94 protein-coding genes and 3 pseudogenes (2 of these 97 running past the window's edge) are annotated in these 113,854 nt (G+C 65.2%); 63 read left to right on the plus strand and 34 right to left on the minus strand.

The features are described 5' to 3' along the window. The 9 genes from ACREYQ_RS23280 to tssL form a co-directional block, all read left to right on the plus strand. Positions 1-1,474, plus strand: the 3' portion of a protein-coding gene (locus tag ACREYQ_RS23280; RefSeq protein WP_432262511.1) for a type VI secretion system Vgr family protein. 977 nt of this gene lie to the left of the window's left edge; 1,474 of the gene's 2,451 nt are visible here — the last part of the coding sequence; its start codon lies off the left edge, out of view; its stop codon occupies positions 1,472-1,474. A 13-nt stretch (positions 1,475-1,487) separates the two neighbouring features. Further along, positions 1,488-2,357 carry a DUF4123 domain-containing protein gene (locus tag ACREYQ_RS23285; RefSeq protein WP_432262512.1) on the plus strand — a complete coding sequence of 290 codons (870 nt, stop codon included), beginning with the start codon at positions 1,488-1,490 and terminating at the stop codon, positions 2,355-2,357. After that, positions 2,350-2,970 (plus strand): DUF3304 domain-containing protein, encoded by a 621-nt coding sequence (locus ACREYQ_RS23290; protein ID WP_432262513.1) that lies wholly within the window; start codon positions 2,350-2,352, stop codon positions 2,968-2,970. The genes ACREYQ_RS23285 and ACREYQ_RS23290 overlap by 8 nt, the downstream gene beginning before the upstream one ends. Beyond that, complete coding sequence (locus tag ACREYQ_RS23295) at positions 2,970-3,104, plus strand: hypothetical protein (protein WP_432262514.1); 135 nt, start codon at positions 2,970-2,972, stop codon at positions 3,102-3,104. The genes ACREYQ_RS23290 and ACREYQ_RS23295 overlap by 1 nt, the downstream gene beginning before the upstream one ends. Continuing rightward, positions 3,091-3,708, plus strand: coding sequence for a DUF3304 domain-containing protein (locus tag ACREYQ_RS23300; protein ID WP_432262515.1), 618 nt, complete (start codon positions 3,091-3,093; stop codon positions 3,706-3,708). The genes ACREYQ_RS23295 and ACREYQ_RS23300 overlap by 14 nt, the downstream gene beginning before the upstream one ends. Next, positions 3,708-3,842 (plus strand): hypothetical protein, encoded by a 135-nt coding sequence (locus tag ACREYQ_RS23305; RefSeq protein WP_432262514.1) that lies wholly within the window; start codon positions 3,708-3,710, stop codon positions 3,840-3,842. The genes ACREYQ_RS23300 and ACREYQ_RS23305 overlap by 1 nt, the downstream gene beginning before the upstream one ends. Continuing rightward, on the plus strand, positions 3,829-4,446 hold the full coding sequence (locus ACREYQ_RS23310; RefSeq protein WP_432262516.1) for a DUF3304 domain-containing protein: 618 nt from the start codon (positions 3,829-3,831) through the stop codon (positions 4,444-4,446). The genes ACREYQ_RS23305 and ACREYQ_RS23310 overlap by 14 nt, the downstream gene beginning before the upstream one ends. Continuing rightward, positions 4,443-6,830 carry a T6SS phospholipase effector Tle1-like catalytic domain-containing protein gene (locus tag ACREYQ_RS23315; RefSeq protein WP_432262517.1) on the plus strand — a complete coding sequence of 796 codons (2,388 nt, stop codon included), beginning with the start codon at positions 4,443-4,445 and terminating at the stop codon, positions 6,828-6,830. Before ACREYQ_RS23310 ends, ACREYQ_RS23315 begins: the two co-directional genes overlap by 4 nt. Positions 6,831-6,893: 63 nt before the next feature. After that, complete coding sequence (gene tssL, locus ACREYQ_RS23320; protein ID WP_432262518.1) at positions 6,894-8,201, plus strand: type VI secretion system protein TssL, long form; 1,308 nt, start codon at positions 6,894-6,896, stop codon at positions 8,199-8,201. Positions 8,202-8,326: 125 nt separating this feature from the next. Here the strand turns inward: tssL and ACREYQ_RS23325 are convergent, their stop codons facing one another. Both ACREYQ_RS23325 and ACREYQ_RS23330 read right to left on the minus strand, forming a co-directional pair. Further along, a complete protein-coding gene (locus tag ACREYQ_RS23325) occupies positions 8,327-9,631 on the minus strand; it encodes an MFS transporter (RefSeq protein WP_432262519.1) in 1,305 nt (434 codons plus the stop codon). A 109-nt stretch (positions 9,632-9,740) separates the two neighbouring features. Next, entirely contained in the window at positions 9,741-10,334 is a 594-nt protein-coding gene (locus ACREYQ_RS23330) for a TetR/AcrR family transcriptional regulator (RefSeq protein ID WP_432262520.1), read from the minus strand. Positions 10,335-10,496: 162 nt separating this feature from the next. On the opposite strand from ACREYQ_RS23330, the gene ACREYQ_RS23335 reads away from it, so the two are divergent. Together ACREYQ_RS23335 and ACREYQ_RS23340 are read left to right on the plus strand one after the other, a co-directional pair. After that, positions 10,497-11,264, plus strand: coding sequence for an SDR family NAD(P)-dependent oxidoreductase (locus tag ACREYQ_RS23335; RefSeq protein WP_432262521.1), 768 nt, complete (start codon positions 10,497-10,499; stop codon positions 11,262-11,264). A gap of 236 nt (positions 11,265-11,500) precedes the next feature. Beyond that, a complete protein-coding gene (locus tag ACREYQ_RS23340) occupies positions 11,501-12,835 on the plus strand; it encodes an MFS transporter (protein WP_432262522.1) in 1,335 nt (444 codons plus the stop codon). A 59-nt stretch (positions 12,836-12,894) separates the two neighbouring features. Here the strand turns inward: ACREYQ_RS23340 and ACREYQ_RS23345 are convergent, their stop codons facing one another. Next, entirely contained in the window at positions 12,895-14,718 is a 1,824-nt protein-coding gene (locus tag ACREYQ_RS23345) for a bifunctional metallophosphatase/5'-nucleotidase (protein WP_432262523.1), read from the minus strand. Between the two features lie 130 nt (positions 14,719-14,848). On the opposite strand from ACREYQ_RS23345, the gene ACREYQ_RS23350 reads away from it, so the two are divergent. Continuing rightward, entirely contained in the window at positions 14,849-15,292 is a 444-nt protein-coding gene (locus ACREYQ_RS23350; RefSeq protein WP_432262524.1) for a hypothetical protein, read from the plus strand. Positions 15,293-15,400: 108 nt separating this feature from the next. Here the strand turns inward: ACREYQ_RS23350 and ACREYQ_RS23355 are convergent, their stop codons facing one another. Beyond that, positions 15,401-16,369, minus strand: coding sequence for a Bug family tripartite tricarboxylate transporter substrate binding protein (locus ACREYQ_RS23355; RefSeq protein WP_432262525.1), 969 nt, complete (start codon positions 16,367-16,369; stop codon positions 15,401-15,403). Positions 16,370-16,431: 62 nt separating this feature from the next. Beyond that, positions 16,432-18,045 carry a sulfatase family protein gene (locus ACREYQ_RS23360; RefSeq protein ID WP_432262526.1) on the minus strand — a complete coding sequence of 538 codons (1,614 nt, stop codon included), beginning with the start codon at positions 18,043-18,045 and terminating at the stop codon, positions 16,432-16,434. A 131-nt stretch (positions 18,046-18,176) separates the two neighbouring features. Between ACREYQ_RS23360 and ACREYQ_RS23365 the strand changes: the two genes are divergently transcribed. Next, positions 18,177-19,085, plus strand: a complete 909-nt coding sequence (locus ACREYQ_RS23365) for a LysR family transcriptional regulator (protein WP_432262527.1) — start codon at positions 18,177-18,179, stop codon at positions 19,083-19,085. 136 nt (positions 19,086-19,221) lie between these two features. Here the strand turns inward: ACREYQ_RS23365 and ACREYQ_RS23370 are convergent, their stop codons facing one another. Beyond that, positions 19,222-25,866: an ESPR-type extended signal peptide-containing protein gene (locus ACREYQ_RS23370; RefSeq protein WP_432262528.1), complete on the minus strand. Its 6,645-nt coding sequence runs from the start codon at positions 25,864-25,866 to the stop codon at positions 19,222-19,224. Positions 25,867-25,960: 94 nt separating this feature from the next. Between ACREYQ_RS23370 and ACREYQ_RS23375 the strand changes: the two genes are divergently transcribed. Continuing rightward, positions 25,961-26,230 (plus strand): hypothetical protein, encoded by a 270-nt coding sequence (locus tag ACREYQ_RS23375; RefSeq protein WP_432262529.1) that lies wholly within the window; start codon positions 25,961-25,963, stop codon positions 26,228-26,230. Between the two features lie 34 nt (positions 26,231-26,264). On the opposite strand, the gene ACREYQ_RS23380 is transcribed toward ACREYQ_RS23375, so the two are convergent. Continuing rightward, a complete protein-coding gene (locus ACREYQ_RS23380; RefSeq protein WP_432262530.1) occupies positions 26,265-26,528 on the minus strand; it encodes a hypothetical protein in 264 nt (87 codons plus the stop codon). Between the two features lie 605 nt (positions 26,529-27,133). Here ACREYQ_RS23380 and ACREYQ_RS23385 point away from each other — a divergent pair. Continuing rightward, the gene (locus tag ACREYQ_RS23385) at positions 27,134-29,170 is read left to right on the plus strand and encodes a sensor histidine kinase (RefSeq protein WP_432262531.1); all 2,037 of its coding nucleotides are present in this window, start codon (positions 27,134-27,136) and stop codon (positions 29,168-29,170) included. Between the two features lie 12 nt (positions 29,171-29,182). On the opposite strand, the gene ACREYQ_RS23390 is transcribed toward ACREYQ_RS23385, so the two are convergent. Together ACREYQ_RS23390 and ACREYQ_RS23395 are read right to left on the minus strand one after the other, a co-directional pair. Further along, complete coding sequence (locus ACREYQ_RS23390) at positions 29,183-29,806, minus strand: response regulator transcription factor (protein ID WP_432262532.1); 624 nt, start codon at positions 29,804-29,806, stop codon at positions 29,183-29,185. Between the two features lie 528 nt (positions 29,807-30,334). Next, a complete protein-coding gene (locus ACREYQ_RS23395; protein WP_432262533.1) occupies positions 30,335-31,036 on the minus strand; it encodes a Crp/Fnr family transcriptional regulator in 702 nt (233 codons plus the stop codon). A 139-nt stretch (positions 31,037-31,175) separates the two neighbouring features. Here ACREYQ_RS23395 and ACREYQ_RS23400 point away from each other — a divergent pair, with 139 nt between their 5' ends. The 10 genes from ACREYQ_RS23400 (at position 31,176) to ACREYQ_RS23445 (ending at position 43,368) form a co-directional block, all read left to right on the plus strand. After that, positions 31,176-31,952, plus strand: a complete 777-nt coding sequence (locus ACREYQ_RS23400) for a class II aldolase/adducin family protein (protein ID WP_432262534.1) — start codon at positions 31,176-31,178, stop codon at positions 31,950-31,952. A gap of 73 nt (positions 31,953-32,025) precedes the next feature. Continuing rightward, the gene (locus ACREYQ_RS23405; RefSeq protein ID WP_432262535.1) at positions 32,026-33,390 is read left to right on the plus strand and encodes an MFS transporter; all 1,365 of its coding nucleotides are present in this window, start codon (positions 32,026-32,028) and stop codon (positions 33,388-33,390) included. Positions 33,391-33,393: 3 nt separating this feature from the next. Further along, the gene (locus tag ACREYQ_RS23410) at positions 33,394-34,422 is read left to right on the plus strand and encodes a 2-dehydropantoate 2-reductase (RefSeq protein WP_432262536.1); all 1,029 of its coding nucleotides are present in this window, start codon (positions 33,394-33,396) and stop codon (positions 34,420-34,422) included. Between the two features lie 163 nt (positions 34,423-34,585). Further along, positions 34,586-35,692: a porin gene (locus ACREYQ_RS23415; RefSeq protein WP_432262638.1), complete on the plus strand. Its 1,107-nt coding sequence runs from the start codon at positions 34,586-34,588 to the stop codon at positions 35,690-35,692. A gap of 512 nt (positions 35,693-36,204) precedes the next feature. Continuing rightward, positions 36,205-37,476 (plus strand): carbohydrate porin, encoded by a 1,272-nt coding sequence (locus ACREYQ_RS23420; protein ID WP_432262537.1) that lies wholly within the window; start codon positions 36,205-36,207, stop codon positions 37,474-37,476. A 52-nt stretch (positions 37,477-37,528) separates the two neighbouring features. After that, on the plus strand, positions 37,529-38,548 hold the full coding sequence (gene xylF, locus ACREYQ_RS23425) for a D-xylose ABC transporter substrate-binding protein (RefSeq protein WP_432262538.1): 1,020 nt from the start codon (positions 37,529-37,531) through the stop codon (positions 38,546-38,548). Positions 38,549-38,581: 33 nt separating this feature from the next. After that, positions 38,582-40,126: a xylose ABC transporter ATP-binding protein gene (locus ACREYQ_RS23430; RefSeq protein ID WP_432262539.1), complete on the plus strand. Its 1,545-nt coding sequence runs from the start codon at positions 38,582-38,584 to the stop codon at positions 40,124-40,126. Positions 40,127-40,131: 5 nt separating this feature from the next. Beyond that, a complete protein-coding gene (locus ACREYQ_RS23435) occupies positions 40,132-41,334 on the plus strand; it encodes a sugar ABC transporter permease (protein ID WP_432262540.1) in 1,203 nt (400 codons plus the stop codon). A 5-nt stretch (positions 41,335-41,339) separates the two neighbouring features. Continuing rightward, a complete protein-coding gene (locus tag ACREYQ_RS23440) occupies positions 41,340-42,428 on the plus strand; it encodes a lactonase family protein (RefSeq protein ID WP_432262541.1) in 1,089 nt (362 codons plus the stop codon). 28 nt (positions 42,429-42,456) lie between these two features. Next, positions 42,457-43,368 carry an NAD-dependent epimerase/dehydratase family protein gene (locus tag ACREYQ_RS23445; protein ID WP_432262542.1) on the plus strand — a complete coding sequence of 304 codons (912 nt, stop codon included), beginning with the start codon at positions 42,457-42,459 and terminating at the stop codon, positions 43,366-43,368. Between the two features lie 25 nt (positions 43,369-43,393). Here the strand turns inward: ACREYQ_RS23445 and ACREYQ_RS23450 are convergent, their stop codons facing one another. Further along, entirely contained in the window at positions 43,394-44,440 is a 1,047-nt protein-coding gene (locus ACREYQ_RS23450; protein ID WP_432262543.1) for a LacI family DNA-binding transcriptional regulator, read from the minus strand. Between the two features lie 364 nt (positions 44,441-44,804). Here ACREYQ_RS23450 and zwf point away from each other — a divergent pair, with 364 nt between their 5' ends. From zwf to ACREYQ_RS23475, 5 genes are all read left to right on the plus strand, one after another. Beyond that, a complete protein-coding gene (gene zwf, locus ACREYQ_RS23455) occupies positions 44,805-46,232 on the plus strand; it encodes a glucose-6-phosphate dehydrogenase (protein WP_432262639.1) in 1,428 nt (475 codons plus the stop codon). Between the two features lie 51 nt (positions 46,233-46,283). Next, entirely contained in the window at positions 46,284-47,267 is a 984-nt protein-coding gene (glk, locus tag ACREYQ_RS23460; RefSeq protein ID WP_432262544.1) for a glucokinase, read from the plus strand. A 168-nt stretch (positions 47,268-47,435) separates the two neighbouring features. Next, positions 47,436-48,551, plus strand: coding sequence for an NADH:flavin oxidoreductase/NADH oxidase (locus ACREYQ_RS23465; protein WP_432262545.1), 1,116 nt, complete (start codon positions 47,436-47,438; stop codon positions 48,549-48,551). A 28-nt stretch (positions 48,552-48,579) separates the two neighbouring features. After that, on the plus strand, positions 48,580-49,002 hold the full coding sequence (locus ACREYQ_RS23470; RefSeq protein WP_432262546.1) for a VOC family protein: 423 nt from the start codon (positions 48,580-48,582) through the stop codon (positions 49,000-49,002). Positions 49,003-49,267: 265 nt separating this feature from the next. Next, positions 49,268-49,435 (plus strand): hypothetical protein, encoded by a 168-nt coding sequence (locus ACREYQ_RS23475; protein ID WP_432262547.1) that lies wholly within the window; start codon positions 49,268-49,270, stop codon positions 49,433-49,435. Positions 49,436-49,564: 129 nt separating this feature from the next. Here ACREYQ_RS23475 and ACREYQ_RS23480 read toward each other — a convergent pair whose 3' ends face one another. The 3 genes from ACREYQ_RS23480 to ACREYQ_RS23490 form a co-directional block, all read right to left on the minus strand. After that, positions 49,565-51,856, minus strand: a complete 2,292-nt coding sequence (locus tag ACREYQ_RS23480) for a TonB-dependent receptor (protein ID WP_432262548.1) — start codon at positions 51,854-51,856, stop codon at positions 49,565-49,567. A gap of 239 nt (positions 51,857-52,095) precedes the next feature. Beyond that, a complete protein-coding gene (locus ACREYQ_RS23485) occupies positions 52,096-52,740 on the minus strand; it encodes an AraC family transcriptional regulator (RefSeq protein ID WP_432262549.1) in 645 nt (214 codons plus the stop codon). 121 nt (positions 52,741-52,861) lie between these two features. Continuing rightward, complete coding sequence (locus tag ACREYQ_RS23490) at positions 52,862-53,566, minus strand: Crp/Fnr family transcriptional regulator (RefSeq protein ID WP_432262550.1); 705 nt, start codon at positions 53,564-53,566, stop codon at positions 52,862-52,864. 268 nt (positions 53,567-53,834) lie between these two features. Here ACREYQ_RS23490 and ACREYQ_RS23495 point away from each other — a divergent pair, with 268 nt between their 5' ends. Then, positions 53,835-55,469, plus strand: coding sequence for an acyl-CoA synthetase (locus ACREYQ_RS23495; RefSeq protein ID WP_432262551.1), 1,635 nt, complete (start codon positions 53,835-53,837; stop codon positions 55,467-55,469). A gap of 15 nt (positions 55,470-55,484) precedes the next feature. Here the strand turns inward: ACREYQ_RS23495 and ACREYQ_RS23500 are convergent, their stop codons facing one another. The 3 genes from ACREYQ_RS23500 to ACREYQ_RS23510 all read right to left on the minus strand — a co-directional run bounded on the left by ACREYQ_RS23500 (position 55,485) and on the right by ACREYQ_RS23510 (position 56,550). Then, positions 55,485-55,757: a hypothetical protein gene (locus tag ACREYQ_RS23500; protein ID WP_432262552.1), complete on the minus strand. Its 273-nt coding sequence runs from the start codon at positions 55,755-55,757 to the stop codon at positions 55,485-55,487. 24 nt (positions 55,758-55,781) lie between these two features. After that, positions 55,782-56,060 (minus strand): hypothetical protein, encoded by a 279-nt coding sequence (locus ACREYQ_RS23505; RefSeq protein ID WP_432262553.1) that lies wholly within the window; start codon positions 56,058-56,060, stop codon positions 55,782-55,784. A gap of 241 nt (positions 56,061-56,301) precedes the next feature. Then, positions 56,302-56,550 (minus strand): hypothetical protein, encoded by a 249-nt coding sequence (locus ACREYQ_RS23510; RefSeq protein WP_432262554.1) that lies wholly within the window; start codon positions 56,548-56,550, stop codon positions 56,302-56,304. Positions 56,551-56,696: 146 nt separating this feature from the next. Between ACREYQ_RS23510 and ACREYQ_RS23515 the strand changes: the two genes are divergently transcribed. Further along, positions 56,697-57,824, plus strand: coding sequence for an AGE family epimerase/isomerase (locus ACREYQ_RS23515; RefSeq protein ID WP_432262555.1), 1,128 nt, complete (start codon positions 56,697-56,699; stop codon positions 57,822-57,824). 21 nt (positions 57,825-57,845) lie between these two features. Here ACREYQ_RS23515 and ACREYQ_RS23520 read toward each other — a convergent pair whose 3' ends face one another. From ACREYQ_RS23520 to ACREYQ_RS23535, 4 genes are all read right to left on the minus strand, one after another. Next, positions 57,846-58,214 (minus strand): hypothetical protein, encoded by a 369-nt coding sequence (locus ACREYQ_RS23520; protein ID WP_432262556.1) that lies wholly within the window; start codon positions 58,212-58,214, stop codon positions 57,846-57,848. A 61-nt stretch (positions 58,215-58,275) separates the two neighbouring features. Continuing rightward, the gene (locus ACREYQ_RS23525; RefSeq protein ID WP_432262557.1) at positions 58,276-58,968 is read right to left on the minus strand and encodes an alpha/beta hydrolase; all 693 of its coding nucleotides are present in this window, start codon (positions 58,966-58,968) and stop codon (positions 58,276-58,278) included. A gap of 100 nt (positions 58,969-59,068) precedes the next feature. Then, complete coding sequence (locus ACREYQ_RS23530) at positions 59,069-59,353, minus strand: hypothetical protein (protein ID WP_432262558.1); 285 nt, start codon at positions 59,351-59,353, stop codon at positions 59,069-59,071. Positions 59,354-59,557: 204 nt separating this feature from the next. Further along, positions 59,558-60,553 (minus strand): alpha/beta hydrolase, encoded by a 996-nt coding sequence (locus tag ACREYQ_RS23535; RefSeq protein WP_432262559.1) that lies wholly within the window; start codon positions 60,551-60,553, stop codon positions 59,558-59,560. A gap of 371 nt (positions 60,554-60,924) precedes the next feature. Here ACREYQ_RS23535 and ACREYQ_RS23540 point away from each other — a divergent pair, with 371 nt between their 5' ends. The 4 genes and pseudogenes from ACREYQ_RS23540 to ACREYQ_RS23555 all read left to right on the plus strand — a co-directional run bounded on the left by ACREYQ_RS23540 (position 60,925) and on the right by ACREYQ_RS23555 (position 63,836). Next, positions 60,925-61,320: a hypothetical protein gene (locus tag ACREYQ_RS23540; protein WP_432262560.1), complete on the plus strand. Its 396-nt coding sequence runs from the start codon at positions 60,925-60,927 to the stop codon at positions 61,318-61,320. Between the two features lie 271 nt (positions 61,321-61,591). Next, positions 61,592-62,158 (plus strand): TetR/AcrR family transcriptional regulator, encoded by a 567-nt coding sequence (locus ACREYQ_RS23545; protein WP_432262561.1) that lies wholly within the window; start codon positions 61,592-61,594, stop codon positions 62,156-62,158. A gap of 411 nt (positions 62,159-62,569) precedes the next feature. Then, positions 62,570-63,031, plus strand: a pseudogene (locus tag ACREYQ_RS23550) (copper resistance protein CopQ); the annotation flags it as partial. A 217-nt stretch (positions 63,032-63,248) separates the two neighbouring features. Then, on the plus strand, positions 63,249-63,836 hold the full coding sequence (locus ACREYQ_RS23555; protein WP_432262562.1) for a TetR/AcrR family transcriptional regulator: 588 nt from the start codon (positions 63,249-63,251) through the stop codon (positions 63,834-63,836). Here ACREYQ_RS23555 and ACREYQ_RS23560 read toward each other — a convergent pair. From ACREYQ_RS23560 to ACREYQ_RS23590, 7 genes are all read right to left on the minus strand, one after another. Then, positions 63,822-64,574: an alpha/beta fold hydrolase gene (locus tag ACREYQ_RS23560; protein ID WP_432262563.1), complete on the minus strand. Its 753-nt coding sequence runs from the start codon at positions 64,572-64,574 to the stop codon at positions 63,822-63,824. The two genes, ACREYQ_RS23555 and ACREYQ_RS23560, sit on opposite strands and share 15 nt — an antisense overlap. Then, positions 64,574-65,590 (minus strand): M14 family zinc carboxypeptidase, encoded by a 1,017-nt coding sequence (locus ACREYQ_RS23565; RefSeq protein ID WP_432262564.1) that lies wholly within the window; start codon positions 65,588-65,590, stop codon positions 64,574-64,576. The genes ACREYQ_RS23560 and ACREYQ_RS23565 overlap by 1 nt, the downstream gene beginning before the upstream one ends. Before the next feature lie 4 nt (positions 65,591-65,594). Then, positions 65,595-66,296, minus strand: coding sequence for an HAD family hydrolase (locus ACREYQ_RS23570; protein ID WP_432262565.1), 702 nt, complete (start codon positions 66,294-66,296; stop codon positions 65,595-65,597). A 124-nt stretch (positions 66,297-66,420) separates the two neighbouring features. Continuing rightward, positions 66,421-67,308 carry a LysR substrate-binding domain-containing protein gene (locus tag ACREYQ_RS23575; RefSeq protein WP_432262566.1) on the minus strand — a complete coding sequence of 296 codons (888 nt, stop codon included), beginning with the start codon at positions 67,306-67,308 and terminating at the stop codon, positions 66,421-66,423. Positions 67,309-67,453: 145 nt separating this feature from the next. After that, the gene (locus ACREYQ_RS23580) at positions 67,454-69,610 is read right to left on the minus strand and encodes a phosphocholine-specific phospholipase C (RefSeq protein WP_432262567.1); all 2,157 of its coding nucleotides are present in this window, start codon (positions 69,608-69,610) and stop codon (positions 67,454-67,456) included. A 49-nt stretch (positions 69,611-69,659) separates the two neighbouring features. Beyond that, positions 69,660-69,893: a hypothetical protein gene (locus ACREYQ_RS23585; RefSeq protein WP_432262568.1), complete on the minus strand. Its 234-nt coding sequence runs from the start codon at positions 69,891-69,893 to the stop codon at positions 69,660-69,662. A gap of 368 nt (positions 69,894-70,261) precedes the next feature. Continuing rightward, positions 70,262-70,981, minus strand: coding sequence for a GntR family transcriptional regulator (locus ACREYQ_RS23590; RefSeq protein ID WP_432262569.1), 720 nt, complete (start codon positions 70,979-70,981; stop codon positions 70,262-70,264). 191 nt (positions 70,982-71,172) lie between these two features. Between ACREYQ_RS23590 and ACREYQ_RS23595 the strand changes: the two genes are divergently transcribed. From ACREYQ_RS23595 to ACREYQ_RS23615, 5 genes are all read left to right on the plus strand, one after another. Next, entirely contained in the window at positions 71,173-72,393 is a 1,221-nt protein-coding gene (locus ACREYQ_RS23595; protein ID WP_432262570.1) for a pyridoxal-phosphate-dependent aminotransferase family protein, read from the plus strand. Between the two features lie 114 nt (positions 72,394-72,507). Continuing rightward, on the plus strand, positions 72,508-73,812 hold the full coding sequence (locus ACREYQ_RS23600) for an MFS transporter (RefSeq protein WP_432262571.1): 1,305 nt from the start codon (positions 72,508-72,510) through the stop codon (positions 73,810-73,812). 94 nt (positions 73,813-73,906) lie between these two features. Continuing rightward, positions 73,907-75,433 (plus strand): amidase family protein, encoded by a 1,527-nt coding sequence (locus ACREYQ_RS23605; RefSeq protein WP_432262572.1) that lies wholly within the window; start codon positions 73,907-73,909, stop codon positions 75,431-75,433. 109 nt (positions 75,434-75,542) lie between these two features. Next, positions 75,543-76,991 carry an MFS transporter gene (locus ACREYQ_RS23610; protein WP_432262573.1) on the plus strand — a complete coding sequence of 483 codons (1,449 nt, stop codon included), beginning with the start codon at positions 75,543-75,545 and terminating at the stop codon, positions 76,989-76,991. A 92-nt stretch (positions 76,992-77,083) separates the two neighbouring features. Then, on the plus strand, positions 77,084-77,848 hold the full coding sequence (locus ACREYQ_RS23615; RefSeq protein ID WP_432262574.1) for a fumarylacetoacetate hydrolase family protein: 765 nt from the start codon (positions 77,084-77,086) through the stop codon (positions 77,846-77,848). Between the two features lie 25 nt (positions 77,849-77,873). Here the strand turns inward: ACREYQ_RS23615 and ACREYQ_RS23620 are convergent, their stop codons facing one another. The 4 genes from ACREYQ_RS23620 to ACREYQ_RS23635 form a co-directional block, all read right to left on the minus strand. Continuing rightward, positions 77,874-78,029 (minus strand): DUF2474 domain-containing protein, encoded by a 156-nt coding sequence (locus tag ACREYQ_RS23620; RefSeq protein WP_432262575.1) that lies wholly within the window; start codon positions 78,027-78,029, stop codon positions 77,874-77,876. Beyond that, complete coding sequence (cydB, locus tag ACREYQ_RS23625; protein WP_432262576.1) at positions 78,029-79,036, minus strand: cytochrome d ubiquinol oxidase subunit II; 1,008 nt, start codon at positions 79,034-79,036, stop codon at positions 78,029-78,031. Before cydB ends, ACREYQ_RS23620 begins: the two co-directional genes overlap by 1 nt. Positions 79,037-79,040: 4 nt before the next feature. Next, complete coding sequence (locus tag ACREYQ_RS23630) at positions 79,041-80,474, minus strand: cytochrome ubiquinol oxidase subunit I (protein WP_432262577.1); 1,434 nt, start codon at positions 80,472-80,474, stop codon at positions 79,041-79,043. Between the two features lie 392 nt (positions 80,475-80,866). Further along, positions 80,867-81,808 (minus strand): LysR substrate-binding domain-containing protein, encoded by a 942-nt coding sequence (locus tag ACREYQ_RS23635; RefSeq protein ID WP_432262578.1) that lies wholly within the window; start codon positions 81,806-81,808, stop codon positions 80,867-80,869. A 144-nt stretch (positions 81,809-81,952) separates the two neighbouring features. On the opposite strand from ACREYQ_RS23635, the gene ACREYQ_RS23640 reads away from it, so the two are divergent. The 6 genes from ACREYQ_RS23640 (at position 81,953) to ACREYQ_RS23665 (ending at position 89,721) form a co-directional block, all read left to right on the plus strand. Beyond that, a complete protein-coding gene (locus ACREYQ_RS23640; RefSeq protein ID WP_432262579.1) occupies positions 81,953-82,969 on the plus strand; it encodes a tripartite tricarboxylate transporter substrate binding protein in 1,017 nt (338 codons plus the stop codon). Between the two features lie 23 nt (positions 82,970-82,992). Then, positions 82,993-84,516, plus strand: coding sequence for a UxaA family hydrolase (locus tag ACREYQ_RS23645; protein ID WP_432262580.1), 1,524 nt, complete (start codon positions 82,993-82,995; stop codon positions 84,514-84,516). A 166-nt stretch (positions 84,517-84,682) separates the two neighbouring features. Continuing rightward, positions 84,683-86,158 carry an NAD-dependent succinate-semialdehyde dehydrogenase gene (locus ACREYQ_RS23650; protein ID WP_432262581.1) on the plus strand — a complete coding sequence of 492 codons (1,476 nt, stop codon included), beginning with the start codon at positions 84,683-84,685 and terminating at the stop codon, positions 86,156-86,158. Between the two features lie 37 nt (positions 86,159-86,195). Next, the gene (hpaI, locus tag ACREYQ_RS23655; protein ID WP_432262582.1) at positions 86,196-87,002 is read left to right on the plus strand and encodes a 4-hydroxy-2-oxoheptanedioate aldolase; all 807 of its coding nucleotides are present in this window, start codon (positions 86,196-86,198) and stop codon (positions 87,000-87,002) included. 25 nt (positions 87,003-87,027) lie between these two features. After that, positions 87,028-88,473: an FAD-binding oxidoreductase gene (locus ACREYQ_RS23660; protein ID WP_432262583.1), complete on the plus strand. Its 1,446-nt coding sequence runs from the start codon at positions 87,028-87,030 to the stop codon at positions 88,471-88,473. Between the two features lie 156 nt (positions 88,474-88,629). Then, positions 88,630-89,721 carry an MBL fold metallo-hydrolase gene (locus tag ACREYQ_RS23665; protein ID WP_432262584.1) on the plus strand — a complete coding sequence of 364 codons (1,092 nt, stop codon included), beginning with the start codon at positions 88,630-88,632 and terminating at the stop codon, positions 89,719-89,721. A gap of 164 nt (positions 89,722-89,885) precedes the next feature. Here ACREYQ_RS23665 and ACREYQ_RS23670 read toward each other — a convergent pair whose 3' ends face one another. Continuing rightward, a complete protein-coding gene (locus ACREYQ_RS23670) occupies positions 89,886-90,728 on the minus strand; it encodes a FadR/GntR family transcriptional regulator (protein ID WP_432262585.1) in 843 nt (280 codons plus the stop codon). A gap of 480 nt (positions 90,729-91,208) precedes the next feature. Here ACREYQ_RS23670 and ACREYQ_RS23675 point away from each other — a divergent pair, with 480 nt between their 5' ends. The 7 genes and pseudogenes from ACREYQ_RS23675 to ACREYQ_RS23705 all read left to right on the plus strand — a co-directional run bounded on the left by ACREYQ_RS23675 (position 91,209) and on the right by ACREYQ_RS23705 (position 98,762). After that, positions 91,209-92,411, plus strand: coding sequence for an ABC transporter substrate-binding protein (locus ACREYQ_RS23675; RefSeq protein WP_432260452.1), 1,203 nt, complete (start codon positions 91,209-91,211; stop codon positions 92,409-92,411). Between the two features lie 176 nt (positions 92,412-92,587). Next, complete coding sequence (locus ACREYQ_RS23680; protein WP_432260453.1) at positions 92,588-93,445, plus strand: branched-chain amino acid ABC transporter permease; 858 nt, start codon at positions 92,588-92,590, stop codon at positions 93,443-93,445. Continuing rightward, positions 93,445-94,438: pseudogene (locus ACREYQ_RS23685) on the plus strand (branched-chain amino acid ABC transporter permease). Before ACREYQ_RS23680 ends, ACREYQ_RS23685 begins: the two are co-directional and overlap by 1 nt. Next, entirely contained in the window at positions 94,435-95,214 is a 780-nt protein-coding gene (locus tag ACREYQ_RS23690; RefSeq protein ID WP_432260454.1) for an ABC transporter ATP-binding protein, read from the plus strand. Before ACREYQ_RS23685 ends, ACREYQ_RS23690 begins: the two are co-directional and overlap by 4 nt. After that, positions 95,211-95,927, plus strand: coding sequence for an ABC transporter ATP-binding protein (locus ACREYQ_RS23695; protein ID WP_432260455.1), 717 nt, complete (start codon positions 95,211-95,213; stop codon positions 95,925-95,927). The genes ACREYQ_RS23690 and ACREYQ_RS23695 overlap by 4 nt, the downstream gene beginning before the upstream one ends. A gap of 58 nt (positions 95,928-95,985) precedes the next feature. Then, positions 95,986-97,260 carry a Zn-dependent hydrolase gene (locus tag ACREYQ_RS23700; RefSeq protein ID WP_432262640.1) on the plus strand — a complete coding sequence of 425 codons (1,275 nt, stop codon included), beginning with the start codon at positions 95,986-95,988 and terminating at the stop codon, positions 97,258-97,260. Between the two features lie 20 nt (positions 97,261-97,280). After that, positions 97,281-98,762 (plus strand): M81 family metallopeptidase, encoded by a 1,482-nt coding sequence (locus tag ACREYQ_RS23705; RefSeq protein WP_432260456.1) that lies wholly within the window; start codon positions 97,281-97,283, stop codon positions 98,760-98,762. Positions 98,763-98,832: 70 nt separating this feature from the next. Here the strand turns inward: ACREYQ_RS23705 and ACREYQ_RS23710 are convergent, their stop codons facing one another. Beyond that, positions 98,833-99,786: a LysR family transcriptional regulator gene (locus ACREYQ_RS23710; protein ID WP_432260457.1), complete on the minus strand. Its 954-nt coding sequence runs from the start codon at positions 99,784-99,786 to the stop codon at positions 98,833-98,835. A 116-nt stretch (positions 99,787-99,902) separates the two neighbouring features. On the opposite strand from ACREYQ_RS23710, the gene ACREYQ_RS23715 reads away from it, so the two are divergent. Together ACREYQ_RS23715 and ACREYQ_RS23720 are read left to right on the plus strand one after the other, a co-directional pair. Continuing rightward, positions 99,903-101,258: an aspartate aminotransferase family protein gene (locus tag ACREYQ_RS23715; RefSeq protein WP_432260458.1), complete on the plus strand. Its 1,356-nt coding sequence runs from the start codon at positions 99,903-99,905 to the stop codon at positions 101,256-101,258. 22 nt (positions 101,259-101,280) lie between these two features. Then, positions 101,281-102,798 carry a CoA-acylating methylmalonate-semialdehyde dehydrogenase gene (locus ACREYQ_RS23720; protein WP_432260459.1) on the plus strand — a complete coding sequence of 506 codons (1,518 nt, stop codon included), beginning with the start codon at positions 101,281-101,283 and terminating at the stop codon, positions 102,796-102,798. Between the two features lie 82 nt (positions 102,799-102,880). Here the strand turns inward: ACREYQ_RS23720 and ACREYQ_RS23725 are convergent, their stop codons facing one another. Next, positions 102,881-104,170: an MFS transporter gene (locus ACREYQ_RS23725; protein ID WP_432260460.1), complete on the minus strand. Its 1,290-nt coding sequence runs from the start codon at positions 104,168-104,170 to the stop codon at positions 102,881-102,883. 767 nt (positions 104,171-104,937) lie between these two features. Here ACREYQ_RS23725 and ACREYQ_RS23730 point away from each other — a divergent pair. The 7 genes and pseudogenes from ACREYQ_RS23730 to ACREYQ_RS23760 all read left to right on the plus strand — a co-directional run. Further along, entirely contained in the window at positions 104,938-106,077 is a 1,140-nt protein-coding gene (locus ACREYQ_RS23730; protein ID WP_432260461.1) for a polysaccharide biosynthesis/export family protein, read from the plus strand. Then, complete coding sequence (locus tag ACREYQ_RS23735) at positions 106,074-106,511, plus strand: low molecular weight protein-tyrosine-phosphatase (RefSeq protein ID WP_432260462.1); 438 nt, start codon at positions 106,074-106,076, stop codon at positions 106,509-106,511. The genes ACREYQ_RS23730 and ACREYQ_RS23735 overlap by 4 nt, the downstream gene beginning before the upstream one ends. Before the next feature lie 20 nt (positions 106,512-106,531). Next, positions 106,532-108,802, plus strand: a complete 2,271-nt coding sequence (locus ACREYQ_RS23740) for a polysaccharide biosynthesis tyrosine autokinase (RefSeq protein ID WP_432260463.1) — start codon at positions 106,532-106,534, stop codon at positions 108,800-108,802. A gap of 318 nt (positions 108,803-109,120) precedes the next feature. Beyond that, complete coding sequence (gene wecB, locus ACREYQ_RS23745; RefSeq protein WP_432260464.1) at positions 109,121-110,248, plus strand: non-hydrolyzing UDP-N-acetylglucosamine 2-epimerase; 1,128 nt, start codon at positions 109,121-109,123, stop codon at positions 110,246-110,248. A 16-nt stretch (positions 110,249-110,264) separates the two neighbouring features. After that, the gene (wecC, locus tag ACREYQ_RS23750; protein WP_432260465.1) at positions 110,265-111,518 is read left to right on the plus strand and encodes a UDP-N-acetyl-D-mannosamine dehydrogenase; all 1,254 of its coding nucleotides are present in this window, start codon (positions 110,265-110,267) and stop codon (positions 111,516-111,518) included. A gap of 299 nt (positions 111,519-111,817) precedes the next feature. After that, positions 111,818-112,690: pseudogene (locus tag ACREYQ_RS23755) on the plus strand (IS5 family transposase); the annotation flags it as partial. A 65-nt stretch (positions 112,691-112,755) separates the two neighbouring features. Then, positions 112,756-113,854 carry the 5' portion of a lipopolysaccharide biosynthesis protein gene (locus ACREYQ_RS23760; protein WP_432260466.1) on the plus strand. 104 nt of this gene lie beyond the right edge of the window, so only the first 1,099 of its 1,203 coding nucleotides appear in the window; it begins with the start codon at positions 112,756-112,758; its stop codon lies beyond the right edge, outside the window.

A 113,854-nucleotide genomic window follows, 5' to 3' on the forward strand; every position in this document is an offset into this window, starting at 1 on the left:
GGGCAATGTGCGCGCAATGGCGCCGGGCCACACCTTTACGCTGAAGCGCTTCCTGCGTGCAAAGGCCAACTGCGAATACCTGATCTTCGCCACGCGCCTGCTAATCGAGGACGTGGGCGAGTTCGCGGGCAGCGACCAGCAATGGCGCTGCGAGGTGGAATTCGAGGCCCAGCCCACCAGCGAAGTGTTCCGGCCCGAGCGGGTCGAAAAGCCTTTCATCGGCGGGCATCACATCGCCCGGGTCGTGGGGCCGGCCAAACAGGAGATCTGGAGTGATGACCTGGGCCGGGTGCGCTGTCAGTTTGTCTGGGACCGCTATGGCACCTGCGACGAGAACAGCTCCTGCTGGATTCGCGTAACCGGCTTCTCATCGGGCGGCCGTTTCGGCAACACGCATCTGCCGCGCATCGGCCAGGAAGTCATTGTCATATACGAGGGCGGAGACCCGGACCGGCCAATCATCATCGGGCCTGTCAACAACCGGCTGAACCTGCCACCGTGGCAGTTGCCCAGCCAGCATGCCTTGTCCGGCTACCAGAGCAAGGAACTGTTCGGCGAAGGCCGCAACCAGACCCTCTACGACGACACGCAGGGCCAGCAGCAGGTGCAGGTCGGGTCGGACTACCAGAACAGCCTGCTGGCCCTGGGCCACAATGTCCGGGTGCAGGGTTGGGAGGGGCGCAAGGATAAGCGGGGAGAGGGCTTCGAACTGCGCACCGACGCGCATGGGGCGCTACGCGCCGCACTTGGCCTGCTCATCACCACCTTCTCGCGCCTGAATGCCGAAGGCAATGCGATGAATGTGCGGGATGTCGTCCAGTTGCTCGAGAAGGCACAGGGCATTGCCGCCACCCTGGGACAGAAGGCGACTGAAGCCCAGACCCAGGACGGCGAACAGACCGGCATTGCGAAACTGCTGGAAAAGCAGCTGGAGCAAATCCGGGGCGGCGGCGAACTGGAGGAATTTACCGCCCCCCACCTGGTATCGGCCAGCCCCGCCGGCATCGTCTCCACGGCAGCCGGCTCGACCCACATTGCCAGCGGCGGCGATACCGCACTGACCACCGGAGAACACCTGTCGGTCACCACTGGCGGCGGGTTCTTTGCCAGCGTACGCAAGGCGCTGCGCCTGTTTGTGTACGAGGCGGGCATGAAGCTGGTCGCCAACATGGGGGACATCGACCTGCAAGCCCTGAAGAACAATATCAACCTGCTGGCGAAGCTCAAGATCACGCTGACGGCCGACGAGATCACCATCCAGGCCAGGCAGAAGCTGTTGCTGGCAGGCGGCGGCAGCTACCTGCGACTGGACGGCAATATCGAGCACGGCACCAACGGCAGGTTCACCGTCCACGCCGCCAGCACGCTGCTGACCGGGCCGAACAGCATCCCGACAGAACTGAGTACCAGACAGGTATGCCTCGAATGCCTCTTGAAGGCGGCCAGGCGCAACACCGGTCTGCTGCTGCGCTGACCCGAGGCCAGCGATGACAACCGAACCAAACCTTGTCTACATCTACGCGCTTGCCGACGGCGCCCAGCACCCGCTGCTGATCGGTGACCTGATGCGGGAAGCCACCGAGCACCGCAACGTGTATGCCGGCCTTCCCGAGGAAGAAGCCGGCGACGCCTCGCTGTTCCTGGCGCTGATCACCGACGCCGACGAGCCATGGCTTGCCAGGCTGGACGAACTGGACTTGCTCGCCCCCTGCATGACCCTGCTCTGGAGCCGCGTCGGCATCGACGCGCTCGCCACGCACCTGCGGCAGTTCCTGATCGCCGACCTCGGCGACGGGCTGAACGCCCTGGTGCGCTATTTCGATCCGCGCAACCTGCGCGCGGTCATGGCGCTGTGGGGCGAAGAGACGACAAGCAAGCTGATGGCGCCCATTCTCCAGTGGAAATACCGCGGGCATGAGACGGAGTGGACGCGACTGGACGGGCCGCTGCACGGCAATCAGTTCGAGACGGCACCAGTTGCCATCACATTCGACCAGCAGCAGGTTGATGACTTCATGGCGCACTGCGAGCCGGACCAGATGCTGGCGGGCCTCGTTGAAGACGGCACCGTGCCGGGCGATGGTCCCTACCTGCCGCGCTTCCTGGATTTCATTGCGCGCTACAAGCGCGTGGCAGGCTGGCGGCTCATCGAGCCCGCCGACCGGTTGGGGTATTGCCAATACTCGTACCGGTATGGGGCCGACTTTGATCAGGATCCGGAGGTGCGCTGGGCGTTGGAGCAACGGATGCACGAGGGCGGCACCTTCAACGCCTGCCTGGCGCAGGTTCATGACTATGTGTGGAAGCGTGTGATTGCCAGGCAGGCCGATCAAAAAACAAAGAAGAACGATGACTAACGATAGCTTGATTCGAAAGCGTGCACATCGATGGCAAGCCGCACTGGTGTTGCTGGGCGCGCTCGGTGCCCTTTCGGCATGCTCGGGGGAGTCGTGGTCTGACATCTCACCCAATCCCGCTGGTGGGGCCGGCAAGGAAGAAATCTTCGGGGGTGGCGTGCGCGGGCTGAACTACTCGTCCGTTGCCATCTATAGCTTCAGCGTCACCGGGCCACGTGGCATGAACGGCGGCGGCCCGAATATCAGTCCAGCGGGCAAGAACGGGCCATCCGGCGGAGGTGCGGAGATGTGCTGTATCGGGATTCCTCAACCATGGAAGCCCGACACGCAGTTACGCATCGAATGGGAGCGCGACCGCAAGCCCTTTGACTACAAGGACAGAAGCGGGCTGGCGGTGCTGACCGCAATGGTCACCGTGCCGGAATATGCGGCAAGAACATCAGGATTTTGGGCGATTTTCCTGCCGGGAGACCGCGTGAAAGTCATGGTGGCGGACGGCAATGCAAATGGTCATAACGATCTCAACGTCAGACCTGCCGACGACGATCCTTTCATTGTCGAGGGAGTACGTGACGAGGCCCTGACCCAGCAAGCTCTGAAGAGATTCCAATAATGACCGCTTTCCGCCTGCCCATTGCCATGCCGGAAACGCGAACCCGCAGCCTTCCCGAGGGAAAACGGGCTTACGAGACCGGCAAGGCCATGGTGAACGATCAACAAACGGAGAAGGGCGATGACAAAAAGTAGGTTGAAGCGAAAGGGCGTAAATCGATGGCAAGCCGCACTGGTGTTGCTGGGCGCGCTGGGAGCCCTGTCCGCATGCTCGGGAGAATCGCGGACTGACTTGGCGGCCAAAACCACCGTTGGAGCTGAGAAGGAGCACATAAGTCCCGGCAGCGCTCGCGGTCTGAATTACTCGTCCGATGCAATCTATAGCTATTACGTCACGGGTCCACGTGGAATGAATGGAGGGGGCGGCAAGATGAGCCCGGCTTTTGAGGAAGGGCCTGCCGAGCCTGGCGAGATGTGTTGCGTCGGCATCCCTCAGCCATGGAAGCCGGGCACACAGTTACGCATCGAATGGGAGCGCGACCGCAAGCCCTTTGACTACAAGGACAGAAGCGGGCTGGCGGTGCTGACCGCAACGGTCACCGTGCCGGAATATGCGGCACGAACATCAGGCTTTTGGCCGATTTTCCTGCCGGGAGACCGCGTGAAAGTCATGGTGGCGGACGGCAATGCAAATGGTCATAACGATCTCAACGTCAGACCTGCCGACGACGATCCTTTCATTGTCGAGGGAGTACGTGACGAGGCCCTGACCCAGCAAGCTCTGAAGAGATTCCAATAATGACCGCTTTCCGCCTGCCCATTGCCATGCCGGAAACGCGAACCCGCAGCCTTCCCGAGGGAAAACGGGCTTACGAGACCGGCAAGGCCATGGTGAACGATCAACAAACGGAGAAGGGCGATGACAAAAAGTAGGTTGAAGCGAAAGGGCGTAAATCGATGGCAAGCCGCACTGGTGTTGCTGGGCGCGCTGGGAGCCCTGTCCGCATGCTCGGGAGAATCGCGGACTGACTTGGCGGCCAAAACCATCGTTGGAGCTGAGAAGGAGCACATAAGTCCCGGCAGCGCTCGCGGTCTGAATTACTCGTCCGATGCAATCTATAGCTATTACGTCACGGGTCCACGTGGAATGAATGGAGGGGGCGGCAAGATGAGCCCGGCTTTTGAGGAAGGGCCTGCCGAGCCTGGCGAGATGTGTTGCGTCGGCATCCCTCAGCCATGGAAGCCGGGCACACAGTTACGCATCGAATGGGAGCGCGACCGCAAGCCCTTTGACTACAAGGACAGAAGCGGGCTGGCGGTGCTGACCGCTACTGTCACAGTGCCGGAATACGCGGCAAGAACATCAGGCTTTTGGCCGATTTTCCTGCCAGGAGACCGCGTGAAAGTCATGGTGGCGGACGGCAATGCAAATGGTCATAACGATCTCAACGTCAGACCTGCCGACGACGATCCTTTCATTGTCAAGGGAATGCGTGACGAGGCCCTGACCCAGCAAGCACTGAAGAGGTTCCAATGATGACCGCTTTTCGCCTGCCCAATGCCATGCCGGAAACGGATAAGGGTCGCCTTCCCGAGGGAAAGCGGGCCTACGAGAATGGCAAAACCACCGTGGACGATCCCCATGGCGACTGCGAACAGACGATTCACATCAACCTGTTCTTCGATGGCACCAACAACAACGATGACATCAAGACTCCTGCCCGCTGGCGGGACTCGACCCACAAGACACACACCAATGTGGCGCGGTTGTTCAGGGCCTGCCCTACCCGACCGCAGCAGGGAATCTTCAGTTCTTACATTGCGGGAGTCGGCACGCTTTTCCCTGATCTGGGCGAACACACCTATAGCAGTAGTGGCAAGGCTTTTGCCAGCGGCTTTGCCAAACGCTGTGCCTGGGGCTACGCCCGCGTGCTGAACGCCGCGCACGAAGCAATGATCGGCATGCGCGGCGATGATCTGATCAACGGCGACGAAGCTAAGAAAATTTGCGAAAAGCTCGACTGGAACCTGGGTTCCTCCCTACTCACCACCAAGGAAAAGCACCTCGGCAGCCTGCACGAGTCGCTGGTTCAGCAATGCAAGCGCAACCGTCTCGTCAAGAAGGCTTACATCAACGTCTTCGGCTTCTCGCGCGGCGCGGCGGGCGCCCGGGTGTTCGTCAGCAAGCTGATCAATTACTGGGCCAAGGCCGGTAAGCTGGCGGGCAAGATCGACTATGAAGTCAACTTCATGGGGCTGTTCGATACGGTCGCGTCGGTCGGCCCGCCCGAGTCGTTTCAATCCGCCGTGGCTTTGGAATACTTCGACGGGCATTTCTGGGCGGCAGGGGGTGGCGCCCTGAACATTCCCGCCCAGGTGCGGCGGTGCGTGCATTTCTTCTCCATGCATGAACAACGCATGAGCTTCCCGCTGGATACCATCCGGAAGGGGACGAGCTACCCGGCAGGCGACAGCAAGCTGCTTGAGGTGCCCTATCCGGGCGTCCACTCAGATGTGGGTGGCAGCTATGTGCCGGGTGATCAGGGCAAGTCGGTCAAGGGCGAGGGGCACCGGCTGGGCAAGATTCCGCTGCACGACATGTATGTCGAGGCCCTGAAGTCTGGAGTTCCCTTGACGCTGGACGACAAAGGCACTGCGAACCAGATGGATGCAGATAGTTTGGCAGATTTCGCCATCGACCCTGCCGTCGCCAAGGCTTTCAACGACTGGCGGGCGGCGCTGCCCGCGATGGACGGCGTGGAGAAGGCCCTCGAGTTTGGCCTGCGGCAAAGCCTGCAATGGCGCACCTTGCGCGCACGCTGGCACACCGGCACCTACGTTACCAACCAGGAGTTCTACCGCTATTGCGCCGAGCCGGCGAACAAGCGTGAGGACAGCAAGACGCCCCAGCAACTGCGCACGGAAGTCGATAAGACAAAGAAAGCCGATCCTGTCATCCGGAAGCTGGAACAGGAAAACATCCAGTTGAAGCTTCAAGTCCAGCAACTCAGGGACCGCGCCATGTTTCCCCAGACGACTTCGCAGGTCATGGCGGATTTGACTAAGCGCCGGGCCCTGGAGGCCAAGGTTGCCGCGAACGATGCCGCCATCGCTGCGCGAGAGAATGCGCTGATGGCGGAGGCGGTTGGCAAGGACCCGGCCGACTGCCGCCCTGGGGAAGGTGCCGACGAGTTCGTCACCAATGACCGCACCGACTTGCTGGAGGCGGCTGAGGAATTCCAGTTGCTGTTGGGATACCTGCACCCCGAACTTCAGCCCGGCCTGAATGTGCGGAAGGAAATGATGGCCCGGCCGGTCTTTTCACCCATCGGGGCAGCGGAAGGGGTCGCCAAGGGTTTCAGGTACCTGGCGACTCCCCGCGCAGAGCGTCCACGCACGGATTCGAAGCTGCTCGTTATGGTCGACGACGATATCCTGACCAAAAGCGCTGCAGTGCGCGGCTATTGGCCCATCGATGACGTACTGGTGGAACCTGCGCCGGAGATGATCCCCTACCTGAAGGCCACGACCTCTGCCAAAGCCGTGGATGACTTTGCGTTGGGCGAGAAGGCGGCCATTGAGTTGTTCGATAACTACATCCACGACAGCCGCGCCTGGTTCCGTGTGCCGAACTTCCACGAGTACGCACCAGGCGGCTACGGGTGGGCCAGGACATTCTTTGTCGGCGACAACAAGGCAGTGCGGCACCTCGGCATGCGCGCAAAGGGCGTGCTGGACAAGCTGCAAGATACCGCTCTGGCCGTCGAGCACGAAATCGATGCCGCCAAGGACAGGGCGATACGGGCAGCGGGCGACGCCGCAGGGCGCGCAGCGGATGCCGCCCGGGATGCAGTCATCGATCAGGGCAAGCGGGCAATGGAAAGAGTCATTCCCTCGGGATTCCCGATGCCAAGGCTGTGACGTGCGCGTGACGGCAAACGCGCCTCTCATGCCGCATCCGTCAATCCTTGGAGGAACACCAACATGACAGCATGGCTAGACCAAGATGATCCCGCGCCGCAACCGCCACGGCCGCCAAAGCCCGGCTCCTCTGCCAGGCAGGCCGTAACCGGCCAGGAGGCCAGGGAACCCGCCACGAAGCTTCTCCCTGCGGCCAAGACCATCGAGGCCCGCATCGCCGCGATCAAGGGTGCGCCCAATCCCCTGCTGAAGGCCGCCAGACCGCTGCTGCGCGCACTGGCAGACATCCCGCCCAGGCTGGACAAGCGCGGTGCGGTGGAATGTCTGCGCGCCCTGCTGGAACAGGAATTGCGCACCTTCCAGGCGGTCTGCGACCGGCTGAACATCGACCGCAAGCACACCACGGCCGCGCACTACGCGCTCTGCACCGCGCTGGATGAGGCCGCGAGCCATACCGAGTGGGGCGGCGGCAGTGCGGCTTCGCTGGGCGCATGGCCTGGCAGCGCCCTGGCCTCGACCTTCCACCAGGACCGCGACGGCGGCACCAAGGTGTTCCTCATCCTGGGCCGGCTGGTGGAATCGGTGGCGGAGAACATCGGCCCCATCGAGGTCTACTATCACATCCTCTCGCTGGGGTTTCAGGGGCGGTATCGCGGCGTGGCGGACGGTGACCAGCAACTGCACACGATCCGGGGACGCCTGCTCGATGTGATCAGCAAACACAAAGGACCAGTGCCCAGGGAACTGTCTCCCCACTCGCAGCCCGCCCCGCCTGGCCGCTTCCATCACCTGCGTGGCATCCCGGTCTGGATGACCTGCGCAACGGGGCTTCTGGCCGTCGCTGGCCTGGCCGGATACTACAAGTACCAGCTGATGCACCAGGAGCGTGACGTAGTGCTACAGATCGAGGCCATTGGCAACCTGACGCCGCCCCCGGCACCAAAGGCGTTGCGCCTGGCCGAGCTGCTCAAGGACGAGATCGCGCGCGGCGTGGTCGCTGTCAAGGACGACAGCCACCGCAGCACCGTGGTGTTCCGCGGCGACGACATGTTCGGCGCGGGCCGGACCGAGGTCAACGCGAAGCTGATGGCGACGCTGAACAAGGTGGCCGGCGAAATCAATCAGGTGCAGGGGAATGTGCAGGTGATCGGCCACAGTGACAACCGGCCCATCAAGAGCGCCCGCTACCCGTCCAACCAGGTCCTGTCCGAGGAGCGTGCCGCCGTGGTCAGCGAATACCTCGCCAGCCAGGGCGTCGCCAAGGGGCGCCTCGAAGCCATCGGCAAGGGCGACACCGAGCCGTTGACGGACAATAAGACCCCCGCCGCCCGCGCGGCGAACCGGCGCGTGGAAGTGGTCGTCGTACAGTAGGAAGCCGGGGCGCCAAAGCTGGGCTATAACAGCAGGCTGGCGGGTCCTTGCCGCGCGGCTGCGGCGGTGCAGTTGGTGCAACTGGCGGACTACCTCGGCTGAGGCTGGCACCGAGGCAGCGCAGGCTATGCCCGCGCTGCCTCGGTTGCCGCCGCCGTGCGTGTCCGGCTGACCATCAACGCCAGCAACGCCGCCACCATGCACGCCGCACCCGCTGCGTACAGCGCCGGCGTATAGGTCAGCAGCAGCGTACGGCTCAGCCCCGCGCCGAACGCCGCCACGGCCGCGCCGATCTGGTGGGCAGCGAAGATCCAGCCGAACACCATCGGCGCGCGCTCGCGCCCGAAAGCGGTGGCCGCCAGCTTGACCGTGGGCGGCACCGTGGCGATCCAGTCCAGGCCATAGAACATCGCAAAGATCGACAGTCCGTACAGCGTGAAGGTCGAATGCGGCAGCCAGAACAGCGACAGGCCGCGCATCGCGTAGTACCAGAACAGCAGCTTGCGGCTGTCGTAGCGGTCCGACAGCCAGCCCGACATGATGGTGCCGACAAAGTCAAAGGCACCCATCATCGCCAGCGCCGATGCCGCCGGCACCGGACCCATGCCGAAGTCGCCGCACAGGGAGATGAAGTGCGTCTGGATCAGCCCGTTCGTGCTCAGGCCGCAGATGAAGAAGGTGCCCGCCAGGACCCAGAAGGCCTGGGTACGGGCAGCGTCGCGCAGCACTCTGAAAGGCCCGCTCAGCGTGAATGGCGCGACGGGTTGCGCGGCGGGCGGCGTGGCTGGATGAGCCGGAACTTCGCCGAACGCGGCCAGGCCGACGTCAGCGGGCCGGTTGCGCATCAGCCCGAACACCAGCAGCGCCAGTGCCGCGCAGGCAGCCAGCACCGGCAGCACGGCCACGCGCCAGCCCATATGTTCGATCAGCCACGCGGCCACCGGCAGAAAAGCCAGCTGCCCGGTGGCGGCGCTGGCCGTCAGGATGCCGATCACCAGGCCGCGCCGCGCGCTGAACCAGCGGTTGGCGACCACGGCTGCCAGCACCAGCGCGGTCAGCCCCGATCCGACGCCCAGCATCAGGCCCCAGGCGACAAAGAGCTGCCACAGTTCGGTCGACACGGTGGCCAGCGCCATGCCGCCGGCAATCAGCGCCAGCGCGGCGCAGACCACGTTGCGCACGCCGAAGCGGTCCATCAGCATCGCCGAGAACGGCGCCATCAATCCGAACAGCGCAAAACGGAAGGCCAGGATCGACGAGATCTGGTCGGTGTTCCAGCCCATCTCCTTTGTCAACGGCTTGAGGAAGGCCCCCGGCAGGCCGAGCGCGGCCGAGGTGGTGAGCATCACCAGGAAGGTCAGGGTGGCGACCAGCCACGCGTAGTGGATGCCGCGCCGGTCGAGCCGGCTGGAAAGAGCTTGCGCGAACATGGATGTCTCGTGATCAGGGTCTGGCGGGTTCAAAGGGCGAAGCGATGCCATCGCCGCTACGACTGGCGGTGGCAGGAGGTGTTGGTCACGCTTGGGGGAAAGCTCAAAACTAGCCCGTGCTGCCCAGCAGGCGGGTCCGCGCTGCGTTCAGCATGTCGTCGGAGAGCGGATCGCCATCGGTGGCGCGCGCCAGTGTGAGGGCGCCGACCAGCAAGGCCATGCGCACCAGCGCTTCATCGTGGCGTTCCTGTGGATCGTCGGCGTCCACGGTCTGCGCCATGCCATCGACCATGGTCCGCAGGCCTTCCACGTAGGCCTGGCGCACGGGCTTGCCGGCGGGTTCACGGGCCACGTCCACGGCCAGGGCCGAGGCAGCACAGCCCACGCCCGGGTTGGCGCAATGCGCGGCGGTCAGGTAGGGCTCCACCAGGTTGGCCAGCATTGCCTTGCGGTCGCCGTCGGCGCGGGCCAGGCGGCGCTCCCAGCGGGCATTCGATTCTTTGAACGCGCGCTTGCAGGCCTGCGCGGCCAGCGCGTCCTTGGAGGCGAAGTGGCCATAGAAGCCGCCATGGGTCAGACCCGCGTCGGCCATCAGCTCGGCCACGCTGACGCCGTTCAGGCCGCGTTCGCGGAACAGGCGCGACGACGCCTGTTCGATCGCCTCGCGGTTCTTGTCGGTTTGTTCGCGTGATGCGCGTGCCATCTGAGGCCCCTCCGAAAAATCTGGCTTGACCGGAGTTTAGATGATGGCCATACTTTATTCAATAGATGACAAGCATCATCTATGTGTTGTATCCCTTTCGCCGCATTTGTGCCGATGTGCTGTCCAAGTGCCGGCTCCCCATCCTCACAGGAGTGACCAGTCATGCAGAACCTATTCGACCTTGGCGGCCGCGTTGCCGTGATCACCGGCTCCACGCGCGGCATGGGCCTGGAAATGGCGCGCGCGCTTGGCGCGGCCGGCGCCGCAGTGGTGGTGTCCGGGCGCGATGCGGCCGTGGCGCGCGAAGCCGCCGGGCAGCTTGAGGCCGAGGGCATCCGCGCCACCGGCATCGCCTGCGATATCGCCGACGAGGACAGCGTGCGGGCCTTTGCCGGGCAGGCGCTGGCGGCGTATGGGCGCGTCGATGCGCTGGTGCTCAATGCCGCCGCGAGCGGCCAGCCTGGGTCGATGCTGAGCCAGGGGCCCGAGGTGTTCGATGCCGCCATGGCGGGCAACGTGCGTGGCAACCTGGTGCTGGTGAACGCGCTGGCCCCGCAGATGATCGAACGCCGTGACGGCTCCATCATTTTCATGTCGAGCATTGCCGCCAAGCGCGGCTCTGCCTTCCTGGGGATGTACAGCGTGACCAAGGCCGCCACCGACCAGGCAGTACGCAGCCTGGCGCTGGAGCTGGGGCCGTCCGGCATCAACGTCAACGCGATCAATCCCGGCCCGGTGCGCACCGAGTTCTCGCGCGAGGCGCTGTGGGGCGATCCGGAGCGCGAGGCGCGGCTGGCGGCGGGCATACCGATGCGCCGCATCGGCGAGGCCGGCGACGTCGCTGGGCTTGCCGTCCTGCTGGCGGCACCGGCCGGGCGCTTTATCAACGGGCAGAGCATCGGCGTGGATGGCGGGTTGTCGGTGCAGTAACCAGGTGCGTGGTAACCGGCCAGTGCCGCAGCGGCATTGGCCGGGCAGGGGGTAGACAATGTGCAGACATATGAACGCGCCTTCAGCACGTTGAAGCGTTTTCCCGTATCGTCTTGTCTGACGATCGCCATGCCAGCGTGCAGCCCTTGCATCACCGATCCCGGCCATGGCGGCAACCGGTAAAGACAGTGTCCAGCACAGCACCCCTCCAGTCCGCCTCCGCCGCGGACGCCGCCATGACTGCGCGCGAGCGCCGGGGCATGGCAGCCATCCTCATCGCCGTCGCCCTCGCCACCCTGGATACCGCGATCGCCAATACGGCGCTGCCGTCGATCGCGGCCGACCTGCGCGCCACCCCGGCGGCCTCGGTGTGGGTGATCAATGCCTATCAGCTGGCGATGGTGTCGACGCTGCTGCCGTTTGCGGCGCTGGGCGGCGTGGTGGGCCACCGGCGCATCTACCTTGGCGGCGTGCTGGTGTTCACCGCTGCCTCGGTGGTGTGCGCGCTGGCGTGGTCGCTGCCGACGCTGGCGGCGGCGCGGGTGCTGCAGGGCATCGGCGCGGCGGCCATCATGAGCGTCAACACGGCGCTGATCAGCGCGATCTTTCCCACGCACCGCCTCGGGCGCGGGCTGGGGCTGAACGCGCTGGTGGTCGGCGTTTCGTTCGCGGTGGGGCCCACGGTGGCGTCGGTGATCCTCTCGTTCGGCACATGGCCGTGGCTGTTCGCCGTGAACCTGCCGATCGGCCTGCTGGCGCTGGCGATCGGGCGCGGCGCATTGCCGCAGACGGCGCGCAGCACGCACGGTTTCGACCGCGTCGCCGCGGTGCTCAGCATGATTGCCTTCGCCGCGCTGATTCTTGCGCTGGGCGAAGGCGCGCAGCGCGCGCCGCTGCATCTGTCGCTGGCCGCGGCGGGCATCTTCGCCGTGACGTTCGGCATGCTGCTGTGGCGCGAACGCGGCCATCCGGCACCGATGCTGCCGGTTGACCTGTTCCGGCGGCCCATGTTCGCGCTGTCGACACTGACCGCGGTGTGCTCGTTCGCCGCGCAGGGCCTGGCCTTCGTGTCGCTGCCGTTCTACTTCCAGCACGTGCTGGGACGAGGGCAGGTCGAGACCGGCTTCCTGCTGACCCCATGGTCCGTCGTGGTGGCGCTGATCGGGCCGCTGGCCGGGCGCTTGTCTGACCGCTATCCGCCTGCCGTGCTCGGCGGCGTGGGGCTGGCGGTGCTCAGCGCCGGCATGCTGTCGCTGGCCATGCTGCCGGCCGACCCCAGCGCGCTCGATATCGGCATCCGCATGTGCATCTGCGGCGCGGGTTTCGGCTTCTTCCAGTCGCCCAACCTCAAGGCGTTGATGACGAGCGCCCCGCGCGAGCGCAGCGGCGGCGCCAGCGGCGTGGTGGCCACGGCGCGGCTGCTGGGGCAGGCCACCGGTGCGGCGCTGGTGGCGCTGTGCTTTGGCATCGCCGGGAATCACGGGCCGGGGTTGGCCCTGGCGCTGGGTGCGGGGTTTGCCGGGGTCGCGGCGGTGGCGAGCTGGATGCGGCTGGCGGCGCCGCGGGCGTAGGGAGGGGGCAGGTAGCGGGCTGACCGATGCGGCCACCCGCCCAAGCCTCCCGCTACGGATCAGTTCAGGCGCGTGATCCGGTTCGTCGTGCCCGGGCTGACCGGGGACTTTGCCTTGAAGTAGGCTTCGAAGACATCGATGTCGACCGGCCCGGCCTGCTGGTTCGTGCCCTGGTTCAGCACCGTGTAGTTGTCGCCCCCGGATGCCATGAAGTTGTTCACCGTGACGCGGTAGGACTTGGCCGGGTCGATCGCCACGCCGTTGAGCTTGATCGACGCAGGGTCCACGCGATTGCCCTGTCCCGCGGGGGCGCCCTCCGGCTTGCTGGCGTCCCAGGTATAGGTAAAGCCGCTGGAAACCTGCAGCACCCGGCCGCCTGCCGGTTGCGGCGCCTCCCATTGCTGTTCCAGCAGGCGCAGGATCTGCGCGCCCGTCAGGCTCATCGTCACCATGCTGTTGCCGAACGGCAGCACGGCATAGAGCTGGCCAAAGGTGGTCTGCCCATTGCTGGCGGCGTCGTACACCAGGTTCTGGCGCAGGCCGCCCGGATTGGTAAATGCCATGACCGCGGGCCCGAACGAGGCGTCCGAGGTGCCGGCCAGGTAGGCGTCGGCCACCAGGTCGCCCATTGCCGACTCGCCCGCGGCAGTCTGGGTGCGGTCGATGCTGGCGGTGATGGCGCCCACCACGGCATTCTTGATCGGGGCGGTCAGTTGCACGTAGCGCGCGACCAGCGCATCGACGGCGCTGTCCCTGGCCAGCGCCGTGTAGCCGGCAGGCAGCGGAATCGGATTGCCCTTGCTGTCCTTGATCACGAGGTCGTTCACCGCCACGCGGTTGTTCGCCACCTTGGACGAGACCTTGCGCGTCACCGGATCGATGGTGATATCGATTTCCGAGGCAAGGCGGCCGTAGAAGCCTGTCTGGGTCAGCAGTTTTCCGTCAGGCCGGGTGCACACATACTCCTGGTGGGTGTGGCCGCTGATCACGATATCCACCGCCGGATCGAGCTTGTCGGCAATCGACACGATCGGGCCGTTCAGTCCCGGGCAGGTCTTGTCATTGACCATGCCGGCCGTGGTCGATCCGCCCTCGTGGATCAACACCACGATGGCATTGACATTCTGCTGCTTGAGCTCGGGAATCAGTTTGTTGACCGTGTCCGCCTCGGCTTCGAACGTCAGGCCGGCCGTCCCCGCGGGCGTCACGACCGTGGGCGTATCCTTCAGCGTCATGCCGATAAAGGCCACCTTGGCCCAGCCAAAGGTTTTGATCTTGTAGGCCGGCAACAAGGGCTTGCCGGTAGCCTGGTCGATGACATTGGCCGCGAGGTACTGGAACTTCGCCCCGGCGTAGGCGCCGTTGGTCATGCAGGTATCCACGCCGACAATGCCCCGCCGCCCGTCCGCCGACTTGGGGAAGCAGCCGCCGTTCTGCAGCCGCAGCAATTCATCCCGGCCCTTGTCGAACTCATGATTGCCGACCGACGAGATCTCCAGGCCCATCTGGCCCAGCACATCGATGGTTGGCTCTTCATGAAAGGCCCCGGAAACAAGCGGAGAAGCGCCGACCATGTCGCCGGCCGCCACCACCACGTTGTTGGGATTCTTCGCGCGCAGCGCCTGGATCAGCGACGACAGATAGGCCGCGCCGCCAGCCGACACCCTGGTGCCGGCGGCATTGGCGGCATCCTGCACCACCACGCTGCCGCCAGGCGCTTCCAGGTTGCCGTGGAAATCGTTCAGCCCGATGATCTTGACCGAGATCGCGGCATCGGCAGCCGGAGCAGGGCTGCCGCCGTCACTGCCGGTACCGCAGGCGGTAATGATCCCGGCGAGGGCGAGCGCGCTCAGGCTCGCGATGAGATACCGTTTGCGTGTCATGTCGGCCTTTCCTTTCAGAGGGGGACAGCAGGCCGCCACTCTATTGGCTCATCGTGACTACATCATGACGCGTGGATGTCACGCAAGGACGTTACGCTGAAGCGTGACAGAACCCCTTGAGCGACCTCACATGCGTCAATATCTGATCGCCTGCACACTGGCCTGTTGCGCGGGCATCGGCCAGGCTGCCACCACCGAACCGCCGCCGGCTGTTGCCCAGGCGGCCCGGCATGCCATGGCGGCGTGCCAGGAATACATGCATGAAGATGCCGACGAATACCAGTCTTGCATCGACGCAGTGGCGCGCGCGATGCCGCGGGGGACGGCTGATTCTGCGGCCCGATTGCTAGGACATTACTACTATGCGTGGATAGGGGCTAACAACTCAGCCCGTCTGTCGTTGCCTGGGGCTGAGCGTGCGGCACACGCCTATCTGGTCAAGTTTCGCGTTCTGCAGCGCAAGCTCAGGCTTGATGATGGGACGCTGTGCAGAGCTGTGCCGGGGGATTGTGTGCAGCGGGTGGCGATTATTGAGCAGATGGAGGCAGAGAGGCAGGCGGAGCGGCGGCGCTGAAAGAGCCATCGGGGTCATTCATGCCGCTCGCGACTATGCCCTTGCGAACCGCTGATCAAATCGAGGCGGGTTCGCCGGGCGCTCACCGTGCCCCCTTTTCATGCGCGTTCAGTCGAGCGACACCCCGAGCTTGCGAATCAGCTCGCCCCAACGCGAGCGCCCGGCACCAAGCCATTGCGCCGCGGCCGGGCCGTTGCTTGTCTGCGGCCGCACGCCCTGCGCCAACAGCCTCTTCTGGAACTCATTGTCCGCGAAGGCCGTCTTGAGTTGCGTCTCCCAGCGAGCGCGGATCGCCGCCGGCGTGCCGGAGGGCAGGAACATCACGAAGGCGAATTCGGCGTCGAAGTTGGCGATGCCGGCTTCTGCCACGGTCGGCACATCAGGGAGCAAGGGATCGCGCCTGGCACCGGATACGGCGAGCGCGACCAGTTTGCCGCTCTTGATGTATTGAACGGCAGCAGGCGTGGCCAGGAAGCCGGCCGGCACCTGGCCAGCGAGCACGTCGCTGAGCGCGGGTGCATTGCCCTTGTAAGGGACGTGCGTGCCGCGGATCTGCGCGCGCGCCTTCAGCATTTCGAAGGTGATGTGGCCGGGCGAGGCAAGGCCTGCCGATGCATAGGAAAGGTCCCTGGTTCTGCCGGCGGTCAAGAACTGCCCCAGGTCATGCATCTTCAGGCTGGGATGCGTGACCAGTACCTGATTGAATGTACCGGCCAGTCCAACCGGCTGCAGGTCGCGGACCGGATCGAATGACATCTTGCGGTAGGCGAACGGATTGACGGTGACCAGCGTGTCCGTCGACAGCAACAGCGTATAGCCGTCCGGCGCCGCGCGCGCCACCGCTTCCGCTCCGATATTGCCGCCGGCTCCGGCCCGGTTTTCGACCACGACCGGCTGTTTCAGTTCGCGCGAAGCACGCTCGGCAACCAGTCGCGCCACCGTGTCGAGCGGGCCGCCGGCGGGAAAATTGACGATCAGGCGAACCGGCTTGGTCGGGTAGGCGTCTTGAGCGCCGGCGGGTACCGCAGCTGCCAGCATGGCTGCGGCGATCAGCCTGCGCAAGGAAAGGCGAATCATGATTGTCTCCGTGGATGTCGTTGTTGTGGGGCACAGCCGCCCGCCATGCGGGCGGACCGGACTCAGGCCAGCGCGGTCGGGTTGGGGCTGGCGTCGCTGTGCGAGATCATCGTCAGCAGCAGTTGGTGCAGCAGTTCCTGGCGCGTGGCCGACAGCGCGGGCGAATCCCACAGGTTGTGCGTTTCCGCGGGGTCCGTTTCAAGATCGTAGAGTTCGCCCCACGACGCGCCCTCGTAGACGCTCAGCCGGTAGCGGGCGGTCTGCAGCGTTCGCATGCGCGTGCGCATCGGGAAGCCAAACAGGGTGCGCTGGTTCTCTTCCTCGATCAGCAGGGCCTCGCGTGGCAGTGTTCCGCCGGCGATCGCGGGCAGCAGCGAAAGGCCCTGGATGCCGTTGTACGGCAGGCAGCCGGCGCGCGCGAGGATAGACGGCGCGATATCGATGGTCGAGCACAGCGACTGGCTGCGCGCGGCGCCAGGCTGGGCGGAGGCCCGCGCGGTGGGCTCCGACCAGATCAGCGGCGTGCGGATCAGCCCCTGGTAGTGCAGCGGACCCTTCCAGAGCAGCTGATGATCGCCAAAGAAGTCGCCGTGGTCACTCGTGAACAGCACGACGGTATTGCGATCCAGGCCAAGCGCTGCCAGCCGTGCCATCACGCGGCCAATGGTGTCGTCGATATGGGTGATCGAGCCGTAGTTCAGCGCCAGCGCCTCGCGGGCCTCGCGCTCCGTGCAGGCGAACATTGCCGGCGTATGCTTGACCGCGCGGCCGCCGTCGCGCTGCGCATGCATCCACTGCAGATGGGGCGGCGCCAGCATGGGATCGGCATTGAACGAGGCCGGCAAGTCCATGTCTTCGGGCCGGTACATAGCCCAGAACCTGCCCGGCGGTGTGAACGGGTGGTGCGGGTCCGGGAACGAGCACTGGATCATGAAGGGCGCTTCGCCCTGTGCATATTGCTCGAGCAGGTCGATCGTGCGATCGCCGATCCACGCCGTGGTCGAGAGGGCTTCCGGAACACGGGTACGCCACGCCTGCCGCGCTTCAGCCAGGGCCCAGTCCGGTGTCGGGATAGCGTGCTCCTGTCCGCATGCGCGCGCCACCTCGGGATGATGCTGCTCCAGCCAGCGCCGGTAGTGCCCGCCGGCCGTGTCGCCATGGTCGGTCACCAGTTGCACGTCGGCAAAGCCGTAGAACGGCAGTGACATGCCGAAGTCCGGATCGTCCCGCCAGGCCGGACCCCATTCCTGGTCGAAGCGTCCACTTTCGGGACGGCGCGCCTCACCCTCGGTGCGCGGATCACCGGGGCGTGGCCAGACCGGCGCAAGACCGGTCATGTTCTGCAGGTGCGATTTGCCGACCAGGCCGGTGCGATAGCCGGCATCGCGCAGCCGCTCGACGAAGGTCGTCTGCGACAGCGGCAGTGGAATGCCATTGTGGCGCGCGCCATGCACCGATGGCATGCGCCCGGTCATCAGCGATGCGCGGTTCGGCATGCAGATCGGCGACGCCACATAGCAGCGCTCGGCCAGCCAGCCATGCCTGCCGAGCCGATCGAGATTGGGAGTCTGCACGACGCGGTTGCCATAGGTGCCGAGATGGTCGGCGCGATGCTGGTCTGTGATGAACAGCAGGAAATTGGGTCGGGCGCTGGTCGGATCGCTGGATTGGGTCATGGTCACTACGGCTTGGCCTGTAGGCGCCGGAAATGGCGTCGGGACTGCGAGGGTTGAAGAAAATTATGGCATCGCCAGCGATTACAATGAAATGATTAATATGGCTTCCACTATCACATAAAACTCATACCATGGACTGGACCCAACGGCTGCGAATCCGGCAGCTGCACGTGCTGGTGGCACTACATGAAACGCGCAATGTCAGCCGCACTGCCGCGCGCCTGAACATGACCCAGCCCGCGCTGTCGCGCTGGCTCGTCGAGCTGGAAGGGGAGCTGGGCGTGGCGTTGTTCGAGCGGCATTCGCGCGGACTGGTGCCGACCCCTTTCTGCGACGCACTGGTCGTGCACGCCCGCGCCGTCCTCAGCGAGATCGAGCGCGCGCAGGCCACTATCCGCGTGATGGCCGACGGCGCCTCGGGGCAGCTCGCGATCGGCGCGACGCCAACCGTGGCGGTTGACCTGCTGCCGTCAGCGATCCGCCTGTTCCGCGAGCACTTTCCCGACGCGCATCTGACGCTGGCCGAAGGAACCGTCGAAGACATGCTGTCGGCGTTGCGGGAAGGGCGGCTGGATTTCGTCGTGGGACGCACCGAGGTACAGGGCGTTGACGGCGCGCTGCGCTGCGAGCTGCTGTATCCGGAGACTATCCGCGTGATCGCCGGCCCCAGGCACCCGCTCGCGCGCAAGCGCAAGGTCAGTTGGGCCGACACGCGCGCGTACACCTGGGTGGGTCCTCCCGTGACCAGCCAGATCCGGCGCGAGCTGGACTACGAGCTGGCGCTGGCCGGCGAACCGGCCCCACGCGTGCGGATCGAGAGCGCGATGGTGCTGGCCAACGTGTCGCTGCTGCAACAAGGGCAGTTGTTGGCCGTGATGTCAGGGCGGATGACGGAGTTCTTCAGCCAGTTGGGTCAGGTGGTGGCGCTGAAGCTGCCGTACCGCCGCGAGGGTATGGTTGGCGTGCTTCGGCGAAGAGATGCCGAACAGACGGCGCTGCGGCACGCCTTCATGGAAGCGCTGAGGGCCAGTTCGCGTTAGCCGGGCGGCTGGCCAATGCCGTCCCTGACCGAGAATGCGGGAATCCCAGCGCACCTCGACCATGCCCGGCCGGGCCGCATCTGCAGCGCCTGGTGCGCCGGCGGGGCGGCCGGCGCACGAGGGGCGCTGCAGGGCATCAGAAGCTGATGCGCAGGCCGCCGTTTACACCGACGTCGTTCTTGCCGCGGCGCACCTCGCCGTTCAGGCCCAGATAGGCATAGGCCTGCTTGCCGAGCCGCAGCGTGCCCGTGAAACTGGCCAGCCCGAACAGCCGGCCCACCTGCGGCGACACGATGTTCATGCCGATGCCGGCCAGGTTGGCCTGCACCGTGGTCTGCGCCAGGTTGCCGTTATCGCGCCCGATGCCGGCGCTGAATTGGTAGCTCAACGTGTCGGACAGCGGGTTGCGGTTGGCCGAGCGGGCCGACAGGCCAAGCGTGACGCGGTTGCCGGTGGCGGCGTACTGGTTAAGACTCAGCGCAGCCGGCGTACCCGTGCCCTCGTCCACCGCGCCGCGGGCACTCTTCTGCCACAGGAAGCGGGCGAACGGTTCCAGCGTCGTCATGCCCAGTTGCAGCGGCTTGCGCACGCCGACGCCCACCTGGGTGCTGTGTCCGCTCGCGGAGGTCTTCAACGCACTGGCGGAGAGGCCGGTCGGGTCGGCACGCTGGGTATTCCAGTCGTTGCTGCCGAAGCCCGCCATGCCGTCCACCGCCACCGGTCCCACGGTGGTCTGGCCATAGGCAAAGCCCATGTACTCCTCGATGGAGCCCGAACCGGCCGTCGCCCCGACATTGGTGTTGCTGTAGGAGAAGCCCATGCCCACGCGCGTCGACTCGCCACGCAGCAGGTCCGCGCCAAGCACGACCTGTGTGCGGTTGGTGGTGAATTGCGAGGCACTGCCGTCACCATCCCAGCGGCCATGGTCCGCGCCGATGTCGACCCACAGGGCCTGCCTGCGCGGCGGCTCGCCCCCGGCGTTCGGCATGGCGAGGGCATTGGCATCCCCCAACTGACGGATGACCGAGCTGTTCAGGCGCTGTCCGGCCTGCGGCGCCGCAGCGGCCATGGCGCCATGCACTTCGCCCGCCAGCGATTGGACGAAGCCGGGCAGCGTTGCCGCGCTCTGGCTGGCGGCCACGTAGAGCAACTTGTCTTGCGCGGCGCTTGCCACGCCAGCCTGGTCGCTCGCCAGGATGCGGTCGAGCACGCCTGCGGCGGCGCGCGTGTTCTGGTTGCCGCCGGCAAGCCACTGCGCGTACGACGTGGGCAGCACCTTCAGGTCGATGCTGTTGCTGCCAAAGACGTTGTAGAACACGGCGAAGCGCGTGCCGTCGGCCATGCCGTCGGGCTGGGCCAGCGCAGCAAAGCGCCCGGAGATGCCGCCGTCGGCAGTCACGATGCGGAAGGTGTTGCCCAGCGCCGGCGTGTACGCCAGGCTGCCATACCCTGCCTCGCTAGGGCTGAAGAGGTTGCGCAGTTGCGGCGACAGCGTGGTATTGGCAGCAATGGTGAACTGCCCGCCGTTGACCACGCGCAGGTAGGAGTAGTAGCCGGGCGCGCCGATCGGGGTGGAGGCGCCCGCCTGCAGGGTGCCCGCAATGTCCTCGCGATAGGTGCTGCCGGACAGCATGTTCACGTTGGACGTGACGGTGAGGTAGCCCGGCGAGTTGCCGGGAGACAGCGTGCCCTGCACGTTGACCGTGCCGTGGATGGTGCCGGCGCCACCGAGCACGGCGCCCGAGGTCACCGACACGTCGCCGTTGATCGTGCCGTTGGCCAGCAGCGTACCCTGCTGCACGCAGGTGCCGTTGGACAGGCTGGCGTTGCCCGTCATGTTCAGCGTGCCTTGGCCGCTCTTGATAAAGCACCCGCTGCCCGTCGAGGCGGTGCCGATGGTACCCGACATCGTCGTGGTCGTGCCGGCGGCCGTGTTCACCGCAGTGCCGCCGCCCAGCGCGATGGTCTGGCCGGTCAGGATGTCGACCGTGGTGTTGATGGCGCCGCCATTGACGACCACATTGCCCCAGCCCAGGCCCCAGGCATTGGTCACCTTGACCAGGCCGCCATTGATGGTCATGCCGCCGGTCCAGCCGGTGTTCGGCTTGTGTGCCGGCCCGCCGGCGTTGTCGCCGGCCAGGATCAGCGTACCGGTGCCGGCCTTGGTCAGCATGCCGCTGCCGGAGATGCCGCCGTTCAGCGTCAAAGTGGTGCTGCCATCGGTGTTGAAGGTGCCGCCACCGCTGCCGAGCACGACATTGCGGCTGCTGGCGAAACTGGCCATGTTCTGCAGCGTGCCGCCGTTCAGGCCCAGCGTGCCGGTGCCCAGGTTGGCATCGGCGGACACCTTGACCGTCGCGCCACCGCTGACGAGCGTGCCGCCCGAATAGGTGTTGGTGCCCGACAGCGTCTCGGTGCCGCCCGTCACGCTGAGGCCGCCGGTGCCGGTGATGGTGCCGGTGTAGTTGCCGCTGGCGTTGGCAAGCCTCAACGTGTTGCTGTTCAGGTCGACCACGCCCGCGCCCGACAACGTCGCCACCGTCTGGTTCGCACCAAGCGCCAGGGTGCCGTTATTGCTGAGCGCGCTGGTGCTGCCGAGGCTGCCGTTCACGTCGTTCAGGCGGGCCCCGTTGGCGATGTTGACAGCACTGCTTTGCAGCGACCCGGTCAGGTTCAGCGTGCCGCCGTTGACGTTGGTCGCGCCGGTATAGATGCTGGTGCCTGAGAGGGTTTCGGTGCCGCCGGCCAGGGTGAGGCCACCGGTGCCTGCGATGGCGCCGGCGTAAGTGCCGCTGGCGTTTGCCAGGGTCAGCGTGTTGTTGTTCAGGCCGACGAGGCCGGTGCCGGCGCCCGACAGGGTGGCCAGCGTCTGATTGGCGCCCAGCGTAAGCGTACCGTTGTTGTTGACGGAACTGGCCCTGTCCAGGCCGCCGTTCACGTCGTTCAGTCCTGCGCCGCTGGCGATGCTGACTGTGCTGCTTTGCAGCGAGCCGGTCAGGTTCAGCGCGCCGCCGTTGACGTTGGTCCCACCGGTATAGGTGCTGGCACCCGAAAGGGTTGCGGTGCCGCCGGTAAGCGTCACGCCGCCCGAGCCGGCGATGGTGCCGCTGAAGGTGTCGCCGGCATTGGTCAGCGTCAGGGTCTTGCTACCCAGGGCGACGCTGCCGTTGCCGGCCAGCGACTGGATCGCGGCGCCGCTGGTGGTGCCCGAGAGGTCGAAGGTGCCGTTGTCGGTGACCTTGCTGGAGGCGGCGATGCTGCCATTGCCGGACAGCGCCAGCGTTGCGCCATTGCCGACGGACGTCGCACCGGTGTAGGTGTTGGTGGCCGACAGGGTTTCGGTGCCGCCGTTGACCTTGACGCCGCCGGTGCCGGCGATGGTGCCGGCGAAGGTGTCGCCGGCATTGGTCAGCGTCAGGGTCTTGCTACCCAGGGCCACGCTGCCAGTACCGGCCAGCGACTGGATCGAGGCGCCGCTGGTGGTGCCGGTGATGTCGAAGGTACCGTTGTCGGTGACCTTGCCGGAGGTGGCGATGCTGCCATTGCCGGACAGGGCCAGCGTGGCGCCATTACCGACCGTGGTGGCACCGGTGTAGGTGTTGCTGCCCGAGAGGGTCTCGGTGCCGCCATTGACCTTGACGCCGCCGGTGCCGGCGATGGTGCCGGCAAAGGTGTCGACCGCATTAGTCAGCGTCAGGGTCTTGCCGCCGAGCGCCACGCTGCCGTTGCCGGCCAGCGACTGGATCGAGGCGCCACTGGTGGTGCCCGAGAGGTCGAAGGTGCCGTTGTCGGTGACCTTGCCGGAGCTGGCGATGCTGCCAGTGCCGGACAGCGCCAGGGTGGCGCCATTGCCGACAGTGGTGGCGCCGGTGTAGGTGTTGACGCCCGACAGGGTTTCGGTGCCGCCGTTGACGTTGACACCGCCGGTGCCGGCGATGCTGCCGGCGAAGGTGTCGCCCGCATTGGTCAGCGTCAGGGTCTTGCCGCCAAGCGCGACATTGCCAGTACCGGCCAGCGACTGGATCGAGGCACCGTTGTTGGTGCCGGAGATATCGAAGGTGCCGTTGTCGGTGACCTTGCTGGAGCTGGCGATGCTGCCATTGCCGGACAGCGCCAGCGTGGCGCCATCCCCGACAGTGGTGGCACCGGTGTAGGTGTTGACGCCCGACAGGGTTTCGGCGCCGCCGTTGACCTTGACGCCGCCGGTGCCGGCGATGGTGCCGGCGAAGGTGTCCCCGGCGTTGGTCAGCGTCAGGGTCTTGCTGCCCAGGGCCACATTGCCAGTACCGGCCAGCGACTGGATCGAAGCGCCACTGGTGGTGCCGGAGATGTCGAAGGTGCCGTTGTCGGTGACCTTGCTGGAGCTGGCGATGCTGCCATTGCCGGACAGGGCCAGCGTGGCTTCGTTGCCGACCGTGGTGGCACCGGTGTAGGTGTTGGTGCCCGACAGGGTCTCGGTGCCGCCGTTGACCTTGACGCCGCCGGTGCCGGCGATGGTGCCGGCAAAGGTGTCGCCCGCATTAGTCAGCGTCAGGGTCTTGCCGCCGAGCGCCACGCTGCCGTTGCCGGCCAGCGACTGGATCGAGGCGCCGCTGGTGGTGCCGGAGATGTCGAAGGTACCGTTGTCGGTGACCTTGCTGGAGGCGGCAATGCTGCCGTTGCCAGACAGCGCCAGGGTGGCGTCGTTGCCGATGGATGTCGCACCGGTGTAGGTGTTGGTGCCCGACAGGGTCTCGGTGCCGCCGTTGACGTTGACGCCGCCGGTGCCGGCGATGGTGCCGGCGAAGGTGTCGCCGGCGTTGGTCAGCGTCAGGTCCTTGCTGCCCAGCGCCACGCTGCCGTTGCCGGCCAGCGACTGGATCGACGCGCCATTGGTGGTGCCCGAGATGTCGAGGGTGCCGTTGTCGGTGACCTTGCTGGAGCTGGCGATGCTGCCGTTGCCGGACAGCGCCAGGGTGGCTTCGTTGCCGACCGTGGTGGCACCGGTGTAGGTGTTGGTGCCCGACAGGGTTTCGGTGCCGCCGTTGACCTTGACGCCGCCGGTGCCGGCGATGGTGCCGGCAAAGGTGTCGCCCGCGCTGGTCAACGTCAGGTCCTTGCCACCGAGCGCGACATTGCCAGTACCGGCCAGCGACTGGATCGAAGCGCCATTGCCGGTGCCCGAGAGATCGAAGGTGCCGTTATCGGTGACCTTGCTGGAGTTGGCGATGCTGCCGTTGCCGGTCAGGGCCAACGTGGCGCCATCCCCGACGGATGTCGCACCGGTGTAGGTGTTGGTGCCCGACAGGGTCTCGGTGCCGCCGTTGACGTTGACGCCGCCGGTGCCGGCGATGGTGCCGGCGAAGGTGTCGCCCGCGTTGGTGAGCGTCAGGTCCTTGCTGCCCAGCGCCACGCTGCCGTTGCCGGCCAGCGACTGGATCGAGGCACCGTTGTTGGTGCCCGAGATATCGAAGGTGCCGTTATCGGTGACCTTGCTGGAGGCGGCGATACTGCCGTTGCCGGACAGCGCCAGCGTGGCGCCATTGCCGATGGATGTCGCGCCGGTGTAGGTGTTGCTGCCCGACAGGGTTTCGGTGCCGCCATTGACATTGACGCCGCCGGTGCCGGCAATGGTCCCGGCGAAGGTGTCACCCGCGTTGGTCAGCGTCAGGTCCTTGCTGCCCAGCGCCACGCTGCCGTTGCCGGCCAGCGACTGGATCGACGCGCCATTGCTGGTGCCCGAGATGTCGAGGGTGCCGTTATCGGTGACCTTGCCGGAGTTGGCGATGCTGCCGTTGCCAGTCAGGGCCAGCGCGGCTCCGCTGGCGATCGTGGTGGAGCCAGTGTAGGTGTTGTTGCCACTCAAAGTCAGCATGCCGCCGCTACCCGAGTTGGCGATAGTCATGCCGCCCGGGGTCGGGTCCGCGGCATTCGTAATCGGCGTCGAGATCGACGCGCTCCGGCCGGCCAGGTCTATGGTGCCGTTGTTGCCGGTAATCGAGAGGTTGTAGTTGCCGCCAAGCGCTGTGCCGTCAAGCACTAGCGTGCCGCCGTCGAAGACGGGCTGCAGCGATGCGGGATTGGATGCCAGGCCGCTGGCATTCATGCCCGGCTGATTGATGTTCGTGGCGGGCGTGCTGCCTCCGCCTTCGCTGGGCTGGCCGATCGGCCCCGGCGCGGTCGTGCCGACATCGGCCACGAAGATATTGGTCAGTTGCTGGAAGCCGGGGTCGTCCCGATAGCCGAACTGGAGCGTATTGACCGCCGAGGCCTGGACGTAGAAGTAATAATCGGTGAACGCGATCGCGGGGCCGTTGTTCATGTTGAACAGGTAGCTCCCGTTGAACGATACCTGAAAGATGTTCGGCGTCGCGCCGTCGCTCCGAAAGGAGTAGCTGATCTTTAGGTAGTCGCCTGCGGTGGCGGAAAAACTCTGGGTCAGGTAGCCCAGCGATCCGACCGGCCCAATGTTCGCGTAACAGGTATAGGCGCCGGAGCCGCCGCAACTGACACTAGTAAAGCCTGTGTTACCTGAGATGGACCAGCCGCTGAAGTTACCGGTGGAGAAGTCTCCGTTGCTGATGAGGTTTGAGCTTGCGTGGGCGATGGCCGGCGCCAGTATCAGACTCAGAGCCGCCACGGCTGACTTCGTCAGCGCAAAGCTCGTCTTGCGAGTATGGCCCGTGCTGCCGATCACAGTTCCCTCACCACCCGCATCCTTGCCCTGCGAACGCGTGTTCTCCGATACCACAACCCGCATCCTGAGGGCCTTGTTCCAGACAAGGCGGTAGACCTTATTCATATTATTTCTCCCGTTCTGATTTATTTTTTTTCGGCAAAGAATTGCCCCGCGATTTTCCCGTCAGTGATTAATCGCGCAAAATCGAAAGACATGGATGGACGACCGCTTCCGCATCTTGCTTGCTGCCGGCTCGACCGGTTGGCATGGCAAGGCGGGGGATGGCTGCGTTTCCTGTCGTTCGGACCGTTTTCTTGATATTTATGCCGATGCCGACTTGCACCACCAATGCGCGGCAGCAATGCCAAGGCCTGGAAATTCTTCCAGCCTCGCGGCGTGGATGACCGGCCTGGACCGCCGTGTCAGCCGTAGCACTGACTCGATTCCCCCGTCACGATATGTGGTATTCATTGCCGTGCTGGAATGAAAAACGTGTGATTTTTATCATATCGTGGCTCGTATTAGGGGGGATTTATTCCCCACTCTGGGAGGGACGCGAGATCGAGAAAGGCCGAAGCATCGTTACCACTATTCGTGATGGTCAGCGGTGCGGCACCGGCAAACCTGGCCCGCGTGATGAAGCTGCCGGACCCTTGTTCGTCCGTCTGCGCCGGCCGCACTGGCGACTCGCCACCGCCATCGTTGCCGCGCGCACTGAGCAGTTCGGCGCCGGCGACAAAGGTGTGGTGCCGCTTGCCCCAGACGAGGCGATATGTCTTGCTCATTACGACTGCGATTTGAATGGATTGAGAATATTCTGGCCAATGGCTGCCCTGGACTCACCCCATGAAAGAGGGGTGCCGGGGAAATCGCCTTGTTGCTCGGAAACCCGTATTGTTCTTATTGGTAACCGCCGGCCGGCTGAATGGATGGGAGAGACGACAAGCATCCCTTGCGCTGGTCCGGACTTTCTTTAAATTCCCTTTCTTTAAGCGGTAGCTGCATTGTTTGTTCTTGCCGATTGACCAGCCCCCGCGAAGCGAAAGGTTATCCAACCAGTTTTCGCGCGCGTGCGGGCGCGCGGCCGTCAGAGCAGAAGGCAGGATTACGCATGGGAGATGAAACAGAGACTTTTCTATAGATGATGCGGACTCTATCCGGCGGTACGCGGGAAAAGCTGTCAAGTTCTGACATGGGTGCCGGCGGCACCAAGAGCGGCTTCGGGTGGGCTATAGTCCTGCGTGCCGCGGCGGCGGCAATCGTCGCGGCACGCAGCGTCGCGCTCTGGCGGCAAAATGCGCAGTGACTGGAGCAAGATTTGAAGAGAGGCGGGTGGCGAAAACGGCACAATGCAGCAGGCGGGCAAGCGGGCCTCGGCCCAGTAAAGGCCATGATCTGTTCGTTTTGCATCGTCCTGCTGTGCGTCTTCATCCCGAGCGAGGCGCAAGCCGGGTTGCGCCTGCCCGCTTCGGGGCAGATCGCACTTGACCGTCATTGGGAGCTGTTGCTCGATCCACAGGACAGCTTGAGCGTCGAGCAGATGGCGCAGCCCGAGATCGCCGCCGCCTTCCTCCCGCAGACCGCGCCGCCGGCGCTGGGCTACCGGCACGGCAGCGTCTGGCTACGGATCACGCTGTCACGACCGGCGCAGGCCTCACCGCAATGGCTGCTGCAGCTGCGGTCGGCCCTGCTCGACGACGTCACGCTCTACACGCCCCGGCCTGGCGGCGGCTATAGCGTGCATGTCGCCGGCGACCGGCAACCGATCGCGGGGCGCGACATCTTCCACCGTACGCCAGTCTTCCTGCTGAACCTTCCGCCCGAGCATCCCGTCACCGTGTACTTGCGCGTGCGCAGTACGAGCACGCTGAGCTTCCCGCTGACAATCTGGTCGCCAGATGCGTTCATCGGGGTCATTGGTACGGAGCAACTGCTGTTCGGACTGTTCTACGCCACGCACCTGATCCTGCTGATGGTCTGCGGGTGGTTCTACTGGGTGACGCGACATCGCTCGTTCGGGCTGTTCAGCCTGACCGTGCTGGCCAACCTGTTCACTTCGCTCTCGGCCGAGGGTTTTACGTACCAATACCTGCTGCCGGGTTGGCCGCTGCTCGCCGATGCGCTGTATGTCGTTAGCTGGTTCGTCGCCGTGCCGCTGGGCGCGCTGTTCACGCTGCACTATCTCGGCCTCTTTGACTCGCCTTGGCGGCGCTGGGTGCGCGGCTTCTCACAGCTGACCTGGGTGATCGCCGCCCTCGCGGCCCCCTTCCTCGTGGTCGTCAACATCTGGTGGCTGCGGCCGCTGATGGTGCTCTGGCAAACAATCGCCATCGGCGTGTTGCTTTACCTCTCAGGCTGGATGACCTGGCGCGGCGACCGGCCGGCACGTGTGATCCTGCTGGTGCTGACGCTGCTGATCGGCGGCACGGTGCTGCGGCTCGCGCGCAATGTCGGCTGGATCGATCCGGGCGTGTTCGTCGACAACGCCAACTATCTGGGCATGATGGCCTTCCTGCTGATCATGAACTCGGCCATCAGCCGGCAGTACAATGACATGCTTACGCAGAAGGAACTGGCCCAGACCGAAGCGCTGCGAGTCGCGCGCCAGGCCGAGCGCGACCTGGAGGCCAAGGTAGCCCTGCGCACCCAGGCACTGCGCGAGGCCATGGCGCACGTGGAGGTGGCGCTGTCGCTGGAGCGGCAGGCGCAGGAAGAACAACGGCAGTTTCTGGCCACGGTCTCGCACGAGTTGCGCACGCCGCTGGCCGTGATCGACATCACGGCACAGAACCTGGAACTGGAAGATGCCGAAGTCGACCCGCAAACGTCAGCGCGATACAAGAAGATCCTGCGCGCCACGCAACGCATGACGTTGCTGCTCAACGACTCGCTCCACGAGAGCTGCTTTGAACTACTGCACAAGGGCGCGCGGCCCACACCCGTTGACCTGGCCTCGCTGCTTGAGGACGCTGCGGCCGCGGCGCATCTGCTCTCCGAGGGGCACACGCCTGACGTGGACGCACAAGCACTGCCCAAGGACTTTCAGTGCGACGGGAGCCTGCTGCGACTGGTCCTGCGCTCACTGGCCGACAACGCCGTCAAGTACACGCCGGCCGGTAGCCGCGTGACACTGCGCGGACGCACCGTGGCGCACGGCGTCGAGCTTGAGGTACAAGACGACGGCCCGGGCATCCCGCCGGCCGACCTGCCCCATATCTTCGAGCGTTTCTATCGCGGCCGGAATGCTGGCCGCAAGCCAGGCACCGGGCTGGGGCTGCCGCTGGCACAGCGCATGGTCGAGATCCAGGGGGGGACGCTCACGCTGGAAAGTACGCCGGGTCATGGCTGCCTTGTGCGCATCTTCCTTCCGGCCGAGCCGCGCCCAAGCGCGCCCGCCCCCGACGGCGCAGCGCCGCAGCCGGCATGATCCGGACTGCGCTCACTCTACCGACAGCGGTGCGGCAAAGGCGTAGCCCTGGCGATGCGCGGTCTTCAGCGGCAGTTCCGATCCCGCCTCGCTGCGCCAGCGTTGGCGCAGACGGCTGACCAGGGTTTCCAGCCGGCGCTCGTCGTAGCGCATCCAGCTAATGCCGAAGCCCTCGGCGATGTGCCTGCGCTCGACCGGCTGGCCTGGCTGGCGAGCCAGCAGTTCGAGCAACTTGCTTTCATTGCTGGACACGACCAGCCGGTCTCCTGCCGGGGCCAGCAGGGTGCTGGCCTGGCGGTCGAGGCGCCAGCTGGTGACCACGCGCCGGCTCAGCGCATGCAGGACCGCTTCAAATTCCACCAGTTTGATCGGCTTGACCAGATAGTGGTCCGCCGCGTCTGTCAGGGCACGCACACGATCGCGCGTATCGCCTAGCGCCGTGAGCATGACGATGCCGCAAGCCGCGCGCTGCTCCCGAAGCCAGCTGGCGGCATCGAAGCCGGAGCCGTCCGGCAGCATGACATCGACAACCGCGATATCCGCTTGAAGTGCCAGCGGCCGGAATTCCTCCAGGGTACCGGCTTGGCTGACATGCCAGCCGCGCTTTTGCAGGAAGCTCGCGATCTCCTCGCGCAACTCAGTTTCGTCCTCAAGCAGTAATACTCTTGTCATTTCCAGGATCTCGCCAGGATGTGCATGATTGGATAATCAATATTAGCGCGCCCCGTTTGCAAGATGAAATCCCCCAATATTAGGGGATTATGCAAGTTCGAATGAGAACTACAATGTCGCATCGCAGGACACACCAATACCCTAAGCGGAACAGGAAGCAGGACGCACGGCGATGTCAATTTACCTTCTCGGATTTCTGCTCTTTGAGGCTCTGTGGTTCCTCCCCTTCAGAAAGGTATTCAGGGCTGCCCACTTCAGCTGGCCTTATGCATACTTGGCGCTCCTTCCCCTCGTTGGTCCGCTACTCTGCATTTGGCTGCTTGCCACTTGTCCGTGGCCACTCAAGACCAAGCTGGTCCGCTCCGGCTCAAGTGCGTGACCGGGCGCGGCAACGAAGGGTGGCCCCTTCGGCCACTGGTACCGGAGAAATCTTCATACGCTGCGTGGCCGCCCATGAAGTTGCAGCACTGATGAAGTATCGTGGCTTACTGGTCACTCGTCAGAATTCGACACGATCACCGCTTCCAGCGCGGTTGGATCACTGACGACAAGCTGCCGATAGCGTTGCTGGACCCATCCCTTCTGCTTCCAGTGCGACATGACCAGACCGATGCTCTGGCGCGTGACGCCCAACATCTTGGCGAGCTCCTGATGGGACAGCGGGAGGTTAATGACAATGCCGCCGGTACCAGGCGTACCGTGCTGGCTCATCAACGTCAGCAAGCGCTTGGCCAGACGCGCGGACAGCCTTAGCAGGACCGTATCCTCCGTGACCTCGCAAAAAGTGCGCACGGTCGCGCACAACTCCTGAATGATCCGCCATTGGAGCGCCGAATGCCGCTTCATGAGCGAGAGGAAATCCGCCTGACGCAATACCAGCAGGGAAGTATCGCCAACGCAGTGGGCCAACTGGCGGCGCGCCTTCCCGTCCAGCAGCGACAGCATGCCCACCTCCGCGCCCACATCGACGATATGCAGCAGCATATCGTCGCCGCGCGCGTTCTGCCCTCCCAGCCTCACCTTCCCGGAGACCACGAGATAGAGGCATTCCGGCGGGTCACCGAGCGCATATAGCGCAGCCCCATTGCGATGTCGGCACAAATGCAGGCATGAGGCCACGTCGGCAATGATGGCGGGGTCGAGGCCTTGCAGCCAGTGGTGCGCGAGAAATTGCTCTTTGTCCGACGGGCTCATGCACATTTCCTAGGGAAAATCCGGATCTGATTTCCAGGCGGAAACACGCCAATTGCAATCTTTCTGGCAATCCCGGAATTCGGGCCGGTCCAATATAGCACAGCGTTTTCTTGATAACGGACAAGAAGGAGACCTGAGCATGGACCCATTAACCTACTCCGAGTGTGCAGATGTGCGTGAACGTGTTTCAGACGAGGAGTGGCAGCTGCGCGTTGATCTGGCCGCATGCTATCGGCTGGTCGCCCATTATGGCTGGGACGATCTGGTGTTCACGCATATTTCTGCCCGCGTGCCGGGCCCGGAGCACCATTTCCTGATCAATCCCTATGGCGCGCTGTTCGAGGAGATCACCGCGTCGAGCCTGGTGAAGGTGGACCTTGACGGCCAGCCGGTCATCGATTCACCGTTTCCCGTCAATCCCGCCGGCTTCACCATCCACAGTGCCATCCATGAAGCACGCGATGATGCCAGATGCGTGCTGCATACCCATAGCCTGAACGGCGTCGCGATCTCGACGCGCAGGAGTGGCCTGACGTTGGTGTCCCAGCAGGCGCTCAATGTCTTTGGTTCCGTGAGCTACCACGATTATGAGGGACTTGCGGTGCGCGCCGACGAGAAGGCGAGGCTGGTGGCCGATCTGGGCAGCAATCCCTTGCTCATTCTGCGCAATCACGGCCTCCTGGCCGTTGGCCGGACCATCCCCGATGCGTTCCTGGCCATGTACACACTGGAAGCCGCCTGCCGGATTCAGGTGCTCGCTGAATCGGGTGGCATGCCGCTGACGCCGGTATCACCCGCGCTGCTGGACACGATTCAGGCCGACAGCAAGATCACTACCCTGGGGAAGTTCGGGGATCTGGCGTGGCCGGCCTTGCTGCGCCGGCTCGACCGCAAGGATCCGTCTTTCCGCCGGTAGTGCGCCCGCCAGGAGCGGGGTTCCATTCGTGCAGCCCCTCTCACGATGCCAATCAGGAATGAGGAGATCCTTAATGTCCCCAGCGCAAGCCCAGGTCGACACGATGACGTTGCTTCGAGGCGAATCGACCCGCCGATTCACTGAGTTCCAGCAGGATGCGCTCTACAAACGCGTCATCTGGCGCGTGATGCCATTGCTCCTGATGTGCTATGGCTTTTCCTTCATCGACCGCATCAACGTCAGCTTTGCAAAGCTCCAGATGGCATCGGAGCTCGGGTTGAGCGATGCGGTATATGGACTCGGCGCGGGCATCTTCTTTATCGGCTATTTCCTGATGGAGTTGCCGAGCAACCTGATCCTCGAGCGGGTCGGCGCCAGGATCTGGATCGCCCGCATCATGATTACGTGGGGCCTCATTTCGGCGGCCATGATGTTCGTGCAGAGCGCGGCGTCGTTCTATGCGTTGCGCTTCCTGCTCGGCGCTGCTGAAGCTGGCTTCTTCCCGGGCATCATCCTCTATCTCACCTACTGGTTTCCATCGGCGCGGCGAACTAAAGTTCTGGCCGCCTTTTTTGTCTGCCTGCCGATTGCCTTTACCGTGGCGGGGCCGGTGTCGGGCTACATCATGACGGGGTTGCACGGCGTCTGGGGGTATTCGGGCTGGCAGTGGATGTTCGTGGCCGAAGCCCTGCCCACGCTGGTCCTGGGTGTCCTGGTCTGGCGCTATCTGGACAGCCGGATCGAGGATGCCAAATGGCTGTCCCCCGAGGAAAAGGCAGTACTGCAACACAATATCGCCCAGGACTGCGCTGCGCGAACCCAAATGCCGCTGATGCGGGTACTGGCGGACCCACGCCTGTGGGTGTTCTGCCTCATGTACCTCGGCTTCCAGTTTGGCGGCGTCGTGGTGTCGTTCTTCTCGCCACAGCTGATCAAAGAGAGCGGGGTCTCCGACATCGCCAGAATCGGACTGCTCTCGGGTGGTCTTGGGTTAGCCACTATCGTGGCCACGATTCTGATCGCGCACAGCTCAGTTCGCCTTCGGGAGCAACGCATGCATGTCGTGGTGCTGGGCGCGGTCGGTGCCGCAGCCTTGCTCGGTTGCGCATGGCTGCGGCATAGCGCGATGCCAAATCAGACGATACCGATGTGGGTGCTCCTGGCGATCACCGCGGGCACGCTCACCGGTTATCTGCCAGTCATGTGGAGCCTCATCACCGAGCGGTTCCCGGGATCGGCGGCCGCGGCAAGCATCGCGATCATCAACGCGGTCAGCAATCTTGCAGGCTTTACCGGACCGACGATGATCGGGGCCATCAAATCCTCGACCGGAAGCATGGCGGGCGGCGTGGCCTTGTGTGCATTGTTTGTGGCCTTGGCCAGCCTTCTGATGGCATTCGCAGGCAGGCCAGAATTCCTTCGCAAGAACCAGGAGTAATGCATGAGCAATCCAGGACCTATCGTCATCCATGGTGCAGGCTCGATTGGCTGTTACATCGGCGGATGGCTGGCAGCGGCCGGTGCGCCGGTCATCTATCTGGGCCGTTCCGGCATCCGTGAGGAAATCGCCGCCCACGGCATGTTGCTGACCGGCCAGGAGGGGCGGCAATGCGGGTTTCAGCCCCGTGAAGTCGACTACCGAACCGACCCGCAGGTACTGTCAGAGGCCAGGCTGATCCTGGTGGCAGTCAAGAGTCTGGGAACGCAGGCCGCGGCTGAGGAGATCCGGCGCCATGCGCGGCAGGATGCCCTGGTCGTCAGCTTGCAGAATGGCCTGCGCAATGCAACAGCATTGCGTGCTGCCTTGCGGGACAAACGGGTGCTCGCCGGCATGGTTCCGTTCAACGTCGTCCATCGGGGGCCGGGCCATTGGCATTGCGGCACCAGCGGCAATCTGCAAATCGAGGCCAGCCCGCTGCTGGCAGATTATCTGCCATGGTTCGCGCAAGCCGGCCTGCCAGTGACAGAAAGCGCCGATATCGCCGCGACGCAATGGGGAAAATTGCTGCTGAACTTGAATAACCCGATCAACGCCTTGTCCGGATTGCCGCTTCGCGAACAGCTTGCGCAGGCAGCCTATCGGCGCTGCCTCGCGTTCTGCGTGGAGGAAGCTCTTCACTGCCTGAACGGCGCCGGGATCAGACCCCGGGCTGTCGGGCCAGTGCCGCCCGAGGAAATGGTCAGACTGCTGCGCTTGCCGGACGATGAATACCAACTGGTGGTCGGAGCGCGGCAGAAGATCGACGCTGCAGCGCGCTCGTCGATGTGGGAAGACCTGGAGCATGGGCGGCCAACCGAGGTTGACTATCTGAATGGCGAGGTCGTGGCGTTAGCGAAGGCACTTGGTCAAAGCGCACCGTGCAATGCCATGGCACTGGCTCTCGTACATGCGGCAGAGCATGGCGGGCGTCGGGACTGGGGTGGTGGGGAGCTCCTTCAGCAACTTGTCAGCGGTATGACGGATAGCTGAATACCGTCAAGCTGCCCCGGCACCTGAACTTACGGTTTGTGCGCCGTGCCAAGGCACGTGGGGTCGCACCGTTCACCAGCATTCAAAGCTGAACTCGCAAAAATCTTCCAATAAGACAAGGAGGCGAGAAATGAAAGTGATTCATCAACGCTGGAATCAATCGATGGGCATGGTGCTTGGGGGCGCAGCATTAATAGCCGGGACGGCACAGGCCCAGTCAAGTGTGACGCTATACGGCGTAGTTGACGCCAACATCGAGTATGTCAACAATTTCTCCAGTGTCACTCCGTCGGCAGCCAATGCCTTTGGCCGAGGTCCCGCACACAGCCTGGTGCGCATGAATTCCGGTGGTCTTTCCGGTTCGCGCTTCGGTCTGCGTGGCGTCGAGGACCTGGGCGGTGGTCTGAAAAGCCTGTTCGTACTGGAAAGCGGTTTTGGCCTGGACGATGGCAAGTCACAGCAGGGTGGCCGCCTGTTCGGTCGTCAGGCCTACATCGGCATCGAGCGCAGCCAGGTCGGGCGTTTCACTTTCGGCCGCCAGTACACCAGTCTGTTTGAAGGGCTTGCCAACTTCTCGCCCACCGCCTACTCGACTCAGTATGAACCCATCGCCGCTCAGACGGGCCTGAATTTCCGTTCGGACAACACTGTCAAGTACAACGGCCAGTTCGGCGGCATGACGATCATTGCTCATTGGTCGTTCGGCAATGGCGTGGCTGGCGGTGGCGAGGTACCCGGCCAGTTCCGGGCCGATAGCGGCTACGGTGCTGCAGTGGTGTACACGAATGGTTCGGTTGGCATGACCGCCGCCTATGACCAGTACAATCCCACGCTGGCTGCGGGAGGTGGGACCGGTGCTTTCAGGAAGGCCGCCATTGGGGGCAGCTATGCCTCAGGCCCAGCCCGGATCATGGGGGGATATCGCTGGGGGCAGAACAAGAATGCCACCGACATCACCATGCTGCGCGACAACTACTATTGGATCGGCGGCGCCTACCAGGCTACGCCGGCACTGAGCCTGACGCTTGCCTACTACTATGACGACGTCAAGAGCCTTGCCGGCATCAACGTCATGAATCCCTGGCAGCTCACATTCATCACTGATTACAGGTTGTCCAGGCGTACTGACATCTACCTGACGGCGGCTTACTCGAAGCATTCCGGCCTGAACTTTGATACCTCCGCGATCAGCTTTGCCAATGGGTATTTTCCGGGCACCGGGACGGACAATATGTTCGGTGCCGCTGTGGGAGTCCGCCATATTTTTTGATCGCTAGCCCGTTTGCTGGCGCGCACGATCCGGGCCGGCGCGCAGGCCCGCCCTTCGGCTGAGGCGACATTGCGGGATCTCAAGTCGAAGCGAATCCCTGGCGCGTCGAAGGACTTCCACACTATTCCATGGTTGTGAGCGCAATGCTCGAGCGCTCACAACCATGAAGCCGATCGTGGCGCTCGCGAGACCAGCGTCTCAACTTCTCCTGTCCGTTGGCGTTTGCCAGCCCGGCGTCGTATGCGGGTTGCGATCCCGGCGGCAACTCCACGCCTCCCCTGTTTGCTGTCTGCGATGGTCGGGAAATCCCTTGGTTGACAGCGCTGTCAATTCCGATGGATTCTCTAGCCTCGCGGGACGTTGATGGCGGCGCCCCCGGCGAAAAAAGACAAAATCACGGCCCGACGCGCCAGCCGCGGCGGGTCAATTACAGGAGACATTTCATGGATTCCGGGAGTCGCATTACATCTCGATCACAGGGGGCCCGTGCCGCACGCAAGATGGTGCAAGGCATGATCTGGGCACTCGCCATCGGCGCCGCCAGCGCCCATGCCTACGACATCACGACCAGCCCATACTTGCTGGGTGACTGGGGCGGCCTGCGCACCCGCCTGGCCGAACAGGGCGTCACGTTCAATCTTGGCTACGGCAGCGAACTGGCGCACAACTTCAGCGGCGGCACCGACCGGCTGACGCGCTATACCGACCAATGGGTGTTTGGCACCACCCTTGACCTGAACAAGCTGTGGGGCTGGCAGGGCGCCACGTTCCAGGCCACGGTCACGGACCGCAATGGCCGCAACCTGGGCGCCGACGCCAACATCGGCAACAACATGCTGATTCAGGAAGTCTACGGACGTGGCCAGACCTGGCACCTGACGCAGTTCTGGCTGAACCAGAAACTCCTGGACGACCGACTGCAGATCAAGCTCGGCCGCCTGACCGTGGGCGAGGACTTCGCGAGCTTCTCGTGCGACTTCCAGAACCTGACCTTCTGTGGTTCACAGCCGGGCAACCTGGTCGGCAACTACTGGGTCAACTGGCCGACCAGCCAATGGGCGGCGCGCGTCAAGTATCAGACGTCGCAGGAAACTTATGTGCAGACCGGCGTGTACCAGGTCAACCCGAAATACGTCGATGACAGCTATGCGCGCCATAGCGGCTGGAAGCTGAACAACCCCAGCGGCACCACCGGGGCGCTGATTCCTCTGGAAGCCGGCTGGCTCCCCAGTCTCGGCGGCCGGCCTGGCTCGTACAAGGCAGGCGTCTGGTACAACACGTCCAATGGCAACGACCTGTACTACGACGTCAACCACAACCCGCGCGGCATTACGGGCCTGGCGCCGCTCCAGCGCAGCGGCCAGTATGGCGCATACGTCAACTTTCAGCAGCAGGTCACGGGCACCGCCGGCGGCCGTGGCGCGACGGTGTTCCTGAACATCTCGCAGGCCGATCGCAACACGGCGCAGGTCGACGGCCAGATTGCGCTGGGCGTCCAGTACAAGGGCCCGTTCGACCGGCTCGCCGACACCATCGGCTTTGCCGTTGGTGCGACGCACAACAACGGCCGCCACGCAGACTTCGTGCGCCAGACCAACGCCCGTACCGGCCAGAGCACCGTTGTCGGCGATGGCTACGAGTACGTGAGCGAGTTGTATTACAGCTGGTCGCCCGTGCCGTCGGTGTACTTCCGTCCCAACCTGCAGTACATCCTGCATCCGGGCGGAACCACGCAGAACAAGAATGCGTTCGTGGTGGGCCTGAAATCTGGCGTAACCTTCTAGACGGCGCGCCCGGCACCACCCCACAACAAAACCCGCAGACAGGAGACACGCCATGATTTCCCGACTCTTGAAGACCATTGCCGTTGCCGCAGCGCTCACCGCCGGGAACGCCGTTTTTGTCGCCGAGGCCCACGCCAGCAAGGAGGCGCCCGTCATCGGCTTCTCGATCGACGACCTGCGCGTCGAGCGCTGGACGCATGATCGCGACTACTTCGTCGATGCGGCCAGGAAGCTGGGCGCCACCGTCAATGTGCAGTCGGCCAATGCCAATGAATCGCGGCAGATCGCGCAGATCGAGAACCTGATCGCCCAGGGCGTGGACGCGCTTGTCATCGTGCCGTTCAACTCCAAGGTGCTCGGCAATGTGATTGCCAGTGCCAAGCGGGCCGGCATCAAGGTGGTGTCGTACGACCGGCTGATCCTCGGCGCCGATATCGATGGCTACGTCTCCTTCGATAACGAGAAGGTCGGCGAAATGCAGGCGCAGGGGGTCATCAAGGTGGCGCCGAAGGGCAACTATTTCCTGCTGGGCGGTGCCGCGACCGACAACAATGCCCGCATCCTGCGCGAAGGGCAGATGAAGGTGCTCAAGCCGCTGGTCGACAAGGGCGACATCAAGATCGTCGGCCAGCAGTGGACACCCGAATGGGACCCGGCCAAGGCGCAGAGCATTGTCGAGAACGTGCTGACCGCGAACCAGAACAACATCCAGGGTATTGTCGCTTCCAACGACGGCACCGCCGGCGGCGCGATTCAGGCGCTGGCGGGCCAGAAGCTGGCCGGCAAGGTGCCGGTGTCCGGCCAGGACGCCGATCTCGCGGGCGTGCGGCGCGTGGTCGAGGGCACCCAGGCCATGACGGTCTACAAGCCGATCAAGACCATCGCCGCATCGGCGGCGCAGCTCGCCGTGGATCTGGTCAAGGGCAAGACGCCCAAGTTCAACGCCCAGTTCGACAACAGCAAGACGAAGGTCAGCACTGTGCTGCTGACGCCGACGCTGCTGACAAAAGAGAACATCGATGTCGTCATCCAGGATGGCTTCTACACGCGCCAGCAGATCTTCGGCAAGTAAACGCTACGGCAAACGGATGAAAAGGGGGCGAGGATGAGCAACGGCTACCTCCTGGAGATGCGCGACATCGTCAAGACGTTCTCCGGCGTGCGCGCGTTGGACGGCATCAGCCTGGCCGTGCGGCCGGGCGAGTGCGTCGGACTGTGCGGCGAGAACGGCGCGGGCAAATCGACCTTGATGAAGGTGCTGTCCGGGGTCTACCCATATGGGACGTTCGATGGGGAGATCCTGTGCGAAGGCAAGCCGCTGCAGGCGCATTCGGTGCGCGACAGTGAGCGCGAGGGCATCGTCATCATCCACCAGGAGCTGATGCTTGTGCAGCAGCTGTCGGTGGCGGAGAACGTCTTCCTCGGCAATGAGATCACCCTGCCTGGCGGCCGCATGGACTATGACGCCATGTACCGCGAGACCGAGGCACTGCTGGCGCGGCTCAAGCTGACGGACGTCAACGTCGCCGCCCCGGTCATGCACTATGGCAGCGGCCACCAGCAGTTGTTCGAGATCGCGAAGGCCCTGGCCAAGAACGCGAAACTGCTGATTCTGGATGAGCCGACGTCTTCGCTCAGCGCCAAGGAAATCGACGTGCTGCTGACGATCATCGAAGACCTCAAGCGCAGCGGCGTGGCGTGCGTCTATATATCCCACAAGCTCGACGAGGTGGCGCGCGTCTGCGACACCATCACGGTGATCCGCGATGGCACGCACGTCGGCACCCGCCCGGCCGCGGAAATGAGCGTCGACGACATCATCACCATGATGGTGGGTCGCCAGATCAACTCGCTGTTTCCACGGACCGAGCGCGCGATCGGCGAGGTCGTGCTGGAGGCGCGCAATGTCACCTGCTGGGACGTGACCAATCCGAGCCGAAAACGCGCGGACAATGTGTCGTTCAGTGTGCGGCGCGGCGAGATCCTCGGTATTGCCGGGCTGGTCGGCGCCGGCCGGACCGAACTCGTCTCAGCCATCTTCGGCGCCTATCCCGGGCGCTCGACGCTGGAGCTGGAGATAGACGGCAAGCCGGTAAAGATCAGGACACCGGCGCAGGCGATCGCCAACGGGGTCTGCCTGGTGCCGGAAGACCGCAAGCGCCACGGCATCGTGCCGCTGCTCGGCGTGGGTGACAACATCACCCTCGCCACGCTTGCGCAGTACGCCAGCGGCGGACACGTCGACCGGAACGCCGAGCTCGCGGTTGTCGACCGCTCGATCAGGCAACTGCGGATCAAGACGGCCAGCCCGGCACTGTCGATCGCAGGCCTGTCCGGTGGCAACCAGCAGAAGGCGGTGCTGACCAAGATGGTGCTGGCCAAGCCCAGGGTGCTGATTCTCGATGAGCCGACCCGTGGCGTCGATATCGGTGCCAAGTACGATATCTACAAGATGATCTTCGATCTCGCCGCGACGGGCGTGGCCATCATCATGGTTTCGTCCGAACTGCCGGAAATCCTGGGCATGAGCGATCGCGTGCTCGTGATCGGCGAAGGGCAGTTGCGCGGCGACTTCGCCAACCAGGGGCTGAGCCAGGAGCACATCCTGGCCGCCGCACTCAACACCCAACCTCTGCAGCGCGCTGCCTGAATGCCATGAACAAAATCCAATCCCAAGCCGGTAGCCGGCCGCTCGAGGCCTCAGGCGGGCTGCGCATCGATGCCCGCCAGATCCAGCAGATTTTCGTGCGCTACAAGATTCTTGCGCTGCTGCTGGCCGTGGCGCTGATCTGGCTGTTCTTCTGGGGCAAGACCGGCGGCACCTTCCTGACGCCGCGCAGCCTCTCGAATCTGTTCCTGCAGATGTCGGTGACGGGGATGCTGGCATGCGGCATGGTGTTTGTCATCATCGCGGGGGAGATCGACCTCTCAGTGGGATCGCTGCTGGGCCTCCTGGGCGGGCTGGTGGCGGTCCTGACCGTCAACCTGGGGTGGAACACATGGCTTGCAGTGGCCGCCGTGCTCGCCGCCGGCGTGCTGATCGGCGCGGCCAACGGCTTCGTGACGACGCGCATGCGGATTCCCTCTTTCATCGTCGGCCTCGGCGGCATGCTCGCGTTCCGCGGCCTGCTGCAATGGGGGACCGACGCCGTGACCATTGCGCCGGTGCCCGATGATCTCGTGATGATCGCCCAGGGCTTCGTGCCGCCGGCGATCTCCTGGTGGCTGGCGGCGGCAATCGTAGCAACCGCGGGCTTCCTCACCGTGCAGCGGCGGCGCACCCGCGCCCGGCTGGCACTCCAGTCCGCGCCGGCCTGGGCCGACGCGCTGCGGATCGTGGCCATCGCCGTCGCCGTGGTCGGTTTCGTCACGGTGCTGAACCGCGCCAACGGTGTGCCGATTCCGGTGCTGATCCTGCTGGTCCTGCTCGCGGCGTTCTCCTATGTCGCCATGCAGACCGTGTTCGGCCGCCACGTGTACGCCGTGGGCGGCAACGTGGAGGCGACCCGGCTGTCCGGCGTCAACGTCGACCGCGTCAAGCTGGCGGTGTTTGCGCTGATGGGGCTGATGTGCGCGTTCGCGGGCATCATCACCACCGCGCGCTCGGCGGCGGGCTCGCCTTCGGCCGGCATCGGCGGCGAACTGGATGCGATCTCCGCCTGCTTCATCGGCGGCACGTCGATGCGCGGCGGCTCGGGCACGGTCTACGGCGCGCTGATTGGCGCGCTGGTGATGGCCAGCCTGGACAACGGCATGCAGCAGATGAACGTCGACAGCTCGTGGCAGATGATCGTCAAGGGCTTCGTGCTTGTGCTGGCGGTCTGGATCGACGTGCTGTCGGGCTCCAACCGGGGCTGAGGCAGATGAACCATGCCCGGATCCTGCTTGCTGTGGGCACCTATACGCAGGCGATGCCGCACGTGGATGGCAAGGGGCTTGGCATCCACATGCTCGCGTTCGACCCGGCCGACGTTTCCCTGAAGGAGGTCGCGCTCCACGCGGCAACGCCGAATCCGTCCTACCTGGCCGCGTCCGCGCGCGGTGACCGCCTGTACGGCGTGCGCGAGCTCGGCGCCGCCGACGGCGCGGCGATCGATGTCTTTGCCATCGAGGAGGGTGGGGCGGGCCTGCGCCCGCTGGCCAGCATTCCTGTCGCTGGCGCCGACCCCTGTTTCCTCAGCGTGGACGATGGCGCGAACCGGCTCTATGTGGCGAACTACACCTCCGGCGAGGTACTGGCGTTCAGCCTCGACCCAGACCGTATGCCGCGCGCTGAGCCCGTGGTGCTGCGCCGCCATGGCAGCGGCCCGCGCAAGGACCGCCAGGAGGGGCCGCACGCGCACTGCGCGGTCGCCGGCCCGGACGGGACCAGTGTCTATCTGTGCGACCTCGGCACTGATACCGTCGCGCGCCATCCGATCCGCGGCGGCCATGTCGCAACGGCGCCAGACCTCGAACTGCGCGCCACGCCCGGCGCAGGCCCGCGGCATCTCGCCTTCGACGCATCCGGCGACTTCCTCTTCATCGTCAACGAGCTGTCGTCGACCGTCGCGCTGTACCGGATCGACGCGGGCGAGGCACGCAAGCTGTGCGAGGCGAGCACGCTGCCGCCTGCCTGGACCGGCGCCAGCACCGCGGCTGCCATCCGCGTTCATCCCGGCGGCGGCTGGGTCTACGCCAGCAACCGCGGACACGACAGCATTGCCGCGCTGCGGGTCGATCGCGCCACCGGCAGCCTGGTGCCAGCCGGCTGGTGGCCGGCTGGCGGGCGCACGCCGCGCGACTTCGTCCTGACGCCTGACGGCGCGTTCCTGCTGGCGGCAGCGCAGGACGACGCGCTGATCCGGATCTTCCGCGTCGATGCGCGCACCGGCGCCCTGACGCACGCCGGCCGCGACTATCGGCTGCAATCTCCCGCCTGCCTTTGCTTGCTCCCCCGACCGGGATTCTGACATCGACCCTGACATCGACCCTGACATCGTGACTGATTTCGTTAAACCTGCCCGCATTCTCGTCACCGGCGCGGCCGGCAACCTTGGCCGCAAGGTCGTCGAAGCGCTGGCTTCCACGCCATGGTGCACCACCATCATCGGTGTCGATCACGCCGGCAACGCGGCCGGCTTTCCTGCACAAGTCCGCGACCGCCTGCAATTCGTCACGGCGGATCTCACGCAATCCGACAGCGCGTGGACCCGCCTGATGGCCGGCACCGACGCCGTGGTGCATCTCGCCGCCGTTCAGCCAACACCGGAGGCGACCTGGCAACAGGCGATGGCCTCTTACGATATGACGCTCAGCGTGCTGCGCGCGGCGGCGGAGCAGGGCGTGCGCCGCTTCGTCTTTGCGTCGTCCAACCACGTGATGGGCGGCTACAAGGATCAGCCGCTGGCCGGCCGGCTCGGCCCGGGCAAGCTGACCACCTCGCTGCCCGTGGCGCCGGGCACGCACTGGCACAACGGCGTCGAGGCTGTCGATTCCACCGCCTACGCCACCTCGAAAGCCATGGGCGAGCGGCTCTGTGCGGCGGTGGCCGCGCTCTCGGGAGGGGGGCTGACCAGCGTGGCGCTGCGCATCGGCTGGACCCTGCCTGGCGAGAATGACCCCAACGACATCAACTACGCCGGCGCAGCGCACACCCCGCCCCCCGGCGCCACGATTGACGAGGAAAGCCGCATCGCACTGCGCTGGTTCCGCAATATGTGGCTGTCCAACGGCGACCTGCGCCGCCTGTTCATCGCCGCCGTGGGCGCCGATGGCGCGGGCTGGCCGGCCGGCTCGGTCATCGTCAACGGCGTGTCCGACAATGGCGAAATGGACTGGGATCTCGGCAGCGCCCGGCAGTACCTCGGCTATGCGCCGCAGGACAATCTTTATCGGCAGATCGCGGGCTAGCATCCTGTCAGTTCGCGCGTCCCGTCTATGCGGACGGGGCGCGCGTCGAGTCGCGCACGACGATCTCGTACCCGAGCGTCTTGTGCGGCGACTGCTGCCTGAGCCCGGGGTGCTGCGGGCGCTGGCCGGCCGCGATCTGTTCGACCGCCGCATACGCCATGCCCTGGATCGGCTGGCGCACGGTGGTCAGGCTTGGCCAGACCTGGCGCGACAGCGGCGTGTCGTCATAGCCGGCCACAGACAGCGCGCCGGGCACGTCGATGCCCTGCGCGTGCGCCGCGTAGAGAACGCCGGCTGCCATGTCGTCGTTGCCGGCGAAGATCGCGGTCGGGCGCGGCGAGCGCGCGAGCAGCCGCCGGCCACACTCGACGCCGGATTCGAATGAATGGGTGCCTTGCTCGACCAGGTCCACGTCGATCGGGATGCCGCTTTGCTTCATCGCGTCGCGATAGCCTTCCAGACGCTCGTGCGCCGCCCCGTGGTCGGGATGGCCGATGACAAAGCCGATGCGGCGGTGGCCCAGCCCGATCAGGTACAGCGTCATGTCCCGCGCCGCCGAGCGGTCGTCGCAGGTCACTGACAAGCCCTTGCGTTCGCGGTCGATCGGTGCCAGCCGGACATAGTCGATGCCGACCTCATCCAGTGCCCGCACCAGGTCCGCCACGTCGCAGACGGGCGGGGTCAGGATCAGTCCGGTCAGCGCGCGCTGCCGCACGTTCTGCACGATCTGCGCGCTCAGGTCCGGCGCACGGTAGTTGCATGGGCTCAGCAGCAGGCTGTAGTCATACACGCTGCACGCATCGAGGGCGCCACGCTGCAGGTTGACGACGTAGTTGTCGCTGGGGTTGTCGTAGACCAGCGCGATGATGTTGGTGCGGTTGCTGGCCAGGCCCCGGGCCGACGGGTTCGGACGGTAGCCGAGCCTTTCCATCGACTCGGCCACTTTGAGGCGCGTTTTCTCGCTGACGTTGGGTTCGTGATTGAGAACCCGCGAAACCGTCTTGATCGAAACTCCGGCGTCTGCCGCGACATCGTCTACCGTAATGGAACCGAGGGTTCTGCTGTTTCTCATGGGGACGGTGAAGATGAGATGGACCCCCGGATTTTAAGGCTTGGCGCGTCGCGACGTCACCCCTGCCCGAAGTTTGCGCGTGCTGGCCAGCGCTATCCGCGGCGTCTCAGGCAAAGCGCTGCGTCGGCAGGAGGCATGCCGCAGATCGCATTGCCGGGCAGCCCGCAAAAACCCGCATTGACAGCGCTGTCAATTGCATGGATTCTTTGGGCTGGCCTGGACCCTTGCATTGCCGTCAGTCCCATATCAAGGCAAAGCAAAACCGGGCAAGGCACGTGAACCTTGCCGGAACGCGTGTTGCGCAAGCCCGCGCGCGCAGGTTGAGACAGACAAGGAGCCTTGGGTGAACAAGCCCGATTTCGACATGGTGCTGTTTGGCGGCACTGGTGACCTGGCGCGCCGCAAGCTGCTGCCTTCCCTCTTTGATGCCCATCACGCGGGCTTGCTGCATCCGTCGGCTCGCATTCTCGCCACCGGCAGCCAGCCGCTTGGCACCGGGGACTACGTCGCCTCGCTCGAGCAGAGCGTGCGTCCGGCCCATGCGCTGCCCGAGTCATGGGAGAAATTCTGCGCCCGCATTTGCTACGTGCATGCCGATGCACGCGTGCCGGCCCATTTCGATGCGCTGGCGGAGAAGGTGTTGTCGCGCAAGCCCGGGGCGGTGGTCTGCTATCTCGCTACCGCTCCGCATCTCTTTGTGCCGATCTGCGAGCAGCTGGCGCGAACCGGGCTGAACAGGCCCACTGTCCGCATCGTGCTGGAAAAGCCGCTGGGCCATGACCTGGAATCGAACGAAGCGATCAACTCGGCCGTGGCGAAGTTCTTTGGCGAGGACCAGATCTACCGGATCGACCACTACCTCGGCAAGGAGTCGGTGCAGAACCTGATGGCGATCCGCTTCGGCAACGCGCTGTTCGAACCGCTGTGGCGGCGCGAATGGGTGCAGGACGTGCAGATCACCATTGCCGAGGAACTGGGCGTGGAAACGCGCGGCGACTTCTACGACGGCACCGGCGCCCTGCGTGACATGGTGCAGAACCACCTGCTGCAACTGCTGTGCATGGTGGCGATGGAGCCCCCGGCCAGCCTCAGCGAAGACGCCATCCGCGACGAGAAGATCAAGATCCTCAAGGCACTCAAGCCGATCGCCCCGCAGGACGTGGCTGGGAATACGGTGCGCGGCCAGTACCGCTCGGGCGCGATCGGCGGCAAGCCAGTGCCGGGCTACCTGGAGGAGCAGGGCATTGCGCCCGACAGCCACACCGAGACCTTTGTCGCGATCAAGGCCGAGATCGCCAACTGGCGCTGGGCGGGCGTGCCCTTTTACCTGCGCACCGGCAAGCGCATGCCGTCGCGCGTGGCCGAGATCGTGATCCAATTCCGCGAAGTGCCCCATCCGATCTTCCCCCGGCCGCTTGGCCTGTCGACGCAGAACCGGCTGGTGATCCGGCTGCAGCCGGAAGAAAGCATCCGCCTGTACTGCCTGGTCAAGCAGCCGGGCGACACGCTGGCGCTGACGCCCACCTCGCTGGACCTCGACCTGGCCACGTCCTCCAGGGCGCGCCGCGCCGGCGCCTACGAGCGCCTGCTGCTGGACGTGATCCGCGGGCGCCTGGGCTTGTTCGTGCGGCGCGACGAGCAGGTGCAGGCCTGGCGCTGGGTCGAACCCATCCTGGACACCTGGCGCAACAGCATGGTGCCGGCCAAGCCCTACACGGCCGGCACTTGGGGGCCGGCGGCCTCGTCGGCGCTGCTGTCGCGCGACGGCGCCTTGTGGCATGAGGAAGTCTGAGGCGCGCTGCGCCATCCACGCGCCGCGCGCATCCAACCACAGCTGCACATCATGTCTCTGCCTGGCACTTTTCCACGCTTGCTCGCCGACGTCGGCGGCACCAATGTGCGTTTCACGCTGGAGCGCGCGCCGATGCAACTTGGCCCGATCACCGCGCTCAAAGTGGCAGATTTTCCGTCGCTGGAAGCGGCCGTGCGCCACTACCTGGCCAGCGCGGGAGAGGCGCCGCGCCACGCCGCCGTGGGGCTGGCCAATCCGGTCACTGGTGATCAGGTCAAGCTGACCAACCATAGCTGGGCCTTTTCCGTGGACGGCATGCGCCGCTCGCTGGGGCTGGACACGCTGCTGGCCATCAACGACTTCACCGCGCTGGCGCTGGCGCTGCCGCACCTGCCGGCGCAGGGGCTGGCGCAACTCCGCGCGGGCGAGCCGCAGCCCTCGGCGCCGTGCGTGCTGATCGGCCCAGGCACGGGATTGGGCGTGTCCGGGCTGGTGCCCGGTCATGTCGGCGCATCCGCGGTCGCCCTGGCGGGCGAGGGCGGGCACATCGAAGTCATGCCCGAGACCGATGACGAATGGGTGGCCTGGCACGCCGCGCGCCGGGACTTCGGCCACGTCTCGGCCGAGCGCCTGCTGTCCGGCAACGGCCTGTCGCTGATCCATGCTGCACTGGCCGCAGCAGCGGGCGAGTTGCCGTTGGCGCCACTGTCGCCCGAGCAGGTCACTGCGGGCGCGCTGCAGCACGGCGACCCGCTGTGCGTGCGCAGCATGCGCGTGTTCTGCGGCCTGCTGGGCTCGGTGGCGGCCGACGTGGCACTGGTGCTCGGCGCGCGCGGCGGTGTCTATATTGGCGGCGGCATCGTCCCGCGCTTTGTCGGCGCACTGCGGGCTTCGCCGTTCTGCCAGCGCTTCCTTGCCAAGGGGCGCATGCGCGTGTACCTGGAGGCACTGCCGGTCTTCGTGGTCACCGCCGCGCATCCCGCGCTGCGGGGCCTGTCCGAGGCGCTGTCGCGAACGGTGCCTGCCGGGACCTGAGGCGCAGCCCCGCCACCGGCGAGAGCCAGCGCCGTTGCATCGATCGCGCAGTGCCTGATGGATAAGCATCCGGCATGCGCGGGAGAACCCCTGCACCAAATCCGGCGTCGGCCTAGAATCTCGCATTCGGGCCCGGACGGGCCAGCCTTCTTCGCCAGGAGCGCCCCCATGCCCCACCTCTTCGACCCCCTCGCCATCGGCAACCTCACGCTCGCCAACCGCATCACCATCGCTCCGATGTGCCAGTACTCCGCGCAGGACGGCAATGCGGGCGACTGGCACATGATCCACCTCGGTTCGCTCGCGCTGTCCGGGGCCGGCATGCTGATCGTGGAAGCCACGGCGGTCTCGCCTGAGGGGCGCATCACGCCGCAGGACCTGGGCCTGTATTCGGACGACAATGAGGCGGCGCTGGGCCGCGTGGTCAAGGCGATGCGCGCGCATGCGCCGATCGCCATTGCGATCCAGCTGGCGCACGCGGGCCGCAAGGCGTCGAGCCACGCGCCGTGGGATGGCGGGCAGCAGATCGCGCCCGATGCGCCCGGTGGCTGGCATGCGGTGGCGCCCTCCGCGGTCCCGCATGGGGCGGAAGAGGTCCCGCCTGTCGCGCTGGACCGTGCCGGCATGGACAAGGTGCGCGATGACTTTGTCGCGGCGGCCAGGCGCGCGGCGCGGCTGGGGCTGGATGGGATCGAGATCCATGCCGCGCATGGCTACCTGCTGCACCAGTTCCTGTCGCCGCTGGCCAACCATCGTGATGACGAATACGGCGGCAGCCTCGAAAACCGCATGCGTTACCCGATCGAGGTGTTCGATGCCGTGCGTGAGGCGTTCCCGGCGGAGCGTCCGGTGTGGATGCGTATTTCGGCGACCGACTGGGTGCCGGGCGGTTGGGATATCGAAGGAACGGTGGCCTTGTCAAAGGCGCTGAAGGCGCGCGGTTGCGCGGCGATCCATGTGACCACCGGCGGCGTGTCGCCGCAGCAGGCGATCAAGCTCGGGCCGGGCTACCAGGTGCCCTACGCGCAGCGCGTGAAAGCCGAGGTTGGCCTGCCAACCATTGCGGTGGGCCTGATCACCGAGCCGGAGCAGGCCGAGGCCATCATCGCCAACCAGGAGGCCGATGCGGTGTCGCTGGCCCGCGCCATGCTGTATGACCCGCGCTGGCCCTGGCATGCGGCCGCGCGGTTGGGGGCGAGCGTGCAGGCGCCGAAGCAATACTGGCGGTCGCAGCCGCGCGAACTGAAGGACCTGTTCGCCGGCGCAGCGTTCGGGCAGCGCTAGGCTGCCGGTCAAAACAGGAGGCATGCGCATGAAACCCCGGATTACGCTGATCACGCTGGGTGTCGATGACCTGCAGCGTGCGGTGCGCTTCTATCGCGACGGCATGGGCCTGCCCACCGCCGGCATTGTCGGCGAGCAGTTCGAGCACGGTGCAGTGGCCTTCTTCGACTTGCAGTCCGGGCTGAAGCTGGCGGTCTGGCCGCGCGCCAGTCTGTCGCATGACAGCGGACTGCCGGTGACGCCGCGCGCGCAGACCGATTTCTCGCTGGCGCATAACGTCGGCGACAAGGCAGAGGTGGATGCGGTGATGGCCCAGGCGCTGGCCGCGGGCGCCAGCGTGGTCAAGCCGGCGCAGGACACCTTCTGGGGCGGGTACGCCGGTTATTTCCAGGATCCCGACGGGCATCTGTGGGAAATCGCGTGGAATCCCGAGATGCTGCCCGCGAATTGACTACGGCTGGTGCGCGCCGTGATGTGCCCACAAACCTCTTGTATCAAGACATTGCTTTGCGGCGCTGCATCATGACTGGTGCAGTGCCGCAAAGGGATTTCCATGATTGCCACGCTCCGCCGAAGTGGTGACTATGATTTCAACAGACAGCCATAGCACGCTGGCGACGGAGCGCCCCCCACGCAGTGCCGCAAGACCCCCGCATCACGCCCCGTCGGCAGCCCACCGAAGTAAAGCAATAAGAACAATGGCAAGGGAGACGTCCATGGAAGTCTATGACAGCCTGCTGTATGTGACTGCGATGGTGCTGGTGTGTTTGTACGTGTATCTGGGCTCGCTGTCCCGCAGCGCGGCGATCCGGCTGGCTTCCCCGGCGATCGTGGCGGGACTGGTGCTGGCCTATTCGCTGTCGCCGCTGCATTCGGGCGGCTGATGCCCCCGGCCCCGCACTGAACCGGGGCCCCGCTTGCCTTGCCACGGCCGCCTGACGGCCGGGGTTGTCTTCGCCCTGCGCGGCCGATGCGCGGGCGTTCGACAAGGCCATCGCCGTCCGGCGGCGGCTTTACCAGCGGTGCTGGTACATCGCGGTCAGCGTGATGCCCGCAGCCGGCAGGCGGCTGGTGTTATTGCTGTTGCGCATCAACTGGCTGTACAACGGGTAGTAGTAGCGGTTGAACAGGTTCTCGATCCCCACCGTGATCGTGTCCTTCCTGCCGACCTGGTAGCGGCTGATCAGGTCGACGGTGGTGTAGCTGCTGACCTCGCGTCGCCCGAAGCCGTTCTGGTCGTTGAGCCGGTAGTCGCGGCCGCCGTAGTACGTCATCTGCAGGCGATTGCTCCATGTGCTGATGGGCCGGTACTGGACGTAGGCGGTCAGCTTCAGCGGCGGAATGCGGTAGCCCGTCATGTTCTGGAAGCCGCTGCTGCCTTGCGGCTGCTCGCGGCCGTTGATCCAGGTAAACGTGCCGCCGGCGCCCCAGGTCTCGTTGTCGCTCAGGTAGTCGGCGGAAGCTTCCACGCCCGCGATGTGCTCCCTGGTGCGGGTCAGGATCAGGCCGTTGTTGAAGCTCTGCACGTCGCCCAGCTGCGAGGTGGTGTAGAACAGCGCCAGGCTCCCCATCGTATTGCCGAACGCGCCGCGCCAGCCGATTTCATAGTTGTTGGTCTTGACCGGCTCAAGATTCGACGAATTGATATTGAAGCCCGGGCGCGCATTGCGGATCTGCAGGCCGATATCGGGCAACTGGAAGCCCTGGCCGAACGAGGCATAGAACTCCTGGTTTTTCACGGGCGCGTACGCACCGCCGATATTGAAGAGCCAGGCGCCGTAGTTGACCGTGCCGCCCTGGACCGCCACGGGGTTGCTGACGCGCGATTGCGACAGCGGCACGAAGTCGTCGAACGTGGCACTGGCGCGCTCATAGCGCACGCCGCCCTCCATCGACCACTGCTCGTTGAACTTGTGCTGGAGCTGCCCGAAGGCGCCGCCGCTGCGGGTGGTCAGCGGCGGCATGTAGGTCAGCGAACCGGTCTTGTTGAAGACCAGGCCGCCGCTCCGGTCATAGGCGCGCGGATCGAACACGTCGAGCGGCATGTCGCTGCGCTCCTGGTTGTAGTCCGTGCCCCACAGCAGCCTGGTCTTCTTGTCGGCACCCAGCGGGGTGCTGATGGTCAGGCGTGCGCCGAACACGTCGCTGTTCTGGCTGACCTGGTCGACGTTGCCGCCGCGCGTGGCCACCGCGCGCGCATCGAACGGCGGGAAGCGGGTGAAGTAGTCGCGGTAGTAGATCTGTGTGGACACCGTGCTGCCGAGCAGGTCCAGGTTCTGGTAGCCCAGGTTGACCACGGTATTGCGCAACTCGTTCTGGTTCTCCAGTTGCAGCCCCTTGATTGCCCGCGCGGCGGCGGTGCCCGGCGGCAGCCTTGCCACCGACGGATCGGAGGCGTAGCCGGTATTCTGCTTTGCCTGGTACTGGCTCACGCTCAGTTCGATGCGCTGCTGGCTGTCGATGCGCAAGCCCAGCTTGCCGCTGACGTTGTAGACGTTGGAATCGAACAGGTCGCCCTGGCTGGGCTCCGGCGCAATGCGCTGGCCGTGCGCGTCATAGGGGCTGCCGATATGCTGCGCGCCCAGGTGGAACGCGTAGTCGACCGGCCCCTGGCTGCCGGAGAAATGCTGCTGGATATTGGCGCTGAGCCCTTCCTTGCTCAGCCGCATCAGTGGCGTGCCGAGCGTCACGGCGGTATCCGCGCTGGTTGCGCCGCCCGCGGGCCGCGTCGTGATCGAGATGATGCCGCCGTTGGCGCCGGCGCCATAGATCGCGCTGCTGCCGCGCATGATTTCGATCTTCTCGATGTTGCTGGGATCGATGGTGGCGAGGTTGCGCGCCGAATCCCGGTTGGTGTTGAGCGGAATGCCATCGACCAGGATCAGCGTGCCGCGGCCGCGCAGCGTCTGGCCGAAGTCCGTGACCGTGCGGCTGGAGTCCGCCATGCCCGGGATCAGCTTGCTCAGCATGGTTGCGAGATTGTTGGAACCCACCTTCAGTTCCTCGATTTCCTCGCGCTCCAGCACCGTGACCTGCCGGGTCGGGCTGACGAGGTCGCTCTTGATCCGGTCGACCCTGACCTCCACCGCGTTCAGCTCGCCGCCGTCGGCCTGGGTGGACGTGCTGTGCGGCTTCGCGCCCGCACCGGAGGTGCCGGTGGAGGCAGCAGCGGACCCTGTGGGTACTCCCTGCGCCTCGGCCAGCGCAGGCGAGCCCGCGCCGATGGCGGCCACAAGAAGTGCGAGCGGACGTACCCGGCGGCGGCCGGCCACTGCCGGGGTCAGTGAGTGTGTTGCGGTATGCATGGTGATGGTCAGGTCAACGGAATGATGTGCGTCATATGCGGTAACAAAGCTGCGTGATTGTAATGGGAATGATTTGTATTTACTACAAAAGTTGATCAGCAGTCTCAGCGCCTCTCCAGTCAGCAGCAGCGGGAACGAAAAAAGCCGGCACCGCAAAGGCGGCGCCGGCTTGAGTCGTCGTCCGGACGCAGCTGTCCGGATTGATGCGCGGGAGCGGAATTACGGGCGGTTGACCGGTGTCAGGCAGCCGCCTGCACGAGACCCGGCCAGGCTGCCGGGGGCGAAGGCGTGCGGCTGCCAGCCCCGCAATCCTCTATCAGCCGCGCGGCATCGATGCCGAACCAGTTTTGCCAGCCGCGCGCCAGCGCGCCGGCCGAGCGCAGGCCGGCATGCGCGGCCAGCCGGTCCAGCGAGGGCGCCGGGCCGGCGGCGCCGGCCAGCGCGTGCAGCGCATGGGCGGCACGCTGCTCGCGCAGCAGGGGATGCAGCGCCTCGCCCTCGGCAAAGAGCCTGGCACGCACCATGCGGGCCGGCACCCGCCATTGCGCAGCCAGGCGCTCGGCGTTCCAGTCGGTGTCGGGGCGGGAAAAGACCAGGCCGGCAAGCTGGCGCGACCAGGGCCGGTCGGCGGGTTTGCCGGCCAGCCGGGGGCATTCGCTGTCCGGGACGGCGGTCAGGACGATGGCGCAGGGTTGCTGCCAGGTACCTGGCAGGTCGCAGTCGAAGTGGGCGAAGGCGTGCACCACGAACGGGTCGCCGGGCCGTACCTCGCGCCGCGCATTGGCGTCGCGCAGGCTCGCCGTGCCGTGCAGGGCTTGTACGTGCACGGCAAAGGGGAAGCGCAGGCGGGCAATGCGGACGTGGTGACGGCTGACAAGCGGCATGCGGAGGACAACCCGGAAGCTAGGCGGCGGTGCGGCGGGTAACTGTCGCAGGATTCGGCGGGGCGCGCAAGGCCGCGGTCATCGTCCGTCTGACGTGGACGGCGCTCCGGTGACGGCGGCGTTACAGCTCGGACAGCCCGACGTGGCGCAGCCGCTCCAGATCGGTCACGCGGATGCTCTGGTAGGACAGGTGGACCATGCCGGCATCGGCCAGCCGGCGCAGCGCCTGGTTGACCCGCTGGCGCGACAGGCCCGTGAGCAGGCCGATTTCTTCCTGCGACAGTTCCAGCACGGGGCTAGTGCGCGGGTACAGGTCCGGGTGGAACAGCTGCGCGATGGCCTGCGCCACGCGCGCATCCGCACCCAGCAGCCGGTCGTTCTGCACGGTGGCGATGAACTGGCCCATGCGCTCGTTGAGCTGGCGCACGACAAAGCTGGCGAACGGCAGGCTCTGCGCCAGCAGGGTGTTGAAGACCGGCTCGGGCACCAGCAGCACCTGTGAATCACGGATTGCGATCACGTCATAGCGGCGGTCTTCGCGCTTGATCACGCTGCCTTCGCCGCACCAGCCGCCGGCGGGCACGCCCGAGAAGGTGCAACCACGCCCGTCGGGGGTGTACACCGCCAGCTTGATCAGGCCGCTGTCCACGCCGATCCAGTGGCGCGAGGGCTCGCCGCGCCGGGCGATGAAGGTGCCGGCGGCAAAGGACTGCAGCAGGGTTTCGCGCGCGGCAAGGGCCTGGTGTTCGGGCGCGAGCGCGCTGAACCAGGCATGTCCGGCAAGGACTGGGGCAGGGACGGAAATCGGTTCTGCGAGGTCGCTCATGGCATGGGCGCGCGGATCGGGCCGGGTCCCTGTAAGAATCGTGTAAGCCTTGCCTGGCGCGGGTTTTCGGCAGGTTTGTCGTCTGGACGACAGTGCGCCAGCGTGTGCGATGATAGCCTTGCAACAGAAAAAGTGACAGCGCCGGATGGCGCGGACCATGGTCACCTCGCCCCGGCCGTCGCTGCATCCTTGCAGCGTAACGACAGCATCACGCGGCCTGTTGCGCGGCCCCGCCGCCAACGGCGCCAGATACGCGGAGACACAAGCAATGCCCACCGATTTCGACAGCGGCCTGGCCCGCAACGCGGCCAACTTCGTGCCGCTTACGCCCATTGACTTCCTGGTCCGCGCCGCCGAGGTGTACGGCGAGCGCCTGGCCATCGTGCACGGCCCGCTGCGCCAGAACTGGCGCGACACCTATGTGCGCGCACGGCGCCTGGCCAGCGCGCTGGCGCGTGCCGGCATCGGCAGGGGCGATACCGTGGCCGCGCTGCTGCCCAATACGCCGGCCATGGTGGAAGCGCATTTCGGCGTCCCGATGGCGGGTGCCGTGCTCAATGCGCTCAATATCCGGCTCGATGCCGCCAACCTGGTCTTCATGCTGCGCCATGGCGAGGCGCGCGTGCTGCTGGCCGATACCGAGTTTGCCGACCTGGCGCGCCAGATGGCACTGGAGATCCCCGGCCTGAAGGTCATCGCCGTGCATGACGTGCTGGGCCCGCAGGAGGCGCCGTTCGGCGACACCGACTATGAAGCGTTCCTGGCCGGCGGCGACCCGGAATACGCATGGCAGATGCCGGCCGACGAGTGGGAAGCGGTTGCACTGAACTACACCTCCGGCACCACCGGCGACCCCAAGGGCGTGGTCTACCACCACCGCGGTGCGGCCATCAATGCTGTGTCGAATATCCTCGAATGGGACCTGCCCAAGCATCCGGTCTACCTGTGGACGCTGCCGATGTTCCACTGCAACGGCTGGTGCTTTCCGTGGACCGTCGCGGCGCGCGCGGGCGTCAATGTGTGCCTGCGCAAGTTCGAGCCCAGGCTGGTGTTCGACCTGATGCGCGCAGAGGGCGTGACCCACTACTGCGCCGCGCCGATCGTGCATGCCGCGCTGGTCAATGCCCCCGCCGCGTGGCGCGAGGGCGTGCGCGGTCCGGTGCGCGGCATGGTGGCCGGCGCGCCGCCGCCGGCTGCGGTGCTGGCGCAGATGGAGGCGATGGGGTTCGAGCTGACCCATGTCTACGGCCTGACCGAGGTCTACGGCCCAGCCGCAGTGTGCGCCGAGCAGGACGACTGGAGCACGCTGTCGGAGCAGGACCGCGCGGTCAGGAAGGCGCGCCAGGGCGTGCGCTATCACCTGCAGTCGCAGGTGGCGGTGCTCGATCCCGATTCGATGCAGCCGGTGCCGGCCGATGGCGAGACCATCGGCGAGATCATGTTCCGCGGCAATATCTGCATGAAGGGTTACCTCAAGAACGAGAAGGCCACGCGCGAGGCCTTTGCCGGTGGCTGGTTCCATACCGGCGACCTGGGCGTATGCATGCCCGACGGCTATGTCAAGATCAAGGACCGCAGCAAGGACATCATCATTTCCGGCGGCGAGAACATTTCCAGCGTGGAGGTGGAAGACGCGCTCTACCGGCATCCTGCGGTGCTGGCTGCCGCGGTGGTGGCGCAGCCCGATGCCAAGTGGGGAGAGACTCCATGCGCGTTTGTCGAACTGAAGGACGGCGCCAGCGTCAGCGCGGAAGAACTGATCGCGCATTGCCGCACGCTGCTGGCGGGCTTCAAGGTGCCCAAGGCGGTGTACTTCGGTCCCTTGCCCAAGACCTCCACTGGCAAGATCCAGAAGTTCGAACTGCGCCGCAAGGTGAAGTCCGATACGGCAATCGACGTCTGACGGGCTGAAGCGGCGCTATTGCAGCGCCGCTTCCTCGGTATCGTGCTGGCCCGCGATGCGCGCGTCGATGGCCTCGCGCCCCCAGGCGATGCCGGCGCGCGCGGCATCGGCCGCGCAGCCGAAGTGCATCGGCGCGGCCGGGCAGGGCAGCGCCAGCCTGATGCCGTGGTGCCAGACTTCAGCGCGCAGCGTCCACCAGCCGTCATGCTGCCCGCCATAGCGCAGCGACGCGACATGGATGCGGTGGCCGCGGTACGTCACGTTCTGGTCATGCCATCCGCTGGGCATACGCGTGAGGCGCGCCGGGACAACTCAGCGCGCCCGCATCTCGGTGTGGGAACCGGCCTGGCGCTGACGGTGCCAGTCCTGTTCGATGTCGGGGAATACCTCGCATTCGCCCCGCACGATGTTTTCAATGGTGGCGCATACGCATTCGGTGCCGCGCGGCCCCACGCAGACCAGGCTGCGGGGGTGGTCGGTGTGCTGCGGAATGGCATAGACGCGCATGCCCTCGCGGAAGAGGGGATGCCTGGTGAGGCGCTCGTTCATCAGTTCAACGAAGCGCTGCGGCGTGACGACCGGCTTATCCATTGCATGCTCCTGTGGCCTTGCCCGCCGTGCCCGGTTCTGTGGGCTGCATGGCGACCAGGTCAGTTAAGGCCAGGAATATGACAGGCAGGTGGCAGGAAGCGCACCGGGCAGCATTGCTTGCCCGGGACGTGGCCGGAACGGAAAATCGCGGGCAATGCATACCCCGCGTTGCCACTGCCACGCTTCCAGACTAGGACACGCGTGGCGCCTCGCGCAAGGGTTGCGCGAGGCCGCGGCCAGTTCAGGTGGTGCGGAGTTCGCCTGCGGCGCGCGGGCCGTTCAGCATGCCGTTGCCGGCGGCCCAGCAGGCGGCCTCGGCCTCTGCATAGGAACCGTAGCTGTCAGGCGCCGCGACCGTGCAATCCTCGTCTGCGGCGCCACAGCGTTCTTCCATGATGATGCGCCAGGTGAACTGGCCCGGTGCATCTTCGAGGATGTGGAGCACCAGAGTGCGGTGATCGTCAGTCAGCGTGAGGGGCAAAGTCGACATGGGTATCTCCCGGGAGTCGCCCTTTCGCGGGTGGGGCGCATTGATGCTAGCAACTGGACGCCGCAAATGCCATGACTGTGTTGCGGCCGCGGCATGGCAAGATACGGCCTTTGCGGCTTTCGCCGCCCGGATTACGTCGCCCGAACATGCCCATCTCGCCTGAGCTCAACCAACGGATTGCCGCCCTGACGGCACATTACGATGCCGCCGTGCTGCCGCTATGGACCGCCAGCGGCTGGAATACCGGCCTGCTGCTGCCATACGAGGCGCTGGATGGCGCCAGCGCCGCGCCGCTGCCGCCGGCGCGCTATCGCGCCATGGCCTGTGCGCGCCAGCTCTATGTGTTCTCGCTGGCCGGCAGGCAGGCGCATGCCGATACGCTGTTCGGCTCGCTGCAGGCCTACTTCGGCAATGGCGAGGGCGCGTGGATCTACAGCGTCGACCCGGCCGGCTCGCCGCTCGATGCCACGCGCGACCTCTACACCCACGCCTTCGTGATTTTCGCCTGCGCCACGTACCACGCGCGCTGCGGTAACCCGGATGCGCTTGACGTGCTCGACGAAACCGTCGATATCGTCGAGGACCGCTTTGCTGACGACCAGGGCCTGTACCACGCCGCGCTGACCGAGCATTTCCGGCCCAAGGGCGCCGGCGTGCTGCAGAACCCCATCATGCACCTGACCGAGGCCTACCTGGCGGCGCTGGATGCGACCGCCGATGAGTGGTACGCGGAACGCCTGCGCGAGATCGCGATGGCCGTGCACGAACGCTTTGTCGACCCCGCCAGCGGCTGCGTTGCCGAGCTGCCGCAAGGCAGCGCGGATAATCGCATCGAGCCTGGCCATCAGTTCGAGTGGTTTTCTCTGGTGGCCGGCAAGCCCGATCTGTTCGGCGACCTGCCGCTGGCCGATGCCTTGCGCCGGGCCTTTGCGTTCGCGCAGCAGCACGGCGTGGCTGCCGGCACGCTGGGTGTCGGCGCTGCGCTGGATGCAAACGGCGCACTGCTGGACGGCACGGAGCGGATCTGGGCACAGACCGAGTTTGCCCGCGCACTGGCCGTGCATGGCGAGGCGCAGTCACTGGCTACGCTTGCCGACTGGGCCGGCCAGTTCCGCAACCGTTTCCTGCATGCGCAGGGCTGGCATGAATGCCTGGCGCCGTCCGGTGATGTAGTCCGCGCGGAGATGCCATCGACCTCGCCCTATCACCTGGCTACGTCCTACCAGGCGCTGGCTGCCCTGGCAGGCATGGAGTGGCCGCGGCAGGCCGGCTGAAGCATTACCGCCGGAGCGCCCTTATTCAGTCACGCCATGCTCGCGCAGCAGCCGCTCGCATTCTTCCAGCATGTCGTACGCAAACGCCGACTGGTAGTTGGGATCGAGCGCTTCCATCATCTCGTGCGCGGCGTACAGGCCGGCCTCGCGTGACAGGGTCTCGGCCAGTTGGCGCGCGAACTGGTCGCTCAGCCCGGACAGCAGGCGCCGCTCGGACAGCGGCAACTGCAGCTTCGATCGCGACAACCACTCGCCGGCCAGCGTGGCGCCCTGGGCGTCGGTCATCCATTGCCGATGCTCGTAGAAGGCTGACAGGCGTTCGGCTGCCAGCGCGAACAGCAGCGCCTTGCGGGTATTGAAATCGATCCTGTGCGATGGGGCGAGGGTCATGCTTACGGGTTGGTGCGATGCGCGGCGCAGCGGCCGGCGATCATCTGATCTGAAGGGCGGTTCAGGACTGCGTGCTGCCGGCCTGCGCAAGACGCGCTGCCAGCCATGCGCCGATGTCGGCGATCTCTTCCAGGCAGACCGAATGGCCCATCGGGTAGGTGTGCCACGTGAGCGGATTTTGCCGCGCCCGCACGAAATCGCGTGCGGCCACACCCAACGGCAGCGGCACCACCTCGTCCTGCATGCCATGGGCGGCAAGGACGGGCGTGGTGGCGTTGGCGGCGTTGGCTTGCGCTGCCAGCGCCGCGGGCGCGGGGATGTAGGTGGACAGCGCGACGATGCCGGCCAGCGGCTCGGCATGTGTCAGCCCGGCGGCATAGGCAATGGCGCCGCCTTGCGAGAACCCGGCCAGCACGATGCGATCGGTCGGGATGCCGCGTGCGTTCTCACGTGCAATCAGTGCGCGGATGGCTTCGCAAGAGGCGCGGATGCCGGCTTCATCGGCGCGGCGGCCTGCTTCGTCCAGGGAAGCAATGTCATACCAGGCCGGCATGACATAGCCGCCGTTGCAGGTCACGGGGATGGCAGGCGCGTGCGGGAAGATAAAGCGCACGCCGGGCGCGGGCGGCAGCCGCAGCTCAGGCACGACCGGGGCGAAATCGCCGCCGTCTGCGCCCAGCCCATGCATCCAGATGACGGCGCAGCCCGGATTGGGCGCGGTTTCAATTTCGATCGCGGGCAGCAGTTCGCTCATGGGGCCGGTTCCTGTGGACAGTGCGCCTGCGCCCTATGGGCGCCAGGCAGCGCGAGTATCGCACAGGTCAGGGCCATGCCCCGGCGGGGGGCAGTCCCCGTCAGGCTGCGGACGGAACGATCGGGACCGTGGTCAGGCCAGACGTGCGTGCCGGCGGCTCCTGCATCGGCGGCGTGGTGGCGCGGCGCTTGTCGACCACGTTTTCCACGCCCCGGGCCGAGACGTCTTCCAGGAACGCCACCATGTCACGGTAGTAGGCGACCTGCATCTGCGCCTCTAGCAAGCGCCGTTCGGCCTGGAATAGCGTCAGCCTCATGTCTTGCAGTTCCCTTTCGGCGATCTTTTCCGGGGTCGGCGGACTGAACAAGTTTGCAAGCCTACGCATGGCAGTACCTCCAGAGCTGTCAACAGCGAGATTGCGATGTTTTTGCCATGAGGACCAATATAGACAAGAAATCGGCAAAAAGTCTCTCGGGCATCTCGCCGTAGTGCCTCGCCCACAAGGATGATTGCTGCTCGTTGCAGTCTGCGGTAGATTAATCGGCGGGGCCCGGCCGTCTTGTCGCTGCGCTGTGACGATGCTGCGGGCTTATTCCCTGCGGTCGCCGCCTGCAGCGGCCAGCGTGCCAGCACTATCCCCGGCCTTGCGCCAGTTGCCTTCCTGCTTTGCATTCTGCCTGGTGTCGTTTCGCGCCAACACAGCTTGCGCGGCCTCGCCGTCCTGCGCGCGCATGAAGCGCATGATCGGCGGCCAGAACGCCTCGATATGCCCGGGAAGGATGGCCGCGTCATGCGGCATGGCATCCAGCATGACCAATGCATGCAGATGCCGGGCCGAGCTGGCGACGCGTTCCGCGTGGGGTGGGACGATGACCTCATCGTCACGGCTGTGCACCACCAGCAGCGGCCGTTCCAGCTTGCTCGCGCGCGCGGCGTTATTCCACGGATCCGGCAGCAGCCAGGCGAGCCATGCGGGCACGACCCCCGTCTGCACCGCGGCCAGGCGCGCCGAGCTGAAACCTGCGGCAATCACGTAGCCATCGGGCTGCGGATCGAAGCGCCGGGCTACGTCCAGCAGGATGCCAGAGCCCAGCGAAAACCCAAGCACTACGCGCCGCTTTGCCTGGGGCGTGGCGGCGATAAATTGCCGGTAAGCGGCCAGTGCGTCCTCGCGCAGACGGCGCACGCTGGGCCGGCCGGTGCTGTGCCCGTAGCCGCTGTAATCGAACACGTAGGAGGCAATGCCCGCGCTGGCCAGCATGGCCTGCACCGGTGCCCAGTCAGACAGGCATTCGTTGTCGCCATGGCACACCATCAGCGCCGGTGCTTCTGCGTCGGCAACCGGCCCGAACGCGGCGTGCAGGGTGCGGTCACCGCTGGCGAACGTGGCATGGCGCACGCCAGGGGTTGAATTGTCCGGTGGCGCGGCGTCGCTTGTTTCATCCGTCGGGGTGACAAAGGCATTGCGCTCTACCGCACGAAACAGCAGATGCCGCGCCACACCGGCAGCGAGCCCAAGCCCTACGGCGGCGGCGAGCCAGCGGTAACGGGCCGGCGGGTGATCGGAGCGGGGGCCGGAAGGCATGGGCGGTGTCGGTCGGGTTGTCCTCTTCAGGCTAGCAGGCCACGGCATTCAAGTGAAGAAATGTTCATTTGCCGCCATTTCTCATCGTGATGCCGGGTGCGCCAGTGGAGATGACAGGGAGTGCCTGCCGAGGCCATTGGAAATTTTTCCCTTGACTATCTACCTAGTAGTAGATAGTATCTACCTCATGGCACCACTGCACCGCCGCCGACAAGCAACAAGGGGCGGAAACGTGGCGATTCCATCGCATGACCTGAGCGGTCATTTTTTTAGGCCCGGCAATCTATCTACTAGTAGATGCGAGTCTGTGAAGCGACCGGCTGGAAGCCACTGATACCGACTGACGATATATCGCCCCCAAGGAGCCCATCATGAATGCCAAGTTCGCCAAGACCCTGATTACCGCCGCCGCCCTTGCCGCAGCACTGGCTGGTGGCGTGGCGCAAGCCGCCGGCGCGCAGGACCGCACCGCCGCGGGCGACAAGTACGGCTACACCTTCCGCACCGGGAAGTTCGACACCTTCACCGAAGGCGCCCGCACCGGCAAGTTCGATCCGTTCACGGAAGGTGCGCGCGCCGGCAAGTTCGATCCGTACACCGATGGCGCCCGCGTCGGCAAGGCCGATCCCTACACGGAGGGCTTCCGCACCGTGGCCGGCATGGATCGTCGCGGCGTCTCGGCCGAGCCGGCCCGCAGCTTCGACCCGAACACGGACGGCGCACGCGTCGGCAAGGCCAATCCCTATACCGACGGCGCCCTGGCCTGATTGCCGCCGGCCACAGGCCGGCGGCCAACAACCATACAGCGGCAGTCCGGGGACTGCCGTCCGATGGAGTCCATCATGAGTTTGCGTGACAGCATCCTGTTGCTTGGCGGATGGCTGGTGCTTTGCGTGACGAGTGGCTCGATGATCACCTTCGCCGCGCAAGTCCTCCCTGGCTGATTTGTATAAAGCACATGCCCCTTGGCTAGGGAATTACCCCAGCCAAGGGGCATTTGAACTTGAGCGTCTATCTTCGCGTAGATAAACTGCTTTCATGAAAACGCAATCCGTACGCGAGCAACTGCTCGAGCACACCCTGGTCCTGATCCGCCGCCGAGGCTTCAACGGCTTCAGCTATCGCGACCTGGCGGAACTGGTGGGGGTCAAGACCTCCAGCATCCACTATTACTTCCCGACCAAGGAGGACCTGGTTCAGGAGGCGGTAAAGGAATACAGCGCCCGCCTGGCCGAGCGCATCCGGTCCATCGACACCAGCCTGCCGGTCACCGAGCAGGCCGCCATCTACCTGGCGCCGTTCCGCGCCAGTTGCGGCTCGGACCAGATCTGCCTGTGCGGCATGCTGTCGACCGAAACCCTGTGCCTGCCTGAACCCGTGCACAAGCTGCTGCAGGGCTTCTATTTGCTCAATGAACAATGGCTGGCCGGCTTGCTGGAGCGCGCCCAGCCCCATCGCAGCACGCCGTTCCCGGTGCCGCCGGCGCGGCTGGCGCAGGTGGTGTTTGGTTCGCTGCAGAGCGGGCTGATTGCGGCGCGCCTGTTCGGGACGTCTGACCGGGTCGAGGCCGCGGCCGACACGCTGATGGCCGCCGTCGCCGGCTGAGTTTTCTCGCGCGATATCAGTGGCGCGTTTGAAGCCGTCATGTGGCGCAAGCTGCATGGCGGTTTTTCTGATGGCGGGCTGCAGAAGCATCACACATTGGCTGAGAACGGCGGAAAATCGTTCTAAAACAAGGGTATAGATCCAGAAGGGGAAAGGCTATCGGGCTCATAGGAAAGTTTTTCCTTGACTCTCTACCTAGTAGTAGATAGTATAAGACCCATGGAAGCGCTGCACCGCCAGCAACAGGCAAGACAAGGCGGAAACGTGGCGATCCCATTGCATGACCGGAAGCGGTCATTTTTTCGAGACTGGTTATCTATCTACCAGTAGATGCGGGATCGAAAGAGCGACTGCAACACCCACAGATACCGAATTGACGCGATCCCGAAACATCGCACCCTGGAGCCCATCATGACCAAGATCACCAAGACCCTGATTACCGCTGCCACCCTTGCCGCCGCGCTTGCTGGCGGCGTGGCGCAAGCCGCCGGCGTGCAGAACAGCACCTTCACTGGCGACAAGTATGGCTACACCTTCCGCACCGGCAAGTTCGACACCTTCACGGATGGCGCCCGCACCGGCAAGTTCGATCCGTTCACTGAAGGCGCGCGCGTTGGCAAGGCCGATCCGTACACCGACGGTGCCCGCACGGTAGCCGGCCTGGACCGCAGCGGCGTCTCGGCTGAACCTGCACGCAGCTTCAACCCGTACACCGACGGCGCGCGCGTTGGCAAGTCTGACCCATACACGGATGGTGCCCGCACGGTAGCCGGCCTGGACCGCAGCGGCGTGTCGGCGCAACCCGCGCGCAGCTTCGACCCGTACACCGACGGTGCGCGCGTAGGCAAGGCTGACCCCTATACCGACGGCGCCGTCGCCTGATAGCCGGCCGGCTCCACGCCGGCCCTTGAAAACCGCCGGGGCGCAAGCGAGCGCCCCGGCCACCGGAGTTGATCATGCGTTGGCGTGACACTGCGCTGATCCTTGGCGGATGGGTAGGGCTTTGCCTTGTGAGCGGGTCCCTCATCACCGTGATCGCACAAACGCTGCCGGCTTGAGCCGCGCGGCGGCAAGACGAGGAGCTGTTGCCATGAACACCCGATCCGTACGCGAGCAACTGGTCGAACATGCGCTGGTGCTGATCCGCCGCAGTGGGTTCAACGGCTTCAGCTATCGTGACCTGGCCGAACTGGTCGGGGTCAAGACCTCGAGCATCCATTATTACTTCCCGTCCAAGGACGACCTGGTGCTGGAAGCGGTGCGCGAATACAGCGCCCGCAGGCAGGCGCGCCTGCGGACGATCGACGCGAGCCTGCCGCCGGCCGAGCAGGCGCGGCAATACCTTGCGCCTTTGCGCACGGGCGCCGGCACCGGTCAGGCTTGCCTGGTGGGCATGCTGTCGGCCGACGTGCTGATGCTGCCGGACACCGTGCGCGCCGCGATGCAGGACTTTATCCGCCTCAATGAGCAATGGCTGGCCCGCTTGTTCGAACGCGCCGCCGCGCAGCGCAAGGCGCCATATCCGGTGCCCCCGCAGCAGCTGGCGCAGGTGGTGTACGGCGGGCTGCAGAACGGCTTGATCAGCGCGCGGCTGTTCGGCACGCCGGACCGGCTCGACGCCGCGGCGGCACTGCTGACCAGCGCCATGCCGGCAGAGGAAGCGCTAGCCGAGGCCTGACACAGCGCGCGCCACAGCGTCGCATAGCCACTGCGGATCGTCATGGGGCAGGTCATGCCCGGCCCAATGGTGCGTCAGCAGTGGCGCGCCCCAGGCTTGCGCAATATGCGCCGAACATGCCGGGTTGACCAGGCGGTCGGCTGCCGACGCAAGCAACAGCACCGGGCAGTGCGGCGCGCCGGCGGGTGCCCGGTAGCGGGCCGCGGCCAGCAGTTGTGCCAGCGCTGACTGCCGGGTCACCGGCGCGTCCGCCGCAATCGCCTGCCAGCGGGCGATATCGCTTGCCAGCGAATCGGTGCGCGCACACGTGATGGCGTGGATGGTGCGCTCGCAGTACGCGCGATCGTGCCAGCGCTGCGCCACGCGCAGCAGCTTGCCCCAGTTGCGCGGACGCAGGCGCTGCGCCGGCGAGCAGAAGGGCCGCATGCTGGTATTGACCAGCACCAGCCTGTCGATCTCTTCCGGATACGCGCTGGCCCACTCGGTCGCGGCCATCGCGCCAAGCGACATCGCCAGCACGCGGTACGGCCCCGGCACGCCGGCGGCCGACAACTGGCGCCGCACCGCCGTGACCATCTCGCGCACGCTCCACGGCGCCGGCTGCGCGGACAGCGCGCCGTTGCCCGGCAGGTCCGGCAGCAGCGGGTGTCCCAGGCCGGCCGCCTCCCATTGCGCCGGCAATGTTCCCCAGTGGCGCGATTCCCGCGTCAGTCCCCGCAAAAATACCCATCGGCTCATCACGTCGGCTCCGTCCAGTGCGCGCGCGCCTGCTGCAGCAATTCGTCGCGTTGCGCCCCGAGCGGCAGCCACCGGTCCGGCGCAAAGGCGACGCGGCCCAGGAAGTCGAACAGGCTGACGTGCCGGCGCAGCACACGCGCGGTGCGGTGCGCCTTGATCGGGTTGAAGATGCCCTCGCGCGAGAACAGCTGGCGCGGGTTTTTTTTGATCCACAGCCAGGAGCCCAGCTCCAGCGTCATCGGCAGGAACAGGTTGCCGTGTGGCGCCAGGTCATAGGCGTGGTCCCACAGGTCGCCGTGCAGCAGGTACTGGTGGCTTTGCGGCTCGAAGGTATAGCCGTGGTGCGGGTGGGCCTGCTCGAACAGGGTCTTGAGCAGGTACATCTCCGGCAGGTGCGCCATCGGCCGGTGCGTGCGCGCGTATGGGAACCAGATGCTGTCGCGCCAGCCGTAGCCGGAATGGCAGTCCACCGCGAAGCTGAGCGGGCGCGGCAGCAGCTCTTCCTGCACCACGCGCAGCAGCGCGCGGCTTTCCACTTCCATCGGCGCGCCCGCCGGGCCGCGGTACCAGGGCAGCCAGGCGCCGATGCGCTGGCCGCCGGCCAGGAAGGGCACGTGCGCATCGGCATCCTGCGGGCCGTTGCGCATCAGGTCCACGCCGTTGGGGTTGGCGCGCGTGCCGGCCCACATGCCGCCGGGGTTGACGATCGGCATGAACACCAGCCGCACCGCCTGCAGTTCGCGGTGCAGCAGCTCATCCCAGGCCAGGCGGCACAGCACCGAGCGCAGGTAGTCCAGCACCAGTTGCGTGCCGATGCGTTCCAGCCCATGGATGCCGCCGAAGATGCCGATGGCCGGGGCATCGGCATCGCGGCTGCCGAGCGTGGCCACATGCACGCCAAAGCGGCGGCCCTGCACGGTGGTCTCGCACACCACCCGGGTATCCAGCACGTGGCTGCCTGCATCCAGCAAGGTCAGCAGCTGGTCATACTCGGGGAGGCCGGCGCGCGGGTGCATGGGATCAGGCGGCCGGAACGCCTGCCGTGTCGAACAGCTGCAAGACCGGCCAGCCGCGTGCCTTGGCCGTGTTCAGCAGGGTGGGGTCCGGATTGACGGCCACCGGGTGGCCGACGCTGTCGAGCAGCGGCAGGTCGTTGCGTGAATCGCTGTAGAACGTGGCCTGCGCCAGCGCCGTGTGCGCAATGCCCAGCGTATCGAGCCACGCCATCACGCGCAGCACCTTGCCCGGCCCAAAGGCCGGCACGCCGGCCAGCGCGCCGGTGAATTCACCGTGGGCGTCGTGTTCAGCCTCCACCGCCAGCAGGTGGGGCACGCCCAGCTGCCGTGCGATCGGCTCGGTGACAAAGCGGCAGGTTGCGGTGACGATGCAGCACAGGTCGCCGGCGCTGACGTGGCGGGCCAGCAGGTCCAGCGCGGCCGGCCGGATGGCGGGCACGATGACCTCGCGCATGAAGTCCGCGCGCCATTGCGTCAGGCGCTGGCGCGGGTGGCGCGCCAGCAGGCCCAGGGCAAAGCGCGCATGGGCGGCAAAGTCCAGGCGCCCCGCCTGGTAGGCGGCCAGCCAGCGCGTGTTGTGCGCGTCGATCTCGGCTGCATCGGCGCCGCCCACGGCGACGAGGTAGCGTGCCCATTCATACTCGCTGTCCAGCGGCAGCAGGGTGTGGTCCAGGTCAAACAGGGCAAGTCGGGGTGCGGCGGGCATGCAGGATGGCTCCGTAGGCGAAACCGGCAAGCTTGGCGCGGCGTGGTGACCGCGCGGTGATGAAGGACTCAAGTTTTCCGATGCCGGCATCGGCGCTTTGACCGGCGCTTCAGGCATGCGGGCTTCAGGCGGCGCGGGCCGTGGCAGCCGGCGCTTCGGGCGCCACGCACTCCAGGAAGGCGCCGACCAGCCGCGTCTCGCGACGGCTCTGCAGGCAGTATAGGTATTCGTGCAGCACCGGCGCGCCCTGTGCGAACGGCACCACGCGCAGCAGCGGGTCGCGCGGCACCTCGCCCAGCGGCACCACGCTGGCGCCCAGGCCCTGGCGGATGGCCTCGTAGATAGCCTCGCGGCTGCCGATCACGGTATGCGGCGGCAACTCCAGCCCGCATGCGGCCAGCGCCGTCTCGGTGGCCTTGCGCGTCATCGAGCCGTGCTCGCGCACCAGCAGGTGGCAGCCGCTCAGTTGCGGCAGCGCAACCTGCGGCAGGCGTGCCAGCGCATGGTCCGGATGGACCACCAGCACCATCGCGTCCGACGCCAGCCTGATGCAGGCGAGCCGGTCGTCGTCCACGGGGTGCGACGACACCGCCGCGTCGATGCGGTATTCGAACAGCGCCTCCAGCATCTGCTGCGAGTTGCCGATGTCCAGGCTGACGTCGATGGCCGGGTAGCGCTGCCGGAACGCCGCCATCGCGCGCAGGATGTAGTAGGGGCCGGTGGCGCCGATGCGCAGGTTGCCCAAGCGCAGGTTGCCGGCGTTGCGCAGCAGGTAGTCGGCATTGCCTTCCTGCTGCATCAGCTGTTCGACCACCGGCATCAGCGCCACGCCCACGTCGCTCAGGTCGACGCGGCTGGCGCGGCGGTGGAACAGTTCGACGCCATAAGTCTCTTCCAGCTGGCGGATGCGGCCGGTGACGGTGGGCTGGCTGATGCGCAACTGCCGGGCCGCCATGGTGATGCTGCCCTGGCGCGCCACTTCGAAAAAGGTCATCAGCAGGTCGCCGAGCATGGTTATCCGCAGGGAAGTTGGGGGAACGGGCCGGACAGGCCCGGACGACCGCGCAGTCTAGCGGGCCAATATGACAAAACGGCTACGCCCGCCCGCGGCCATCGGCCGGGGCGGGCGCGGTGATGCCCGTCAGGCGGTTGCAGCGTCAGCCGCCGAGGCCCATCGCCGGATCGGACACGCTGTCCTTGCCGGTCTCGATGCGCCCGGCAAAGCGCCGCGTGAAGCCGCCTTGCGCGGTGGTGACGGTGAAGTCGTACCAGTTGCCCTGGCGGGCCGCGGGCCAGTGCTGCTGCAGCTGCATGCCGGCCGGCACCTCATAGGTCCACGGACCGTCCGTGCGGTAGGCATTGGCCGCCACGGTGAAGGTGCAGGGGGCGCTGCCGGTGTTGATCATGTCCACGTACACCGCGGCGTTGGCGATGTCATAGCAGACGCGGATCTCCGGCGCGCAGGCACCCGCCGCCGTCACGGCCGCCACGTTGCCGCGGAAGGCGCGGTGGAAGCCGTTGGGGCCAAGCACCCACAGGTCGTACTTGCCGCCGTCGGTGGCAAAGACATCCCAGCTGCCATTCAGCGCCTTGCCCGGCTCGACCATATACCGGCGCGGCACGCGGTCCAGGTGCAGGCGGTCGTAGACGTGGAAGACTGCCGCCGCCGTGCCGGTGTTGCTGAACAGCAGCCAAAGCGCGCGCTGGTCGCGGGCGTCTTCGCGGGCGCTTACGTGCAGCTCATAGGGCAGGGCGCGCGACGGGCGCGTGCCGGTGTCCTGCTGCGGCATCTGCTGGCTGCCGGCCGCGGGCAGCGGCACTTGCGGCAGCACCCCTTGCGCGGCGCGGATGGCGTCGGCGCTGGCCTTGTCGCGGTTGGGCAGCGTGGGCAGCGGGTTGGTGTTCGGGCTGACAAAATTGAAGGCCGAGGTCAGGTCGCCCGCCACCGCGCGGCGGAAGCCGCTGATATTGGGCTCGGCCACGCCGAAGCGGGCTTCCAGGAAGCGCAGCACCGAGGTGTGGTCGGACACCTGCGAGTTGACCCAGCCGCCGCGGCTCCAGGGCGACACCACGTACATCGGCACGCGCGGGCCGGGGCCGTAGGGGTGCCTGTCGACGTGGTATTCCGGCCTGACCTGGTCGAGATCGAGCGTGGTGGCCCCGGCCAGCGTGTCGCCGTCGAAGGCGGGCGCGCACGGCGGCGGCACGTGGTCGAAAAAGCCGTCGTTTTCGTCGAAGTTGATCAGCAGCACGGTCTTGCTCCAGACCGCGGGGTTTGCCGTCAGGGCATCGAGCACCTCCTGCGTGTACCAGGCACCCTGCACCGGGCTGGAAGGCCCGGGGTGCTCCGAGTACGTGGCCGGCGCCACGATCCACGACACCTGCGGCAGCTTGCCCGCGGCGATATCGTCGCGCAGCGACTGCAGGAAGCCGCCATCGGGCATGGTGTTGGCCACGCCCTTGAGCAGCGGGCTGATGGTGTCGTCGGCGCTGGTGTAGGCCGGGTAGGGGCTGCCGTTGGCCTGGTTGCCGCGCGCGGCGTTGGCGTCGCGATATTGCTTGAAACCCGCTAGCGGGTTGTCGGTGAAGTTGTCCGGCATGTTCTGGTAGACCTTCCAGCTCACGCCGGCGGCTTCCAGGCGCTCCGGGTAGGTCGTCCAGGTATAGGGCTTGTTCGAGCCCGTGAACGAATCGCCGCTGTTGTCGATCACCGGCCCGCCGTTGTCCCCGCTGGGGTCATTGGTGCCGGTCCAGTGGAACAGGCGGTTGGTGTTGGTGCCGCCGTGGAAGCCGCAATGGTAGGCGTCGCACAGCGTAAAGGCATTGGCCAGGGCCGTCTGGAAGTCCAGCTCGGCCTCGGTGTAGTAGCCCATCGACTGGGTCTTCTTGTAGGTAGGCCACTTGTTCATGCGGCCCAGGTCCCAGGCGTTCTGCGCGTCGGGATACGAGTGCGGCGTGCCGCTGACGCGCTGCGCGTTGCCGGCGCTGCTGTCCAGGTGGTAGGGCAGCACGGTGCGGGTGGTGCTGCCGTTGATATAGGTCTGCTGCCAGACGTTCAGGCCGCCCGCGAGCGGGATCGGGAAGCGGTCGCCAAAGCCGCGCACGCCGCGCAGCGTGCCGAAGTAGTTGTCGAACGAGCGGTTTTCCTGCATCAGGATGACCACGTGCTCGACGTCGCGGATGGTGCCGGTGGCGTTGTTGGCCGGGATCGCCAGTGCGCGGCGGATGGACGGCGGGAAGGCCGCCAGCGCGGCGGTGGCGGCGGCGCTGCCGCCGGCGAGCTTGAGGAAGTTGCGTCTGCTTTGCGGGTTCATGGATTCTGTGCCGGGTGGTTTCGGGAAGGAAGACAGGCCGGGCCCGGCTTCAGGGCGCGCAGCGCAGCTGCGGCTTGGCGGCAGGCGTTTCGCCAGGCCGGTCGCTGCCATTCCCCTGGCCGGGGTTGCCGCCGGTGCCAGGGGCGCCCGGGGTGGTCGGCGCCGCGGCGGGCGAGGCGCTCGGGCTCTCGCCGGAGTCGCCGCCGCAGGCGGTGAGCGCCGCGCTCAGCAGCAGGGCGGCCAGCCAGTGCGGCCGTGCCAGGGTGGAAGGTCGGAAAGTCATGTTGTCAATCTCCTGCGGGAGGATCGGGCGGGGGGAAGCTGGTAAAGGCCGGCGAGGATCCTGTTCCGTGGTGAAACAGGTTCCCGGGCGGATTGATGGATTCAGGGAGGGGAGCGGCTGGCGCTACAGCCGGCCAGCGCACGGCAGCGAGCAATCGCCGCCAGCGTGGTCGATGCAAGGTCCCTTGCCATCTCTGATTCCCCTGTTCATCTGCGTTGTTGTGCGCCAGCGGCAAAGGCCGCGTGACCGATTGCGTTTGCCGCAATGCGTTCGCAGAGTAAGAACCGGGGTTGTCACCGCAGTGACAGCGGGGCAAAGAATGCTGATGGGGCTATTCGGATTCTTGAGGTGAGCGACGCGTTTGCGTCTTATGCCTGCGGCGTGCCGTCGGCCTCGCCCGCCTGCATCAGCAGCACCGCGTCGCGCTTGTCCAGCAGATGCTGCCGCAGGATTGCGGCAAGCCGTTTGCCATCGCGCGCTTCGAGTGCGGTCAGCATCTCTTCATGGTCGTGGATGGCGCTGTCCCATTTCGGCTTCCGGAAGTTCGAGCGGAAGCGCAGCGCCTGCAGCCGCCGGTTCACCGACAGGTAAGTCTGGCGCAGCGCCGCGTTGCGGGCCGCCAGGTTGATGCGGTCATGGATCTGGTGGTTCAGGCGGTAGTAGCCCGGCAGGTCTTCATTGGCGCGGCAGGCCAGCATCGCATAGTGGAGCGCCTTGATTTCGGCCAGTTCGACGGCCGTGATGCGCTCGCAGGCGAGTTCGCCGGAAAAGGCCTCCAGGTTGCTCAATAGTTCGAACGTGTCGCGGATCTCGGTCGCCGACAGGCGCGAGACGCTCGCCCCGCGATTGGGCGAGATATCGATCAGGCCTTCTGCCGCCAGCACCTTCAGGGCTTCGCGCAGCGGGGTGCGGGAGATGCCCAGGGTCTCGGACAGTTCGCGTTCGTTGAGCTTGCGCCCAGGCTCCAGCGCACCCTCGACGATCAGCGTGCGCAGGTGGGTGACCACGGTGTCGTGCAAGCGTTGCCGTTCGACCTTGGGGAGTATCCGGGCTGGCGAATCCGTGTCGGAACTGGCGCTTGTTTGCATTCAAAGATCCAATAGCTTGATTGAATGCAATGTTAGCAGACGCTTAACAGAAACTCAAAAACGCAAGTAACCCCTTATTGTACGCGGTGAATGCGGGGTAAACGCTAGGAGAGTCCAGCGAAATTTCCGCTGAATTTCCGTCGTGCATTTGGTAGAGTATTTTGCATTCAAAACGCAACAAGAGGAGTCCAATGCTGAATCTCAACTTCCACCCCGCCGGCCGCCACTTCCTGCAGATCCCCGGGCCGAGCCCCGTCCCCGACCGCATCCTGCGCGCCATCAGCTACCCGACCATCGACCACCGCGGTCCCGAGTTCGGCGCGCTGGGCCTGAAGGTGCTGGCCGGGATCAAGAAGATCTTCAAGACCGAACACCCGGTAGTGATCTATCCGGCTTCCGGCACGGGTGCCTGGGAAGCGGCGCTGTCGAACACGCTGAGCCCCGGGGATACGGTGCTGATGTTCGAGACCGGCCACTTCGCCACGCTGTGGAAGAAGATGGCCGAGAGCCTGGGCATCCGGCCTGAGTTTCTTGGCCTGCCGGGCGTGGAGGGCTGGCGCCACGGGGTGCGGGCCGACATGATCGAGGCCCGCCTGCGCGCCGATACCGCGCATGCGATCAAGGCCGTGTGCGTGGTGCACAACGAGACCTCGACCGGCGTCACCTCGGATATCGCCGCCGTGCGCCGCGCCATCGACGCGGCCGGGCACCCGGCGCTGCTGCTGGTCGACACCATCTCCGGGCTGGCGTCCGCCGACTACCGCCATGACGAGTGGGGCGTGGACGTGACCGTGTCGGGCTCGCAGAAGGGCCTGATGCTGCCGCCGGGGATCAGCTTCAATGCGCTGTCGCCCAAGGCCATCGAAGCTTCCCGCTCGGCCCGGCTGCCGCGCAGCTTCTGGGGCTGGAACGAGATCATCGAGATGAACCGGACCGGCTACTGGCCCTATACCCCCAGCACGAACCTGCTCTATGGCCTGTCCGAAGCCCTCGACATGATCCTGGAGGAAGGGCTGGACAACGTGTTTGCCCGCCACCAGCGCCTGGCCGAAGCCTGCCGCCGCGCGGTCAGTGCCTGGGGCCTGGAGATCCAGTGCGCGGACCCGGCCGTCTACAGCCCGGTGCTGACCGGCGTGATGATGCCCGACGGGGTCGACGCGGACGTGGTGCGCCGGCACATCTATGACCGCTTCAACATGTCGCTCGGCGCCGGCCTGGGCAAGGTCAGGGGCCGCATGTTCCGCATCGGCCATCTGGGCGACTGCAACGACCTCACGCTGATGGCCACGCTGGCCGGCTGTGAAATGGGCCTGAAGATCTCGGGCGTGCCGGTCGCCGCAAGCGGCACCGTTGCCGCCATGGACTACTTGGCCGCGCACGCCACGCCGCTGCCGCTCAAGGCCGCCGCCTGACGCGGCCACTTCCATCCGCGACGGGGGCAGGCGCGTGCGCCATGCCCCCGCCGGACTGATCGCAACGGATCAGCGCAGCACTGCCGTACCTGACAAAAAAACAGAGGAGACGCTGTGGATACGACCCTGCAGGCAGGAGCAAAGATCAGGACGTTCGAGGATGCGACCTATCGCAAGGTGAGCTGGAGGCTGGTGCCATTCCTGATGGTCTGCTTCCTGATCGCTTATCTCGACCGTGTCAACGTAGGTTTTGCCAAGCTCCAGATGTCGCAGCAACTGGGCTTCAGCGAGACCGTCTACGGCCTGGGCGCCGGGATTTTCTTTATCGGCTACTTCCTGTTCGAGGTGCCGAGCAACCTGGCATTGCACAAGTTCGGCGCCAAGATCTGGATCGGCCGGATCATGATCACATGGGGGATACTCTCCGCGTGCTTTGCGTTCGTGCAGACGCCAACCCAGTTCTACACGCTGCGCTTCCTGCTGGGCCTGGCAGAGGCCGGCTTTACGCCGGGCATCGTCTACTATCTGTCGTGCTGGTACCCGTCGCACCGGCGCGCCAAGATCATGGCCATCTACTGCATGGGCTCGCCGCTGTCCGGCATCATCGGCAATCCGCTGTCGGGCTACCTGATGGGCAGCATGGCCGGCGTGGGTGGGCTGGGCGGCTGGCAATGGATGTTCTTCATCGAGGCGGTGCCGGCGGTGTTGCTGGGGTGCTTCTGCTTCTACTACCTGGACAACTCGATTGCCAGGGCCAAGTGGCTGACCAGCGAGGAGAAGCAGGTGCTTGAGCTGGCCAAGACGGAGGACGTCAAGGCGGCGGACCCGCAGGCACGCGTCGGCAAGGTCTTTGCCGATCCGCGCGTCTGGCTGATCAGCCTGATCTGCTTCTGCTATGTCACGGGCCAGTACGGCATCACGCTCTGGCTGCCCACCTTCATCAAGTCGACCGGTGTCAGCGACCCGTTCCATATCGGCTTGCTGAGCGCGATTCCGTATATGGCGGCGATTGTCGCGATGTACTTCTTCGGCCGCAGTGCCGACAAGCATCGCGAGCGGCGCTGGCACCTGATCATCCCGTGCATGATGGGGGCGATCGGTTTCCTGGCCTTGCCCTGGGTCATGCACAGCACCGTGCTGTCGCTGGTGTTCCTGTCGATCGCCGCGGCCGGCATCCTGACCTGCACGCCGCTGTTCTGGTCGCTGCCGACGGCTTTCCTGAGCGGCGCGGCGGCGGCCACGGCCATCGCCATGAGCAACTCGATCGGCAACCTCGCGGGCTTTACCAGCGGCTACATGATCGGCTACCTGCGGGACGTGACCCAGAGCGGCAACAGCGCCTACTTCATGATCGCGGGGATGCTGATGCTGGGTGCGTTCTGCATCTGGACAATACCTGCCCGTCTGGTCAACCGATAGCGAGACCCAAGCGGGGTGCGGCACCTTGCCGCTGCCCCGCCTGCCCATTGCCTCGCAAACACTTCGCGCCCTTGCCGGCGCATGGAAGGCTCTCATGACAAACTCGTACGAACCGGTGCCGGATGGGCCGGGCCATCACGCGCGGTTCAGCGTGGTGGAAGCCACCGTGGCCAGCGCGCATGCCGCGATGCGCGACGGCACGCTGACGGCGCGCCAACTGGCCGGCGCATGCCTGGACCGCATCGCGGCCTATGACCAGAACGGTCCCGCCCTGCGCAGCGTCCTTCAGATCAACCCAAAGGCGCTCGACGAAGCCGCGCACATCGATGCCGTGGCTGCGCGCAATCCATCGCAGGCGCTGGCGCCGTTGCATGGCATCCCGGTGCTGGTCAAGGACAACATCGAGTGCGGCGGCATGGAGACCACCGCCGGCGCAGCCTGCCTGCGCGGCAACCTGTCCACCGGCGATGCCTTTGTCATCCGCCGCCTGCGCGAGGCGGGCGCCATCGTCCTGGCCAAGACCAACTTGCATGAGCTGGCCTCCGGCGGCGAGACGGTCAGCACCTTGTCTGGCCAGACCCTCAATCCCTATGACCTGACGCGTACGCCCGGCGGTTCCAGCGGCGGCACCGGCGCCGGCATCGCCGCCAGCTTCGGCCTGCTTGGCATCGGCACCGACGGCGTCAATTCAATCCGCTCGCCGGCGTCGGCCAATAACCTGGTCGGCCTGCGCCCGACCATGGGGCTGATCAGCCGGGCGGGGCTGGTCCCTTGCGGGCTGACGCAGGACACCATCGGCCCGATCACCCGCACCGTCGCCGATACGGCGCTGCTGCTCGACGTCATCGCCGGCTATGACCCGGCCGACCCGGTCACCAGCGAGGCCGCTGCCCACATCCCCGAGAGCTATGCCGCCAGCCTTGACCGCGACGGACTCAAGGGCGCGCGTATCGGCGTGCTGCGACATTTCTTCGGCGACCAGGATGTGCACCGTCCGGTCAACGCCGTGATGCAGGAAGCGCTGGCCATCCTCGCGGCACAAGGCGCCGAGCTGGTCGCGATTGAAGATGCCATCAGCCCGGACGAGCTGCTGGCCTCCACGCTTGTGCACCACTACGAGATGGAACGCGATCTGGATGCCTACCTGGCAGGGCTGCCACCGGGCGTGCCGGTGCGATCGATGAAGGACATCATCGCTGCCGGTTCGGTCCATCCCAGCGTCGCAGCAACCCTCACCACGGCAGTGGCGCTGAGCGGGCGGGAAGAGGAATACCGCGAACGCCTGCAGCGCCAGCAGGTCTTGCGCCAGTGGCTGCGGGACCTGATGGCGCTGCACCGGCTTGATGCCCTGGCATTCCCGCACCAGCGGCGCCTGGTGGTGCCGGTCGGCGAATCGCAGGCAGAGCGCAACGGCGTGCTTGCGTCGGCCACCGGCTTCCCGGCCATCGTCATTCCGGCCGGATTTTCGGCGCCAGACGGCAACGCACCCCAGGGCGTGCCGGTCGGGCTGGAGCTCTTCGGCCTGCCATTCACCGAACCCGTGCTGATACGGCTGGCGTATGCGGCCGAGCAGGCCTTGCGCGCGCGCCGGCCGCCGCATTCGACGCCCGCGCTGGAATAGGCGCGCGTCTGAACGACGTTTTATCGCTGCTCTACAAACGCCAGCCGGACACGGCGGCGACAAGGTTGCGGACACACCGCGACAACCTCGAACCGAGGAGGAGACAAAGATGGGCGCAGAAACTGTAGTTCAATCGTCGAATTCGCCACAGCAGCATGAGTTGGACCGTGCCATGGATGGCATCGGGGTGACGGCCTCGCACAAGAAGATCATCGTCATGATCATGCTCGGCGTGATGTTCGATGTGTTCGAGCAGAACGCCGTCGGCCTGATCGGCCCCATGCTGCGCGAGCAGTGGGGCATCTCGGTGGCGCAGATCGGCTTTCTCAATACGCTGACCTTCAGTGCCGCCGCGCTGGGACGCATCGGCTCCGGCTATATCGCGGACCGCTACGGCAGGCGCACGATGCTGAGCGCCAACCTGCTGCTGTTCACGCTGGGCGCCATCATCTGCGCGCTGGCACCGAACTACGGGGTACTGGCGGCGGGCCGCTTTATCGTCGGCATCGGCCTGGGCGGGGAGATCTCGATTGCCGTGACCATGCTGGCCGAACTGTGCTCGACCCGCTTCCGCGGGACCGCGGTGGGCCTGGTCAGCGTGGGCAGCGGCGGCTTTGGCAATATGCTGGCTCCCGCCTTCGGCCTGGCGGTCTTCGCCATGTTCCCGGGCCCGGACAGCTGGCGCTGGCTCTTTGCCTGCCTGGTGCTGCCGGCATTCTTCGTGGTGTTCTACCGGCGCTTCATTCCGGAGACGCCGCGCTTCCTGCTGTCCAAGGGGCGCGTGGAAGATGCCAACCGGGTGCTGTCGGTGCTTGCATCGGGCCGCCTGGGCAAGCTCGATGGCGAGCCGACGCCCTATATCAAGGCCGCGATGCAGGATGAGGCCCCGCGCGCCAAGGTGCGGCTGAGCGATATCTTCAGGGGCCGCCTGGCACGGCGCACGGTCGCGCTGGGCATTGCGGTGTCCATGACCTACGGCGCGCAGATCTCGGTGCTGACGCTGATGCCGACCATCCTGATGTCGCAGGGCTACACCATCTCCAAGAGCTTTCTCTTCACCATGGTGATGCAGAGCGGCAGCCTGTTCGGCGCCCTGGCGGCGTCGTACTGCGGCTATCACATTCCGCGCAAGCGGGTGCTGACAGTAGGCGCGGGGCTGGCCTGCACGGCCGGGCTGTGCTTCGGCTTCCTGACGTATAACGTGGCGCTGGTGCTGCTGTTCGGCGCGGCCTTTACGTTCTGCGTGGTGTTGCTGAACACCTCGATCTGGATCTTCGCGCCGGAGCAGTATCCTACCCACGTGCGTGCGTTCGGCACTTCGCTGATCCTGGCGCTCGGCACGCTGGCGGGGGCGCTGACGCCGCTGGTCAGCGGGCGCGTGTTTGAAACCTACGGCGTTGGCGGCATGTTCAGCATGCTGGCGGCGATGTACGCCGTGTTTGCGCTGGCCGTGCAGTTCGCGCCGGAAACCTTCGGGCGCGCCATGGGCGAGACCGCTGCCGACGACGAAGCCGTGCCGGCGGTCAGCGGCAGCACCGCCAGCGCAAGCGGCTCCTGAGACCGGTCCGCTCCCGGCGGCGTGCGGTGCGCGCTCGCCGGGGGCGGTTCACCGGGTGATATGCATCCCTCATTCAAGGAAATACCCAAGGCATGACAGCAAGCAATATTGACCGGGTCGCGCAGGCCCTGCTCAGCGCGCGGCGTGAGCACCGTTGCGCCGATGTGGAGCCGTTCGCCACCGCAATTGAGAACGCAGGCCAGGCCTACGCCGTCCAGTCCATGGTGGCGCATTCGCTGGGCTGGCAAGAGGGCGGCGCCGGCTACTGGAAATCCGGCGGGGCGTCACGCGAGGCCACGCTGACCCATGCGCAGCTTCCGTCGGCCGGCGTCTGGACCAGCCCCGCGCAAGCCGGCGACTGGCCCTTCACATGGCGCGGCATCGAGGCCGAGATCGCGCTGCGGCTGGGGCAGGGCGTGGACGCCGCGCAAGCGGCCAGCCTCGATTACGCCGGCGCGGCTGCGCTGGTCGATGCGATGGCCGTGTCCATTGAAGTCGTCGATTCGCGCTGGCAGCAATATGTAGGCGCGCCCGCGCTGCTGAAGCTGGCCGACCTGCAGGCCCACGGCGCGCTGGTGCTGGGCGCGTGGCGCGACTATGCCGCGCGTGATTGGGAAACACAGCGTTGCCGGGTGCAGATCGGCGCGGCAACGATCGAGCGTCGCGGCAGCCATGCGCTGGGCGATCCGGCCTATGGTCTGGTGGCCTGGCTGCGCCACGCCACGCGCGACGGCCGACGCGTGGAGGCCGGCACGGTCGTCACCACGGGCACCTGGGTCGGCATCCTGGATGCATCCGCGGGCGACCTCGTGACCGCGGAGTTCGACGGCATCGGCCAGGCCTCGGTCCAGCTCTGAAGACGACTGACCGGAGCGCGGGGCGTCAGCTGCGGAAGCCGACGCCCTGCATGATAAGCCGCAGCACCCACGCGGCCGCGCCCAGTGCCGCCACGCTGGCGGCCCAGATCAGCACCAGCCAGCCGACGCGGCGCAGCCAGCTGTCTTTGCCGGCGTTCCGACCCGAGCGCTCTGTATCCATCAGTGATAGCCCTCGCCGTGGCGGACCTTGCCGCGGAACACGTAGTAGGCCCACACCGTGTACATCAGGATGAAGGGGATGATGAACAGCGCCCCCACCAGCGCAAAGCCCTGGCTTTGCGGCGGCGCCGCGGCGTCCCAGATCGAGATCCCCGGCGGGATGATATTGGGCCAGACGCTGATCGCCAGCCCGCTGTAGCCCAGGAACACCAGCCCCAGCGCATACATGAACGGCGAGATATTGGGCTCGCGCCGCAGCGCGCGCATCAGCATGACCATGCACAGCGCCACCAGGATCGGCACCGGCGAGAACCAGAACAGGTTGGGCAGGCGGAACCAGCGCTCGGCAATTTCCGGGTGCGTCAGCGGCGTCCACAAGCTGATCACGGCAATCACCGCCAGCAGCACCCACGCCAGCGTGCCGGTGAGCCGGATCATGCGCTGCTGCAGGTCGCCTTCGGTCTTCATGATCAGCCAGGTGCTGCCCAGCACCGTGTAGGCCACCATCAGCCCGACGCCGCAGAACAGCGGGAAGGGCGCAAGCCAGTCCAGCGGCCCGCCCGCAAAGCGGTGGCCGTCCAGCTTGATGCCGTCGATATAGGCGCCCAGCGCCACGCCCTGGAAGAACGCGGCCGTGGCCGAGCCCAGGATGAAGGAGGCGTCCCACACCGGACGCTCGCGGTCGTTGGCCTTGAAGCGGAACTCGAACGCCACGCCGCGGAAGATCAGGCCCAGCAGCATCAGCATCAGCGGCAGGTAGAGCGCGCTCAGCACCACCGAATACGCCAGCGGGAACGCCGCCAGCAGCCCGGCCCCACCCAGCACCAGCCAGGTCTCGTTGCCGTCCCAGACCGGCGCCACCGTGTTCATCATCACGTCGCGGTCATGCCGGTCCGGCACGAACGGATAGAGCATGCCGATGCCCAGGTCAAAACCGTCCATGACCACGTACATCATCACGCCGAAGAAGATGATGACGATCCAGAGAAGCGAAAGGTCGATGCCCATGGTGTCAGCTCCGGGTGCGTGCAGTGGTGGCGGGGGCGAGCACTTCGTCGTCATCCACCGCTGACAATGGCCGCGCCGGCGTATGCTCGCGGCCGGGGCCGCCTTCCGGCTTGGGCCCTTCCATGGCCGGGCCCTTGCGCACCAGCCGCATCATGTAGGCAATGCCCACGCCGAACACAAAGAAATACGCCGCCACGAAGATCGCCAGCGTCACTGCCAGCTCGGGCACGCCATGCGGCGACACCGCGTCGGCCGTGCGCTGCAGCCCGTAGACCACCCACGGCTGGCGCCCGATTTCGGTCGTGAACCAGCCGGCCAGGATGGCGAGCAGGCCGGTGGGACCCATCCATAGCGCCAGGCGCAGGAAGGCGCGGGACTGGTACAGGCGTTCGCCCCGGCGCAGCAGCAGGCTCCACACGCCCAGCAGGATCATCAGCAGCCCCAGCCCCACCATCACGCGGAACGACCAGAACAGGATGGTGGAATTGGGCCGGTCCTGCGGCGCGAACTCTTTCAGGCCCTTGATCTGCCCGTCCCAGGTATGGGTCAGGATCAGGCTGCCCAGGCGCGGCACTTCCACCGCGAAGCGCGTTTCTTCGCGCTTCATGTCGGGCCAGCCGAACAGCAGCAGCGGCAGGCCTTCATTGCCCTGGTTTTCCCAGTGGCCCTCCAGCGCGGCGATCTTGGCGGGCTGGTGCTTGAGCGTGTTCAGGCCGTGCATGTCGCCGATCACGGCCTGGATCGGCGCGACGATCAGCAGCATCCACATCGCCATCGACAGCATCTTGCGGATGGCGGGGTTGTCGCGCCCGCGCAGCAGGTGCCAGGCGGCCGACGCGCCGACGAACAGCGCCGTGGCCAGGAAGGCCGCCACGCTCATATGCACCAGGCGGTAGGGGAACGAGGGGTTGAAGATGACTTCGAACCAGTTGGTCGGCACCACGCGGCCGTTGATGATCTCGAACCCCGCCGGCGTCTGCATCCAGCTGTTCGAGGCCAGGATCCACGTGGCCGAAATCAGCGTGCCAAGCGCCACCATCACCGTGGCAAAGAAATGCAGCCCCGGACCGACGCGGTTCCAGCCGAACAGCATCACGCCCAGGAAGCCCGCTTCCAGGAAGAAGGCGGTCAGCACCTCGTAGGTCAGCAGCGGCCCGGTGATGCTGCCCGCGAACTCCGAGAAAAAGCTCCAGTTGGTGCCGAACTGGTAGGCCATCACCAGCCCGGACACCACCCCCATGCCGAAATTGACGGCAAAGATCTTGGACCAGAAGTGATAAAGGTCGCGGTAATGCGGGCGCTGCGTGCGCAGCCAGCAGCCTTCCAGCACCGCCAGGTAGGCGGCCAGGCCGATGGTGATCGCCGGAAAAATGATGTGGAAGGAAATCGTGAAGGCAAACTGGGTGCGGGCGAGGTCTAGCGCGGTCAAACCAAACATTGTGTTGTTCTCCGTGGCGCTGGCCTGGCGCACGCCCTGGACGAGCGCGGCACTGCCGTGAGGCAGGCCGGGCCCGTCGGCAGGGCGCGCCGGGGCGCGGGCCGTAGGCGCGTGCGGTAAAGCGTAGTGTACGCCGCGCACGCGGCAATGGGCAGCGTTGCTGCCGGTGGCGTGCGGGCGACATATCGCCGCACCCGGTGCCGCCGGCGCCGCTTCACGCGGCGCGCTACCCTTGTCGATGGCAATCATGCTAGCCGAGCCACGGGGAGCGGAACAGCATCACAACGGTGAAAAAACACCATATCAGTTTTGCGCGGCGCAGAAGATCGTGCTGACACTTCTGACCGTCTCTGGCGTGGCGCTGCTGGCGCGTGCCCCTTGGACGGCCCTGATCAGACGGTCCGGATCTGCGCCGCAGCCTCGCGCAGGCATTCCACCAGCTGGTCGGTGCCGAGCGATGGCGCCCGCTCACGCAACGTGATGATGCCGACAGGGGGCAGGTCGACCGGCACGGCCATCTTCAGCACGTGCAACTGGCCTTCCTCCTGCAGCGACCGGGCCACCGACTCCGCCATGAAGCCGGCCGCCCCGCGCTGGCCGACAAAAGTGAGCTGGCCAAGGTAGGACGAGGTCTCGATCACATCCTGCGGCGGATGCAGGCCGTGGCGATAGAACGCCTGCTCGATCTTCACGCGCAGCGATGCCCACGGCGGCGGCAGCACGCACGGCATCGCGGCCAGGTCGGCCCAGTTCGGGCGGGCCTTGCGCGCCAGCTTGTGGCCGCGCCCGACCACGGCCACCATCGGTTCATCGTAGAGCGCCTCGGTCAGCAGGTCCGGCGCGGCATAGCCCGGCTCCAGCCGGCCCACGATCAGGTCCAGCTCGCGCAGGCGCAGCTTGGGCAGCAGGTGGGTCAGGTCGCCTTCCTCCACCAGCACGGTGGCGCGCGCGTGGCGCTGCTTGAGCGCGCCAACGGCCTGTGCCAGCAAGACCGGCAGCGCCGCGCCCATCGAGCCCACGCGGATGCGGCCGGAGGCGCCGCTCTGCACCGCGGCGATCTCGTCGCGGGTCTGCTCGTACTGGGCCAGCACGGAGCGCGCAAAGCGCACCAGCGATTCGCCGGCGGGGGTGGGCTCGGTGCCGCGGGTGGAACGCGTGAACAGCGCCAGCCCCAGCATCTTTTCGACCTCGGTCAGCACCTTGGATACCGCCGGCTGGCTCACCGAAAGGAATTCCGCGGTGCGCCCGAGGTGGCGGAATTCATCCAGCGCCACCAGCAGTTGCAGGTGGCGCAGCTTGATATTGGAGCGCAGCGCGCGGTCGATCTGTACCATGCCCGGCAGTCTACCTAAGCTGAAGGTTATGAAGCAATGCCGATTTTCGATTGGATTGTTATGTTCAGGGGCGACAGAATGCGGGCATGACGTGGCTGGCCGCGCCGGTCCCGCCGGAAATCAAAACATCGGAGACTCCCGCAAATGACCCAAGGTTTCCCCATCGATCTCAAGCGCCGCCGTCTGCTCATCGGTGCCGCGGCGGGTGCTGCCGCGGGCGCCGCAGGCGTGCTGTTGCCTGCCGCGCGGGCGCTGGCCGCCGAGTATCCCGAGCGTCCCATTACCTTCATTTGCCCCTGGCCGGTCGGCGGCACCGCCGACCAGTCGATGCGCGCGCTGTGCCAGCTGGCCGGCGGCATCCTCAAGCAGTCGATCGTGGTGGAAAACCGCGCCGGCGCCTCCGGCATGATCGGCACCAAGGCCCTGGCGCGCGCCAATCCGGACGGCTACACCATCGGCCAGATCCCCATCTCGGTGACGCGTTTTTCGCAGCTCGGCATGCTGCAGCTGGACCCGCGCACCGAGCTGACCTACCTGGCGCGCACTTCGGGCCAGACCTTCGGTATCGCCGTGCCGGCCAACTCGCGTTTCAAGACACTGAAGGACGTGGTTGCCGCCGCCAAGGCCAGTCCCGGCAAGATCACCTATGCGCACGCCGGCATCGGCGGCGCGACCCACGTCGGCATGGAGCAGTTCGCGCTGGCCGCGGGCGTGCAGTTCAATGCGATCGCCTACAAGGGCGGCGCCCAGGCGCTGCAGGACGTGCTGGCCGGGCAGGTGGACCTGCTGGCCGATTCCAGCTCATGGGCGCCGCACGTGGAAGCCGGCAAGGCGCGCCTGCTGGCCACCTGGGGCGAACAGCGCGCGACGCGCTTCAAGGACACGCCGACGCTCAAGGAACTAGGCTACAACGTGGTGGTGGAAGCGCCCAACGGCATCGGCGCCCCGAAGGGCCTGCCGCCCGCCGTGGAAAAGAAGCTGCGCGACGCCTTCCGTGTCGCGGTGGCCAGCAACGAATTCAGGCAAGTGGCGGCGCGCCTGGATGCGCCCGTGATGTACCTGGACGGTCCTGAGTACAAGAAGTACGTGGCCAGCGTCTATGACCAGGAAACCCAGCTGATCCAGCGCCTCAAGCTGAAAGAACTGCTGCAGCAAGGCTGATAGCCGTCGAAAGCAAAGTCCAAGTGAATCCCAATCCTGTCATCCGCCTGCACGCCAACGACAACGTGCTGGTCGCCCGCAGCGACCTCAGCCTTGGCCAGCAGCTGGCCGACCCCGCCGTGCGCGTGCGCGCGCAGGTGCCGGCCGGCCACAAGATCGCGGCCTGCGCCATCGCGGCCGGCACGCCGGTGCGCAAGTTCGACACCGTCATCGGCGTGGCCGCGCGCGATATCACCCAGGGCGACCACGTGCATTCGCATAACCTGACCCTGGTCGATTTCTACCGCGACCCGGCGTTCTGCCAGGACGTGCGGCCGGTGGACTACGTGCCCGAGGCCCAGCGCGCCAGCTTCAACGGCTTTGTGCGCCCGGACGGGCGCGTCGGCACGCGCAACTTCATCGGCATCCTGTCGTCGGTCAATTGCTCGTCCACGGTGATCCGACAGATTGCCGCGCATTTCACGCCGCAGTGGCTGGCGGCCTATCCGAATGTCGATGGCGTGGTCGCCTTCGCGCAGACCAGCGGCTGCGGCATGTCGTCGCCGAGCGAGCATTTCGACGTGCTGCGCCGCACGCTGGCCGGCTATGCACGCCATCCCAACCTGGCCGGCGTGCTGATCGTCGGCCTGGGCTGCGAGCGCAACCAGGTGGCGTCGCTGGTGGAATCGCAGGGGCTGGAGCCCGGTCCCGCGGTGCATACGCTGGTGATGCAAGACAGCGGCGGCACGCGCGCCACCATTGCCGCCGGCATCCGCGCGATCGAATCGATGCTGCCCGCGGCCAATGCCGCGGTGCGCCAGCCGGTATCCGCCAGCCACCTCAAGATCGGGCTGGAATGCGGCGGCTCGGATGGCTTTTCCGGCATCAGCGCCAACCCGGCGCTGGGCGCGGCGATGGATATCCTGGTGCGCCATGGCGGCACCGCCATCCTGTCCGAGACCCCGGAAATCCACGGCGTTGAGTTCATGCTGACGCGCCGCGCGGTGACGCCCGAGGTCGGCCAGAAACTGCTGGACCGCCTGGCCTGGTGGGAGCGCTACACCGCCGGCCACAACGCGCAGTTCAACGGCGTGGTCGGCCACGGCAACCAGCAGGGCGGCCTGGCCAACATCTTCGAGAAGTCGCTGGGCTCGGCCATGAAGGGCGGCACCACGCCGCTGCGGGCGGTGTACGAGTACGCCGAGCCGATCGACCAGGCCGGCTTTGTCTTCATGGACTCGCCCGGCTATGACCCGGTTGCCGTCACCGGCCAGATCGCCAGCGGCGCCAACCTGATCTGCTTTACCACCGGACGCGGTTCGATGTTCGGCTCCAAGCCCGCGCCGACCATCAAGCTGGCCTCCAACTCGGCGATGTACCACCGGCTGGAAGAAGACATGGACATCAACTGCGGCCTGGTGCTCGACGGCGAGCTGACCGTGCCGCAGATGGGCCAGCGGATCTTCGAACACATCCTGCGCGCGGCCTCCGGCGAGCCGACCAAGAGCGAGGCGCTGGGCCTGGGCGACAACGAGTTCGTGCCGTGGCACCTCGGCATCGTCAGCTGAGCAGGCCATATTAATTTTGCGAATGCCATTCAGTTGCGGCACCGTCGTTCCCGCGAAGGCGGGAACCCAGTGACTTCTAAAGACGCTGGATTCCCGCCTTCGCGGGAATGACGGTAGGGACTGAAACGTTTTTAGCCCTGCATCTGCACTCCTTCTGCCTACACCGATGCCCCTGATCCTTTCCGAGCAAGCGCTGCTGCGCAGCCAGAACCTGATTGACGACCGGTGGCGCGATGCCGGCCTTGGCGCCCGCCTGCCGGTCGCCGATCCGGCCACTGGCGAAACCTTTGCCAACGTGCCGGACAGCGATGCCGGCGATGCCCGCCTTGCCGTCGATGCCGCCGCGGCCGCGTTCCCGGCCTGGAGCCGCCGGCCCGCGCGCGAACGCGCCCAGTTGCTCAAGCGCTGGCATGCGCTGATCCTCACGCACCAGGAAGACCTGGCGCGCATCATCTCGACCGAGCAGGGCAAGCCCTTGAAGGAAGCGCGCGGCGAGGTGCAGTACGGCGCGTCATATGTCGAGTGGTTTGCCGAAGAGGCCACCCGCATCTGCGGCGACATCGTCGCCGAAGCCGTGCCGGGCCGCAAACTGCTGGTGTTGAAGGAACCGGTGGGCGTAGTCGCGGCGATCACGCCGTGGAACTTCCCGCTGGCGATGATTGCCCGCAAGATCGCTCCCGCGCTGGCCGCTGGCTGCACGGTGGTGGCCAAGCCCGCCGAGGACACGCCGCTGACCGCGCTGGCGCTGGTGTGGCTGGCGCAGCAGGCTGGCATGCCCGCCGGCGTCATCAACATCGTCACCGCCTCGCGCGAGCACACGCCCGGCGTGGTCGACGCCTGGCTGGCCGACAGCCGCGTGGGCAAGATCACGTTCACGGGTTCGACGCCCGTGGGCAAGCACCTGGCGCGCGAATCGGCCGGCACGCTGAAGAAGCTGTCGCTGGAGCTGGGCGGCAACGCGCCCTTTATCGTCTTCGAGGACGCCGACCTGGATGCCGCGGTCGATGGCCTGATGGCGTCCAAGTTCCGCAACGGCGGACAGACCTGCGTCTGCCCGAACCGGGTCTACGTGCATGACGCCGTGCACGACGCCTTTGTCGAGCGCCTGGCACAGCGCGTGGGCGCGCTCCACGTCGGCCCGGCCACGGAAGAGGCCGCGCAGATCGGCCCCATGATCAATGCCCGCGCCGTCGACAAGATCGCGCGCCATGTGGAGGACGCCGTCGCCAGGGGCGCGCGCGCGGTCACCGGCGGCAAGCGCGTGCGCACCGCCGACGGCCCGCACTACTACGCGCCGACGGTGCTGGTCGACGCCACCCCCGCGATGGAGCTGTCGTGCGAAGAGACCTTCGGCCCGGTCGCGCCAGTCTTCCGCTTCCGCGATGAAGCCGAGGTGATCCGCGACGCCAACGACACCCCGTTCGGCCTGGCCGCCTATTTCTACGCCAACGACATCCGCCGCATCTGGCGCGTGGCGCAGGCGCTGGAAACCGGCATGGTCGGCATCAACGAGGGCGCGATCGCGGCCGAGGCGGCGCCGTTCGGCGGCGTGAAGGAATCGGGCTACGGGCGCGAGGGCTCGCGCCACGGGCTGGACGACTACATGCATACCAAGTACCTTTGCCAGGGCCAGCTCGGCTGAAGCGCCGGGCCCATCGATCTTCGAACCGGAATACCCCATGCCCGCAAACAACCCTTTCAAGACCGCACTGGCCGCGCGCCAGGCGCAGATCGGCCTGTGGCTGTCGATGGCGACGCCGTACCTGGCCGAAGTGTCGGCCACCACAGGCTTTGACTGGCTGCTGATCGACGGCGAACACGCCCCCAACGACCTGCGCTCGACCCTGCACGCGCTGCAGGCCGTGGCCCCATACCCGGTCCAGCCCGTGGTGCGCGCCGTGGCCGGCGAAGTGCCGCTGATCAAGCAGCTGCTTGATATCGGCGCCCGCAGCCTGCTGGTGCCGATGGTCGATACCGCGGAACAGGCCCGCGCGCTGGTCAGCGCCACGCGCTATCCGCCGCAAGGCATCCGCGGCGTGGGCAGCGCGATTGCGCGTGCCTCGCAGTGGAGCGCCCGCACCGACTACCTCGACGTGGCCGACGATGAAATCTGCCTGCTGGTGCAGGCCGAAACCGTCACCGCATTGCAGAACCTGGAAGCCATCTGCGCGGTGGACGGCATCGACGGCGTCTTCATCGGCCCGGCCGACCTGGCAGCCTCGATGGGCCACCGCGGCCGCCCCGGCCACCCGCAGGTGCAGGCCGCCATCGAAGGCGCGATGCGCACCATCGTCGCCAGCGGCAAGGCCGCCGGCACGCTGACGTCGGACCCGGCGCTGGCACGTCGCTACCTGGACCTGGGCTGCACCTTCGTGGCGACGGGTGTGGACGTCATGATCTACGCTAACGCCGCGCGCAGGCTTGCCGCATCGTTCCGTGACCTGCCGTCGGACGCCTGCGCCGACAAGCCCTCCGCCGCGTACTGACCCGTATCTCCTTCGCCTTACACACATGCCAGCCGACCTCCCGACCCCAGACACCACCTTGCGCGCGATGCAGGCCATCGTTGGCGCCAATGCCTGCCGCAGCGGCGACGCCGACACGCAGGCCTATGTGATCGACTACCGCGGCATCTACCGCGGCCAGGCCCAGGTGGTAGTGCTGCCGTCATCGACGGAAGAGGTCAGCCAGGTGCTGCAGTGGTGCCATGCACAGCGTGTACCGGTGGTGCCGCAGGGTGGCAATACCTCGCTGATGGGCGGCGCCGTGCCCGACGACAGCGGCACCGCCGTGGTCGTCAACCTGAGCCGCATGAACCGCGTGCCGGGCATCGACACCATCAACGACACCATGACCGTGCAGGCCGGCGTGACGCTGAGCGCGGCGCGCAGCGCGGCCGAGGCCGAGCAGCGCCTGTTCCCGCTGCGCATCGGTTCGGAAGGCTCGTGCCAGATCGGCGGCAACCTGTCGACCAATGCCGGCGGCACAGCGGTGCTGCGCTACGGCAACATGCGCGACCTGGTGCTAGGCATCGAAGTGGTGCTGCCCGATGGCCGCATCTACTCGTCGTTGCGCGGCCTGCGCAAGGACAATACCGGCTACGACCTCAAGCAGCTGTTCGTCGGCGCGGAAGGGACGCTGGGCATCATCACCGGCGCCGTGCTCAAGCTGATGCCGCAGCCGCGCAGCAGCGCCGTGGCCTTCGTCGCGGTGCAGGACCCTGCGGCCGCAGTCGCGCTGCTGGGCGAAGCCAAGCGCCTGTCCGGCCAGGCCGTGACCGCGTTCGAGCTGATCTCGCGCCCCGCGCTGGAGCTGGTGCTGGAATATCTTGGCAACGTCGCTTCGCCGCTGCAGGACAAGCACGACTGGATGGTGCTGATCGAGCTGACCTCCGGCACCGATGCCGAAAGCCTCAACGCCACGCTGATGGAGATCCTCGAATCCGGCTTCAGCCAGGGCCTGGTGCTGGACGCCGCCGTGGCCGCGAGCTTGTCCGACGCACAGACCTTCTGGCGCATCCGCGAAGAGATCTCCGACGCCCAGACCCGCACCGGCGGCAGCATCAAGTGCGATGTCTCGGTGCCGCTGTCGCGCATTGCCGCGTTTGTCGAAGAGGCCTCGGCCAAAGTGCTGGAACTGGTGCCCGACGCGCGCATGGTGATCTACGGCCATATGGGCGACGGCAATGTGCACTTCAACCCACTGCGGCCCAGGGACGAGCCCGCCAAGGCATTCCTGGCGCAATGGTATGAACGGGTCTCGGTGCTGGTCGACGGCATGGCCCATGCGGAAAACGGCTCGATCTCGGCCGAGCACGGCATCGGCGTGGCCAAGCGCGACGACCTGACGCGCTACAAGTCCCAGGTGGAACTGGAGCTGATGTGGCAGGTGAAGCAGGCGCTGGATCCGTTGAACCTGCTCAATCCGGGCAAGGTGCTGCCGGCGCCGGCCCGATAGCGCACCGGGATTCCACGCCACGGAACGGGGGCAGGGCGCGCGTGGCAGGAATCGCCCATCTGGGCTAAGGTGTCAGCTATCCAGAACGCGCGGAGCCTGGGCATTGCCGCCCAGGCCACCGCGCACAGCACGGCCGGCCCACCGGCCCAGACACCGATGAGCGCCCAATCCCCCGACATCGCCCTCGCAGCTGCCCCTATCTCCCTCGAAAAGCCCGAGCTCGACTACCCCTGTGGCGACGCGCCCGAACCCGGCCGCGCCCGAGAGATCGCGCCCGGCGTGCTGTGGCTGCGCATGCCAATGCCGCTGGGCCTGAACCACATCAACCTGTGGGCCATCCGCGACGGCGGTGGCTGGGCCGCGGTCGACGCCGGCCTGCAGACCCCGGAAACCGCACAGGCGTGGCGCGCGCTGTTCGGCGAAAGCGGGGCGCTGGCCGGCGGGCTGACACGCCTGTTCGTGACCCATATGCACCCCGACCACATCGGCATGGCCGGGTGGCTGACCGGCAAGTTCAACTGCCAGCTGTGGATGTCGCGGCTGGAATACCTGATGTGCCGCGTGCTGGCTGCGGATACGGGGCGCGCGGCACCGGATGACGCGATCGAGTTCTATCGCAAGGCAGGCTGGGACGACGAAGCGATAGAGGTATACCGGACCCGCTTCGGCGGCTTCGGCAAATATGTGCACGCCTTGCCCGAGAGCTTCCGCCGGCTGTCCGATGGCGACACCGTGCGCATCGGCGCGCACGACTGGCAAGTCATCGTCGGCACCGGCCACTCGCCCGAACATGCCTGCCTGTACTGCCCCGCGCTGAAGCTGCTGGTGTCCGGCGACCAGGTGCTGCCGCGCATTTCCTCCAACGTATCGGTGTTCCCGACCGAGCCGGATGCCGATCCGATGCAGGACTGGCTGGCCTCGCTCGACAAGGTGCGTACCGCCGTGCCGGACGATGTGCTGGTGCTGCCGGCGCATAACGAACCGTTCCGCGGGCTGCATGCGCGTATTGACTATCTGCGAGCTAGCCAGATGCAGGCGCTGGACCGGCTGCGTGGGGCGCTGGTGACGCCGAAGCGGGCGGTGGATGTGTTTGGGGAGTTGTTCTCGCGGCCGATCACCGGGAGTGGCGGGCTGCTGGGGATGGCTACCGGCGAGAGCATCGCGCACCTGAACTACCTGCTGGAGCGGGGCGAGGCGGTGCGCGAGCGCGGCCCTGACGGGTGTTATTGGTATCGGCTGAACTTTTGAGCTTTCCCTAATTCGCGACAGTGCAAAAACAACCACAGTCATTCCCGCCTGCGCGGGAACAACAAGCAAGATGCGTTGTCGTGAATTTCGGAAACATCAATAAGTGAAAATCTGATGAGGATCCCCGGAGGCGGGTCCCACCATGATGAGCCATGCGCGGATGGCTAACGTCCTGATTCGGGGGCGTCATTGTCCGTCGCCACGATCCGGTGACGCCGGGGCATTTCGGAGTCGAGCACCAGGCGGCCGTGCACGCGGCCGTTCATGCGCGTGACGTAATGCGTGCACTCTTCCATATGGGCTGACATCAGCGAACGTACCGCCTCGGCGTCGCGCTGGCGGGCGGCCTCGACAATGCGCTTGTGGAATATCACGTTGGCCGCGCCGAATTGCTCGTGCTCGCAGGCGGGCGTGTCGTTGCCGAACACCACCAGCTGCCGGATCATTTCGTTGATCAGCTCACAGCAGAACCGGAGCATGGGGTTCGGATTGGCCGCGGCCAGAATGTCGTGGAAGGTCAGGTCTTCCTGGCGCTGGTCGAGCAGCGGCCTGGCTGCCGCCGCGGATGCCGGGTCGCACAGGTCGATGGTACGTTCCAGCGCCCGGAAATCGTCCTCGGTGAGGTGCGGCACCGCACCGGCAGCCAGCTCAGGTTCCAGCAGGCGCCGCACGGTATAGATGTCGGCAATGCCGACGTCCTTGAAGAACAGGTAGTTCTGCATCAGCTGGAAGGTGCGGTCCAGCGGGACTTCCACGATCGTGCCCCCGCCCGCCGGCCCGGTGCTGACGCTGATCAGGCCCTGCACCTCCAGCGATTTGAGTGCCTCGCGGATCGTGCTCTTGCTGACCGAGAACATTTGCTGCAGCTTGACCTCCTGCGGCAGCTTGTCGCCCGGGCGCAGATTGCGCTGGGTAATCAGCCGCTTGAGCTCTTCTGCCACCAGGTCTGCGCGTTTTTGCTTGCGGATCGCGATGGCTCCGGTCTTGCCCTCACCAAACATCCCCATTACCTCTTTCCTTGTCATAGGCCGCACACTGCGCCGACTGGCGGCGCTGCCATTCTAACCAAGCGCAATCGGGACAGCCCGCATGGCGCGCTGGTCCGGCCGGCATTCCGCGCGCCGGGTTGCGCGGGCCGGCTTGCCCCGTCCCGGTGCGTGCTGTCCGGTTTCCAGGCGCGCCTGCACTGTTTTGCGGCCCGGCGGCCGCGGCAGCACGCTGGAAACAGCTCGTCAGACGCCAGCAAGGCGAGCGCGTAAACCCTGACCTGCCGTTTGTTGACAAGGCTTCCGGCCGACTCCTAGAATAATTCTACTCTATCCTATTTATCATTATAAATAGGATAAACAGGTTCGATTCTTGCTCGGTCAGTGTCGGCGCCGGGCGAAAGTCACCAGCATGTCGGGGAGACAGTGGAGCGCCGGTAACCTGGCGCGCCACGGCTTTCGCCCCGTGCAGCCCAATCCCCACATACCGAGGAGTGAGCCTTGAATCGTCGTGACCTGCTGAAACTGGCGGCGCTGTCTGCCGTCCCCGCTTCCCTGATCCATGGCCGCAGCGCCCTTGCCGCAGCCGAGGCGCTGGAGTTCGGCTGCCCGGTGCCCATGTCCGGCGCCTTTGCCGCCAACGGAAAGTTCGCTGACCTGGGCATGCGGCTCGCCCTCGAGCAGTACGGCCAGGTGCTGGGCCGCCCGCTGCGCTACAGCGTGCTCGACACCGAAGGCAAGCCCGCCACCGCGGTGCGCAAGATGCAGGAACTGGCCCAACAGAAGGCAGCGCGCTATTTCGCCGGCGGCATCCTGTCGTCCGAGTCCCTGGCGATGGGCAAGGAGGCCGAGAAATTCGGCGGCGTGTTTGTGACCACGGCCGGGGCAGACGAGATCACGGGGAAGGACTGCAACCGCGCCACGTTCCGGTGGTCGGTGCCGACCTTCGGCGCGATCGAGCGCACCGTGCGGCCGCTGATCGAGTCAATGCCGAACGCCAGGCGCTGGTACACCATCACGCCGCAATATGTATTTGGCGAGGGCCTGCTGTCGGCGGCCAAGGCGATCTTCAAGGAAAAGGGCATCGAGCATGTCGGCAACAGCTACCACGCCCTCACCGAGAAGGAGTTCAGCGGTTACCTCACCAATGCGCTGGCGGCGAAGCCGGACGTCCTGCTGATCCTGAACTTCGGTTCGCAGTCCGCCGACACGCTGCGCCAGGCCGTCAGCTTCGGCATGAAGAAGAACACCACCATCCTGCTGGCGTGGGCTTCGGGCCTGGAGCAGTTCGAGTCGCTCGGCGCCGATTTGTGCGACGGCGTCTACTTCGGCGCGCAGTACTGGCACGGCGTGGATACGCCGCTGAACCGCGAACTGGTCAGGCGCACCAATGACAAGTTCAAGGCCAATCCCAACTACAGCCTGGCCGGCTCGTACATCTGCACCAAGATCATGGTGGACGGCATGCTCAAGGCCGGCAGCGCCGATCCGAAGGCCGTGGTCGCGGCGCTCGAAGGCATGAAGTACGACGGCCTCACCGGGCCCGAGGAAATCCGCGCCGCCGACCACCAGGTGCTGAAGAACTACTACCTGCTCAAGGGCAAGGCCAGGTCGCGCATGAAGGACAAGGACGACTATGCCGAGGTCGTCAGCGTCGGCAAGGCCTTCCTGCCGGTCGGCCAGACCCAGTGCAAGATCGCCTGACCCGCGCGGGGCGCTGCCCCGCTAGTCCGCTGAATCATTGAAATGGTCGGTGAAGGACATGGCAGGCGCCGACCAATTTCAGTGATTCAGTGGACTAGACACCACACCGAAGCACATCGAAGCACCACGCCGCGCGGCCATGCGCGGCGTGGCGGCTTCCTACATTCGTACGACTCATGAACGTCTATCTGTTACAGGTGATCAACGGCGTCGGGATCGGCATGCTCTACTTCCTGCTGGCGGTAGGGTTGTCGATCGTGTTCGGCCTGTTGCGGTTCGTCAATTTCGCGCATGGCGCCTTCTATGCGCTGGGCGCCTATGTCTGCTTCCAGGCGCTGCAGATCGGGCTGAACTTCTGGGCGGCGCTGGTGATCGCGCCGATCCTGATCGGCGCGCTCGCCTGGTGCTCCGAGAAGGTCATGCTGCGGCACGTCTATGCGCAGCCGCACGAGTTCCACATCCTGGTCACGGTCGGCCTGGCCCTGGCCATCCAGGAGCTCATCATCGTCGGCTGGGGACCGCTCGGCGTCGATGTGCCGCCGCCGGACGCGCTGCAGGGCGTGGTGATGTGGGGCGACTTTGTCTATCCCAAGTATCGCCTGTTTGTCATCGGCTTCACCGGGCTGCTGGCCATCGGCCTGTGGTGGCTGCTAGAAGGCACGCGCCTGGGCAGCGCGGTGCGCGCGGGCAGCGAATCCACCGAGATGGTGTCGCTGCTCGGCATCAATGTGTTCCGCCTGTTCAGCCTCATGTTCGCCCTGGGTGCCGCCACTGCGGCGATCGCCGGGGTGCTGGCCGCGCCGATCCGCGGTGCCGAGCCGTTCATGGGCGTCGAGGCGCTGGGCGTGGCCTTCATCGTAGTCGTGGTGGGAGGCATGGGCAGCTTTACCGGGGCGCTGGTGGGCGGCTTGCTCGTTGGCGTCGTGCAGAGCCTGATGAGCACGCTGTGGCCGGAAGGCGCGCGGCTGATGATCTATGTCGCCATGGCCGCGGTCCTGCTGCTGCGCCCGCATGGCTTGCTGGGGAGGGGATGATGGCAACGGAAAAACAAGGGTTCTTGCGCTACCGCTTCTGGTGGCTGGCTGGGCGTGACGCTGCTGCTGCCGCTCACGATGCGCTCCGGCACGCTGGCCACTGAGGTGCTGATCTACGCGATGGCGGCCATGGCCTGCAACCTGCTGCTCGGCTATACCGGCCTGCTGTCGTTCGGCCAGGGCATCTTCTTCGGCCTGGGCAGCTACGCGGCGGGGCTGGCGCTGACGCGCGCCGACCTGCCGATGCCGGTGGCGTTGCTGCTGGCGATCGTGATCGGCGCGGCGGCGGCCGCCCTGGTGGGCTGGTTCGCGATCCGGCAGCGCGGCACGTACTTTGTGATGCTGACGCTGGCGTTCGCGCAGATGTTTTACTTCCTGGCCTACACCGCGCCGGGGCTCACCGGCGGCGACAACGGCCTGTTGGACATTCCGCGGCCGCCGCTGTCAGTGGCCGGCCATGCGCTGGCCTCGCTGGCATCGCCGTGGCAGTTCTATGGCTTTGTCGCGGTGATGTTCCTGGCGGTGTTTTTCCTGGTGCTGCGCGTGACTGAGTCCGTGCTCGGCCGCACGCTGCTGGCGATCCGGGACAACGAGGAGCGTGCGCTGGCGGTCGGCTACAACATCAAGACATTCAAGCTGCTGGCCTTCATGGTCTCCGGCGCGGTCACCGGGCTGGCCGGCGCGCTGCATGCCATGCTCACCGGGATCGCGCCGCTGACCAATATCGATTACCACGCCAGCGAAATGATCCTGGTCATGACCGTGATCGGCGGCGCCAGCAATATCTTTGCCTCGGTGCTGGGCGCCGCCTTCTATGTGCTGCTGGCGGACTGGCTGTCCACGCTGTGGCCGCGCTGGCTGATGTTGCTGGGCTTCCTGCTGATTGCCGTCAGCCTGTTCATGCAGCGCGGGCTGTGGGGGCTGGGCGCCTCGGTGTGGAATCGTCTGCGCGGCATGCGCCGCGCGCCAGTCACGCAGGAGGAGCGCGCATGAATACCCGAACGAACACGCCGATCCTTGAAGCCACCGGCATCGTCAAGCAGTACGGCAAGTTCATGGCCCTGGGCGGGGTCGACCTGTGCGTGATGCCCGGCACGATCCATTCGGTCATCGGCCCGAACGGCGCCGGCAAGACCACGCTGTTCCACGTGCTGACCGGCACGCGCGAGGTCAGCGCGGGCCGCATCATGTTCGACGGCAAGGATGTCACCGGCGAAACCGACTACCAGCGGGTCCAGCGCGGCATCGCGCGCTCGTTCCAGGTCACCAGCCTGTTCCCCAGCCTGGCGGTTCGCGAGAACCTGCGCCTCGCCGCGCTGGGCACGTCGCCGCACAAGGCGATGAACGGGTGGCGCCTGCCTGCCGGCGACCTGGCCTGCGGCGAGGTCGTGGACCAGGTGCTGGAACGGCTGGAGCTGACCCGCGTGGCCGGCAATGCCGCAGGCGTGCTCTCGCACGGCCAGCAGCGGCGCCTGGAAGTCGGCATGGCGCTGGCGGCGCGGCCCCGCGCGATCTTCCTGGACGAGCCGACCTCGGGCATGGGCGTCGACGACCTCGGCGCGATGAAGCGGCTGATCCGCGGACTTGCCCGGGACCACACGGTCGTCCTGATCGAACACAACATGGATATCGTCATGGATATCTCCGACACCGTCACCGTGATGCAGCAAGGCAAGGTGCTGATGGAAGGTCCGCCGGCGGTCGTGCGCAGCGACCCGCGCGTGCGTGCCGCCTACCTTGGCAACATGATTACCGGAGGCAAGGGATGATGCTCGACGTACAAGACGTTCATGGCTACTACGGCAAGAGCCATGTCCTGCAAGGCATTTCGCTGGCGGTCGGGGAGGGCGAACTGGTGACGCTGCTCGGGCGCAACGGCGCCGGCAAGTCGACCACGCTCAAGGCCATCGCCGGCATCGTCAAGCCCAGGGGGCCAAAGGGCGGCGGCCGCGTCGTCTTCCGCGGCAAGGATGTCGCCGGCATGGCGCCGCACCGGATCGCCGCCGAAGGGCTGTGCCTGGTGCCCGAGCACCGCGGCATCTTCAGGCTGCTGACGGTCGAGGAGAACCTCAGGCTAGCCGCGCGCCGCGATTCGCCATGGCAGCTGCAGGACATCTACCGCATCTTCCCGCGCCTGCGCGAGCGGCGCAGCAATGGCGGCGCGCAGCTGTCCGGCGGGGAACAGCAGATGCTCGCCATCGGCCGCGCCATGATGAACCATCCGCGCTTGCTGATGCTCGACGAGCCGGTCGAAGGCCTGGCGCCGGTCATCGTGGAAGAAATCGTTGCGCAGCTCAAGGTCATCAAGGCGGCCGGCGTGCCCATCCTGCTGGTGGAGCAAAACCTGGAGGTGTGCACGCAGCTGGCGGACCGGCACGTGATCATCGAACAGGGCAGGGTGGTCTACACCGGCAGCAACGACGCGTTCCGCGCCGATGAGGCGGTCAAGGACCGCTATCTCGGCGTCGGCCTTGCGGCCTGAGCCCAATCATGCAGGCCGGCATGCCGGCCGACCGAATACGAGGGATTTCATGACTACCATGCAAGCCGCCCGCACGGCAGCGGCGACTGCCGGAGCGCGGGCCGACCTGCGCGTCGACGGGGACCGCCTGTGGGACACACTGATGCGCCTGGCCACGATCGGCGCCACGCCCAAGGGGGGCGTGTGCCGCCTGGCGCTGACCGACCTTGACCGGCAGGGCCGCGACTTCTTTGTCGCCGAAGCCACGGCAGCGGGCTGCACGATCCGCGTCGATGCCATCGGCAACATCTTTGCCCGGCGCGCCGGGCGCGACGATACCCTGCCGCCGGTGATGACCGGCAGCCATATCGACACCCAGCCGACCGGCGGCAAGTTCGACGGCAACTACGGCGTGTTCGCCGGCATCGAAGTGCTGCGCACCCTCGATGACGCCGGCATCGTCACCGATGCACCGCTGGAGGTTGCGGTGTGGACCAACGAGGAGGGCTCGCGCTTTGTCCCGGTCATGATGGGCTCGGGCGCCTTCATCGGCGAGTTCGCGTTGCCGGGGGTGCTGCAGCAGCTCGACCGCGACGGCATATCGGTTGGCCAGGCGCTGCAGGCCATTGGCTATGCCGGCCCGGAGCCGGTTGGCGCGCGCGCGGTCGGCGCCTACTTTGAAGCCCATATTGAACAGGGCCCGGTGCTGGAGGCGAACGACACCACCATCGGCGTGGTGACGGGCGCCCTCGGGCAACGCTGGTACGACGTGGTGCTGACCGGGATGGAAGCGCATGCCGGGCCCACGCCCATGCCCCTGCGCAAGGACGCGCTGCTGGCCGCGTCGGAACTCGTCGGCATGGTCAACCGCATCGCGCTGGACCATCCGCCGCACGGCCGCGGCACGGTGGGCTGCCTGCGCGTGCATCCCGATTCGCGCAACGTCATTCCCGGCCAGGTCGCGATGACGGTCGACCTGCGCGCTGGCGACGACGCTGTGCTGTCTGCGATGGACGCGGCGCTGCGTGCCGCGGCCGCGGCCCTGGCGGCGCGCAGCGGCGTCGCCATCGATCTGCAGCAGGTGGTGTATTTCCCGCCGCAGCCGTTTGATGCCCGGCTGGTCGAGGCGGTGCGCGCCGGCGCGCGGCGGCTCGGGCATTGCGCCATGGATGTGATCAGCGGCGCCGGCCATGACGCGGTCTACCTGGCCCGCGTTGCGCCCGCGGCGATGATCTTCGTCCCGTGCAAGGACGGCATCAGCCACAACGAAATCGAAGACGCGCGGCCCGAGCATCTTGAAGCTGGCTGCAACGTGCTGCTGCACGCCATGCTCGATGCCGCCACGCGGCCCTGAAACCTGGACGGACTGCCCCGATGAAGATCCTGATTGCCCGACTCAATCACGAGACCAACACCTTTTCGCCGGTGCCGACGCCGCTTGCCTCGTTCGAGCCGCGCTACGGCGACGCAGGCTATCGCGCCGCCAGGGGCACCCGCACTGCCGCGGCCGCCTTCATCGACCTGGCCGAGGCGGCCGGCGCCGAGATTGTGGTCCCGGTCATTGCCGGAGCCAACCCGAGCGGGCGCGTCGCCGCCGGGGCCTACACCCACCTGTGCGACACCATCATCTCGGCCGCCGCCGGTTGCGACGCGGTGATGCTCGACCTGCATGGCGCCATGGTGGCGGAAAACAGCGACGACGGCGAAGGCGATCTGCTGCGGCGCCTGCGCGAAGTGCTGCCGCATGCGCCGGTCGCAGTGGCCCTTGACCTGCACGGGAACATCACGCAGACGCTGATCGACCATGCCGACATCGCGGTCAGCTTCAAGACCTACCCGCACGTGGACATGTATGAAACCGGCGCGCATGCCGGCCGCCTGCTGCTGGAGATGATCGCCGGGCGCGTGCGGCCGGTGATGGCGTGGCGCCGTCCGCCGCTGATCACCCACACCTTGCGCAGCCGCACCGACGAAGGCGCCATGCAGCGCGCCGTGGCGCTGGCGCGCGCGGCGGAAGAGGAGGGCATGCTGGCGGTATCGGTGCTGGCCGGCTTTGGCCTGGCCGATATCGCCGCGCCATGCCTGAGCGTGATCGTGGTCGGCGACGGCGACCCGGTCAAGGCCGACCAGGTCGCCAGCCGGATCGCGGCGCAGGTGTGGGCCGAGCGCGAGGCCTTTGCCTACCAGGCGGAGCCGCTCGCCAGTTCCGTCGCGCGCGCCGCGCAACTGGCCGACAGCGACGACGAAAGACCGGTGCTGCTGCTTGACCACGGCGACAATTGCATGTCCGGCGGCACCTGCGACAACATGGCCGTGCTGCACGAGGCGCTGGCGCAGGGGCTGACCGGCATCGCGGTCGGGCCCGTGTGCGACCCGGAGGCGGTGGCAGCGCTGGTGGACGCCGGCGTCGGCGCCAGCGTCACGCTGCCGGTCGGCGACAAGGTGCCGCTGCCCCAGCTGGGCGTCTATCCGCAAGCAAAGGCACTGACCGGGAGGGTTGCCGCGATCAGCGATGGCGAGTACGTCATCAGCGGCCCCACCTACACCGGGCAGCGCATCCGCATGGGACGCACCGCGTTGCTCGATATCGGCGCGGCACAGGTGATCGTGACCGAGACGCCGCAAGAGCACTGGGACATGGGGATCTTCACCCACATCGGCATCGACCCGCATCGGGCCAGGTTCCTGCTGCTGAAATCGCGCATGTACTGCCGGCCGGTGTTCGTGCCGATCGCCAGGGCCGTGGTCGAGTGCGACGGCGAAGGCGTGACCAGCTCCCGCTATGAGCGCTTTCCGTTCCGCCAGCTCAGCAGGCCGGTATTTCCCCTCGACGACAGGGCTTCCTGGGCGAGCTGAGGCCGCAATGGCGCGCCTTCCCCGGAAGGCGCTGCCTGGCACAACGGCTGCGCCACGGCCGGTACGCCGCTCAAGCCTTGCCGTGGGCCTCCTGCAGGCATTGCTGGAACAGCAGCGCCACGCGCGACGGCTCCGGCGAGCGGCGCAGCAGGCTCACGAACCGGCATGCGTACCGGAAGCGCCTGGGCTCGACGGCCCGCATCAGGCCCTGGTTTTCGAAATACGCCGCATAGTGGTCGGGCAGGAAGCCCAGGAACTGGCCGGACAGGATCAGCGTGGCAATCGATTCCTGGTCGAAGCCGGTGGCCTTGCGGGCCAGCCTGGCGCGATGGCTCAGTTCCATATTGGGCGAGTGATAGCCAAGCCCGGCAAACGGATACGCCCCTATCTCGCTCCACGACAGCTTGCCGGTCGGCTTCCCGAACAGCGGATGGCGGGCGCCGCAGTAGAGCAGCATGGTCTCGTCGAACAGCTCCGTATAGGCCAGGCTGCGTGAGCTGCGGTGCACGGGGATGATGCCCACGTGGAAGCGGCCCTCCATGACCCCCCGTTCCACCGCGCCGATGGCTGCCACATGCAGGTTCAGCGAGACATGCGGCGCGGCTTCGCAGAACCGCGCGATCGCATCGCCCAGCCGCGCCCGCGGGTTGGTGGCGGTCTTGTCGAACACCGCCACGTGCAGCTCGCCGCCCATGCGGCGGTGGATATCGTCGACGCTGCTGCGGAACGCTTCCACCGAGGCCAGCAGCCGCAACGTCTCCTCGTAGATGCCCTGGCCCTCCGGCGTCAGCGTAAAGCCCGCGCGGCCCCGGCGGCACAGCGTCAGGCCGAGCCGGGTTTCCAGGTCCTTGATGTGGCGGCTGATCGTCGAGATGCCGATGTTCAGCTCCAGTTCCGCCGCCGCCATCCCGCCACATTCGACCACCGCCTTGAACACGCGCAGCAGCCGCAGGTCCATGTCGCTCAGCTGCCCGAGCAGGGCCCGGCTCTTCTGCGTGCCGGGTCTGGATACTTGCGCAGTCATACAAGTAAAGATCGATATTTGAATATTTAAAAGACTATCGCGGTTGCCAATAATCGGCAACACACAACGTTCCACCGGCACCCGGTGCACACCACCAAGGATCCACGCGAACCACCATGACCAGCTCAACGCACCCATCTTCGCAAGACCCGGACATCCGCACCGATGCCGCCTGGCTCGATGCCCACTGGATGCCGTTCACGGGGAACCGCAAGTTCAAGGCCGACCCGCGCATGATCGTCGAAGCCAACGGCGCCTACTACACCGATGCCGACGGGCGCAAGATCTTTGACGGCTTGTCCGGCCTCTGGTGCTCGGGGCTCGGCCATGCGCGCCCGGAGATCACCGAGGCCATCAGCCGCCAGGCGGCAAAGCTTGACTATGCCCCGGCTTTCCAGCACGGGCACCCGCTGTCGTTTGCGCTGGCCAACAAGCTGCGCGATATGACGCCCGACGGGCTCGACTATGTGTTCTTCACCGGCTCGGGTTCCGAAGCGGCCGACACCTCGCTGAAAATGGCCCGCGCCTACTGGCGCGTCAGGGGGCAGGCGGGCAAGACGCGCCTGATCGGCCGCGAGAAGGGATATCACGGCGTCAATTTCGGCGGCATCTCGGTGGGGGGCATCGCGCCGAACCGGAAGCTGTTCGGCCAGGGGCTCGAAGCGGACTTCCTGCCCCACACGCAACTGGCACGGAACGCGTTTTCGCGCGGCCTGCCGCCGCATGGCGCCGAGCTGGCCGATCGCCTGCTCGACCTGATCGCGCTGCACGACGCCTCGACTATCGCCGCGGTGATCGTCGAGCCGTTCTCCGGCTCGGCGGGCGTCGTGATCCCGCCGGCCGGCTACCTGGCGCGACTGCGGGAAATCTGCACGGCTCACAACATCCTGCTGATCTTCGACGAGGTCATCACCGGCTTCGGCCGTGTCGGCGCGACCACCGCGGCGCAAGCGTTCGGTGTGGTGCCCGACATCATGAACGTCGCCAAACAGGTCACCAACGGTGCCCAGCCGCTTGGCGCGGTGATCGCCAGCAAGGAGATCTACGACACCTTCATGCAGGCCGGCGGCCCCGACTACATGCTGGAATTCCCGCACGGCTACACCTACTCCGCCCACCCGATCGCCTGTGCTGCCGGCATCGCCGCGCTGGATGTGCTGCAGCAGGAGGATGTGGTCGGGCGCGTGCGTGCCCTGGCCCCGATGTTCGAAGAAAGCGTGCACAGCCTGAGGGGTTGCAAGCACGTGCTCGACATCCGGAACTACGGCCTGGCCGCCGGCCTGACCATCGCGCATGCGCCCGGAGAGCCCGCCCGCCGCCCCTACGAGATCGCGCAGCGCTGCTGGCAGAAGGGCTTCTATGTGCGCTACGGCGGCGACACCATCCAGCTTGCGCCGCCGTTCATTGCCGAGCCGCGCGAGATCGACGACCTCATCAATGCGCTGGGCGAAGCCCTCAACGCTATCGACTGACCCCGCTCCCAGGAATACTTCCATGAAACATGAAAACGCCGTGACCGCCACCATTGGCCACTTCATCGCGGGCAAGCACGTCGAAGGCGGCAGCCGCGTGCAGCCGGTCTTCGATCCGGCCACCGGGACTGCGTCGCGCAGTGTCGCGCTGGCCGACAAGCTGACCGTCGAGGCGGCCATCGCCGCGGCCCAGGCGGCCTATCCGGCCTGGCGCAACACCCCGCCGCTCAAGCGCGCACGCGTCATGAGCCGCCTGAAGCAGTTGCTGGAGACGCATGCCGACGAGCTCTGCGCACTGATCACCGCCGAGCACGGCAAGGTGCTGGCCGACGCGCACGGCGAACTGCAGCGCGGCATCGAAAACGTCGAATACGCCAGCTACGTGCCGGAACTGCTCAAGGGCGAGCACAGCAAGAACGTCGGCCCGTCGATCGACTCCTGGAGCGAATTCCAGGCCCTGGGCGTGACCGCCGGCATCACGCCGTTCAATTTCCCGGTCATGGTGCCGCTGTGGATGTGGCCGATGGCGGTGGCATGCGGCAACACCTTCGTGCTCAAGCCGTCGGAGCGCACCCCATCCTCGACCCTGCGCATGGCCGAGCTTGCACTGGAAGCCGGCCTGCCCCCGGGCGTGCTGAACATTGTCAATGGCGACAAGGAAGCGGTGGACACCCTGCTGACCGACCCGCGCGTCAAGGCTGTCAGCTTTGTTGGCTCGACGCCGGTTGCCGAATACATCTACACCACCGGCTGCGCCAGCGGCAAGCGCGTGCAGGCACTGGGCGGCGCCAAGAACTTCGCCGTGGTGATGCCCGACGCGGACATCGACAACGCCGTCAGCGCTCTGATGGGCGCCGCCTTCGGCTCCTGCGGCGAGCGCTGCATGGCCATCCCGCTGGTGGTCGCGGTAGGGGATGACACCGGCGCCGCGCTTGTCGCCCGCCTGACCGAAGCGATCGCCAAGATGAAGGTGGGGCCGGGCACCGACAACGGCAACGACATGGGCCCGCTGGTCACGCGCGAGCACTTCGAGCGCGTCAAAAGCTTTGTCGAGCGCGGGATCGAAGCCGGCGCCACGCTGGTGGTGGATGGCCGCGCGGTCACGGTGGACGGGCACGAATCGGGCTACTACCTCGGCCCTTGCCTGTTCGACCACGTCAGGCCGGGCATGCCCATCTACCAGCACGAGATCTTCGGTCCCGTGCTTGGCGTGGTCCGCGCGGGCACGCTGCAGGAGGCCATGGACCTGATCGATGCGCACGAGTACGGCAACGGGACCTGCGTGTTCACGCGCGACGGCGAAGCCGCGCGCTGGTTCAGCGACAACATCCAGGTCGGGATGGTTGGCATCAATGTTCCGCTGCCTGTGCCCGTTGCGTACCACTCGTTCGGGGGCTGGAAACGGTCGTTGTTCGGTGACCTGGGTGCCTATGGACCGGATGCGGTGCGCTTCTACACCAGGCGCAAGACCATTACCCAGCGCTGGCCATCGGCGGGCGTGCGCGAGGGTGCTGTCTTCAGCTTCCCGTCCAGCCGCTGACGTCATCCCGCCCGGATCTGCACGGGGCTAGTGGCCGGCGCCACCAGCCCCGGCCCAAAGCGACGAATACCTGAAGGCAAGTTCAGGTTTCCCTGGGCTGTTCCTTGAGCAGCACGACCGCGCTGAAGCTCAGCAGGCATGTCAATACCATATACCAGGCTGCTGACATGGGATCTCCAGTCCATTTGATCATTCCCGTCACGATGAACTGTGCGGAGCCGCCAAACAGCGCAACGTTCAGCGCGTGCGAAATCGCCGTGCCGCTGGCGCGCACCTGTGCGGGAAATGCTTCCAGTACAAGAACAATGCCAACGGCGGTACTAAGTGCCACCAATGCACTGATCAGTCCGGCGCCAAACAGGATTGGCAGCACGCTGTCTGCACGCACAATCATCAGGAAAGTCGGGTAGATCAGCAGCGCAGTGCACCCCGAAGTGAAAAGCGCCAACGGCTTGCGGTGGCGGGGCAGCCGATCGATGAGAAGGCCCGACAGCGGCGGGATGATTGTCAGCATCAGTGCGGACAACGTCGACGACTGAAACGCGATGGTGGCGGGCATGTGCATCACGCGCGTCAGATAGCTCGGCATGTAGTAGACGACGATGTAGACCGGCACCGTTGACCCCATCCTGATCAGGGCCGCGAGCAGGACCGTACTGCCATGCTCACGACACAGCTCAGCAAGCGGCGTGGCGGCATCCCTGCTTTTGGCACCGAGGACCGGCGCCTCGCGAAGGTGGCGGCGAACAAAGATGCCGACCGGAACGATCAGAAGACCGACCAGGAAAGGCACGCGCCAGCCCCAGGCAGCCAGGTCGGCCGGCGACATCACGCTGGTGAGAAGCGCCCCCAGGGACGCACCCAGCAAGGCAGCTGCGCCCTGGCTTACAGACTGCCAGCTGACCAGCCGGCCCCGTCGCGATACAGGGCCGGCCTCCATCACGTATGCCGCCGCAACGCCGAGTTCACCCCCGACGGCAAAACCCTGTAGCGCCCGACCGCTGATGACAATGAGTGGCGCAGCCACCCCTATCATCGCAAACGGCGGGCAGATCGCAATGAGTGCCGTCCCCGCGCCCATCAACGTGATGGTGGCAGTCATTGCCGCGCGGCGTCCCACCCGGTCTGCATAGGTGCCGATCATCATTGCACCAAGCGGCCGGATGAGAAAGCCAACACCGAACGTGCCCACTGCCAACAGCAGCGACGTCATCGGATCTTCCGCAGGGAAGAACTGATCGCCGATCATCGCTGCGAAGAAGGCGAATACGGTGAAATCAAACGTTTCCAGTCCACTGACGAGAGATGTTGCGACGACAAGCTTTCGGAGTTCACGGCGATCAAAGCCGTCGATGGGGCGTTCTTGAGTCATGCGTTGACTGGGCACATTCCGTGGTTCGTGGCCTGCTTGAAGAATCTTGTCGGCGGTCAGCTGTGCCTTGTCATTTATCTGTAGTTGCCGGGTTGCTGCAAAATCTTTCCCCTCCTAAGGGTAGGACCCACTAGAGCGGGGTAAGCGCCGCTACTGCGCCCGTCAATAATCGGCCCCGTTAAGCAGGACTTGCTACTTAGCGTTAGGGTGTGGGTCGTCCCCGTGCCTACACCCTTCCTTTTTTTTGACATTTCCGGAATTTGCAGGAAGACCGGCGTCAGCGATGGCGCCGTCCAGTACTTGGCAAAAGCCGTATCGATTGGGGAGCATCGGCGAGGAACGCAGACTGCAGGAATGACTGGTTGGCCCAGGCCGATGAAACGAGCATCGTCGACGGAATTTCCCAAGATCGACGTGCCACAGATTCTTGCGCAATGCCCGTTCACGCACACCCCTCCCTTTGTCGGGTCCACTCTTAAGAGGGGATCGAAAACACGCTAAACACGCGTGCGTTGCCTTGAAGATCTACCCCGTGGAGCCATAAACTTCGCCGGTCTGCGCAGTGATGCAGCGCAAGAGAGTGCGCGCCTGCCAGGAACAACACTAAGCTGCCACCGCCAGGTCAAGAGTCCGCAGACATAGATGGCAAGCAAGCGGAAAGGCTGAGCGTGTGCATTGTTTGGACAAACGGGAAGCACCGCCGTTAAACCAGATCAGGAGACGGGGGGGCAACGGGATCTTCTGGGTCGCAAGGAAAAAATCGAGTCGTGTCAAAGTTTTCAAGCATGCTGACGTTGGGCAGGGCGGTGATTTGCCTGGTAGTCGTACCGTTGCTGGCATCCTGCGCACTCGCGCCAGGGATGCGCTTCGATCCACAGCGTCCGCTCGATCCGGAGGATCCGGAATCGGTGCCCAAAATCACCCGGATTACGCCTGCGCTGGTGCGCAGCCTGAAGGCATCAACGAAGCCGGCCAACGCTGGCGTGGAGGAATTGTTCGCAGAGCCGGCACCCTATACCGTTGGCGTTGGTGACATCCTCTCCATCGTTGTGTGGGATCACCCGGAACTGGTGTTCCCCACGCAAACGTACTCGATCGGCGCGGCTTACGACATACCGAATTACAGCGGCGCAGCCAACGTGCCGGGGTACGTCGTAAGTCCCGCGGGCACCATCCAGTTTCCCTATGCCGGCGTGGTCAAGGTTCTCGGCCGCACGCCGGACGAAATCCGCGGGCAGCTAAGCACCCAACTCAAGGATGTCGTCAACCTGCCTCAGGTCACCGTGCGCGTGCTGGCCTTTCGCAGCAAACGGGTCTACCTGGACGGTGAAGTCAAGACACCTGGCCCTCAGAATATCGATGACGTGCCCATGACCCTGGTTGAGGCGCTCAACCGGGCTGGCGGTATCAATGTCCTGACGGGAGACAACAGCCGCATCCGCATTTCCCGCGCGGGCAAGAACTACTTCGTCAACCTGCCGGCGCTGTTGCAGCAGGGCACCGACCCCGCCCGCATCCTGCTGCGCAATGGCGACATCGTGCGTGTGGAGCAACGTGAGGACAGCAAGGTATTCGTGACTGGGGAGGTCGTGCGTCCTGTCAGCGTTTTGCCGCGTAATGGCCGTCTGACGCTCAATGAGGCCATCGGCGAGGCTGGCGGCGTCAACCCCAACTCGGCCAACGCCAAGGAACTGTATGTGATTCGCAAGAGTGGCGACGGCGAGGCCGAGGTTTTCCACCTTGACGGCAAATCTCCGGTCGCACTGGCGCTGGCTGAATCCTTCGAACTCAAGCCCAAGGACGTCGTCTATGTCGACGCCGCTGGTGTGGTGCGCTGGAGCCGCGTGATCAACCAGTTGCTGCCGAGTGGGAATTTCTTCACCTCTACGGCTAACGCGATCAAATGATCAAGACTGTGCTGGTGGTTTGCGTAGGCAATATTTGCCGCAGCCCGATGGCGGAAGCGCTGCTTAAGCAAGCGTTGCCTGAAGCGAATGTCGTGTCGGCCGGACTGGGCGCGCTGGTCGGCCAACCCGCCGATCCGAAGGCGGTTGCATTGATGAGCGGCCTGGGCCTGGACATTACTGGCCACCATGCGCGCCAGCTCAATCGCACGATCGCCACGCAAGCCGATTTGATCCTGGTGATGGACAACCCGCAGAAGCAGGAGATCCAGCGACAGTATCCGGCGACGACGGGGCGGGTATTCCGGCTTGGCGAAATTGCCAGGTTCGACGTACCGGACCCATATCGCGAGGCGCTCCCCGCCTTTGAACACGGGCTGCAGTTGATCCAGCGCGGCGTGGAAGCTTGGGTTCCGCGCATCCGGGCCCTCCGCTAACAGCAATCGCAGTAGAGCTTATGAATCAGAATCCTCCCTCAGTTGCTATCACCGGACCGCCGGAAGACGAAATCGATCTCGTTCGGTACCTGGACGTATTGATTGCCAGTCGCTGGCTGATCGCGACGATCGCCGCCGTGGTGTTGGCGCTTGGCGTTGCGTATGCATTTTTGGCCCGGCCGGTATATCAGGCAGACATTCTGGTCCAGGTCGAAGACAGCCCTAACAGCGCGAAGAGCTTGCTCGGGGACGTATCCAGCCTGTTCGACGTAAAGGCTGAAGCGACCGCCGAGATTGAGATTCTTCGCTCGCGCATGGTGGTGGGCAAGGCCGTCGATAACCTGCATCTGTACATTTACGCCAAGCCCAGCTACTTGCCATTCTTCGGTGCATGGATTGCCAGCCGGGCGAAAGGCTTATCAGAACCGGGTTTGCTCGGGTTCGGCGGTTTTGCCTGGGCTAAGGAATCCATCGATGTTGACCGGTTCGATGTGCCCGAATCCCTGGAAGGCGAGAAGTTCAAGCTGGTCGCGCTGGGTGAAGGCCGCTACCGCGTGGAGCAGAAAAGTCTGGACAAGCCATTGGAAGGCCGCGTAGGAGAGATGCTCCAAGCCGATCAGAATGTTGGCAGCTTTACCCTGCTGGTGAAGGCTCTCAAAGCCAAGCCCGGTATTGCCTTCAACCTGGTACGCAATTCACGCTTACAGACACTGGAAAAGCTGCAAGACCAGCTCAAGATCGCCGAGAAAGGCAAGCAGAGTGGCATTATCGGCGCCTCGCTTGACGGCACCGACCCCAAGCTCACCGCAAGCATCCTTAATGAGATCGGCGACGAATATGTGGCCCAGAACATCAAGCGCAAAGCGGCCGAAGCCGAGAAGTCCTTGGTCTTCCTCGGCGACCTGGTGCCTCAGCTAAAAGCAGAGCTTGAGCGTGCGGAAGTCAAATACAACGAAATGCGCAACAAGCGCAACACCTTCAACCTCAGCGAAGAAGGCAAGGCCTTCCTGCAGGAAAGCGTAACGGCGGAAACCAGCTTGCTTGAGCTGAAACAGAAGCGTACGGAACTGCGGACCCGGTTCGCCGCAACGCACCCCAGCCTTCAAGCCCTCGACCAGCAGATCGCTACGTTGAGCGCCAAGGTGGGCGGCATGTCTGCCAAGTTGAAGACGTTCCCCAATGTCGAGCAGGACACCCTGCGTCTCATGCGCGACGTCCAGGTCAATAATGACCTCTACGTGGGACTGCTCAACAATATGCAGCAGCTCAAGCTGGTCAAGGCCGGCAAGGTCGGCAACGTTCGCCTGCTGGACAATGCGCCAGTTCCCGAGGAACCCATCAAGCCCAAGAAGGGCCTTACCATCGCCCTGGCCGGCATTGTTGGCCTGTTGCTGGGCGTGGTTGCTGCTTTCGTGCGTAACGCACTCTATGGCGGTATCACCGACTCACAGGATATCGAGCAACATAGCGGCCTGAACGTCTACGCGACAGTACCCTTGGCGCAGCAGCAAGCGATACTCAGTGAAGAAATCCGTCTTCGCAAACGTGGCAACTTCCTGCTGGCAGATCGCTACCCCAACGACCCAGCCGTCGAAAGCCTGCGCAGCCTGCGTACCGCATTGCAATTTGCCATGCTAGATGCGGACAACAATCGCGTGCTTCTGACCGGCCCTACACCGGGCGTCGGGAAGTCCTTCATCTCTGCAAACCTCGCACTGGTGATGGCTTCCGGCGGAAAGCGCGTGCTGCTTGTCGATGCGGATATGCGCAAGGGCCATCTCAATCAGTATTTCGGGCAACAGCGGGAGCGTGGTCTCTCCGATGTGCTTGTGGGAAGAGTCGGCTTCGACGAAGCCGTACACCGCAACGTCTTTGAGAATCTGGATTTCCTCAGTACTGGAGTTCTGCCCCCCAATCCTGCGGAGCTGCTACTCAACGAACGCATGGTGACATTGTTGCAGGAGGTGAGTGAAGGATACGACCTGGTGTTGATCGATACCCCGCCTGTCCTCGCTGTGTCAGATACGGCGATTCTGGCGGCCCGATGTGGCACGGTATTCCTTGTCACTCGATTCGAAAAAACGACCATTGGCGAAGTTACTGAATCGACCAAGCAATTGCGTCAATCCAATGCGGACGTGAATGGCGTGGTTTTCAATGGATTGGATGCCAGCGCATACCGTTATGGATATGGCTCGAAGTATGGGCGCTATCGGTATGCGTACTACGGCTATGCGAGTGAGGTAGCAAGCCCTTCGGAACTCAGTGAGCAAGCCAGCACACCCAGATAGCTGATATGAAGGTCTTGCGTTAATAGCCCGCAGTGCTGCCGCCCGCGAGTGGGTGTCCAGCCAGTTAAGTTGCAAGTCCCGCGGTTTTGGTCAGACTGCGGATTATCTGAAGCGTCGGTGTTCCGAAGTCTTTCCGTCGCTTCACCGAGCCATCGCAGAGTGGACCAAACCGGCGCTTGACGCGCGAAATACCGGCACATCCTCGTGCCACCAACATGCACGTAGACACGGGGCAGGAATCCGCTTACGCGCGCGGTCACATATCGATCGCCGACACGCGGTTCAGCATAGGCAATACATGGATTCGGAATTCTCACCATGAAGAAGGTATTGGTCGTATTTGGGACGCGTCCGGAAGCTATAAAAATGGCACCGCTGGTCAAGTTGCTAATGGAGGACGAAGGGGTGCATTGCGGTGTCTGCGTTACAGCGCAACATCGCGAGATGCTTGATCAGGTTCTGCGTCTGTTCGATATCCGTCCCGACTTCGACCTAAACGTGATGAAGGCGGGGCAGGATCTCTATGAGTTGACTAGCAACATCCTTGGGGGGATGAAGTCGGTACTCGACTCGTTTGCCCCGGACCTCGTGCTGGTGCATGGGGATACCAGCACAACCTTGGCGACTACCCTTGCGGCTTACTACAAGCAAATCCCCGTTGGTCACGTGGAGGCAGGCTTGCGCACCGGCAATTTGTACTCCCCCTGGCCGGAGGAAGCCAATCGTAAGGTAACTGGGACATTGGCAGCGTTGCATTTCGCCCCCACGCCGCGTTCGCGACAAAATCTATTAAGTGAGGGCGTGCGAGAAGATACCGTCATCGTAACCGGAAATACCGTCATCGATGCACTGTTCTGCATTCGAACGCGCCTTCAGTCCGACTCGTCACTTCGTAAGCGTACCGCCCAACAGATTCCGTACGAGATTCGTGGTCGCCGGATTGTGCTGGTGACCGGTCATCGAAGAGAGAGCTTCGGTGAAGGATTCGAACGCATCTGCTCGGCACTTGCCCAGATCGCGCGGCTACACCCGGAAGCGGATGTCGTGTATCCAGTTCATCTGAATCCGAATGTACGTGAGCCGGTAGGTCGATTACTCAAGGATATTGGCAACGTCCACTTGATAGAACCACTGGACTATCTCCCATTCGTTCATCTCATGGATAACGCCCATCTGATTCTTACGGATTCCGGTGGAATCCAGGAAGAGGCGCCGTCGCTCGGGAAGCCGGTACTGGTGATGCGTGATACCACCGAGCGGCCAGAAGCTGTCGATGCGGGTACTGTAAAACTAGTAGGTACGTCCATCGAGCGGATTGTGAGCAATACCTCCGTCTTGCTCAAAGATGAGAACGCCTACCTTGCAATGAGCCGCGCCCATAACCCCTACGGCGATGGCGCCGCCTGCGCTCGCATCAGTCACGCTATTCATTCGTATCTCGCTTGAATTGAGGGCAACAGCAATGGACTTCAAAACCATCTCCGTCATCGGCTTGGGCTATATCGGCTTGCCCACAGCTACAGTCTTCGCTGCCCGCCAGCGAAAGGTCATTGGGGTAGACGTCAACCAACACGCCGTAGATACCATTAATCAGGGAAAGATCCATATCGTTGAGCCGGACCTTGACATGCTAGTGCATGCCGCTGTGTCGCAGGGATTCTTGCGAGCGACGACCACTCCGGAACCTGCAGACGCCTTCTTGATTGCGGTGCCCACACCGTTCAAAGAGGATAAACGTCCCGATCTTTCCTATATTGAGGCGGCGGCGGAAGCCGTTGCTCCCGTACTCAAAAAGGGTGATCTGGTAGTTCTGGAGTCGACTTCCCCTGTCGGCGCTACCGAACAGTTAGCCGTTTGGCTGGCAGCTGCGAGGCCCGACCTCTCGTTTCCACAACAGCAAGGGGAGATGTCCGACATTCGCATCGCGCATTGTCCGGAGCGGGTTTTGCCAGGACACGTGCTGCGCGAACTTGTAGAGAACGACCGGATCATTGGGGGCATGACCTTGAAATGTAGTGCGGCTGCCCAATCCCTATATGAACTGTTTGTGCGTGGCCGCTGCATCGTGACGGACGCTCGCACTGCGGAAATGTGCAAGCTGACCGAGAACGCTTTTCGAGACGTCAATATTGCCTTCGCAAACGAGTTGTCGATGATATGCGACAAAGTCGGAGTAAACGTTTGGGAGTTAATCAGCCTCGCAAATCGTCATCCACGTGTCAGTATTCTCCAACCGGGACCAGGAGTCGGAGGGCATTGCATTGCGGTAGACCCCTGGTTTATTGTCGATGCGGCACCTGATCGTGCGAGAATAATTCGTACAGCTCGCGAGGTGAATGATGCCAAACCAAGTTTTGTTGTAGATCGAATAAAACAGGCAGCCAGCCGCTTTAAGGACCCCGTAATTGCCTGCTTTGGATTAGCGTTCAAGGCAAATATCGACGATCTGCGAGAGAGTCCTGCTGTTGATATCGTCAGAGAACTCATCGAGGCGGAAATTGGTACCGTCTTTGTCGTCGAACCGCACGTAAAGGAACTGCCCGCCATGCTCGGAGGCGCGGAACTGCTCGATGCTGAACGAGCCCTTAATAGGGCTGATATCGTTGTGTTGCTCGTGGACCACCAGCAATTCGAAAATATCGATGCGGATCGTCTGCAGCCGCGAGTTGTTATTGATACTCGGGGGATGTGGTCGACGAAGCGAAAGAGATCTTGAGCTATAGGAACCCCTGTTACCGAGTAAGGATATTAAAAGGCTTGTCGCGCGAACATTTTAATGCGAGCGTGAATAATATGATTTTCCTTGTTCTGCTAATAATCTAAATTAGATAGAATATTTCGCAAAAGAGGCAGGCAAAATATAGGAAAGTTGGAATAGGCATTTTTTTCGCATATCCCGGATCGGTGGGCAGGGCGCCCCTGCCATCTTCGCGCTATCGGCGTAGATTTTCGATTTTTTTGGGCGAGAGGATGCGCAAGGGCAAATACAAGATGTGAACCCAAGGGGTTTACCGAATCAGGAATTGGTCGGCATACAACGCCGGGCTGATCGCCGGAGGTGACGTCACGATGTGGATCGACATGAGCGAGCTGAAGCAGGACACCGAGCTTGAGTCGCGCAAGCGTGAGCGCCCGTGCGTCCACTCGGATGTCGTCATTCAGATGCTGCTGTGGCTCAAGCAAGTGTTTCGTCTGCCGTTGCGTATCCTGCAGGGATTTGTCAGCAGCCTTCGAAAGCTCGCCTTCGCCAACTTGCCAGTGCCGAACTTCACGACGCTGAGTCGACGCGCGCAGGATCTTAACGTGGTGATACGGGAGCTGCGCCCCGGTGAGGCGCTCAGCGGCACCGGCCCGAAGGTCTTCGGCGAAGGCGAGTGGAAGGCGCGTATACACAGCCATTCGAAGCGGTGTACCTGGCGCAAGGTGCATCTCACGATGGACGCGCAGACCAGCCAGATATGCGCGGCTGCGATGCCGCTCCAGCCTGTGGCTGATACCGGAGTGTTGCCCGAACAACTCGAACAGACCCTGGGCGACATGCCGATCGACACCATCGGCGGCGACGGCGCGTATGACTCCAGGCAATGCCACCCGGCAGTTGCCACGCGCGATGCACAACCGTCGATTCCGCCGAGTGAGGGAGCGATGCTATGGCCCGAGGGCGCGCCCAGTGCACCATGGCGCAATGAGGTCATTGAAGACGTTGCGCGAAGTGGCCGACGCGAATGGAAAAAGTCCAGCGATTATCCCCGGCATTCGCTTGTTGAGAACTCGATGTGCCGGCTCAAGACGCCCATAGGCAATCGCTTGTGGGCGCGCGCGGCCGGGTCCCAGGCGACCAAGGTGTCGATCCGTGAAGTCGTGCTGAAACGCATGGCGGCGCTCGCCTTCAGTCCGTCCGCATCGCATGAATTCAAGACCACCAGCGTCGCCCTTACCTTCAAACTCGATCTATGCAGCAACAATGCCGTGCGATGGGCAATTTATTAGTTTTCGGAGGAAGCGCCGGTCTGAGTTTAATTATAAACCAGATAACAAATGTATATGTCGCGCGAAATATGCCTATATCCCAAATAGGGCAATACGTGATAGCGCTTTTGGTTTCTACAGTTTTAGGGATATTAGTCGACCTCGGTGGCAGAATGTATTATGCGACACGCCTGGTAAAAATTAGCAGGTACGAACGACGTAGATTGTATTTCGAGGCAATTGCAAGGCGAACAACTGAATCTAATATTTTAATGACTGCACCTTTCATTGTTCTTGGGCTGATTCTTTATGAAACTACTGAGGCACTGCTTTACGGGGCATTGATTTGCCTCGTAGTCTCATTGTATTCAAATGCTTTTTCATTCGAGCAGGCAACGGGAAGAGGAAGATTCGCGCAGATTTCTAATGTCGCGATCGAGTTGACAAGGTTATTAATAGTTTTTCTTCTAAGCAAAATTTCTTCGTTAAGTGGAATTACTATTTTGATGATTGCAATTATTTCGTCGAGGACGTTTGGCGCGATTATTTTGTACAGAACGATTCCTCATCTCCGTGTTGGTGCTAACGCATTTTTTGGTGTTAGAAAGATCTACAGACGTTCTTCAAATATATTCCTTAGTAATGTAATGTCTTTGATTAACGTGAAGTCTGGAGAAATGCTGGTTGCGAGCATTCTTCCAGCCGCTCGAGTAGGTGAGCTCAATATCGCGATGCAGATTCCGGCGGCGGGACTTCGGATCTTCGAGCTTGTGAAAGCGTCATTTATTCGGCGATTGAATAGCATTTCGGTGAGGAATTTTATGAGCTTCACGGTGACGACTATCGTCATCCTGCAGTTTCTGATGTTTGTTTTGAGTCCATATCTGCAAAGAGTATTTGTATTCATATATGGCGAGAAGAACATAGTAGCGGCGCCGTTGTTTATTGGATTATCTTTTTGGCTAATTTTTAGCTTGGCTAACTATATGTGTTCAATGGCACTTGTGGTTAAGGGGAAATCAGATCTTGATCTGGCTACAAATAAGCTAATTCTGTTCGCCTCGATTCCTGTTTACGCATTTT

Origin of the sequence: Cupriavidus sp. TMH.W2 (genome assembly GCF_050847365.1) — a bacterium.
Classification (GTDB): Bacteria; Pseudomonadota; Gammaproteobacteria; order Burkholderiales; family Burkholderiaceae; genus Cupriavidus.

Excerpts from the sequence above, each read along its gene's own strand:
- ACREYQ_RS23285 (WP_432262512.1), top strand. The coding sequence starts at position 1,488 with ATGACAACCGAACCAAACCTTGTCTACATCTACGCGCTTGCCGACGGC.
- ACREYQ_RS23290 (WP_432262513.1), top strand. The coding sequence starts at position 2,350 with ATGACTAACGATAGCTTGATTCGAAAGCGTGCACATCGATGGCAAGCC.
- ACREYQ_RS23295 (WP_432262514.1), top strand. The coding sequence starts at position 2,970 with ATGACCGCTTTCCGCCTGCCCATTGCCATGCCGGAAACGCGAACCCGC.
- ACREYQ_RS23300 (WP_432262515.1), top strand. The coding sequence starts at position 3,091 with ATGACAAAAAGTAGGTTGAAGCGAAAGGGCGTAAATCGATGGCAAGCC.
- ACREYQ_RS23305 (WP_432262514.1), top strand. The coding sequence starts at position 3,708 with ATGACCGCTTTCCGCCTGCCCATTGCCATGCCGGAAACGCGAACCCGC.
- ACREYQ_RS23310 (WP_432262516.1), top strand. The coding sequence starts at position 3,829 with ATGACAAAAAGTAGGTTGAAGCGAAAGGGCGTAAATCGATGGCAAGCC.
- ACREYQ_RS23315 (WP_432262517.1), top strand. The coding sequence starts at position 4,443 with ATGATGACCGCTTTTCGCCTGCCCAATGCCATGCCGGAAACGGATAAG.
- tssL (WP_432262518.1), top strand. The coding sequence starts at position 6,894 with ATGACAGCATGGCTAGACCAAGATGATCCCGCGCCGCAACCGCCACGG.
- ACREYQ_RS23325 (WP_432262519.1), bottom strand. The coding sequence starts at position 9,631 with ATGTTCGCGCAAGCTCTTTCCAGCCGGCTCGACCGGCGCGGCATCCAC.
- ACREYQ_RS23330 (WP_432262520.1), bottom strand. The coding sequence starts at position 10,334 with ATGGCACGCGCATCACGCGAACAAACCGACAAGAACCGCGAGGCGATC.
- ACREYQ_RS23335 (WP_432262521.1), top strand. The coding sequence starts at position 10,497 with ATGCAGAACCTATTCGACCTTGGCGGCCGCGTTGCCGTGATCACCGGC.
- ACREYQ_RS23340 (WP_432262522.1), top strand. The coding sequence starts at position 11,501 with ATGACTGCGCGCGAGCGCCGGGGCATGGCAGCCATCCTCATCGCCGTC.
- ACREYQ_RS23345 (WP_432262523.1), bottom strand. The coding sequence starts at position 14,718 with ATGACACGCAAACGGTATCTCATCGCGAGCCTGAGCGCGCTCGCCCTC.
- ACREYQ_RS23350 (WP_432262524.1), top strand. The coding sequence starts at position 14,849 with ATGCGTCAATATCTGATCGCCTGCACACTGGCCTGTTGCGCGGGCATC.
- ACREYQ_RS23355 (WP_432262525.1), bottom strand. The coding sequence starts at position 16,369 with ATGATTCGCCTTTCCTTGCGCAGGCTGATCGCCGCAGCCATGCTGGCA.
- ACREYQ_RS23360 (WP_432262526.1), bottom strand. The coding sequence starts at position 18,045 with ATGACCCAATCCAGCGATCCGACCAGCGCCCGACCCAATTTCCTGCTG.
- ACREYQ_RS23365 (WP_432262527.1), top strand. The coding sequence starts at position 18,177 with ATGGACTGGACCCAACGGCTGCGAATCCGGCAGCTGCACGTGCTGGTG.
- ACREYQ_RS23370 (WP_432262528.1), bottom strand. The coding sequence starts at position 25,866 with ATGAATAAGGTCTACCGCCTTGTCTGGAACAAGGCCCTCAGGATGCGG.
- ACREYQ_RS23375 (WP_432262529.1), top strand. The coding sequence starts at position 25,961 with ATGGACGACCGCTTCCGCATCTTGCTTGCTGCCGGCTCGACCGGTTGG.
- ACREYQ_RS23380 (WP_432262530.1), bottom strand. The coding sequence starts at position 26,528 with ATGAGCAAGACATATCGCCTCGTCTGGGGCAAGCGGCACCACACCTTT.
- ACREYQ_RS23385 (WP_432262531.1), top strand. The coding sequence starts at position 27,134 with ATGATCTGTTCGTTTTGCATCGTCCTGCTGTGCGTCTTCATCCCGAGC.
- ACREYQ_RS23395 (WP_432262533.1), bottom strand. The coding sequence starts at position 31,036 with ATGAGCCCGTCGGACAAAGAGCAATTTCTCGCGCACCACTGGCTGCAA.
- ACREYQ_RS23400 (WP_432262534.1), top strand. The coding sequence starts at position 31,176 with ATGGACCCATTAACCTACTCCGAGTGTGCAGATGTGCGTGAACGTGTT.
- ACREYQ_RS23405 (WP_432262535.1), top strand. The coding sequence starts at position 32,026 with ATGTCCCCAGCGCAAGCCCAGGTCGACACGATGACGTTGCTTCGAGGC.
- ACREYQ_RS23410 (WP_432262536.1), top strand. The coding sequence starts at position 33,394 with ATGAGCAATCCAGGACCTATCGTCATCCATGGTGCAGGCTCGATTGGC.
- ACREYQ_RS23415 (WP_432262638.1), top strand. The coding sequence starts at position 34,586 with ATGGGCATGGTGCTTGGGGGCGCAGCATTAATAGCCGGGACGGCACAG.
- ACREYQ_RS23420 (WP_432262537.1), top strand. The coding sequence starts at position 36,205 with ATGATCTGGGCACTCGCCATCGGCGCCGCCAGCGCCCATGCCTACGAC.
- xylF (WP_432262538.1), top strand. The coding sequence starts at position 37,529 with ATGATTTCCCGACTCTTGAAGACCATTGCCGTTGCCGCAGCGCTCACC.
- ACREYQ_RS23430 (WP_432262539.1), top strand. The coding sequence starts at position 38,582 with ATGAGCAACGGCTACCTCCTGGAGATGCGCGACATCGTCAAGACGTTC.
- ACREYQ_RS23435 (WP_432262540.1), top strand. The coding sequence starts at position 40,132 with ATGAACAAAATCCAATCCCAAGCCGGTAGCCGGCCGCTCGAGGCCTCA.
- ACREYQ_RS23440 (WP_432262541.1), top strand. The coding sequence starts at position 41,340 with ATGAACCATGCCCGGATCCTGCTTGCTGTGGGCACCTATACGCAGGCG.
- ACREYQ_RS23450 (WP_432262543.1), bottom strand. The coding sequence starts at position 44,440 with ATGAGAAACAGCAGAACCCTCGGTTCCATTACGGTAGACGATGTCGCG.
- zwf (WP_432262639.1), top strand. The coding sequence starts at position 44,805 with ATGGTGCTGTTTGGCGGCACTGGTGACCTGGCGCGCCGCAAGCTGCTG.
- glk (WP_432262544.1), top strand. The coding sequence starts at position 46,284 with ATGTCTCTGCCTGGCACTTTTCCACGCTTGCTCGCCGACGTCGGCGGC.
- ACREYQ_RS23465 (WP_432262545.1), top strand. The coding sequence starts at position 47,436 with ATGCCCCACCTCTTCGACCCCCTCGCCATCGGCAACCTCACGCTCGCC.
- ACREYQ_RS23470 (WP_432262546.1), top strand. The coding sequence starts at position 48,580 with ATGAAACCCCGGATTACGCTGATCACGCTGGGTGTCGATGACCTGCAG.
- ACREYQ_RS23475 (WP_432262547.1), top strand. The coding sequence starts at position 49,268 with ATGGAAGTCTATGACAGCCTGCTGTATGTGACTGCGATGGTGCTGGTG.
- ACREYQ_RS23480 (WP_432262548.1), bottom strand. The coding sequence starts at position 51,856 with ATGCATACCGCAACACACTCACTGACCCCGGCAGTGGCCGGCCGCCGC.
- ACREYQ_RS23485 (WP_432262549.1), bottom strand. The coding sequence starts at position 52,740 with ATGCCGCTTGTCAGCCGTCACCACGTCCGCATTGCCCGCCTGCGCTTC.
- ACREYQ_RS23490 (WP_432262550.1), bottom strand. The coding sequence starts at position 53,566 with ATGAGCGACCTCGCAGAACCGATTTCCGTCCCTGCCCCAGTCCTTGCC.
- ACREYQ_RS23495 (WP_432262551.1), top strand. The coding sequence starts at position 53,835 with ATGCCCACCGATTTCGACAGCGGCCTGGCCCGCAACGCGGCCAACTTC.
- ACREYQ_RS23500 (WP_432262552.1), bottom strand. The coding sequence starts at position 55,757 with ATGCCCAGCGGATGGCATGACCAGAACGTGACGTACCGCGGCCACCGC.
- ACREYQ_RS23505 (WP_432262553.1), bottom strand. The coding sequence starts at position 56,060 with ATGGATAAGCCGGTCGTCACGCCGCAGCGCTTCGTTGAACTGATGAAC.
- ACREYQ_RS23510 (WP_432262554.1), bottom strand. The coding sequence starts at position 56,550 with ATGTCGACTTTGCCCCTCACGCTGACTGACGATCACCGCACTCTGGTG.
- ACREYQ_RS23515 (WP_432262555.1), top strand. The coding sequence starts at position 56,697 with ATGCCCATCTCGCCTGAGCTCAACCAACGGATTGCCGCCCTGACGGCA.
- ACREYQ_RS23520 (WP_432262556.1), bottom strand. The coding sequence starts at position 58,214 with ATGACCCTCGCCCCATCGCACAGGATCGATTTCAATACCCGCAAGGCG.
- ACREYQ_RS23525 (WP_432262557.1), bottom strand. The coding sequence starts at position 58,968 with ATGAGCGAACTGCTGCCCGCGATCGAAATTGAAACCGCGCCCAATCCG.
- ACREYQ_RS23530 (WP_432262558.1), bottom strand. The coding sequence starts at position 59,353 with ATGCGTAGGCTTGCAAACTTGTTCAGTCCGCCGACCCCGGAAAAGATC.
- ACREYQ_RS23535 (WP_432262559.1), bottom strand. The coding sequence starts at position 60,553 with ATGCCTTCCGGCCCCCGCTCCGATCACCCGCCGGCCCGTTACCGCTGG.
- ACREYQ_RS23540 (WP_432262560.1), top strand. The coding sequence starts at position 60,925 with ATGAATGCCAAGTTCGCCAAGACCCTGATTACCGCCGCCGCCCTTGCC.
- ACREYQ_RS23545 (WP_432262561.1), top strand. The coding sequence starts at position 61,592 with ATGAAAACGCAATCCGTACGCGAGCAACTGCTCGAGCACACCCTGGTC.
- ACREYQ_RS23555 (WP_432262562.1), top strand. The coding sequence starts at position 63,249 with ATGAACACCCGATCCGTACGCGAGCAACTGGTCGAACATGCGCTGGTG.
- ACREYQ_RS23560 (WP_432262563.1), bottom strand. The coding sequence starts at position 64,574 with ATGAGCCGATGGGTATTTTTGCGGGGACTGACGCGGGAATCGCGCCAC.
- ACREYQ_RS23565 (WP_432262564.1), bottom strand. The coding sequence starts at position 65,590 with ATGCACCCGCGCGCCGGCCTCCCCGAGTATGACCAGCTGCTGACCTTG.
- ACREYQ_RS23570 (WP_432262565.1), bottom strand. The coding sequence starts at position 66,296 with ATGCCCGCCGCACCCCGACTTGCCCTGTTTGACCTGGACCACACCCTG.
- ACREYQ_RS23575 (WP_432262566.1), bottom strand. The coding sequence starts at position 67,308 with ATGCTCGGCGACCTGCTGATGACCTTTTTCGAAGTGGCGCGCCAGGGC.
- ACREYQ_RS23580 (WP_432262567.1), bottom strand. The coding sequence starts at position 69,610 with ATGAACCCGCAAAGCAGACGCAACTTCCTCAAGCTCGCCGGCGGCAGC.
- ACREYQ_RS23585 (WP_432262568.1), bottom strand. The coding sequence starts at position 69,893 with ATGACTTTCCGACCTTCCACCCTGGCACGGCCGCACTGGCTGGCCGCC.
- ACREYQ_RS23590 (WP_432262569.1), bottom strand. The coding sequence starts at position 70,981 with ATGCAAACAAGCGCCAGTTCCGACACGGATTCGCCAGCCCGGATACTC.
- ACREYQ_RS23595 (WP_432262570.1), top strand. The coding sequence starts at position 71,173 with ATGCTGAATCTCAACTTCCACCCCGCCGGCCGCCACTTCCTGCAGATC.
- ACREYQ_RS23605 (WP_432262572.1), top strand. The coding sequence starts at position 73,907 with ATGACAAACTCGTACGAACCGGTGCCGGATGGGCCGGGCCATCACGCG.
- ACREYQ_RS23610 (WP_432262573.1), top strand. The coding sequence starts at position 75,543 with ATGGGCGCAGAAACTGTAGTTCAATCGTCGAATTCGCCACAGCAGCAT.
- ACREYQ_RS23615 (WP_432262574.1), top strand. The coding sequence starts at position 77,084 with ATGACAGCAAGCAATATTGACCGGGTCGCGCAGGCCCTGCTCAGCGCG.
- ACREYQ_RS23620 (WP_432262575.1), bottom strand. The coding sequence starts at position 78,029 with ATGGATACAGAGCGCTCGGGTCGGAACGCCGGCAAAGACAGCTGGCTG.
- cydB (WP_432262576.1), bottom strand. The coding sequence starts at position 79,036 with ATGGGCATCGACCTTTCGCTTCTCTGGATCGTCATCATCTTCTTCGGC.
- ACREYQ_RS23630 (WP_432262577.1), bottom strand. The coding sequence starts at position 80,474 with ATGTTTGGTTTGACCGCGCTAGACCTCGCCCGCACCCAGTTTGCCTTC.
- ACREYQ_RS23635 (WP_432262578.1), bottom strand. The coding sequence starts at position 81,808 with ATGGTACAGATCGACCGCGCGCTGCGCTCCAATATCAAGCTGCGCCAC.
- ACREYQ_RS23640 (WP_432262579.1), top strand. The coding sequence starts at position 81,953 with ATGACCCAAGGTTTCCCCATCGATCTCAAGCGCCGCCGTCTGCTCATC.
- ACREYQ_RS23650 (WP_432262581.1), top strand. The coding sequence starts at position 84,683 with ATGCCCCTGATCCTTTCCGAGCAAGCGCTGCTGCGCAGCCAGAACCTG.
- hpaI (WP_432262582.1), top strand. The coding sequence starts at position 86,196 with ATGCCCGCAAACAACCCTTTCAAGACCGCACTGGCCGCGCGCCAGGCG.
- ACREYQ_RS23660 (WP_432262583.1), top strand. The coding sequence starts at position 87,028 with ATGCCAGCCGACCTCCCGACCCCAGACACCACCTTGCGCGCGATGCAG.
- ACREYQ_RS23665 (WP_432262584.1), top strand. The coding sequence starts at position 88,630 with ATGAGCGCCCAATCCCCCGACATCGCCCTCGCAGCTGCCCCTATCTCC.
- ACREYQ_RS23670 (WP_432262585.1), bottom strand. The coding sequence starts at position 90,728 with ATGGGGATGTTTGGTGAGGGCAAGACCGGAGCCATCGCGATCCGCAAG.
- ACREYQ_RS23680 (WP_432260453.1), top strand. The coding sequence starts at position 92,588 with ATGAACGTCTATCTGTTACAGGTGATCAACGGCGTCGGGATCGGCATG.
- ACREYQ_RS23690 (WP_432260454.1), top strand. The coding sequence starts at position 94,435 with ATGAATACCCGAACGAACACGCCGATCCTTGAAGCCACCGGCATCGTC.
- ACREYQ_RS23695 (WP_432260455.1), top strand. The coding sequence starts at position 95,211 with ATGATGCTCGACGTACAAGACGTTCATGGCTACTACGGCAAGAGCCAT.
- ACREYQ_RS23700 (WP_432262640.1), top strand. The coding sequence starts at position 95,986 with ATGCAAGCCGCCCGCACGGCAGCGGCGACTGCCGGAGCGCGGGCCGAC.
- ACREYQ_RS23705 (WP_432260456.1), top strand. The coding sequence starts at position 97,281 with ATGAAGATCCTGATTGCCCGACTCAATCACGAGACCAACACCTTTTCG.
- ACREYQ_RS23710 (WP_432260457.1), bottom strand. The coding sequence starts at position 99,786 with ATGACTGCGCAAGTATCCAGACCCGGCACGCAGAAGAGCCGGGCCCTG.
- ACREYQ_RS23715 (WP_432260458.1), top strand. The coding sequence starts at position 99,903 with ATGACCAGCTCAACGCACCCATCTTCGCAAGACCCGGACATCCGCACC.
- ACREYQ_RS23720 (WP_432260459.1), top strand. The coding sequence starts at position 101,281 with ATGAAACATGAAAACGCCGTGACCGCCACCATTGGCCACTTCATCGCG.
- ACREYQ_RS23725 (WP_432260460.1), bottom strand. The coding sequence starts at position 104,170 with ATGACTCAAGAACGCCCCATCGACGGCTTTGATCGCCGTGAACTCCGA.
- ACREYQ_RS23735 (WP_432260462.1), top strand. The coding sequence starts at position 106,074 with ATGATCAAGACTGTGCTGGTGGTTTGCGTAGGCAATATTTGCCGCAGC.
- ACREYQ_RS23740 (WP_432260463.1), top strand. The coding sequence starts at position 106,532 with ATGAATCAGAATCCTCCCTCAGTTGCTATCACCGGACCGCCGGAAGAC.
- wecB (WP_432260464.1), top strand. The coding sequence starts at position 109,121 with ATGAAGAAGGTATTGGTCGTATTTGGGACGCGTCCGGAAGCTATAAAA.
- wecC (WP_432260465.1), top strand. The coding sequence starts at position 110,265 with ATGGACTTCAAAACCATCTCCGTCATCGGCTTGGGCTATATCGGCTTG.